Source organism: Nonomuraea ceibae, from assembly GCF_019396325.1.
Lineage (GTDB): Bacteria > Actinomycetota > Actinomycetes > Streptosporangiales > Streptosporangiaceae > Nonomuraea > Nonomuraea ceibae.
In genome coordinates, this window is sequence record NZ_JAHKRO010000005.1 from 1 (window position 1) to 111,466 (window position 111,466).

Here is a 111,466-nt window from a genome sequence, read left to right on the forward strand (position 1 = left end):
CCCCCCCCCCACCCCCCCCCCTTCCGATCTGTCCCGCTCCTTCGACCCGGCGGCCCCCGACGGCGCCGAGGTCCCCGACCCCTACTACGGCGGCGACGAGGGCTTCGTGGAAGTCCTCGCGCTGGTCGAGGCGGCCGCCGAGGGCGTGGCCGACCACATCGCCGATGAGATCGGCTGAGGACCTCGGCGCGTCCCACGGGTGGCGGCTGCAGCGGGGCGTGCTCGACGACGGGCGCGTGGTCTTCGCCAAGATCGGGGCCGTTTCTCCGGTGTTCACCTCCGAGGCGGCCGGGCTGCGCTGGCTCGGCGAGGCAGTCACGGTCCCCGAGGTGATCGAGGCCGCCGACGACCGGCTCGTGCTGTCATGGGTGGAGGAGGAGCCGCCCACCGCCGGGGCCGCCGAACGCTTCGGGCGCGACCTGGCCCGCATGCACCGCGCCGGGGCGCCCGCCTTCGGCGCGCCCTGGCCGGGCTTCATCGCCGAGCTGCCCATGGACAACTCGGCTGCGCCCGACTGGCCGTCCTTCTACGCCACCCGCCGCGTCCTGCCGTTCGTACGGCGGGCGCGGCTCGCTTCACGGGACGTTCATCTGATCGAGCGCGCCGTCGAGCGGTTCGGCGAGGTCGCCGGTGCGCCCGAGCCGCCCGCGCGCATCCACGGCGACCTGTGGAGCGGCAACCTGCTGTGGTCGGCGGGCACCGGCGTGCTCGTCGACCCGGCGGCGCACGGCGGGCACCGCGAGACCGATCTGGCCATGCTCGCCCTGTTCGGCGCCCCGTACCTGGACCGGATCCTCGGCGCCTACCGCGAGGAGGCGCCGCTCGCCGACGGCTGGCGGGAGCGGGTGTCGCTGCACCAGCTCCACCCGCTGCTCGTGCACGTCGTGCTGTACGGCGGCGCGTACCGCGACGGGCTGATGGCGGCCGTCAGGAACGTGCTGGCGCTGTGAGGCGGTGGATGACCTCGTCGTGCAGGAGGCCGTTCGTGCACACCAGGCTGCCGCCCTCCATGCCGCGCACTCCCGACACGTCGGTCCAGCGGCCGCCCGCCTCCTCGACGATCACCGTCAGCGCCGCCATGTCCCACGGCGACAGCTCCGGCTCGGCCGACACGTCCACCGAGCCCTCGGCGACCATCATGTGCGACCAGAAGTCTCCGTACGCCCGCGTCCGCCAGCAGGCGCCGCCCAGGTCCAGGAAGTTGTCCAGGCGGCCGATCTTCTCCCAGCCGCCGAAGCTGGAGTAGGAGAACGAGGCGTCCTCCAGCGTCGAGACCTGCGACACGCGCATCCGGCTCGCCTTGGTCAGGCTCTTGCCGGTCCACGCGCCGCCCCCGGCCGCCGCCCACCACCTGCGGCCCAGCGCCGGGGCCGACACCAGGCCGACGACGACCTTGCCGTACTCCATCAGCGCGATCAGCGTCGCCCACACCGGGACGCCGCGCACGTAGTTCTTCGTGCCGTCGATGGGGTCGATGATCCACGACCTGGCGCCCCAGCCGGTCTCGCCGTACTCCTCGCCCACGACCGCGTCACGCGGCCTGGCTCGGCGCAGCGTGCCCCGGATCGCCTCCTCCACGGCCCGGTCGGCGTCGCTGACCGGAGTCAGGTCGGGCTTCGTCTCGACCTTGAGGTCGACCGCCTTGAACCGGCGCATGGTCAGGTCGTCGGCGGCGTCCGCCATGACATGCGCGAGGCGTAGATCGTCGTTGTAACCCTGCACGGACAGCCACGCTACCGTGCCGGGTATGCCGAGCATCAGGCGACGGGCGCGCCTTTTCTGGTAAGTCCCGTTCCAGGCGTGGGTCTTGTGGTTACCGGCCAGTAGGGTAAGAGGTATGTCACTCGACGTCGGCGACCTGCTGCTCCAGACGGTGCCCTTCGCCCGCACCCTCGGCATCACGTTCTCCTCGACCGGCGACGGCCGCGCCACCTGCGTGCTGCCTGACCGGCCGGACCTGCACAACCACATCGGCGGACCGCACGCCGGAGCCATGTTCACGCTCGCCGAGTCGGCGTCCGGCGCCGCCATGCTGTCGGTGTTCGGCGACCAGCTCGACCGGGCCGTCCCGCTCGTCGCCACCTCCGCCGTCCGCTACGTCAAGCTCGCCAAGGGCGAGATCACCGCCGAGGCGCACCTGCAGGCCGAACGCGCGGACGTCGTGGCCCGGCTCGACGCGGGCGAGCGGGCCGAGTTCGGCGTCGAGGTCGACGTGCGCGACGCCGGCGGCACCACCGTCGCCACCCTCACCGTCACCTGGACCCTCCGGCCGAACCGCGCCTGACCGGCTCTCCGCCGTCAGGCCGGGTCGTCCGGAGCTCCCTCGCGGCTGGAGAGCAGACGGCGCAACGACTCCAGCCGCGCCGGATCGGCGTGCCCCTGCGCTGCCCAGGCGTCCAGCGCACAGCCGTCGGCCAGATGCGTGCACCCCTTCGGGCAGGCGACCGTGCCCTCCACCAGGTCGGGGAACGACGCCAGCACCGTCTCCACGGACACGTGCGCCAGGCCGAAACTCCGCACCCCCGGCGTGTCGATGATCCAGCCGCCCTCCGGCAGCTCCAGCGCCACGGCCGACGTGGACGTGTGCCGCCCCCGGCCCGTCACGGCGTTGACATGCGACACCGCGCGGTTCGCGTCCGGGACGAGGCTGTTGACCAGCGTCGACTTGCCCACCCCCGAATGCCCCACCAGCACGCTGATCCGGCCCGTCAGCAGCTCGCGCAACTCGTCCAGCGCCCCGCCCTTGCGCACCACCACATGCGGGACCCCCAGCGGCTCGTACAGCGCCACCAGCTCGTCCGGCGGCGCCAGGTCCGACTTCGTCAGGCACAGCAGCGCGTCGATCTCCGCGTCGAACGCCGCCACCAGCATGCGGTCGATCATGCGCGGCCGGGGCGGCGGATCGGCCAGCGCCGTCACGATCACCAGCTGATCGGCGTTCGCCACCACCGGCCGCTCGATCCCGTCCGTGTCGTCCGTGTCGTCCGCCGAACGCCGCAGCATCGACGTCCGCGGCTCCACCCGGACCACCCGGGCCAGCGTGTCAGGCTGCCCCGACACGTCGCCCACCAGCGCCACCCGGTCGCCGACCACGATCCCCTTACGGCCCAGCTCCCGCGCCTTCATGGCCACGACCAGCCGGGACGCCTGCTGCCTGCGCTTGGCCGCCGAGCCCTTGGCCCGCTCCGGCTCCACCAGCGTCGTGTAGCGGCCCCGGTCCACGGCGACCACGAACCCCTCAACGGCATCCTCGTGCGCAGGCCGAATCCGGGTCCGCGGCCTCGAACCCTTGCCCGGCCTGACCCGCACGTCGTCCTCGTCGTACTCCCGCTTTCTCAGCGGTCCACTCCCATGTGCTCGCTCGGTCCTCGTCCGCCGTCGCCCCTCACGGGCGCCCGGCCCACTGCGGACCTATGCCCGCTCCACACCCGGTATCCCCCGGGAACGGCATCCCCCACCGTAACCACCCCCACTGCGGGGAAGCAGCCCCACACCACGGCGACGAAGCCCCGCCCGCCCGGGGCCGCGCGCCCCCACCCGAAGGCCCCAGCCGGCGCAACCGGCCGGCACGGCGATCCGCCCGTCCGGGGCCGCGCGTCCCGCCTGAAGGCCCCAGCGGGCGCAATCCGCCCGTACGGCGCTCTGCCCGCACGGTCCAGGCAGCCTCTTGTACGGGGTGTCGCTCGCCGGGGTGGGGCGCCCGCGGGCGCGCTACCCGGGCGGGCCGGAGCGTGGTCATGCGGGGGCGTTCTCGGGCTCCGGTAGGCGGGCATGGTGCTGGGCGTGGGCGGCCGCCCGGTCATCGGGGGGCCAGCATGGTGGTCCACATCTGGGCGAACTCCGGCAGGGTCTTGGCGGTCGTGGCGATGTTCTCGACCTCGATGCCCGGGACCGCGAGGCCGATGACGGCGCCGGCCGTGGCCATGCGGTGGTCGTCGTAGCTGTGGAAGGTGCCGCCGTGCAGGGGCCGGGGCCGGACGACGAGGCCGTCGTCGGTCTCCTCGGCGTCGCCGCCCAGGGCGTTGATCTCGGTGACGAGGGCGGCGAGCCGGTTGGTCTCGTGGCCGCGCAGGTGGGCGATGCCGCGCAGGCGGGTGGGGGAGACGGCCAGGGCGGCCAGGGCGGCGATCGTCGGGGTGAGCTCGCCGACCGCGCGCAGGTCGGCGTCGATGCCGCGGATCTCACCGGTGCCGGTGACGACCAGGTCGTCGACGCCGCCGGACGGGGCGCCTCCCCAGGCCACCCGGGCGCCCATGTCGGTGAGCAGGGTGCGCAGGGCGTCGCCCGGCTGCGTGGTCCTGAGCGGCCAGTGCGGGACGGTGACCGTGCCGCCGGTGACGAGGGCGGCCGACAGGAACGGGGCGGCGTTGGACAGATCGGGCTCCACCACCCAGTCGCGGGCCGCGATGGGGCCGGGCTCGACGCGCCACACGTCGGGCTCGCTGTCGTCGACGCGGACGCCCGCCTCGCGCAGCATGTGGATCGTCATCTCGATGTGCGGCTGGGACGGGACCGGCGGGCCGACGTGGCGGATCGTGACGCCCTTGCCGAACCGGGCGGCCGTCAGCAGCAGCCCGGAGACGAACTGCGAGGAGGCCGAGGCGTCGAGCGTGACCTCGCCGCCGGTCAGGGGGCCGTGGACGGTGAACGGCAGCGCGTCGTTGTCGACGCGGGCGCCGAGGGCGCGCAGGGCGTCGAGGATGGGCCCCATCGGGCGCTTGCGGGCGTGCGGGTCGCCGTCGAAGGAGACCGGGCCGTCGGCGAGCGCGGCCATCGGGGGGACGAAACGCATGACCGTGCCCGCGAGGCCGGCGTCGATGGAGGCGCCCGCGCGTACGGGGCCGGGCGTCACCTGCCAGTCGACGCTGGACGGGGTCTCGGCCGTGGCCGTGAGCGTGGCGCCCAGGGCGCGCAGGGCCGCCGCCATCAGATCGGCGTCACGGCTGCGGAGCGCCTGGCGTACGGAACCGGGGCCGTCGGCGAGCGCGGCGAGCAGGAGGGCGCGGTTGGTCACCGACTTGGACCCGGGCAGCGGGACGGTCGCGACGACGGGTGCGGTGGCGAGCGGGGCGGGCCAGTGCGCGTTGGGCATGGCCAAAGACTACTGGCCCCGCGTGCGGGGGAGCGGTGCCCTGTGGACAAGCAGGGGGGCGCCTGTGGACGAGCGACTCGGAGGACTTCCGGCGCGGGTTCGCACCTGCACGCGAAAGGCGTACGTGGCAGTGTGAGGGCATGTGCGGGAGATACGCGTCGGCGCGGGACAAGCACCAGCTGCTGGAGGAGTTCCAGGTGGAGCTGGACGCCGAGCCGGACAAGGAACTGGCGCCCGACTACAACGTGGCGCCGACGAAGAACGTCTACGCCGTGCTCAGCCGGGTCCCGAAGGACGCCGAGCGGGCGGTGCGGCAGTTGCGGGTCGTGAAGTGGGGGCTGGTGCCGGCCTGGGCGAAGGATCCGTCCGTGGGGTCACGGATGATCAACGCCAGGATCGAGACCGTGGCGGAGAAGCCGTCCTACCGGCAGGCGTTCGCCAAGCGGCGCTGCCTGCTCCCGGCCGACGGCTACTTCGAGTGGATGCCGGTCGAGGGTGACAAGAAGAAGAAACAGCCGTACTTCATCCATCCGGCCGACGGCGGGGTGCTGGCGATGGCGGGGCTGTACGAGTTCTGGAAGGACCCCTCGCGCGACGACGACGATCCGCTGAAGTGGCTGGTCACGTGCACGGTGATCACCACGGACGCGGAGGACGAGCTGGGGCGCATCCATGACCGGATGCCGATGATGATCGAGCCGGAGCGGTGGGCCGAATGGCTCGACCCGAAGCTGACCGACACGAAGGCGGCCTCGGGGCTGCTGGTGCCGGCCGATCCCGGGCGGCTGACCGCGCATCCGGTCAGCACCGAGGTCAACAACGTCCGCAACAATGGCCCGGACCTCATCAAGCCCTTGCCCGAAGGGGATTCGTAAAGGTGTAAGAAGCGCGTGTAGTGGGCATCCGGTGAGGAAAGCTTTACATCCGTTCACACGGAATCACCCCTATACAAACAGCGCCGGGCGGGATTACCGGGGATCTTTCCGCCGCGGGTTGCCCTCACTTTCCCGGAGGTGCGGATTCGTGGACGTCACGACCGCTCGTGAGCGGCTGGAAGAGATGCTGGCAGAGCTGGATCGGTCGATCGCGGTGCTCCAGGGCGATCCGGTGGCGATCCGCGAGCGTTCGGCGGCCGACGCGGGCGCGGACCTGACCGACGCCGACCGCGCGCAGGCCATGGTGGCCGTGGCCACCACGCAGCGCCGGGCGGTCGTCGAGGCGCTCAAGCGCCTGGACGAGGGCACCTACGGCAAGTGCGTCGACTGCGCCAGCCCGGTGCCCGAGGGCCGCCTGGAGGCGCGCCCCGAGGCCGCCCGGTGCGTGCAGTGCCAGGGCAAGCGGGAGCGCCGGGGCCGCTAGCCGTCGCCCGCTGGCGCTCCGCTCTTGCGGGCGCTGGCCACCAGGTGGATGCCCACCGTGTCGTCGTCGGCGGGCTTGGCCTCCAGCTCGGTGCGCACGAGGTAGGCGAGGGTCCGCGTGTCGCCGCCGAGCACGTGGTCGACCGTCGACGGCGACAGCACCGTGCGCGGGCGCATCCACTCCACCTCCAGCCCGGCGCCGGCCAGCAGCTCGCGCAGCTGGCCGCTGCTGAAGCAGCGGGTGATGCTGCCGTCGGGCCACGGCACGAGCATGACCTCGCCCGTCTGCCGCAGGTGCTGCCACTGGCCCTGCTCGGCCAGGATCGCCATGCCGAGCACGAGCGAGTCGACGCACACCAGCGCCCGCCCGCCGGGGCGCAGCACCCGCGCCACGTCGCTCATCGCCGACTCGGCCATGAGCTCGATCGACATCGCCCGTTCCTCGGCGACGACCGCGTCGACGCTCTCGTCGGGCAGGAAGGACAGGTCGTCGGCGCGTACGTGACGGACGAGGTCGGCGTCGCGCAGCCGGTGGTGCCCCTCGGCGGTGCGGCGGAAGTCGAGCACCTCGATCACCCGGTGGCCGGCCCTGGCCGCGTGCCCGGACCAGCGGCCACGCCCGCCGGACAGGTCGAGGACCACGGAGGGTTCGTCAGGGAGCCATCTGGTGAGCTGTTCGGCGACGACGGCGTGATAGAAGGTCCAGTACGGCCCCAGCGTCCCTGAGCCGTTGAGTTCCTCGGCCGGAATGGGCAGCACACGCGACTCCTGGGTTCCGGAAAATGGCTACCAGCCGGTACGTATGGTTTTCCCCGCACCGGGTTGTTCGTCACCTTCTATCTTGCGGGAACAGACGAAGGCGCGGGTGTGTTGCGACGAGCATGCTCACATTGCTCGACTCCCTCCCCGGTGACCGGCCGGTCGCTGACAAGCGGGTATTCTCCCCTGAGTACGGTGTCCCGCCTCAGCAGGCCACCGGTGATCTTAGGGGGGTGGGCCCGGTGCCCGCGACAGGCGCGGAGACTCTGGAGCAGCGGAGCGAGCGTTTCGAACGCGACGTGATGCCTTATCTCGAGCAGCTCTACTCGGCCGCCCTCCGGATGACCCGAAACCCGGCGGACGCGGAGGACCTGCTGCAGGAGACCTTCGCGAAGGCGTTCGCGTCGTTCCATCAGTTCCAGCAGGGCACCAACCTCAAGGCGTGGCTCTACCGGATCCTGACGAACACGTTCATCAACACCTATCGCAAGAAGCAGCGTGAGCCGAAGCAGTCCGGCACCGAGGAGATCGAGGACTGGCAGCTCGCCCGGGCCGAGTCCCACACTTCGAGCGGCTTGAAGTCCGCCGAGGTGGAGGCGCTGGAGCACCTGCCCGACGGTGACGTCAAGCAAGCACTCGCGGCACTGCCCGAGGAGTTCCGGATCGCGGTCTACCTCGCCGACGTCGAGGGCTTCCCGTACAAGGAGATCGCCGACATCATGGGGACTCCGATCGGCACCGTGATGTCGAGGCTGCACCGTGGGCGCAGGCAGCTCAGAAGCCTCCTTGAGGACTATGCTCGCGAGCGTGGCCTGGTCCCGACGGAGGGATCGAAATGAGCTGTGGCAACCCGCATGACACCGACTGCCGCGAGGTCCTCGACAAGGTCTACGCCTACCTCGACGGCGAGCTGACCGAGCACGACGTGGCGGGCATCCGCGTCCACCTCGACGAGTGCGGTCCCTGCCTCCAGGAGTACGACCTGGACAAGGCGATCAAGCAGATCGTGGCCAAGAAGTGCGGCTGCGATCCGGTCCCGGAAGACCTGCGCGCCAAGGTTCTGGCGCGCATCGCGCAGGTACGGGCGGATCTGGCCGACTAGGATTCCCCCATGCGCGTGCTTGTTACCGGGGGTGCCGGGTTCATCGGGTCCAATCTCGTCGACCGTCTGCTCGCGGGCGGGCACGAGGTGGCCGTGGTCGACGACCTGTCCTCGGGCAGCCGCGACAACCTGGCCTCGGCCGCGCGGAGCGACCGGTTCACGCTGCACGAGCTCGACGTGCGCGACCCCGCGCTGCGGGAGCTGGCCGCCGACCTCCGGCCGGAGGTGATCTGCCATCTGGCCGCGCAGATCAGCGTGCGCAAGAGCGTCGCCGACCCGGTGCACGACGCCAGCCTCAACGTCGAGGGCACCGCGTCGGTGCTGACCGCGGCCCACGAGGGCAGCACCCGCAAGGTGGTGTTCGCCTCGTCCGTCGCGGTCTACGGCCGCCCGGCGACGATCCCGGTGCCGGGTGACGCCCCCACCGACCCGCGCTCCCCGTACGCCGCCTCCAAGCTGAGCGGCGAGACCTACCTGGCGACGTTCCGCGCCCTTTACGGGATCGAGTACACCACGCTGGTGCTGTCCAACGTCTACGGGCCGCGCCAGTCGCCCGAGGGCGAGGCCGGGGTCGTGTCGATCTTCACCGACGGGCTGCTCAACGGCACGCCCACGGTCCTCTACGGCGACGGCACGCAGACCCGCGACTACGTCTACGTCGACGACGTGGTCGACGGCTTCGTCCGGGCGTGCGGCTCCGACGGCAACGGCCGCAGGTTCAACCTCGGCACCGGCATCCAGACCACCGACCGGCGGCTGCACTCGCTGATCGCCGACGCGGCCGGCGCGCCCGACAAGCCCGGGTTCGCGCAGCCGCGCGTGGGTGACCTGCCGGCGATGGCGGTCGACCCGGTGCCCGCGTTCGAGGGGCTGGGCTGGGAGCCGCGCACCGATTTGTCCACTGGTGTGAAGCTCACGGTGGAGTGGGCGCGTAGTCGCCTCCGGTAGTGGCTTGGTTACGCTTTGCTTGCGATTCGTGACTCCGCCCGTACGGGCTGTCCTTCTTCTGTAGCGTGAGCCCCAGGAGTCGACGTGGAGGCGAGTGGATGTTGAAGGCAATGGTCGCCAGGCTGTTCACGGCCGCCGTGCTCATCGCCCCCGTGGTCGCGGTGATCGCGGGCGGAGCGCTGCCGCCAGGGGTTTCCTGGACCTGATGCGCGTGGGGGGCCGCAATGCGTGATCTGCCGTGGCCCGCGAGGGTCTACCTGCTGGGCGTCATCGGCGCCGCGGCGGCCCTCATCGGGCGCAGCGTGGTCACCTCCGGTGCGCTGGTGGCGCCGGACAATCTCGACGTGCTGCTCGTGCTCGTGCTGCTGTTCCTGGTGTGCGAGTCGATGCCGACGCTGCTCAACGTGGAGCAGTTCGCGGTGTCGGTCAGCTTCTCGGCCGCGCTGGCCGCGGTGGTGCTGATCGGCCCGGAGGGGGCGGCGCTCGTCGGGCTCACCGCCGTGCTCAGCGTCCGTCCTGGGCTGCCGCTGATCAAACGGGTGTTCAACGGGGCCCAGTTCGCCATCTGCGGCTTCGCGGCCGGCGGCGTGTACGTGTGGCTCGGCGGCGCGGTCGGCGTGCCCGAGGTCGCCGCCTTCGACGACCTGATCGGCCCCTACGCCGCGGCCACCGCCGTGTTCGTGCCGCTCAACATCCTGCTCACGCTCACCATGATCAGGCTGGCCACCCACGTCAGGGCCGAGGAGGTGCCGCTGCGCGGGCTTGCCCAGTTCCTGCTGTCCTACCTGGGCTACGGCACGTTCGGGCTGCTGGTGGCCGGGCTGTGGGCGACCGTGCAGTCGATCTCGGCCGTGCTCGTGCTGGTGCCGCTGTTCGTCGCGCGCTGGGCCTTCGGCCAGTATCACGCGCAGCAGCGCTCCTACGACGCCACGATGGCCGCCCTGTGCCAGGCCGTGGAGACCAAGGACTACTACACCAGAGGCCACTGCACCCGGGTCTCGCTCGCCTCCACCATGATCGCGCAGGAGGTCGGCATGGGCATGGAACGGCTGCGCGCCATCCGCTACGCCGGCATGCTGCACGACGTGGGCAAGCTCGGCGTGCCGACCAAGGTGCTGCAGAAGGACGGGCCGCTGACCGAGGAGGAGTTCGCCGCGATCCAGCTCCATCCGATGCGCGGGCTGGAGATCGTGCAGGGCATCGACTTCCTCGACGAGGCGTTCGCCGGGATCATGCACCACCACGAGCGCCACGACGGCAAGGGCTATCCGATGGGGCTGGCCGCCGACGAGATCCCGGAGTTCGCCCGGATCATCGCCGTGGCCGACGCGTTCGACTCGATGACCTCCGACCGCTCCTACCGGGGCGCCCGGCCGGTCGAGGTGGCGGTGGAGGAGCTGCGCAAGGGCGCCGGCACCCAGTTCGACCCGGTCATGGTGGCCGCGTTCGTCAAGGCGCTGGAGCACAACCCGTGGCAGCCGCCGCGCCGCGTCGACCCGCCGACGCCCGAGGACGCCGAGACGCACATCAAGGACCATGACGACCCGACGATGCCCATCGAAGTGGTGACGGGGCAGTGACCTACCAGCGGCTGGGCACCGGCCGGCTTCTCCTCGTCGGCGCGGCCGGGCTCGTCTCCGTGGCCGGGATCGCGCACACCTCGGCCGTCGGGCTCGACCGGCCGGAGATCGCGGTCGGGTTCGGCGCGCTGATCGCGGTCGGCGAGCTGGCCAGGCTCACCATGCCGGGCAACCGCGAGGTCGCCCCGATCGGCGCCGCCGCCGCGCTCGGCTACACGCTGCTGCTCGACCTCAGCCAGGTCCCGCTGCGCCACTCCGCGCTCCAGGTCGTGGCCGTGATCGCGGTCGGCATGATCGCGGGCGCGCTGCCCCACCTGGCCGTCGGGCGTCCGCCGCGCCTCGACGCCATGGCCCGCCGCCTGCTCACCGCCGCGCTGCTGGCTTTCGCCTTCCGCCCGCTGGCCGACCCCCTCTACCGGCTCACCCAGGGCGAGTCGGGCACGTGGTGGCCGGCTCTCGGCCTGATGGTGGCGCTCACCAGCCTCTCGCTGCTGATCGACGTGGTGGTCGCCGCGATGCTGCGGGCCGAGGAGATGCGCACCGCGTTCCGGGTGGCCGTGCGCGACGAGATCAACGTCGCCTTCCCGCTCGGGGTCGCCGTCGCCTCCTCCGGCGTGCTGCTCGCGCTGGCCACCCACAGCATGGACCTGGTGGCGCTGCTCGTTTTCGCGGCCCCGCTGCTCGTCACCCAGGTGGCCTTCCGCAAGTACGCCGGCATCCGGGCCACCTACCTGCAGACCGTGCGCGCCCTGTCGCGGGTCACCGAGGTCGGCGGCTACGTCGAGCCCGGCCACTCGCGCCGGGTCAGCCGCCTGGCCGTGGCGATCGGCAGGGAGCTGGGCATGGCCGAGCCGGAGCTGCTGGAGCTGGAGTACGCCGCGCTCATGCACGACATCGGCCAGCTCTCGCTGCGCGACCCGATCCCCGGCGGCGCGACCGTCCTGACCGACCCCGAGCAGGCGCGCAGCATCGCCGAGCTGGGCGCCGAGGTGATCAGGCAGACCGGCGTGCTCGACCGGGTGGCCGATCTGGTCAGCCGCCAGTGCGACCCGGTGAGCGAGGACCCGCCGCTGTCGAGCCGCATCATCAAGGTGGCCAACGCCTACGACGACCTGCTCGGCGGCTCGACCGACCGCGACCGCGCGGGCGCCGCCCTGGAGCGGCTCAGGCTCGCCGCCGGCACCGCGTACGATGCGGAGGCGGTCGAGGCGCTGGCCCGCGTCACCGGCCGCACGGCCCTGCGGCGCTGACGGCGGGGTTTTCGGTCCTGTAGATTCCCGCACTACGGCCCCTTCGCGCACGTGCCACGGCGCTGTAGGTCCTCGCAGTACGGTGCGCCCGCTCACGGGTTTCGGCACTGCCTCATTTGTAGGAAACCTACAGATCCGATTGTCCGGATCGGTGGTTTCGGGGGAAAGGGCTGGCGGCCCCGGCGGTCGTAGGGTTGGCGACGTGCTTAATGAGACGCTCGGACCCGTCCTGATCGCCAACCGAGGGGAGATCGCGCGCCGGATCATCCGCACGGTCCAGCGGCTGGGCCTGCGCGCCATAGCGGTCCACTCCGAGGCCGACGCCGACCTGCCGTACGTGCGCGAGGCCGACGAGGCCGTGCTGATCGGGCCGGCCAACCCCGCGCAGAGCTACCTCGACCCGGTCAAGGTGCTGGAGGCGGCCCGCGCCACGGGCGCCCGGGCGATCCACCCCGGCTACGGGTTCCTGGCCGAGAACGCGGGCTTCGCCGAGGCCGTCATCGCCGCGGGCATGGTGTGGATCGGCCCCGCCCCCGAGGCCATCGACCGGATGGGCGACAAGATCAACGCCCGTAACCTCATGGAGGACGCCGGCGTCCCGGTGGCCGCCGGCACCCGTGAGCCCGTCACCGACCTGGGCCTGGCCATGACGGCGGCCAAGGAGATCGGCTATCCCGTCATGGTCAAGACCGCCGGAGGCGGCGGCGGGATCGGCATGAGCGTCGCGCATGACGACGACGAGCTGGCCAAGGCGTTCGACCAGGCGTCCCGGGCGGCGCTGCGGTTCGCGGCGGCTGCGGCGGCGGGCGGCGCGGGCGACGTGCTCGCCGGTCCGGCCATCCTGCTGGAGCGCTACATCGAGCGGGCCCGCCACGTCGAGGTGCAGATCCTCGGCCGCCCCGACGGCACCGTCGTGGCGCTGGGCGAGCGCGACTGCTCGGTGCAGCGCCGCCACCAGAAGGTCGTGGAGGAGACGCCGTCGCCCGGCATCACGCCCGAGCTGCGCGAGCGCATGCTGGCCGCGGCCGTGCGCGCCGGCGAGGCCGTCGGCTATCTCGGCGCCGGCACCGTGGAGTGCCTGGTCGACGCCGACGCCCAGGACTTCGTCTTCCTGGAGATGAACACCCGGCTCCAGGTGGAGCACCCGGTCACCGAGCTCGTCACCGGCCTCGACCTGGTCGAGCTGCAGCTGCGGGTCGCCGCCGGGGAGAGCCCCGAGATCACGCCCGAGGTCAGCGGGCACGCCATCGAGTTCCGCGTGTACGCCGAGGACCCCAAGCGGTTCTTCCCCGGACCTGGCAAGATCACCGCATGGACCGAGCCCGCGGGCGACGGCGTGCGCGTCGACTCGGGCTACGAGTCGGGCAACACGGTCACCCCGTTCTACGACCCGCTCATGGCCAAGCTCTGCGTGCACGGCGCCACCCGCGCCGAGGCGCTGGAGCGGGCCCGCGAGGCGGTGGCCGGGTTCACCGTCGAGGGGCCCAAGAACAACCTGCCGTTCTGCGCGGAGCTGCTGGACAACGACGAGTTCGTCACCGGCGACTATGACACGGGCCTGGTAGGGCGGATGCGCGCCAAGCGTGCGTAAGACTGTTGGATCATTGGAAGAGGGGAGTCGCGGTGGCTGAGGTCCGAGCTGAGATGGTGGCGAACGTGTGGAAGGTCGTCGTCCGGGAGGGCGACGAGGTTTCCGACGGTGACACGCTGGTCATCCTGGAGTCGATGAAGATGGAGATCCCGGTGCTCGCCGAGGACGACGGCGTGGTGGCCCAGCTCAAGGTGGCCGAGGGCGACGTGATCCAGGAAGGCGACCTGATCGCCGTCATCGAGTGACGCGCGCCAGAAACCTCTCGCGGTCGACGACGACGCGCTCGATCACGCCTCTGGCGACGAGCGCGTGTTTGTCGCTGGCCTGGAAGCCGAAGACCAGCCGCCTGCCGTCGACCTCGGTCAGCTCCACGCCGATGCTCACGTGGGCGCCGACGGGGCTGGCCGCCAGGTGTTCGAGCTCGACCCGGGTGCCGACCGACGTCTCGCCCGGCTTGAGGTGCGGGGCCGCGGCCTGGAGGGTCGCCTGCTCGGCCAGCGCCAGCAGGCGCGGCGTGGCGAGCACGGGCACGTCGCCGCTGCCGATCTTCTCGGCGGTGTCGCTCCGCTCGACCATGGTGAGCAGCTGGGAGCGGAGACCCGGAGCGAGCGTCATGCCGTCAGCTTAGTGTGGCGCGGTGATCTGTCCGAAACCGGGACAAGCAGGGTTCGCAGGCCGCAGGATAGGGTGGGACAACTTGTGGCATTTGTGTGGCGTGTGAGGAATGGGAGTCGTACACTCTCCGAGTTCCGTGACCTCCGTGTGACCGCACCGCGACACAAGTTCGCTTTGTTGAGAACCCTGGGGTGGGAGAGGGTCTAGAGGCAGGGGGTAGCGGGGGAGTCATGGTGGCCCAAGGGACGACGCTTGCGGGGCGGTATCGCCTGGATACCCGCATCGGCGCCGGAGGAATGGGCGAGGTTTGGCGCGGCGAAGACACCGTCCTCGCGCGGACCGTCGCCGTCAAGGTGCTGCTCCCGGGCCGTATGCAGGACCCCGGTTTCCTCGCCCGCTTCCAGGGGGAAGCGCGCGCGATGGCGACGATCAACCACCCCGGCGTGGTCGACGTCTACGACTACGGGGTCAGCGGCGACACCGTCTACCTGGTGATGAAGTTCGTCGACGGCGAACCGCTCGACCGCCTGCTGGGCCGGCTCGGCCGGATCTCGCCGCAGCCCGCCATGGAGCTCATCGCCCAGGCCGCCTCGGCGCTCCAGGCCGTGCACGACCAGGGCATCGTGCACCGCGACGTCAAGCCGGGCAACCTGCTGGTGCAGCGCGACGGCACGCTCGTCATCACCGACTTCGGCATCGCCCGCTCCGACCTGGCCAACCGGCTCACCGACGCCGGCATGGTGCTCGGCACCGCCGCCTACTGCGCGCCCGAGCAGGCCGAGGGCGCCCCGGTCACGCCGGCCGTCGACATCTACGCGCTCGGCGTCGTCGCCTACGAGTGCCTGGCCGGTCAGCGGCCGTTCGACGGCGACAGCCCGGTCACGATCGCGCTCAAGCACATCCGCGAGGCGCCGCCGCCGCTGCCGCCCGACATCCCCGGGCCGGTGCGCGCGCTGGTCGAGCGGGCCCTGTCGAAGGACCCGGCGCGGCGCTTCCCCAGCGCCAGGGCGATGAGCGACGCGGCCCGCATGGTCGCCACCGGCGAGATCCCGATGACCCAGGCGGCCCTGCCGACCACCGGCGCCACCATGGCCCCGCCGCCCGAGGCGTATCAGACGGGCGCGGTGCAGGCTCCTCCCGAGGCCACGACCGTGGCGGGCCAGCGCCAGGGCAGCCGGCGCGCGGCCAAGGCCCCGCGCCGGGGCGGCCTGGTGGCCGGGCTCGCCGCCGTGCTGGTCCTCGGCGTGGGCGCGGGCGCGGTCGCACTGACCAACATGAGCGCCGAGGGCGACCGGATCGCCCAGCCGACCCCGACGCCGACGGTCACCGAGTCCAAGCCTAAGAAGCCGACGGAGAAGCCGACGAGGACCCCCCGGGTGAGGCCGTCGACCAAGCCGCCGAGGGATCAGTCGATCGGCGACAAGACGACGCCCACCCCCGAGGAGACCGAGCCCACCGAGTCTCCGACCCCGACTCCCACGCCCACCCCGACGAAGACGAACACGAAGTCCCCCTCGCCGACGCCCAAGCCGAAGAAGGAGGTGCCGTACATCGTCAACATGCCTTACCCGCAGGCCGTGGCCAAGATCAAGCAGGCCGGGTTCGGGTTCAAGGCCGACGACCAGACCGACGGCACCCTGCCCGACATGTGCAAGATGATCGGCCAGAGCTTCCCCAACGGCGGCGAGATGCTGGAGGTGGGCAAGACGGTCGAGGCGGTGCTGATCCCCACCCCGACCTGTAACACGCCCACCCCGACCGTGACCGCCACGACCACGGTCAAGCCGTAGTCACACCCCCGTGGTGTTGCGGGGGTAGGCGACCTGCGGGTCGGTCGCGATGTTGACCATGTACGGGATGCCGGAGTCGAAGGCGCGGCGCAGCGCGGGCCCGATCTCCGACGCCTTGGTGACCAGCTCGCCGCCGCCGCCCAGCGCGGTGACCACCTGGTCGTAGCGGCACTGCGGCTGCAGCTCGGCGGCCACGTCGTAGCCGTACAGGAGCTGCATCGGGTGCTTCTCCAGCCCCCAGATGCCGTTGTTGCCGCAGATCATGACGACCGGGAGCCGGTGCCGGACGAGCGTGTCGACGTCCATGAGGGAGAAACCGGCCGCGCCGTCGCCGAGCAGCAGCACCACCTGGGAGGACGGCCTGGCCAGGCGGGCGGCGATGCTGTAGCCGAGTCCGGTGCCGAGGCAGCCGTACGGGCCGGGGTCGAGCCAGTTGCCGGGCCGGCGGGGCTCGACGTACTTGCCCGCGTAGGACACGAAGTCGCCGCCGTCGCCGATCACCACGGCGTCGTCGGCGAGGACCTTGCCGAGCTCGCCGTAGATGCGCATGGGGTGGATCGGGTCGGAGTCGGAGGCGAGCAGGGCGGCGTCGCCGGCGATGGCGGCCGCGGCGGTGTCGGCGAGCGTGCTGACCCAGCTCTCGTAGCGGCTCGGCTTGACGCCGGCTTCGCCGCAGGCCGTGCCGAGGCTCCACAGGACGACCGACAGGTCGCCGGCGGCGGAGGCGACGGGCTTCATGTGGGTGGTGATGCCGGACGGCGCGTCGGCGATGTGCACCACCTTGGCCAGCGGGGCGCCGTCCTTGCCGCCGAACCAGCCGTAGCCGAGGCGGAAGTCGAGCGGGGTGCCGATGACGACGACCAGGTCGGCCTGGGCGAAGGCGAGGCCGCGGGCGCGGGTGACGAGCAGGTCGTGCCCGGCGGGCAGGATGCCGCGGCCCTGGCCGTTGGGGATGACGGGCAGCCGCCAGGTCTCGGCGAAGTCGCGGGCGGCCTCCTCGGCCCGGTCCATCCACACGTCGGACCCGTACACGAGCACGGGCCGCTCGGCCTCGGCGATCAGGGCGGCGATGGCGCGCAGGTCGTCGGGGTCGGGCTCCAGCGGCGACGGCGACTGGGTGCTCGGCTCCGGCACGGGGGCGGGCGAGAACAGGTGGTCCATGTGGACGTCGAGGAAGACGGGGCCGCGGTGCGGCGCGACGGCGGTGCGGAAGGCGGTCTCGACGTCCTGGCCGACGGAGTCGGCGCCGGAGGCGGTGAACGCCAGCTTGGTGATCGGCGTGAACAGCGGCGGGTGGTCCATCTCCTGGAGGGCGCCGCTGCCCCAGCGCGACTGCGGGGCGCGCCCGCCCAGGACGACGACGGGGGAGCCGTTGAAGTGCGCGGTGGCCACGCCGCTGACGCCGTTGGTGATGCCGGGCCCGGCGGTCAGCACCGCCAGGCCGGGGTTGCGGGTCAGCCGGGCGGTGGCCTCCGCGGCGAAGACCGCGCTCTGCTCGTGGCGCACGTCGAGGATGCGCATGCCCTCGTGCTGGGCGCCGTCGTAAAGGGGAAAGACATGCCCGCCCGACAGGGTGAACATGGTCTCGACACCATAGGCCTTGGACACGGCGACAGCGGCGTCACCGGCGTGCTTCGCAGACTCCATGCCGGGAACTTACCAACCAGTCACAAAAGTAAACAGAGCTTCAGCAGCATATGGACACCTCGCCGTCGGGCGTCGAGACGGTGATCTTCCTGGACGAGCCTGGGTCGCTGACCGGGGTCATGATCACCTGTGGCGCGCTGGTCGACAGGTCGTAGGCGCCGGGCGGAAGCTCCATGTCGATGTTGCCGGAGGTCTTGACGATCGCGCGCACCTCGCTGGGCGGCGTCATGAACGACAGGTCGAGGTCGCCCGAGCTCACCTCCACGTCCACCTGCTCGCTGCGCAGGGAGTCGCCCCGGACGCTGCCCGACCCGCTCCTGGCGTGCACCTTGCCGGGCAGGTCGTCCAGGCGGACGGCGCCGGAGACGGTGGCGACGCGGATGTCACCGGCGATGTCGTCGACGGCCAGGAAGCCGGAGGCGGTCCTGGCGTCCACGCTGACGTGCTGCGGCACCAGGACCTGGTAGCCGATCTCGCAGACCGGCGCGGTCAGGTAGCCGGCGCCTGGGCAGGAGGAGTCCAGGCGCAGGGTCCGGCCGTCCCAGTCCTCCGACACGCTGGGCTTCTCCTGTGACCAGCGCATCGACCGGATGAGGAGGATCTGCCCGGCTTCGCCCCGATGGACCTGCACGCTCACGGCCCCCTCCCCGATCACGCGCAGCGTGGTCAGCGCCTCGACCGCGATGACGCGCTCGGTGGTCTCGGTGGGCTCACGGGCGGTGGCGAACCCGCGCCAGATGATCGCGGTCGACACCGTCACCGCGATCACGGTCAGCACCGAGCCGAGGGTCAGCCAGAGCGCTCTCACGGCATGCTCCTGATCTTGAGGAACTGGAGCACGGCCAGCACCCGACGATGATCGCCCTCGGCCGGAGGCAGGTCGAGCTTGGCGAAGATGTTGCCGATGTGCTTGCCCACGGCCCCCTCGCTGAGCACGAGCTGCGCGCCGATGCCCGCGTTGGAGCGGCCCTCGGCCATGAGCTTGAGCACCTCGTGCTCGCGCGGCGTCAGCCGGTCCAGCGGGTCGCTGTGGCCGCGCAGCAGGAGCTGGGAGACCACCTCGGGGTCCAGCGCGGTGCCGCCGCCCGCCACCCGGCGCAGCGCGTCGACGAACTCGGCCACGTCCGCCACCCGGTCCTTCAGCAGGTAGCCGACGCCGCCCGCGGCCGAGGCGAGAAGCTGGGCGGCGTAGCGCTCCTCGACGTACTGCGAGAGCACCAGCACGGCCAGCGACGGCTGCTGGCGGCGCAGCACGAGCGCGGCCCGCAGCCCCTCGTCGGTGTGCGTGGGCGGCATCCGCACGTCGGTGAGCACCAGGTCGGGCCGGTGCTCCTCGGCGGCCCGCAGCAGCCCTTCGGCCTCGGCCACGGCGGCCACGATCTCCAGCCCGGCCGCCTCCAGCAGCCGGACGAGCCCCTCGCGCAACAGCACGGAGTCCTCGGCGAGCACTACTCGCACGGCAGGTCCACCTCGATCGTCGTCGGGCCGCCGAGCGGGCTGCTCAGCCGCAGCCTGCCGTCCACGGCGTCGATGCGCTGCGCCAGACCGCGCAGCCCGGTGCCGCTGTCGAGGCGGGCCCCGCCGCAGCCGTCGTCGTAGACGAGCACGTGCAGCCGGTCGCGCTCGCGCCGCACGCTCACCTCGGCCTTGGTGGCCGCGGCGTGCTTGGCGATGTTGGTCAGTGCCTCGGACACGATGAAGAATGCCACCGCCTCGATCGTCGGAGTGGCGCGGCGCTCGATGTCGACGCGCAACCGCACCGGGATGGGGGCCCGCGCGGCCACGCCGGACAGCGCCGCGTCGAGGCCCTGGTCGTTGAGCACGGCCGGATGCAGGCCGCGGACGAAGTCGCGCAGCTCCTTGAGCGCCTGCTTGGCCTCCTCGTGCGCGTGCTCGATGGCCTCGCGGGCCGGTTCCGGCAGGTCGGTGAGCGTGGCGCGGGCCAGGCCCAGGTTCATCGCCAGCGACACCAGCCGCTGCTGGGCGCCGTCGTGCAGGTCACGCTCGATGCGCCGCCGCTCGGCATCGGCGGCGTCGATCACGCCGGCGCGGCTCTCGGTCAGCGTCTCGATGCGCCGCCCCAGCTCGTCGCGGCTGGGGCCGAGCAGCGCCCGCGCCACCGACAGGTCCAGCATCGCCATCCCGCGCGCCAGCACGGGCGCGATCAGCAGGAGTACGGCCCCCGCCACGATGTAGGTGGTTACCACGTTCGGGTCGCGCAGGTCGAACAGGAAGGTCAGCGGCGGCGGTTGGATCAGCGGCGGCAGGAAGGCCAGCAGCCCCACCAGCGCCGCGCCCCACGTCGCCGCGACCAGGAACACCGCCAGCCCGCTGACCAGCGGCGACAGCAGATGGTAGGCGATCTGCCGCCACAGGCTGGAGGTGCGCCAGCTGCGCGCGGGCGGCACCGGCGGGATGCGCTCGCCCAGAAACGCCTCGAACCGGGAGCGCTGCACCCGCGTGAACCAGGGCACGCCGCGCCGCAGCACGGGCGGGGCCACGGCCGACGCGAGCGTCAGCACCGCGAGCGCGAACGCGACGGGCAGCCCGGTCATCACGTGGGCCGTGTCGAGCCACGCCGTGGCCACCCGGGGTCGTTTCATGCCTCCACGGTATTGACTCCTGGGAGCTGCCGGACATGGGCCTGGTGTGCGCGACCAGGGTGGGGCTAGCCCCACCCCCCGACGCTAGGCGCGGCTGGCCGGCCGGGCGCGCACGTGCATCCGCTCGCCCTGGCGGCCGAACAGGCTGAGGATCTCCACCGGCTGGTCGTCGGCGCTGCCGAACCAGTGCGGCAGCCGCGTGTCGAACTCGGCGGCCTCGCCCGCCTTCATCACCAGGTCACGGTCGGCCAGCAGCAGCCGCAGCCGCCCGGACAGCACGTACATCCACTCGTAGCCCTCGTGCGTCTGCTGCTCGGGGACGCCCGGCTCCGGCATGATGACCATCTTGAACGCCTGCAGCGCCCCGGGCTGGCGGGTCAGCGGCAGGACGGTGCGGCCGTGCATCTTGCGCGGCACGGCGCGCACCCTCGGGTCGCCCACCTCCGGCGCGCCCACCAGCTCCTCCAGGGGCACCTGGTAGGCCTGGGCGACCGGCAGCAGCAGCTCGAGGCTGGGCCGCCGCTGCCCGGACTCCAGGCGCGACAGCGTGCTCGTGGAGATGCCGGTGGCCTCGGCCAGCGCCGACAGCGTCAGGCCGCGCTCGGCGCGCAGCCGTTTGAGCCGCGGGCCGACCTGGGCGAGCACCTCTTCGATCGCGGCGATGTTGTCCATGACGTCTCCAGCATCCCGGAAAGAGCAACAGAACTTGCCACATCCGGCGGCTCAGCGCAAGGTCCCCCGGAACGCGGCGGGGTCGAAGGCGCCGCCGAGCGTCACGGCGAGCCCGCGCCGCGCCGCGTCGGCGAAGGCGTCGCCGGACAGCCGCCCGGCCCCTTCGGGCAGCGCGCCGACCAGCGGCCGGGCGGCCAGCATCTCCAGGTCGGTCACGTTGCTCCGCTCGGCGATCCCCGGCTCGGCCGGCCACGCGCCGATGACCACGCCCGCCAGGTCGAGGCCGCGGTGCGCGAGCGCCTCCAGCGTCAGCGCGGTGTGGTTGAGCGTGCCGCGCCCGGCCGGGGCCACCACGAGCACCGGCGCGCCCAGCAGTCTGGCCAGGTCGGCGATCGTCGCGCCGTCCTCGTCGTAGCGCACCAGCAGCCCGCCGGCGCCCTCCACGACGACCAGCCGGTTGCTCTCGGCCAGCTCGCGGATCCGGCGGGCGGCCTGCGGCATCGACACCGGGGGCAGCCCGGCGGCCCGCGCCGCGGCGGCCGGCGACAGCGGCGCGTCGAAGCGGGCGAGCTCGAACGTGGTCGTCACCCCGGACATCCGGATGACCTCGTCCACGTCGCCGGGCCCGCCGGGGGCGACGCCGGTCTGGGCGGGTTTCACCACGGCCACGCTCGCCCCCCGGCCCCGCGCCAGCACGGCCAGGGCGGCGCACACGACCGTCTTGCCCACCCCGGAGTCGGTCCCGCTGACCACGATCACGCTCACGCGGCCAAGCGTAGTCAGGGGCGGCGCAGCCTGGTGACGAACTTGTAGCGGTCGCCCCGGTAGAGCGACTGCGCCCACTCCACCGGATTGCCGTCGGCGTCGAAGGCGTGGCGGGTCAGCAGCAGCATGGGCAGCCCCACGTCCACGCCCAGCAGCTTCGCGTCGTACGGCGTGGCGAGGACGGTCTCGATGATCTCCTCGGCGTCGGTGAGCCGTACGTTGTAGGCGTTGTGCAGCGTCTCGTACAGGGAGGAGTGCACCTCGAGCTCGCGGCGCAGGCGCGGGAAGCGCCGTGCCGACAGGTGCGTGGTGTCGACCGAGACCGGCTCGCCGTTGGCCAGCCGCAGCCGGTGGATGCGCAGCACGCGGCCGCCCGGGTTGATCGCCAGGCGGCGGGCCAGCGCCTCGTCGGCGGTGATGTAGCCGATCTCCAGGATCTTGGTGTCGGGCTCCAGGCCGGCCGTGCGCAGGTCGCCGATGTAGGAGGTGAGCTGTAGCACCTGCGCGACCTTGGGTTGCGCGACGAACGTGCCCTTGCCCTGGATGCGCAGCAGCCGGCCCTCCACGACCAGCTCGGTCAGCGCCTGCCTGACCGTGGTGCGCGAGGTCTCGAAGCGTACGGCGAGCGTCCGCTCGGGCGGCAGCGCGGAACCCGGCGCGAGCGTCTTGGTCAGCTCGAGCAGGGCCCGTTTCACGTCGTAGTACTTCGGTACGCGAGGGCCGTCGTCTGTCACGCTCTCACCTTCACTTCTGCCGAGCGCCAATCCGGGCAGCTCAGGCTGATGGTGAAGGATAACCGCTGCGGCAGGCCAGGCCGCAACCGCTGTGATGGTCTTCACAGCCCCTGACCCGCCCGAAAAGGCGGCGGCGGTTTGGCTGTTGGCCCCGACAGCACGCATGATGCACTCGTGCCGACTCTCAGCGACCTCGTCGTCCGCCACACCGCGCTCGACGGGGCGGATCTCGACTGGCTGCATTCGCTGGTCTCCGACTGGCAGCTGCTGGCCGATCTGTCGTTCGCGGACCTCATCCTGTGGGCGCCGCTGCTGGGCGAGGGCGGCTGGATCGCGATCGCGCAGATGCGGCCCACGACCGGGCCGACGGTCTACCACGACGACGTCGTCGGCACGGTGGTGGCCAAGGGCGAGCGCCCGCTGATCGACACGGCCTGGGACGAGCGGCGCATCTGCCGTGAGGGCGACCCCGACTGGTCCACGGGCGTGCCCGTGCGCGAGGAGACGATCCCCGTACGGCGTGCCGTCCCCGACGGCGAGGCCCGGTTCCTCGGGGTGATCCAGCGCTCGACGAACCTGTCGTCCGCGCGCACCCCGTCGCGGCTGGAGCTGACCTATCTGCAGAGCGCCTCCGACCTGGCGCAGATGGTGGCCGAGGGGCGGTTCCCGTTCTCGGGCGAGGAGCCGATCCTGGTCCGCTCGCCGCGCGTCGGCGACGGGCTGCTGCGGCTCGACCGGGCCGGGCGGGTGACCTACGCCTCGCCCAACGCGCTGTCGGCCTACCGGCGGCTGGGGCTGCACGCCGACCTGGTGGGGGCCGAGCTCGGCCGGGTGACCGCGACGCTGTGCTACTCCGACGAGCCGATCAACGAAGACCTGATGATCGTGGCCAGCGGGCGGGCGGCCAAGGAGACCGAGGTGGAGTCCGGCGGCACGATCGTGCAGCTCCGGGCGATCCCGCTGATCGTCGGCGGCGGCCGGATCGGCGCACTGGTGCTCATCCGCGACGTGACCGAGCTGCGGCGGCGCGAGCGCGAGCTGATGACCAAGGACGCGACGATCCGCGAGATCCACCACCGGGTGAAGAACAACCTGCAGACCGTGGCCGCGCTGCTGCGGCTGCAGGCCAGGCGGCTGCGGGTGCCGGAGGGCCGCGAGGCGCTGGAGGAGGCGGTGCGGCGGGTCGGCTCGATCGCGATCGTGCACGAGACGCTCTCGCACGCGCCCGAGGAGTTCGTCGACTTCGACGACATCGCCGACCGGGTGATCGCGATGGCGGGCGAGGTGTCGGCGCCGGAGGCGGTGGTGACGCCGCGCCGGGTGGGGGCGTTCGGCGTGCTGCCGTCGCTCATCGCCACGCCGCTGGCCATGGCGCTCACCGAGCTGCTGCAGAACGCGTTGCAGCACGGCCGGCCGGAGCGGCTTCAGGTGATGGTGGAGCCGGGGCCGGAGCGCCTGCACGTGGTCGTCTGGGACGACGGTCAGGGGCTGCCCGCGGACTTCGACCTCGACAGTTCGACCAGCCTCGGGCTGCAGATCGTGCGCACGCTCGTCGAGGGGGAGCTGTCGGGCAAGCTGTCGGTCCTGCCGCGCGAGGGCGGCGGCACGGAGGTCACGCTGTCGATCCCGCTGCCCGCTTCATGAGCGCCAGATGAGCTGAACGCCGCGTCCCTTCGATCAGGGACGCGGCGTGGTCCTGGCGGACAGTCGATCGCACCAGGCGGTTCGGCTCGCTGCGGGTTTCAGGCGGGTCTCCTTCTGGCGGGCTCAGGCAGTCGCGCGGGCGCGGGCACGGGCACTGCGGCGCTTGAGCGCGCGACGCTCGTCCTCGCTGAGGCCGCCCCAGACGCCCGCGTCCTGGCCGGACTCCAGCGCCCACTTCAGGCAGGCTTCCATGGCCGAACAGGAACGGCAGACCTGCTTGGCCTCTTCGATCTGCATGAGTGCCGGTCCGGTGTTCCCGATCGGGAAGAACAGCTCGGGGTCCACGTCACGGCAGGCAGCTCGGTGGCGCCAGTCCATGCGTCCACTCCTTAGTAGATGGAGCCTGAGATGGGCTCCGTGCGGCATCCTTTGTGAAAGGTTTCACTAACCCGTGCGAACAAGTCCCCGGATCAGGTGAACCGGGGATGCCCGCGGACGGCGGAGGACCCTTGGGGGTTGTTAAAGGTCCTACGTTCCGACGTCAGTGTTGAGCTTTTCAGCCACGGAGAGTGCACGCAAGAGGGTACGGCCGAAGTTTTGGCGGTAATGGATGTCGGATGCGTCACACAATGACCGAATGTAACCAGCTAGACCAGAACTTGTAATGCGTTCGGGATAGACCGGAACGTTACGGATTCGCGTTCTCCCAGGTAGTCCCCGTCCAGTTGGAAGGCCACCGGGCGGGCCGCGGTGAGCGTGAACTCGGCCTCGTCGTGCAGCTGGACGAGGTGCCGGCCGCCCGGAAGGCGCTCACTCTCCGTGAGGATGTGACGGATCACCGGGGCCAGCGTCAGCGGACCGATCCGGCGCAGCCCGAGCAGGTCGAGCCCCGTCTCGAACGAGGCCCACGGGGTCGGCCGGACCGGCCGCGTGCCCACGTACGTCCACGGCGAAGTGTTGGACACGATCGCCATGAACAGCCCCTCGGCCGCCGGGATGCCGGGACCCGTCAGCGTCATCGCGGGATGCCTCTTGTCCGTGGCCAGATAGTGCCTCAGGGCCGTGTTCACATACCGGCCAGGGGTAGCCTTCCGCCCGGCCCCGCGCAGGCCCTCCACGGCCCTTACGACCTCGGCGTCGTAGCCCATCCCCGAGCAGAACGTGAAGTAGCGGCTCTCGCCGTCCCACAGCGCCTGCCCCAGGCCCACGCCGCGCCGCCGCCCGTCGCGCAGCGCCTCCAGCACCGCGCCCGTGGCCTCGACCGGATCGTTGGGCAGCCCGAGCGCCCTGGCGAACACGTTCGCGCTGCCGCCAGGGATGACGACGAGCGCCGGGCGGCCGGTGTCGTCGCCGTCGACCGGGTTCAGCAGCCCGTTGACGGTCTCGTTGATCGTCCCGTCGCCGCCCAGCACGGCCACCATGTCGAACCCCTTGGCCCGCGCGGTGGCCGCGAGCATCGCCGCGTGCCCCCGGTAGGCGGTCTCCTCGACGCTGAGGTCCACGGCCGCGCCGAACGCCCGGATGAGCACGTCGCGGGTGCGGGCGTTGGTGGTGGTGGCCTTGGGGTTGACCAGGAGCATCGCGCGCATATGGCCAGCGTAACCGGTGGTGCCTGTCGATATTGTCGTGAAAAATCCCATTCATCGGGTGTGTACGGCGGCGAACGGGGCAGCGGTGGCGGCGGATAGGGTGCGGGGTGTGTCGAAGCGTCCGTGGAGCCTGGTTGCCGCCGCCCTCGTCGTCGCCCTCGAAGGGCTGATCGCGCTCGGGCTGGGCGTCTACGTCGGGGTGGAGACGGTGTCCGGGACCCCGGCCAACCTGACCGCCGCGCTGGCCGAGGCCGCCTTCGGGCTGCTGATCGGCGCGGGGCTGCTCTGGGTCGCCTGGGGCGGCCTGCTGGCCGCCGAGCGCTGGGGGCGGGCGCCGGCCGTGCTCGCGCAGATCTTCCTGATCCCCATCTCCGTCACGCTCTTCGACTCCGGCCGTCCCGAGCTCGGCATCCCGCTCCTGGTGGTGGCCCTGATCGGCCTCGTCGGACTGCTCGCCCCGCCCACCACCCGGGCGCTCTACGGCGACGAGTCCTGACCTGTACGGGCGCGGCCACGGCGCCCATAATGCGGCCATGGGCCGTCTGGTCGTACATCTGACGAGGTTCGCCGGGGCGATCGCGGCGATCGGGGCAGTCGCGTACACGATCAACGCGATGACCAGGACCGGCGGCTACGTCACCGTCACGGTGCTGTCGCTGCGCACAGGCGTGCCGCTCGCCGGGAGCTCCGCCGTCCGGCGGAGGGAGAGCGTGCTGGATGTCTGGGGCTCCACGTTGGCGGAGCAGTTCCTGTCACGGGCCGACGTGCTGCTCGCCGGGCTGAGCGCGGGAGTGGCCGCGCTGCTGCTGCCCGCGGTGCTGCGCGCCCTCATGGAGGGACGGCCGCTGGGGAGGGGGGAGGCGGCGCGGCTCGGCTGGATCGCCCTCGCGGTGACTGTGGCCGTCGTCGCCGGTCCCTGGCTGACCAGGACGGCCACGGCGGCGGTGATCGATCGGGCCGGGCTCGGCAGCACGTTCGCGCCGGCGTCCGGCGCCGAATGGGGCGCGGGCTGGCCGGTGGCCGCGCTGCTGCTCGTGCTCGCCGTGGCGGCGCGGGCGGGAGCGAGAAGAACGGAAGCGGCCGAAGCCGCTCCCGCGGGTTAGTCGTCGGCCGTCAGGCCCTCGCGGAGCTGGGCCAGGGTGCGGGCCAGCAGCCGCGAGACGTGCATCTGCGAGATGCCGAGCTCGGTGGCGATCTGCGACTGGGTCATGTTGCCGAAGAACCGCAGCAGCAGGATGCGCTTCTCGCGCGGCGGCAGCCGCTCCAGCAGCGGCTTGAGCGACTCGCGGTATTCGACCCCCTCCAGCGACTCGTCCACGATGCCCAGCGAGTCGGACACCGCGGGGGCGTCGTCGTCGCCGGAGTCGGGCGCGTCGAGGGACACGGTGGAGTAGGCGTTGGCCGACTCCAGGCCCTCCAGCACCTCCTCCTCGGTCATCTTGAGGTAGGTGGCGAGCTCGGCCACGGTGGGCGCGCGGCCCTCGCGCTGCGACAGCTCGCTGATGGCCTTCGTCAGCGAGAGCTTGAGCTCCTGCAGGCGGCGCGGCACCCGCACCGCCCAGCCCTTGTCGCGGAAGTGCCGCTTGATCTCGCCGACGATGGTGGGCGTGGCGTAGGTGGAGAACTCCACGCCACGGTTGAGGTCGAACCGGTCGATGGACTTGATCAGGCCGATCGTGGCGACCTGGGTCAGGTCGTCGAGCCATTCGCCGCGGTTGCGGAAGCGGCGCGCGAGGTATTCGACCAGCGGAAGGTGAAGCTCGACCAGCTCGTCCCTGATGCGCTGGCGCCGGGGCTCGTCAGGGCCGAGTTCGGACAGCTCGGCGAAGAGCATGCGAGCCCGCACCCTGTCGGGCACGGCGTGTTCGCTGGTGGCCATGGCTCCAGTCCTTTCCGTCACGCCGGCCTCGCCGCGCCTCGGCGCTTACGCAGGACGATCGCCATGCGATCGGGGGAGTCGGTCACCGCGTCGACGTCGTCGGCCAGGGCGGTCAGCACCATCCAGGCGAAGTCATCGCGTTTGGGCGCGGAGCTCCCGACCGTGGCCACCTCGACGCGAACCTGCATCTCCTGGCCGGTCAGCTCGAACTCGGCGGTCAGGTCGGTGCCCGGCACGGCCTCGTTGAGCAGCATGGCGCACGCCTCGTCGACCGCGATCCGCAGATCCTCGATCTCGTCCAGCGTGAAGTCGAGCCGGGCGGCCAACCCGGCGGTGGCCGTACGCAACACGGACAGGTAGGCGCTGTCGGCGGGGAGCCTGATGCTCACCACGTCGCGGATGGCGGCCTCGCCTGTCGCACGCGTCTCGGTTTCCTCGGTCACGTTCCTCCTCGCGTATACGACGCCTACTGCAACTTACCGCCCCCGGGAGGTGCTTGGCGGATTCAGACTCGCCATCAGCGAAAAAGGCTCTGTGCGGGCGGTAGCCGCACAGAGCCTTTGTGCCGCTTTAGGCGGCCTTGGTCTCCCAGAAGATCTTGGAGATCTCGTCGATCTTGCCGAGCAGGTCCTCAGCCTTGGCGACCTCGACGGTGCCCTTGGCGCCCGCGGCCCCGGCCAGCTTGGTGGCCTCCCAGAAGAGCTGGTGCAGCTGCGGGTACTGCTCCAGGTGCGGCGGCTTGAAGTAGTCGGTCCACAGCACCCACAGGTGGTGCTTGACCAGCTCGGCCCGCTCCTCCTTGATCTTGATGGCGCGGGCGCGGAACACCGGGTCCTCGTTGCCCGCGTACTTCTCCATGATCGCCTTGACCGACTCCGCCTCGATCCGGGCCTGGGCGGGGTCGTAGACCCCACAGGGCAGGTCGCAGTGTGCGGAAGCGACATGCTTGGGTCGTAGCAGTCGTGCAAGCATCAGAAAATCCTTCCTTGATGCCGAATCAGCTTGGTCCTGTACCGACCTTACTCGGGTCCAAACGCCTGTGGAGGAGGGGGTCTCGGCGATGAGAGTGCGTGTCGAAGGGGATTCGATGCGGCCGGGTCTGGAGCCGGGCGACTGGCTTCTGGTGCGGCGGGGCGCGCGGGTGCGCCCCGGCGACGTCGTGGTGGCGAGGCTGCCCGGCGACCCGAGCCGGCTGATCGTGAAGCGGGCGCAGTGGCACGGCGAGGGCGGCTGGTGGCTGGAGAGCGACAACCAGCGGGCCGGCGGCCGGCGCGACAGCTGGGACTTCGGGCCGGTCGAGGACGTCGTCGGGCGGGTCGTGCTGCGTTACTGGCCGCTGCGGCGCCGGGCCCGGTAGGCGGCGACGTTGGCGCGGCTGGCGCAGCGGGCCGAGCAGTAGCGGCGCGAGCGGTTGGAGGAGGTGTCGAGGAAGGCTCGCGAGCAGCGCGGCTCCAGGCAGCGGCCGAGCCGGTCGGCGCCCAGCGTGGCCACGACCGCGGCCAGGCCCATCACCGCGGCCGCGCCGGAGTGGTCGGCCAGGTGCAGGTGCCAGCCCCGGCCGTCGTGGTCGGTGAGCTGCGGGCGTACGGGATAGCGCACGAGCAGCGCGTTGAGCAGGGCGGCCAGCTCCTCGGCGTCGGCCGCGGCGTCGAACACGGCCGCCAGCTCGTCCCGCAGCCGCACCAGCTCGGGCGGGGGAGCGGGATCGTTGACGAGGCGGACCGCCCACTCGGCGTAAGAGGTCAGGTCCATGCCGGAGTATTACACGAAACGGCGGGGCGCCCGGAATCCCCGGACGCCCCGCTCACGCTCAGCCCTCCGGGTGCAGCACCCGGTGCAGGAACGCGCGGGTCCGCTCGTGCTGCGGATCGCCGATCACCTGGGCCGGCGGCCCGTCCTCGACCACGACGCCGCCGTCCATGAACACCACCCGGTCGGCCACCTGACGGGCGAAGCCCATCTCGTGGGTGACGACCAGCATGGTCATGCCCTCCTCGGCCAGCTTGCGCATGACCGCCAGCACGTCGCCGACCAGCTCCGGGTCGAGCGCCGAGGTGGGCTCGTCGAACAGCATCAGGTCGGGGTTCATCGCGAGCGCCCTGGCGATCGCCACCCGCTGCTGCTGCCCGCCGGACAACTGCGCCGGGAAGGCGTCGCACTTGGCCCCGACACCGACCTTCTCCAGGTTCTCCCTGGCGACGACCTCGGCTTCCTTCCTGCCCCGCTTCAGCACCCGCTGCTGGGCGATCATCACGTTCTGCAGCGCGGTCATGTGCGGGAAGAGGTTGAACTGCTGGAACACCATGCCGATGGTCCGCCGGACCTCGTCGATGTCCACGTCCGGGTCGGTGACCTCGACGCCCCGCACCCGCACCGTGCCCTTGGTGGGCTGCTCCAGCAGGTTCACGCAGCGCAGCAGCGTCGACTTGCCCGAGCCGGACGGCCCGATCACGCAGACGACCTGGCCGGTGCCGACCGTCAGGTCGATGCCGCGCAGCACCTCGTTCTGGCCGAAGTGCTTGTGCAGGTCCTCGATCTCGATGGCTTCGGTCATCGGGCCGTCCCCTTGCGCTTCTCCAGCCGTCCCGCCAGGTAGCCGAGCGGGATGGTGACGATCAGGTACGTCAGGCCGGCGACCAGGATGGGCGTGGCGTTGGCGTGCGTGGACGCCATGTCGTTGCCGAACTTCGTCAGCTCCACGAACTCTCCCGAGACGCCCAGGAACAGCACCAGCGAGGAGTCCTTGAGCAGGGCCACGAACTGGTTGGTCGTCGGCGGGATGACGATCCGGATCGCCTGCGGGATCACCACGGTGATCTGCGCCCGGGCCGCCGACATGCCGAGCGACCTGGCGGCCTCGGTCTGTCCCTTGGGGACCGCCTGCAGGCCCGCCCGGAAGATCTCCGCCTGGTAGGCGGTGCCGACCAGGCCCAGGCCGAGGATGGCCTGCCCGTACGTGCCGCCGGGCACCTCGAAGCCGGGCAGCGCCAGCGGCAGGAAGACGATCATCAGGAAGACCAGCAGCGCCGGCAGGCCGCGGAAGATCTCGATGTACAGGGTCGCGAGCCACCGGTACGGGCCCACCGTGGACAGCCGCATCAGCGCCACGATCAGGCCGAACACGAACGCGAACGCGAACCCGCCGACCGAGTAGATGACCGTGTTCTTGAGCGCGATCGTGAACAGCTCGGGCAGCATCTGCCCGGCCACGTCCGGCTGGGCGAAGTTCTGCGCCAGGCTGCCCCAGTCGGCGTACACGACCAGGGCGACGAAGGCGATGGTCAGGACGGCGTACTGGACGCCGCGGCTGATCCGCTGTCTCTTGCGGGGGCTGAGCCGGGCGCGTCCCGGCTCAGCCGTCTTCGGCTCGTCCGCCATGGGGTCAGCCCAGCTCGCCGGGCTTCTTGTCGAACCACTTCACGAAGATCTTCTCGTACGTGCCGTCCGACTTGGCCTTGGCGAGCTCCTCGTTGATGGTCTTGAGCAGGACCGGGTCCGCCTGCTTCTTCAGACCGAGGCCGTACTGCTCGCCGGTGTCGAGGCTGGCGATCAGCTCGAACTTCTCGGCGATCTCCGGCTTCTTCAGCCAGGTGAGCACGACCGGGAGGTCCTGGATGATGACGTCGGCCTGGCCGGCCTGGAGGGCGAGCAGCTCCTTGGCCGAGTCGGCGTACTCGGTCGGGTTGAAGCCCTTCTCCGTGGCGTAGGTGAGGCCGGTGGTGCTGGCCTGGGCGCCCAGCTTCAGCCCCTTGGCCTTGACGTCCTCCAGGGAGGCGGCCCCGGTGCCCTTCTTGGCCAGCAGCGCCTGCGTGGCGTCGAAGTACGGGTCCGAGAAGGTGATGTTGGCCTTGCGCTCCTCGGTGATGGTCATGCCGGCGGCGGCCAGGTCGCACTTGTTGGTGGCCATGGCGGCGCCGCTCTTGATCACGGCGAAGTCGATGTCGACGATCTCCTGCTCGACGCCGAGCTTCTTGGCCACCAGGTCGACGATGTCCACGTCGAAGCCGACGATGTCGGCGCCCTGCTTGAACTGGAAGGGCTCGTAGGGGATGTTCGTGCAGACGGTGAGCTTGCCGGGCTTCACCAGCTGGGCGCCACCGGCCGCCGAGGCGCTGGCGGAGGTCGTGCCGCCACTCGACGACGACTCGCTGCCGCAGCCGGACAGCGCCAGGGCGGCGGTGAGGGCGAGCGCGCCGGCGGCGGAGGCTCGGCGGTTCAAGGGCCAGAGGGCCATGGGTGGCCTCCTCAGTGTTTATGCCAAGAATGTTGGGGTTTCGTGCAGTTTAGATGGGCTTTTGCAGCAGTCCGTCATCTGGTGAGCAACAATGCGTCAACGGAACGGCGTCGGCCCTGATACCAGGGCACGATCACCGGGTGTGTCCGTCTCAGCATGTGGCAGTATGGAGAAACGGGTGACCCCCGTAACCCCTCACCGAGACGATCTGACGAGGGGATCCTGGCGCCTACCGAAGCCAGCCCTCGTGCACGTCCGCCGAAGGTTCACTTCCGTCCGCCGACTTACAGGGGTCACAGTGACTGCCACACCCACATCTCTCGACCAGGATCCCGCCTTCGCCCTGCACCGCGGAGGCAAGATCGAGATCCGTTCCACCATCCCCGTCCGCGACGCCGGCGACCTGTCGCTCGCCTACACGCCCGGCGTGGCGCGCGTCTGCACCGCCATCGCCGAGACGCCCGCGCTCGCCGACGACTACACCTGGGTCTCCAACGTCGTCGCCGTCGTCAGCGACGGCACCGCCGTCCTCGGCCTCGGCGACATCGGCCCGTCGGCCGCCATGCCCGTCATGGAGGGCAAGGCCCTGCTGTTCAAGGAGTTCGCCGGCGTCGACGCCGTGCCCATCTGCCTGGCCTGCACCGGCGTCGACGAGCTCGTCGAGACCGTCGCCCGGCTCGCGCCCTCGTTCGGCGGCATCAACCTGGAGGACATCAGCGCGCCGCGCTGCTTCGAGGTCGAGGACCGGCTGCGCGAGCTGCTCGACATCCCGGTCTTCCACGACGACCAGCACGGCACCGCCATCGTCACCCTCGCCGCGCTGAAGAACGCCGCCCGCCTCACCGGCCGCTCGCTCGGCGACCTGCGCGCCGTCGTGGCCGGCGCGGGCGCCTCCGGCGTCGCCGTCACCCGCATCCTGCTGGAGGCCGGCATCGGCGACATCGCCGTCTCCGACTCCAAGGGCCTCATCTACGACGGCCGCGACGGCCTCAACCCCGTCAAGCAGGCCCTGGCCCGCGACACCAACAAGGCCGGCCACACCGGCTCCACCGAGGAGGCCCTGGCCGGCGCCGACGTGTTCGTCGGGCTGTCCGGCTCCACCGTCACCGAGCAGGCCATCGCCTCCATGGCCGAGGGCGCCATCGTCTTCGCCCTGTCCAACCCCACGCCCGAGGTCCTGCCGGAGGTCGCCGCCCGGCACGCCGCCGTCGTCGCCACCGGCCGCTCCGACTTCCCCAATCAGATCAACAACGTGCTCGCCTTCCCCGGCGTCTTCCGCGGCGCACTCGACGTCCGCGCCACCGCGATCACCGAGAACATGAAGGTGGCCGCCGCCGACGCGCTCGCCGCCGTCGTCGGCGACGACCTCACCGCCGAGTACGTCATCCCCAGCCCCTTCGACGCCCGGGTCGCCCCCGCCGTCACGGCAGCCGTCGCCGCCCAGGCCAGAATCGACGGCGTCGCCCGCGCCTGACCTCGCGGCGCCCGCATCCGTCAAAACGAGCTCCGGGAAACACCAAACTCTCTTTACTCGGCGTGCTATAAACATAGCTCTCTGTAAGGATGCGGGCGCCGGCTCCCGTTATGAGGAGAGCGATGGAACGCGAGCCCAACCGACTGCTACAGCAGCTCATCGCGGAGGCTGGCTTCTCCCACAAGGGACTGGCCAGGCGTCTCAACGATCTGGGTGCCGCCCGCGGCACCCCCGGGCTGAAGTACGACCACAGCTCCGTGCTGCGCTGGATCGGTGGCCAGCGCCCGCGCGACCCGGTGCCGTGCCTCCTTACCGAGATATTCGCACTACGGCTGGGCAGGCCCATCAGTTCTGAGGATCTGGGCATGCCGGTCATCACTACACCCCTCGATCTCGGGCAGGAGTTCACGCACACGTGGCAGGAGGGGGTCGCGACCGTGACGGCGCTGTGGCGGGCCGATGTGGAGAGACGAAGATTCCTGATCGACTCGACGTTCGCGATCGGCGCGGGCTCCGTGGGAGCCGTGCGGTGGCTGACCTCACCACAGGAGGGGCGCCCGAGCAGCTCGGGCCCCCGCCGCGTGGGGAGGGCGGACATCGCCGCCATCCACGAGGTCACCCGATCATTCGGTGAGCTCGACAACAGGTTCGGGAGCGGCCGGGTCCGCTCCTCCGTGGTCAAATATCTGGACACGGCGGTCACGCCGCTGCTGAAGGACGGCTCCTACGGCGACGCCACCGGCAGGCAGCTCGCCGCGGCCGCCGCCGAGCTCACCCGGCTGGCCGGCTGGATGGCCTACGACATGGAGCAGCACGGGCTCGCCCAGCGCTACCTCATCCAGGCGCTGCGCCTGGCCAGGGGCGCCGACGACCACGCGCTCGGCGGCGAGATCCTCGCCGGGATGGCCCACCAGGCCATCTACATGGGCCAGCCGGCGCACGCGCTCGACCTGGCGCGCGCCGCCCAGCTCTCGGCCCGCCGCGCGGGCGTCTCCACGCTGGCCTCCTCGGGCCACGTCCTGGAGGCGCACGCGCACGCCGGGCTCGGCGACGCCCGCGCCTGCGCCGCGTCGCTGCACGAGGCCGAACGCGCCTTCGACACCCGCAACCCGGGCGACGAGCCGCGCTGGCTGGGCTACTTCGACGAGGCCTACCTGTCGGCCAAGTTCGCCCACTGCTTCCGCGACCTGGGGGAGGGCGAGCGCACCGTACGGCAGGCGCGGCGCTCCCTCGACATGGACGGGCGGTTCGTGCGCGGGCGGATGTTCAACCTGTCGCTGCTGGCCGCCGGGCTGCTGCAGTGCGGCGAGCTGGAGGAGGCGTGCACGGCGGCGAGCGGCGCCATGACGCTGGCCGGGGAGCTGCAGTCCGTCCGGTCCCGGTCCTACGTGGCCGACCTGCGCCGGCGGCTGGAGCCGTACAAGAACGAACCCGCGGTCCGGGCGCTGAACGAGCGGACGCGGGAGCTGGCGGCGGTCTGAGGTTTCGCCGGCCTGAGGTTTTGCCGGTCTGAGGGAGCCCCCGTGCGGCGGGCTCCCTCAGGCACTGGTCTAGCTGAGGAGCTCGCCGTTCGGGCCGACGATCTTCTTCGTCTCGGCGTAGTTCGCCTTGTTGTAGACGTCGGCGACCTCACCGTCGAAGTAGGCCGAGCTGATGTAGTCCACGCGGTTGTTCTCGTCCTGGTCGTGGAACATGCTCGTCACGCCGTTGAGGTAGCCGGTGCGCTTGCTGTTGTTGTAGCGCAGCAGCCAGGGGCCGCCGTCCGCGCCACCGGTCATCGAGCACTTGAGCACCTGGTGCGTCTCGACCCGGAACATGTTGGCCTGGTAGGTCTTCTTGGCCGTGTTGCCGTAGCACCACTTGGGGGTCACGCCGGTGAACGGCTTGTCACCGTCGGGGTGCGGGTCGGCCGGGTAGCCGAAGGCCATGACCTTGCCGCCGAGCGGCTGGTTCCACGCGATGCCCTGGCCGCCGACGACGTCCCCGACCCGCCCGGTGTCCTTGGCGATCCCGACGATGTACTGCGGCTCGTAGTACTTACGGGACGTGCCGGGCTTGACCCACTTCTGCGTGTAGTAGTGGGTGACGGTGTAGTTGCCGGCCTGGTCGGTGCCCTTCTTGCCGGGGCCCTTGTAGGCGTCCCACTGGTCCTTCGTGACCTGCTCGACGGCGGGCTCACCGAACTTGTAGCCGTTGCCCTTGCCGACCTTGGCGTCGTCGTAGGTCTCCTGCTTGACCTCGACCTTCTCCAGGACCGCGCCCGGGTAGTCGGGGCCCACCAGGTCGGACGGCTTGTCCTCACCCTCCGAGTAGCAGTCGCCCAGGTTCAGCAGGCACTTCTCGAATTCCTTGCGGTCGATCTCGCGCGGCTTGATCCACTTGTCGCCCAGCCACTTGTCGAACTCGGCCTTGGTGACCCGCTTCTCACCGTCGAACTGGAAGCCGTTGTGCACCGCGACGAAGGCGAAGTCACCGTCGTAGTCGTCGTAGGTGTCAAGGTCGTAGGAGGTGAAGGCGTACGCGCCGGCGTAGATGCCGTACGGGGCCCTGCCCTGGTAGTAGGCGGGCACGAAGACCCACTTGTCGAAGACGTCGTCCTTGCCGTTCTCGAACACGCAGTGGCCGGCGGTGGCGACCAGGTTGCGGTGGCGGGACTGGACCGACGTGGCCGAGCACCAGCGGTACTCGCCCTTGTGGTCGATGAAGAACACCTTGCCGATCGTGCGCGGCAGGTTGACGTTCTTGACCTTGAGCGTGGGGGCCTTGGTCGGCGGGGCGACCATGCCGGGCTTGCCGTCGTCCGGCGTCTTGCTGCCGGTGGCGACGAGCTTCTCCACCTTCTTGGCGTCCCAGCGGTACTGGGTGGCCTTGCGCAGGGCGGCGCCGTTGGCGTCCAGCCAGAAGAAGGCGTTGCTGTAGGCGTCGGCGGGCTTGGGGGCGAGCGGGTCTTTGGCCCAGGTGGGTGCGGTGGCGGTGGCCGGGGCGCTGAGCGTGGCCGCGCTCAGTCCGGCGAGGGCGAGGGGGATGAGGAGGCGCTTCACTGGGGTGCTCCACGAAGTTTACAAAACGGGCGTAAGAACCCTATCGCCACTCTCGTCACACGATAAGGGATCTTCTGGATTCCGTTCTAAATGCCGAAAGGCCCGGCGGATGCCGAGCCTTTCGGGTGATGCAAGGGGTGAGTGCGGGGTTTGGACCCCCGCCCTCATGACTCTCTCAAGGCTTACTTGAGCGAGCCGGACCAGTTCTTCTCGGCCTGCGCGTAGACCGCACCGGTCTCGCCGTCGAAGTACGGCGAGGAGCTGTAGTCGTAGCGGTTGTTGCCGTCCTGGTCGTGGAACAGGCTGGTGACACCGTTGACGTAGCCCAGACGCTTCGCGTTGCTGTACTTGATGAGCCACGGAGCGCCGTTGGCACCCGGGGTCATGGCGCACTTCAGAGCGATGTGCTCCTCAGCCTTGTACGCAGCGGAGGCGTAGGTCTTGCCGGAGGTGGCGCCGTAGCACCACTTCGGCGTGACACCCGTGTAGGCCTTGTGGCCGTCGGGGTGGGCGTCCGCCGGGTAACCGAAGACGAACACCTTGGAACCGGTCTTCTGGTTCCAGGCGATGCCCTGGCCACCGACGTTGTCACCGAGCCGACCGACGTCCTTGAGGAAGCCCTCAACGATGAAGAAGTCGGTGCGGAGGTACTTGGTGTCCTTGGCCGGCTTGTACCACGCCTGCACGTAGTAGTGCGTGATGAGGTAGTTGCCGCCCGAGGCGTCCTTCCACTTCTTGCCCTTGCCGTTGTAGGCCTGCCACTCGGCCTTGGTCACCATCTCGGTGATGGGCTCACCGAACTTGTAACCGTTGCCCTTGCCGACCTTGGCCGCCTTGTAGGCGTCCTCGGTGACTTCGACCTTCTCGACGACAGCGCCGGGGTAGTCCGGGCCGACCTTCTCGGCAGCGGTGCCGGGGTCGATGTCGTAGTAGTCGGTCTTGGCGGGGTCGAGCTTGCCCTTCTCGTACTCTTCCTTCGAGACCTCGACGGTCTTGAAGTCCTTCACGCCCTGGTACTTGTCCCAGTCGGACTTGGAGACCTGCTTGGCCTGGCCCCCACCGATCTGGATACCGTTGTAGACGGTCACGAACGCGTAGTCGCGGTCGTTGTCCTCGTACACGGCGTAGTCGTAGTGCGTGTAGGCGGTCTTACCAACGTAGATGCCGTAAGGCGTCTTGCCCTGGTAGTAGCCCGGCACGAAGACCCAGTTGTCCATGACGGAGGCGTTCTTGCCCTCGTCGTAGACGCAGTGACCGGCGGTCGCGACCAGGTTCTTGTACTTGCCCTGGATCGAGGTCGCGGAGCACCACTTGAGGTCGCCCTCGGAGTCCACGAAGAACACCTTGCCGATGGTCTTCGGCAGGTTGATGTTCTTGGTCTTGGAGGCGACCTTCTTCTCCTCGCCGATCGGCGCAACCGTCGTCGCCTTGGTGTCGGGCGAATAGCCGCCGCTCACCTTGAGCTTCGAGGTCGCCTTGTTCTCCCAGGTGTAGGGAGTCGCCTTGGCGAGGTTGTTGGTGTGCTCGTTGGCGGCCAGCCAGAACTGGGCCACCTCGATGGCGGCCGGGGCGTCCTTGGCCATCGTGTCGTACGCCCAGTCGGGCGCAGCGGCAGTGGCGGAACCGGCGAGGCCGGCGGCCAGCAGACCGGTGGCCAGAACGGCGCCACCGGCGGGGAGGAGGATGCGCTTCACTTTTAACTCCTTGCGCTGTCGTGGAACGCCTCTTGCGTCCCATGCGTCAGTAAAGGGATAGCCAGGAACATACAGTGTCGATCTTGGGAACCGGTAGCTGATCTGACAGGAAAAGATGGGACATGGCGGGCGTGACCGTTCTGTGATGTTTGAACGAGCGTGCCGGATCATCTGGGCAAAGGCCGTCTACGGCGCATAACCGCAGATCACTTGCCGTGCGATACTGGCGTGACAGCCGGGCCTCCGGTGTCGCCGCCGATCCCTCCCCTGGGGCGATGTGGCGCACATCACACTGCTTCGATGGCACCGTCTGAGGCTCCCGTGCGTCCAAACGCCCAACACTTTCCCGCCGGAATGCCGAAGGGCCCGGCGGATGCCGGGCCCTTCGGGTCAAACAGTGTCGAACAGTGACGAGCTGACTACTTAGACGACCTTGCCGGACCAGGAGTTGGCCGCGGCCTTGTAGATGGACGCCGTCTCACCGTCGAAGTACGGCGAGGAGATGTAGTCGACGCGGTTGTTGCCGTCCTGGTCGTTGAAGGTGCTGGTGACACCGTTCACGTAACCGAGACGCTTGCTGTTCTTGTAGTTGTAGAGCCAGGGGCCACCGTCGGCGCCCTCGGTCATCGCGCACTTGAGCGCGACGTGCTCTTCGATCTTCTTGGCCGCGGAACCCACCAGCTTCTTGGTGGTCTTGCCGTAGCACCACTTCGGCGTGATGCCGGTGTAGTTCTTGTGGCCGTCAGGGTGCGCGGAGGCCGGGTAGCCGAACACGCGCACGTACTTGCCGGTGGGCTGGTTCCAGGCGAAGCCCTGGCCGCCCACGACGTCACCGAGGCGGCCGGCGTCCTTGACGTAGCCCTCGATGATCGTGAAGACGGTCTTGTAGAACTTCGTGTCCGAACCCGGCTTGTACCACTGCTGCACGTAGTAGTGCGTGATGGTCCAGTTGCCGCGAGCGTCCTGCTTCACGGTCGCCGGGTACTTCTCGGCGTTCTGCTCCTGCTTCTTCTTGTAAGCAGCCGCCTCGGAGTCGGTCACGATGTCGGTGACCGGCTCGCCGAACTTGAAGCCGTTGCCCTTGCCGACGCGGGCGTCCTTGTACTTGTCGGCGCTGACTTCGACCTTGGCGACCTGGGCGCCGGGGTAGTCGGGACCGGTGGGCTCAGCCTTGCTGCCACGCTTCACCCAGCAGGCGACCGTGGAGGTGGGGTCGAGCTTGCACTGCCGGAACTCGGCCCGGCTGATCTCGACGTCCTTGGCCTCCTTGATGCCCTGGTGCTTCTCGAACTCGGACTTCGAGACCTGCTTGGCCTTGCCACCACCCAGGTACACGCCGTTGTAGACGGTCACGAACGCGTAGTCGCGGTCGTAGTCCTCGTAGACGGCGAAGTCGTAGTGGGTGAAGGCCTGCTTGCCGACGTAGATGCCGTACGGCGTCTTGCCCTGGTAGTAACCCGGGACGAAGACCCACTTGTCCATCGTGTCGGCGTTGTTGGCCGTGTCGTACACGCAGTGACCGGCCGTGGCGACCAGGTTGCGGTACTTGGACTGGATAGAAGTGGCGGAGCACCACTTCTTCTCGCCCTTCTTGTTGACGAAGAACACCTTGCCGATGGTCTTCGGCATGTTGACGTTCTGGGACTTCGAGGAGCTCTTCTTCTCCTCGCCGATCGGCGCGGCCGAGCCGGGCTTGGTGTCGGCGCTGTAGCCGCCGGCGGTCTTCAGCTTGGCGACGTCGGCGTTGTCCCAGACGTTGGACTGGGTAGCGGCCTTGAGGGCAGCGTTGTTGTTGTCCGCCCAGAAGTCCGCGATGGCCTTGGCGTTGGCAGCGCTCGTCGCCATCGGGTCCTTGGCGATGTCGCTCTTGGCCGTCGCCGAGCCGGCGAGGCCGGCAGCGAGAAGGCCGGTGGCGAGGACGGCGCCGCCGGCGGGGATGAGGATGCGCTTCAAGGGAACTGCTCCTTGGTCTGTCGTGGGCCGCAACGTGCGACCCATGCGTCAGTAAAGGGATAGCAAGGAACATAGCGCGGTGATCTCCGCAGGTGAAAGCCGAAATGACCCGACCGGTTGGGGCCCCGACTCGCGTTACCATTCCGTTACCAGTCAAGGTCGAATGCGGCGAGTGATCGATTGGATGCGTTTTTGCAGGGCATGGCGGGGTTGTGGCAGATGGTGCCGAAGTTCCGTTAACGGGCATGTGCATAGGGTGGCCAGTCAAATGTGACTCAGATCACAGGAACCGGATTGGCGTGTGCTCCGTCTAATTCGCTCTGATCTTCACAGGGAACGTTCAGGTTCGGGTTTCGGGATCGGGGATACGTGACGGTTTGTCCGTTTGGGGGTGGCGGCTTTCCCTTCCGTTCCGGGCGTTCGGGGGTGCGGGTGAGGCGGAGACGGTGGGTGCCGGTGGCGGATCTCGTGCACCGGCCGCGGGTGCCGTGGTTTCGTGGCCGCCGTCGCGACGAGCGCTGTCTCGGATCGGGCTGCATTCGGCTGCTGAGGGGTCGCTCGGGCCGAGCATGGGGGCTGATCACGCTCTTGGCCTCGTGCAGCGGGGTTGTGAGCCTCCGGTACCGGCCAGACCCGGCGGCTGCGTCGGCCTTCACTTGGACGACTCCGCGCTGGAGGTACTGCCCGTGCAACTCGGCCCGGAGTCGTACGGTCGGCCCATGCGTACGCCTCGAGCGCGCTTTGGCGGCCATCCAGGGCAGGGAATAGGCGGTTCGGGACGCGCTTGCTCGTGTGCTGGAGGCTCTGGGAGCTCGGCCTGGTGACGCCGCGGCCATCAGCGGTGGCCCTGGTGATCCGCTGGGGTCTGCTGGGGGAGTACGTCAATGCGGGCGGCTGCTCGGCGACGCGGCCGATGCAACGGGCAGTGGTGGGCCGATCTTCCAGTCGCAGCTGGACCGTTAGGCGCGATGGAAGTCCTGCATGGGGCGGCCGGGACGGGTCGGAGCCCACGGGGCGTCCGGCTAAGGCGCCGTCTCTCCTCCACTCCGCCCCCCGGTCGAGCAGGGGAGGGGGAACACCCTGCGAGGCCGGCGGGACCACACCCGGGGAGCCGGTATGCGCGGTGGCGCTTGGTGGAGTGCTTGCCGGCCTATGGGCTGCCCATAGGGCCTGACAGCCACTCGGGTGGCACGACGCTGCCTGGCTTGCGAGGCGCGGTGGTCGTGGCCTCACTCAGGAATGTGGGGTGTTCCGCTCCGGCTGCCTGGTCACGGTGGCGGTCGCCGCCGTCCATGGCCAGACGGCCCACGTGGGGGCGGGGTGCGCGAGGGGCGGAGCCCCTCGTCCGGGGCGGAGCCCCCAGGAGCACTGCCCGAGCAGGGCGCGGCGCGGAGCGCCTGATGGGCGAGGACCATGCGGCCGTAGGGCGACGTACCAAGAAGAGGGAGGCCGGGAATGCCGAAAGGCCCGGCCGTGAGGGCCGGGCCTTTCGGGGAGGGGGCTTACTTGTACAGCTCGCCGTTGCGGCCGACGATCTTGCCGGACCACTTGTTCTTGGCCTCGTTGTAGATCGAAGCCGTCTCACCGTCGAAGTACGGCGAGGTGATGTAGTCGATGCGGTCGTTGGCGTCCTGGTCGGCGAAGGTGCTGGTGACACCGTTCACGTAGCCGAGGCGCTTGCCGTTGTTGTACTGCGACAGCCAGGGGCCGCCGTCGTAACCGGGGGTCACGGCGCACTTGAGGCCGATGTGCTCGTCGATCTTGAGCCAGGAGGCGCCGACCGTCTTGGAGGTGGTCTTGCCGTAGCAGTGCTTCGGCGTCACACCGCTGTACGGCTTGTCGCCGTCGGGGTGCGGGGCGGAGGGGTAGCCGAAGGTGCGGACGGTGCGGTTCGGCGGCTGGTTCCACGCGACGCCCTGGCCGCCGACGTTGTCGCCGAGGCGGCCGGCGTCCTTGGACAGCAGGATGTAGTGGTGGCCGCCCCAGGAGCGCTTCGGCCCGCTGAACCGGTTGTACTCCGACTTGCTGACCCGCTTGGCGCCCTCGAACTGGATGCCGTTGTAGACGGTGACGAACGCGTAGTCGCGGTCGTAGTCCTCGTACACGCCGAAGTCGTAGTGGGTGTACGCGGTCTTGCCGACGTAGATGCCCCACGGCGCCTTGCCCTGGTAGTAGCCGGGGACGAAGACCCAGTAGTCCATCGTGTCGCGGTTGGCGTCGGTGTCGTACACGCAGTGGCCGGCGGTGGCGACCAGGTTGCGGTAGTTCGACTGGATCGACGTGGCGGAGCACCAGCGGAACTTGCCGCTGCCGTCGACGAAGAAGACCTTGCCGATGGTCTTGGGCAGGTTCACGTTGGAGGAGCTGCCGCCGCCTCCGTTGCTCGTGGGGGCGACGCTGGCGGGACGGCCGTCAGGGTTGTAACCGCCGGTGGAGACGACCTTGCGGACCTGCTTGGAGTCCCACGTGTAGGCGGTCGCGCGGCGGAGGGCGGCACCGTTCGAGGCAAGCCAGAAGGACGCGACGGAGGCCGCCTGACTCGTGTTCCTGGCCATGGGGTCGATCGCCACGTCGGCGCTGGCCCCTGCGGTGCCGGTGAGGCCGGTCGCCAGCAGGCCGGTGGCCAGAGCGGCGCCGCCGACGGGGAGAAGGATTCGCTTCAAGGTAACTCCAGGCTTTCCCTTACGCTGACGCGGCGCCTTCGTGCGCTTTGATTGTCAGCAAACGGACAGTCCGGAACCGTACAGGGCCAACCCGGGCCATGCGGGCGGAAAGAAGATCAGGTAAACCTCTGAATGGTTGCCGTGATCGTACCGAGATCCAGGTATGAGCTGATCACCCCCCGTTACTGGGGAGTTGCATATGACTTACATCACATTTGACAGGATCTTCTGTGCGGCGGCGTGGCGGTAGACGTCGCCGGTCACGGCTCCGAAGTACGGGGACGACACCGCGTCGAACTCACCCTTGGCGTCACGGTTCCAGGTGAGGCTGTTGACTCCGACGAGGTTGCCGAGCTTCCTCGCGGACTGCCAGTCGACGAGCCAGGGGCCGCCGCTGGCGCCCTTGCTGAAGTTGCAGGGGGCGAGCTGGACGCCGAAGTTCAGCTCCAGGCTGGGGGCGACGGCCTTGCGGGTGCTGCCGACGCAGGTCTGAAGTGTCGTGCCGTTGAACGGGCGGGTGCCGTCGGGCTGCGGGCCGGCGGGGTACCCGAAGGCGTCGACCCGCGACACGGGCGCCTTCTTGCCCAGCTCCAGGCCCTGGCCGCCGACGTTCTCCTGTAGCCGTCCGACATCCTTGGCGACGTACTTGGCGCCCTGCTTCTCCCAGGTGAAGCCCCGGTGAACGGTGACGAACGCGTAGTCGTAGTCGTAGTCGTTCTTGCCGACCCAGTCCTCGTGGATGCTGATCGAGGAGCCCACGTAGATGCCGTCGGGCATCTCGCCGCTGTTGGTGGGGTTCGGGACGAAGATCCAGTAATCGGCGGCCTTGCCCTGTCGAGGGTCGTAGGCGCAGTGCGCGGCGGTGGCGACCACGCTGAGGTTCCTGGCGGCGACGGAGCTGGCCGAGCACCAGTACTCCTTGTCGCCGAAGCGGAAGAAGACCTTGCCCATGGTCTTGGCCGCGCCCTGCTTGGGGGCGACGGGGGCGACGTTCTGGGTGCCCTGCGCCTTCCGGAGGGCGGCGATGGCCTGGTTCGACACGCTCACGGCGCCGCTCGACGAGGCGGGCGCGGCCTCGGAGGCGGGCGCGGCGGGACTGTAGCTGTCGGCGTCCTTGAGCTTGTCCGGCTTCCAGTAGTCGGCGACCTTCTGCACGTCCGCCTTGGTCCTGGCCAGCGTGACGGTCTGCACCTTGCTGGCCGACGCGGCCTGGGCGGCGGGCGCGACCCCGGTGAGGGCAGGCAGCGTCAGCAGCACGCCGCTGAGCGCGGCGGCCGCCAGATGCCTGGCCCGGGGGATCATGAATTGCCTTTCTTGGGGTTGTAAGGGTGGATTTTTCCAGATCAACAGCCCTTATTGCAGCTCGGATGGAGATTCGTTATCTGATCAAGCGTGACCCGTGTCCTATAAGGAGCATGTCAAACATGCCGCCAATGATCATTTATTGGACCACGTCACCCCAGGTCGACTGCGGTTTCCGGCACCACCTGAAGGCCCGGGTCCAGAGGTGACGGGTGCCCCTGGGCATACTGATTGGTTACGACATGTTGCCGGTCCAGCGGTTGCCTGCTGTCGTCGTCGGACGGTGAACGAGCAACGCGGCTGACGTGCTGGCCACCGAGGCGGGCATCGGCTCGGTCTCGCCGCATTCCGTCGTGCTGCCGGTGCGAGGGTTGCCGCCGGCGGGTAGCCGAAGGAGAACATCGTCGCCCTGGCGTCGCGGTTCCGGGTGAAGCCCTGGCCGTCGACACCGACGTCGAGACGGTCGGCGTTCGCGCCGGTCCTTCTTTCAGTCGACCGTGATGCTTGGCTAAGGCATCCATCGCTGTGAAGTCGCCGTGCATGTTGAACGGTTGGGCGGGGTAATTGCTTTTGGGTGCCTCCGTTGCGGGAATTGGTGTTTCCGGGGCGCGTAAGGCGAAAATCCAGTAGATGCCCAAACTCTGCGGAGAGGACGCGGCCCACGCTGTTGGGCACCCCTTGCGGCCCTGGTCGGGCGCAGGCTTTGATGCGGCGCGTCGTGATCGGTCGCAGCCTCGAGCCGGTCCGGGTTTCCAGAACTGGATCGTCAACTCGGTGAGTCGGCCAGGAGGCGGCGGTAAATGGGGTGGAGCGGTTACGGCTTGTTGAGGGCCAGCGAAATCGCCTCTGTTTGTGAAAGGTAGTGGTAACAGCACTTACCAAACGTCACTTCTTATCAACCGAACCTTGTTCTGGTTAGATGATGGCATGGATTCACGCACCCCCTGCCTCGTGGGCGTCGCGCAGTGCACTGTTCGTGAGCAGCCCGGTCCCGAACCGCTCGACCTCTGGGAGCAAACGGCCCGCGCCGCCGCCCGGGAGGCGCGGTTGCCTGTCGGGCGGCTCGATTCGATCCAGATCGTCTACACCGACTCCTGGCAGTACGACTCGCCCACCGGCAGGCTTGCCGAGCGTCTTGGCGCCACGCCGCGGCACCAGGTGTACTCCAAGGTGAGCGGCACGGCGCCGCAGCTGCTCATCGGGGCCGCCGCGAACGAGATCGCGCAGGGGCGACTCGACTCGGCGCTCGTCGTGGGGGCCGAGGCGCTGGCCACGCGCCGGGCGTACCGGCTGGCTGGGGAGCGGGTGCCGTGGAGTCATGCCGCCGATCCCAAGCCGCCCTACGGCTGGGAACGGCCGCCGCATCCCGCTGAGCTCGCGCATGAGCTGTTCCTGCCGGTGCACACGTACGCGATCATGGAGACGGCTCGGCGGGCGGCGCGCGGTCAGTCCGTCGAGGAGGAGATGCGCGAGCGGGGCCGGATGATGGCGCCGATGACCGAGGTGGCCGCCGCGAACCCGTACGCGTGGCGGCAGAACGTGCGCGGCCCGGAGGAGCTGGTGACGGGCAATCGGTTCGTCGGGTGGCCGTACACCAGGAACACCGTGGCGGTGCTGGAGGTCGATCAGGCGGCGGCCGTCGTTCTCGTCAGCACGGCGCTGGCCGATCGGCTCGGGGTGCCAGCCGATCGGCGGGTGTATCTGCGGGGCTGGGCGTACGCGGAGGACACCTGGGAGGTCGCGGCGCGGCCGGCGCTGGGGTCGTCGGAGGCGATCGGGCGGGCGGCCGGCGTCGCGTTCGAGCGGGCCGGGCTGGGGTTGGACGACATGCACGCGCTCGACGTGTACAGCTGTTTCGCCGTCGCGCTGCGGCAGGCGTGTGATGCGATCGGACTGGATCCGATGGACGCGCGCGGGCTCACCGTCACCGGCGGGCTGCCGTACGCGGGCGGGCCGGCCAGCGGTTACGTGCTGCACTCGACCGCCACCATGGCCGGGCTGCTGCGTGCCTGGCCGGGACACGGGCTCGTCACCGGGGTCGGCATGCACCTGACGAAGCACGCGTACGCGGTGTGGTCCACCGAGCCGGGGGGCGTGCTGGGGGACGGGGCGCCGGTGTTCACGGCGGAGCCGGTGCCGGTGGTCGACACGTACGAGGGGGCTGCGGTGGTGGCCGGGTACACGGTCGCGCACGGGCGGGACGGGGGTGTCGAGCGGGGGTACGCGGTGGTCGAGCTGCCGGGCGGCGGGCGGGCGTACGCGCATGTGTTGGAGGAGGAGCTGATGGCGGACGCCGAGTCGCGGGAGCTCGTGGGGCAGGCCGTCCGGGTGACGACGGACGGGAAGGTGAACGTCGCTCGGTGGTGATTCCGTAAAGGCGATGCAAAAAACGTGAGCGTGTGGCTACTCTGTGCTGTTGACATTTTTATGTCACCGGCGGACGCTGGAGTCATGCGGAGGACCACGGTGCGCATCGACGAAACGCTCCTCAACGAGGCGAAGGCGTACGCAGCCCGCAACGGGCGCAGTCTCAACTCGGTGATGGAGGATGCCTTGCGACAACTGCTCAACCGCCCCGAAACGACGGAGCGGCCCCCGATCGACCTCCCCCTGTCCGGCGAGGCCGCAGGGCCGATGCTGACCTGGACGGAGATCAGGGAGCTGATCGACCTGGAGGACATCGAGAAGGTCCTCGGAGGCCGGCATGCGGATGCTTGACGTCAACCTGCTGGTCAACGCCCAGCGGCGTGACATGGAGCATCACGAGCCATGTCTCGCCGCGCTCCAGGAGCTGCTGCACGGAGACGAGGCCTACGCCGTGAGCGACTTCGTCATCAACGGCTTCCTGCGCGTCGTCACCAACGCGCGGATACCGGGAGCCACGAGCTTCGCGACCGCCTGTCGCTTCGCGGAGAGCGTCCGCAACCAGCCGCACGCGGTGGTCGTGCACGCGGGGCCACGGCACTGGGAGATCTTCACCCGCCTGTGCCGGGAGGCCGGGGCGGCGGGGAAGCTGGTGCCTGACGCCTACCTGGCCGCGCTGGCCATTGAGCACGGTTGTGAATTCGTGACCTGTGACAAGGATTTCGCCACGTTCGAGGGGTTGCGCTGGCGGTCGCCGCTCAACTGAACTGGAGGACAAGAAAAGACGCCCACCCCCGGCGAGGTCCGTCGTGGCCGATCAGTTCGATGTCATCGAGGCGGGCGAGCGCGGCCGCCGCCGCTGGGTCGGGTTCGTGGTGGTGCTGGCGCTGCTGGTGGTGCCGGTGGTCAGCCTGCTGGCCAGCCGTGACCCGATGCCGGAGCCGGTCCGCGAGACGGCGCCGATCCGGTCGCTGAAGCGGGTGGAGAGCGCGCCGAACGTGCTGCACCCGCAGGCGCGGGAGCGGGACGGGCGCGAGACGATCGAGGTGGTGTTCCCGCACGGGGTGCGGGCCGAGGTGCGCTATCCGGCCCGGCTGGGGCTCGACCGGCTGGGGGTGCGGCCGTTCCAGGGCGTGTGGGTCGACGGCGACTACCGGGAGCTCGTCGCTCCCTACAACGGCGAGGCCGAGGTGACCAGGGGCGGGGAGCCGATCCGGTCGTTCGCCCCGCATGTGACGCTCTGGCCGCGCCAGGCGGGCAGCGGCGCGTACGGGCAGGTGCTGCTGTTCAGGTTCGGGCGGTGGCGGATGGCGATGTACGACAGGCCGGGCGGGCTCGACTACGCGCAGCGGGTGGCGGTGGCCGGGGACGTGCGCGGGGAGGTGACCGGCGGCTATCTGACGCTGTCGGGCACGGACCGGGTGCGGATGGCGGAGCCGGGGGAGCGGGTGCGGGGTGAGCCGGTGGGGCCGCAGCTGTGGTTCGGCGGTGGGATCAGCGACATGGTGGTGCTGATTCCCTCGTGCGCGGAGGTGGACCGGTTGCCCCGCGGGGTGCGGGGGCGTGGCCGTCCGGTCAGCAGCGTGTGCCGGGGCGGGGTGCGGATCGCGGCGGCGGGCGACCCGGGGTTCGTGAAGGCGGCGCTCGACGGGATCAGGATCACTCTGAAGTAGGGTGCGGCCATGTTCGCCGTTACCGCCACACAGACCGACCCCGACAATCCTCTCGCCGGGCTGACGCTCGGCGACCACCCGGAGCCGAAGGCGCCCGACGGGTGGACGACCGTCTCGGTGCGGGCGGCCGCGCTCAACCATCACGACCTGTGGACGCTCAAGGGCGTCGGCATCCGGCAGGACCGGCTGCCGATCGTGCTCGGCTGCGACGCGGCCGGCGTCGACGAGGACGGCAACGAGGTGATCGTGCACGCCGTGATCGGCTCCGGCGCGGACGAGACGCTGGACCCGAAGCGGTCGCTGCTGTCAGAGACCTACGACGGCACGTTCGCCGAGCGGGTGGCCGTGCCGCGCCGCAACCTCGTGCCCAAGCCCGCCGCGCTCAGCTTCGAGGAGGCCGCGTGCCTGCCGACGGCCTGGCTGACCGCTTACCGGATGCTGTTCGACAAGGCCGGGCTGGAGCCGGGCGCGACCGTGCTCGTGCAGGGCGCGGGCGGCGGCGTGGCGACCGCGCTGATCGCGCTCGGCCGGGCGGGCGGCTATCGCGTCTGGGCTACGAGCCGGTCCGGGGACAAGCGGGAGCGGGCTCGGGAGCTCGGCGCCGACCAGGTCTTCGAGCCGGGCGCCCGGCTGCCCGAGCGGGTCGACGCGGTGATGGAGACCGTCGGCCAGGCCACCTGGGACCACTCGCTCAAGTCGCTCAGGCCGGGCGGCCGGATCGTGGTCTCCGGCGCGACCAGCGGGGCCGTGCCGCCCGCCGACCTGAACCGGGTCTTCTTCCTGCAGCTCTCGGTGGTCGGCTCCACGATGGGCACCCGCGACCAGCTCCAGCGGCTGGCCGTCTTCCTGGAGCAGACCGGCGTCCGGCCGGTGATCGACCGGACGCTGCCCATGACGCGGGCCCGCGAGGGGTTCGCCGCCATGGACGAGGGCGACGTGTTCGGCAAGATCGTCTTTACTGGCTGACAGGCGCTGCAGCGGTGGGCGCAGGCCGTACCTGATCATGACCGGAGGGTGTCGCGGACGCGGGTGGCGGCCTCGTCGAGCGCCGTGCGCAGCTCGTCGATCTTCTCGCGCGTGAGGCTGGCCTGCGAGGCCTCCTCACGCACGCCGCCGACGAAGTCGGCGAGCAGCTCGCCGAGCTCGTTGTCGAGCTTGGCCCGCGACGGGGGCGCGCCGCCGAGCGTGCTCCACACCTCGCTCCAGATGCGCCGCCACTCGCCGGTGAGGCGGCCGCTCTCGTCCTGCCAGTGCTGGGCGTGCTCGCGCCACTGGCGGGCCTGCTCCTCCCGCAGGCGCCTGAACTCGGCCTGCTGGCGGCGGACGTCGACCCGCGCGTCGACCCGGACGTCCTTGGCCATCCTGGTCAGCTCCTCGCGGAGCGACCTGACGGTGTCGCGTACGTCCTCCTTGACCTCGCGGGCGATGTCGCGCACCGAGGCGGCGATCTCCTCCTCCAGGTCGTCGAGCTCGTCGAGGCGGTCGTTGAGCTCCTCGCGGCCCTTGTCGGTGATGGAGAAGACCTTCTTGCCGTCGACCACCTCGTGGGTGACCAGGCCCTCCTCCTCCAGCCGGGCCAGGCGGGGGTAGATGGTGCCGGGGGAGGGCGAGTAGACGCCGAGGAAGCGGTCCTGCAGCAGCCGGATCACCTCGTAGCCGTGGCGCGGGCTCTCCTCCAGCAGCTTGAGCAGGTAGAGCCGGAGCCGGCCATGACCGAAGACGGGACTCATCGCTTCTCCCCCTTGAGCAACGTGACCTCGCCGGACACGGTCGTCGCGCTCAGGGACGCCATGCCGCCGCCCAGCCGCCCGGACATCGTCTTCATGCCGGGCCCGTTCGTGCCGGCCAGCTCGTCGAACGCGCTGACCAGCCGTCCGGAGGTGGACCTCATGCTGACGTCGGCCTGCGCTGTCTCGGGCAGCCTGACCAGGATGGCGCCCGAGACGGTGCTGAGCGTGACGTGCCCGGTCGGGCGCAGCCGCAGGTCGGCGGTGATGCGGCCGGAGACGGTGTTGGCGCGCAGCCTGCGCGGCGTGCCGCCGGCCACGGTCAGCTCGCCGGAGACGCTCTTGAACGACAGGTCGCCCTCCATCGCCCGGCTCTCCACGTCGCCGGAGGCGGTCGTGGCGCTCACCTCGCCGCTCACGCCGTCGAGCACGATCGCCCCGGACACGCTCTTGACCAGCGTCGTCCGCTCGAACCCGGCCACCACGGCGGACGCCGTGACCACCCCGGCGCTGACGCGGCAGTGGCGCGGCACGGCGAGCGTCGCGACCGTGCGGCGGCGGTCGCGACGCAGCCAGCCGAGCAGCCCGTCCCACGTCAGGTCCTTGTAGGCGACGCTCAGCTCGCGGGTGTCCTCGTCGTACGTGACGATCAGCGGGGAGGCCGAGTCGAACTCCGCCACCTCCAGGGTCGGCGGCCCGTCGCTCGCCAGCACGGCCAGCCTGCCCGCCACGATGCGCACGTCGAGCGAGTCCACCGCCCCGAACGTGAGCTGTTCGGGGCCCTCAATCGTCCACTGCTGCATGATCCCGCCTCTCTGGCGACACACTCCTACCGACAGACACGATATGTCGCGTCTGTCGAAAACTCAAGATGTATCGCGTTGTGGAGCAGGGTCAGTCCTCGTCGTCCAGCCGGGCGAGCCACGTCGCCAGCCGCTCGACCGGGGTCTCGAACTCCGGGTTGAGGTCGACGAACTCGCGCAGCCGCTCGCCCAGCCACAGCAGGCTGACCTCTTCCTCACCCCGCCGCTCGACCAGCTCCTCGATCCCCCGATCAGTGAAATACATGGTGCTCCCGTTCAGTCAACTCGTCAGCCGCGAAGCGAGATCCGCGGCCGGAATCCGGGCGTCCGCACGCCCGCGCTCCGACCCTATCGAGCAGTGAGCCCCCGCCGGGGCGGGGGCTCACTCAGGCGGTCGGCGACGGTCAGCCGAAGACCTGCTTCACGATCTCCTCGAGCTCGGCGTCGTGGGCGGCGTGCGAGCCGACCGCGGGCGAGCTGTTGGGGGTACGCGAGACGCGCCGCAGCGGGCGGCCGCCCAGCAGCTGCGGGTCCTCGGCCAGCTTGAGCGACAGGTAGGGCCAGGCGCCCATGTTGACCGGCTCGTCCTGCGCCCACACCAGCTCGGCCTGGGCCCCGTAGCGGGCCAGCTCGGCGTCGAGCTCCTCGGCCGGATAGGGGTAGAGCCGCTCGATCCGGACCAGCGCGACGTCGTCACGGCCGGCGCTCTCCCGGGCCGCGAGCAGGTCGTAGTAGATCTTGCCGAACGACATCACGACCTTCGTCACCTTGGCCGGGTCGACCGTGGTGTCGCCGATCACCGGCTGGAAGGTGCCGGAGGTGAAGTCCGACGCCTTGGACGTGGCCCGCTTGTGCCGCAGCAGCACCTTGGGCGTGAAGACGACCAGCGGCTTGTGCCGCCCCGACTCGACCTGCCAGCGCAGCAGGTGGAAGTAGTTGGCCGGGGTGGTGGGCTGCGCGACCGTCATGTTGTCGAGCGCGCAGACCTGGAGGAACCGCTCGATGCGGGCGGAGGAGTGGTCGGGGCCCTGGCCCTCGTAGCCGTGCGGCAGCAGCAGCACGACACCGGAGCGCTGGCCCCACTTCTGCTCGCCCGACGAGATGAACTCGTCGATGATCGTCTGGGCGCCGTTGACGAAGTCGCCGAACTGCGCCTCCCACGCCACGAGGGCGTCGGGACGCACGACGCTGTAGCCGTACTCGAAGCCCAGCGCCGCGAACTCGCTGAGCAGCGAGTCGTAGATGTAGAACTTCGTGGTGCCCTCGTTGAACGACTTGAGCGGGGTGTGCTCCGCGCCGGTCACCCGGTCGACCAGCACCGCGTGGCGCTGGGTGAAGGTGCCGCGGCGGGAGTCCTGGCCCACCAGGCGGACCGGGTGCCCGTCGATGAGCAGCGACCCGAAGGCCAGCGTCTCGCCCATGCTCCAGTCGATCGCGTCCTGCTCGACCATCTGGCCGCGGCGCTGGAGCACCGGAGCCAGGCGCGGGTGGACGGTGAAGCCCTCCGGCAGGTTGAGCTGGGTGTCGACGATGCGCTTGAGCGTCTCGTCGCTGATCGCGGTCGGCGTGTCGGCGTGCGACCACTTGACGACCTCGGTCGGCGGCACCCGCATCGCGCCCGCCTCCAGCGGCTTCTTGGCCGCCTCGCGGGTCTCGGTGAACGCCTGCTCCAGCTTGGCCTGGTAGTCGCGCAGCGCCGACTCGGCCTCCTCGACCGTGATGTCGCCCCGGCCGATCAGCGCCTCGGTGTAGAGCTTGCGCGTGGAGCGCTTGGCGTCGATCAGGTCGTACATCAGCGGCTGGGTGAAGGCCGGGTTGTCGCCCTCGTTGTGGCCGCGGCGGCGGTAGCAGATGAGGTCGATCACGACGTCCTTGCGGAACGCCTGGCGGTATTCGTAGGCGAGCTCGCCCACGCGCACCACGGCCTCGGGGTCGTCGCCGTTGACGTGGAAGATCGGCGCCTGGATCATCCGGGCCACGTCCGTCGCGTAGACGGAGGACCGGGAGGAGGCCGGCGAGGTGGTGAAGCCCACCTGGTTGTTGACCACCACGTGCACGGTGCCGCCGGTGCGGTAGCCGCGCAGCTGCGACAGGTTGAGCGTCTCGGCCACGACGCCCTGGCCGGCGAAGGCCGCGTCGCCGTGGACGAGCACGGGCAGGACGGTGAAGCCCTCCTCGCCGCGCTCCAGCAGGTCCTGCTTGGCGCGGACGACGCCCTCCAGGACCGGGTCCACCGCCTCCAGGTGCGACGGGTTGGCGACCACCGAGGCGGTGATCGTCTTGCCGCTGGGCGCGGTGAACGTGCCGGTCGCGCCGAGGTGGTACTTCACGTCGCCGGAGCCGTGCGCGGTGCGCGGGTCGATGTTGCCCTCGAACTCGCCGAAGATCTGCGCGTAGGACTTGCCCACGATGTTGGCGAGCACGTTGAGGCGGCCGCGGTGGGCCATGCCGATGACGACCTCGTCGAGGCCCTCGTCGGCGGCGTCGCTGATGACGGAGTCGAGCAGCGGTATGAGCGACTCGCCGCCCTCCAGCGAGAACCGCTTCTGGCCGACGAACTTGGTCTGCAGGAACGTCTCGAACGCCTCGGCGGTGTTGAGCCTGCTCAGGATGTTGAGCTGCTCGTCACGCTCGGGGGAGGCGTAGGGCTTCTCCACCCGCGCCTGGATCCAGGCCCGCTCCTCGGGGTTCTGGATGTGCATGTACTCGATGCCGACGGTGCGGCAGTAGGAGTCGCGCAGCACGCCCAGGATCTCGCGCAGCTTCATCAGCGGCCGGCCGCCGAAGCCGCCGGTGGCGAACTCGCGCTCCAGGTCCCACAGCGTGAGGCCGTGCGACTGGATGTCGAGGTCGGGGTGCTTGCGCTGCTTGTACTCCAGCGGGTCGGTCTCGGCCATGAGGTGGCCGCGCACCCGGTAGGCGTGGATGAGCTCTATCACCCTCGCCGACTTGGCCACGTCCTCGTCGTGGGAGGCCGAGATGTCGCGCACCCAGCGGACCGGCTCGTACGGGATCCGGAGGTCTTCGAAGATCTCGTCGTAGAAGCCGTCCTCGCCCAGCAGCAGCCGGTGGATCGTGCGCAGGAAGTCGCCCGACTGGGCGCCCTGGATGATCCGGTGGTCGTAGGTGCTGGTGAGCGTCATGACCTTGGAGACGGCCAGGCGCGAGAGCGTGTCGGGGGACGCGCCCTGGTATTCGGCCGGGTATTCCATCGCGCCGACGCCGATGATCGTGCCCTGTCCGGGCATCAGGCGCGGGACGGAGTGGACCGTGCCGATCGTGCCGGGGTTGGTCAGCGAGATCGTGGTGCCGGTGAAGTCGTCGACGCCGAGCTTGCCGGCGCGGGCCTTGCGGACGACCTCCTCGTAGGCCATCCAGAACTGCCGGAAGTCCATGTCCTCGGCGGCCTTGATGGACGGCACGAGGAGCTGGCGCTCGCCGTTGCTCTTCTGGACGTCGATGGCCAGGCCGAAGCCCACGTGCTCGGGCTTGACCAGCGTCGGCTTGCCGTCGACCTCGGCGTAGGAGTAGTTCATCTCCGGCATGCTCTTCAGCGCCTTGACGATCGCGAAGCCGATCAGGTGCGTGAAGGAGACCTTGCCGCCGCGACCCCGCTTGAGGTGATTGTTGATCACGATGCGGTTGTCGATGAGCAGCTTGGCCGGGATGGCCCGGACGCTCGTGGCGGTGGGGACCGTCAGCGAGGTGTCCATGTTGGCGGCCGTGCGGGCCGCCGCCCCGCGCAGCTTCACCTCTTCGGCGCCCTTGGGCACCTGGGTGACGGGCTGCTTGGGCTTCTCGGCGGGCTTCGCGGCGGGCGCCGGTGGCGGCGCCTTGACCGGAGCGGAAGCGGGCGCGGTTGCAGTGCCGTTCGCCGCCTCCCTGACCGGGGTACGGCCCGGTCCGTAATCAGGGTTGTAGTCAGCGAAGAAGTTCCACCAAGCCTTGTCGACAGACTCGGGATCTTGGAGATACTTCTGGTACAGCTCGTCGACAAGCCACTCATTCTGACCAAAGCTTGCCAGCGGGTTTGTCCGCGACGACTCAGACGACACGGCGCAAATCGCCCTCTTCCGCAGATCGGCGTTGATGTTAGAGAACCTGTCCAAGGCTACTCGCCCGGACCGACGGCGCGCGCCCGCGAGCCGCTGCCGCCTCGCCTGATCCTCTCAGGAGTGTCCCGAGAGGTCACGCGCCCCCAGTCAATCCAGGTGGTGCCGTCAACATTACCGTTTGGTATCAACAGCGGGAACGGAGGTTTAGTTCCCGCCTACGACGAGCCTGGAGGCGATCCGGACGTCGGGGGACAGCCGGGTGAGCAGATCGGCCAGCTCCTCGCCCGCCTCCTTCAGCTCCTCCAGCGACATCGGCTCCAGCCGCTCCAGCAGGAAGATCGCGTTGATGGTCTCCTCGGTGAGCCGGGTGCGGACCACCTGGCGCCAGTTCCACCTGCGGCAGGTGACGCCCAGGTCGTCGCGCCAGATCACCTCGCCGGGCTCGGGCTGCCCCAGCGCCTCCTCCGACGCCTCCTCGCCGGTCGCCCTGACGAGCCGGGGCGGACCGGAATAGCGGTCGAGGTCCTCGCCGCCGATGGGCAGCGCGTGCTTCACGCTGATCGAGTTGTACGCGTCGACGACCTGGTTGATCTCCGGCAGCGGGAGCCTGCGGGTGAGCGCGTCGACCGAGGGCCGGGTGCGCTGCGGCTTGGCGCCGAAGGCGCGGTAGGCGTCCTTCCAGGCGTCGATCTTGTCCGGCTGGACCTCGTGCGCGGACGCCTCGGCCAGCCAGCCGCGGGTCAGGTCGTCGGTGGGGCCGTTGCGCAGGCCGTGGGCCGTCATGGCCAGGACGGCGAAGTCGGGGCGCAGCGCCAGGACCGCCTCGTCCACCGTGATGTCGTCAAGCATGCGCCTCAGTCTAGAAGGCGGGCCGTACCGCAAAAAGCTCTTTGCAAAATTGTCTTTGCGGTTTATCGTCAGGACATGGAGGACGAGTTCAAGATCAGCGATCCGCAGGTGCTCAAGGTCGTGGCGCACCCGCTGCGGGTGCGGCTGCTGGGCCTGCTGCGCGCCGACGGGCCGGCCACCGCCAGCGAGCTGGGCCGGGTGGTGGGGGAGAGCTCCGGCTCGACCAGCTACCACCTGCGCGAGCTCGCCAAGTACGGCTTCATCGAGGAGGACCCCGACCGGCGCGACGGCCGCGAGCGGCGCTGGCGCTCCCGCCACCGCTACACCTCCTGGGACAACCTGGAGATGTCGGCCAGCCCCGAGGGCCGCGAGGCCGTCAAGATCATGCGGCTGCGCCAGGTGGCGGTGCTGGAGCAGCGGGTCCGAGCGTTCGACGAGGGCGAGTGGGCCGACGCGTGGGTGCGCGCGGCCGGGCTGAGCGACAGCCTGGTCCGGCTGCCCGCCTCGGCCCTGCGCGAGCTCCACGAGCGGGTGGACGAGCTGCTGGAGGAGCTCGGGGCCCGCTACGCAGGCGCGCCCGACGCCGAGCAGGTGCACGTGTGGGTGGGCGGCTTCCCGCGCCGTCCGGAGGAGGAGGACGAGACGTGACCCCCCGCTCGGCGCTGCGGCGCTACATGCTGGTCAACTTCCTGACGTGGCTGCCCTTAGGGCTCATGCTGCCGGTCATGGTGCTGCTCATGACCGAGCGGGGCCTCAGCCTCGCCCAGGTCGGACTCGTGACGACCGTGTTCTCCGTCGTCACCATCACGCTGGAGCTGCCCACGGGCGGGCTGGCCGACGTCGCGGGCCGCCGCGTCGTGCTGGCCGCCTCCGCCGCGTTCACGCTCGCCGCGCTCGCGCTGATGGCGGTCTCCACCACGGTGTGGATGTTCCTGGCGATGGCGGTGCTCAAGGGCGTGGGCCGGGCGCTGTCCAGCGGTCCCGCCACCGCCTGGTACGTCGACACGCTGCACGAGCTGGAGGGGCCGGACGCCGACCTGGGGCGCGGGCTGGCCAGGGGCGGCGCGATGGAGTCGGTGGCGCTCTGCGCGGGCGTGCTCGCGGGCGGGTTCGTCCCCCTCCTCGTGCCGCCCGGACCGCTGCCCCCGCTCGCCGTCCCGGCGGCCGGCGGCGCCGCCGCGGCCGCGGTCCTGCTGGTGGTGGCGCTGCTCGCGCTGCCCGAACCCGCCCGCGAGCACGCCTCCGCCGTGACGGCGCGCGGGCTGCTGCGCGGCGTGCCCGCGACCGTCGGCGAGGGCGTGCGCCTGGTGGCCGGGGCGCCGGTGCTGCGCCGGCTCATGCTGGTCGCCGCCGGGTCGGGCGTCGCGCTGACCGCCGTCGAGCTGCTCACCCCCGGACGGCTGGCCGAGCTCGCAGGGACCGCCGAGGAGGGCAGCACCGCGTACGCGATCGTGGCGGCGCTCGGGTTCGCCGGGAGCGCCTTCGGGAGCGCGATGGCGCCCCGGGCGGCCCGGCTGGCGGGCCGCGTCACCGGTGCGGGAGGGCCGTCGCCGGTGGCCGGGGCCGTGGCGGGGACCGTGCTGACCTCGGCCTCCGTCGGGGCGCTGGCCGCGACCGCGGGCCTCGGCGGGGCGGCCGGGCTGATCACCGCCGCGACCGCCTACGTCGTGCTGTTCGCCGGGCTCGCCGTCGCGGCCCTGCTCTGCCTGGAGATGACGCACAAGGCCGTCGACGCCGGGCGGCGCAACACCGTCACCTCGACGAGCTCGCTCGCCCTGCAAGGCGGCGCCGCGGCGTCCAACCTGGGGTTCGGCGCGCTGGCCACCGGGGCGGGCACGGTGGCCGCCTGGTCGACGGCCGCCTGCCTGATCATGGCCTCGGCGCTGCTGTTCGTCAGGATGCCGCGGACCAGTCCAGCTCCGGCCCCACAGGCACGATCCGGCTCGGGTTGATGTTCGTCTGGGTGACGTAGTAGTGCCGCTTGATGTGGTCGAAGTCGGTGGTCTCGCCGAACGCCGGGATCGCGTACAGCCTCCTGGCGTACGACCACAGCGCCGGATAGTCGGTCAGGCGGCGCACCGAGCACTTGAAGTGGCCGTAGTAGACGCTGTCGAACCTGGCCAGCGTCGTGTAGAGGCGCACGTCGCTCTCGGTCAGCGCGTCGAACAGGAACTCCCTGCCCGTCAGCCGCTCCTCCAGGAAGTCCAGCGTGGCGAAGACGCGGCCCACGGCCTCCTCGTACGCCTCCTGGGCGGTGGCGAACCCGGCCTCGTAGACGGCGTTGTTGAGACCGTGGTAGACGCGCTCGTTCATGGCGTCGATCTCGGGGCGCAGCGCCTCGGGATAGAGGTCGGGCGTGCGGCTCCAGGTGGTCTCCAGGTCGAGGGTGATCCGCGGGAAGTCGTTGGTGACGATCCGCCCCTCCTTGGCGTCCCAGACGCACGGCACCGTGTAGCGGCCCCGGAAGTCCGGGTCGGTGGCCAGGTAGAGCTCCGACAGGTAGATGCCGCCGGGGACCCGCCAGCCCTTCTCGTCGCGGATCGGGTCCACGATCGTCACGTCCAGCAGGTCCTCGAGGCCCAGGAGCCGGCGCACGATCAGCACCCGCTGCGCCCACGGGCAGGCATAGGAGGCGTAGAGCCGGTAGCGGCCGGGCTCGGGCGGGCCGAGGCGGTCGGTGAAACGGTTCGGCTGCCTGACGAAGCGCCCGTCATCGGCGATTTCACGTTTCATGCCCCCAGTAGAACATGCTTCCGGAACGCCGGGCAGAATCTCGGGCATGGCGAAGTTCGTGGTGACTCCTTCCAGCGAGGAGCAGCGTGCGGCATGGACGGGCGGGACGATCCCCGAGGTGGAGCGGGTGCGGCCGGGCCTGTGGTCGGTGCCGGTGCCCATCCCGATCAACCCGCTGCGCTACGTCCTGGTGTACGTGCTCGAATGCGACGACGGCGTGGCCCTCGTCGACGCCGGATGGAACACCGACGAGGCGTACGACGCGCTGGTCGCCGGGCTCGCCGTGGCCGGTTACGCGATCACCGACGTCAAGGCGGTGCTCGTCACCCACATCCACCCCGACCACTACGGCCTGGCGGGACGCGTCCGGGAGGCGTCCGGGGCGTGGATCGGGCTGCACCCGGCGGACGCCGAGCTGGTCCACGAGCGCTACGACGAGGCCGCCATCGAGTCGCTGGTCGCCCGGGAGCGGGCGCTGCTGGCGCGCTGCGGCGTGCCCCCGGCCACGCTGGACGAGCTGGCCGGGGCGTCGATGATGATCAGGCACCTGGTGTCGACGGCCAAGCCCGACCGGCTCATCGAGGACGGCGACCGGCTCGGCCTGCCCGGCTGGGACCTGCGCGCGCTGTGGACGCCGGGGCACTCGCCGGGCCACCTCTGCTTCACCTCGCCGTCCAGGAAGCTGCTGTTCTCCGGCGACCACGTCCTGGCCAGGATCACGCCGATCGTCGCGGTGCACCCGCAGTCGGGGCCGAACCCGCTGGCCGACTACCTCGGCGCGCTGGCCGCCGTGCGCGCCCTGGACGTGGAGGAGGTGCTGCCCGCCCACGAGTACCGCTTCCTGGAGCTGGCCGGGCGGGTCGACCACGTGATGGCCCACCACGAGGAGCGGCTGGCCGAGATCGAGGGCGTGCTCGCCGCGTCGGACGGCGTGAGCTGCTGGGAGGCGGCGACCCGGCTGACGTGGTCGCGGCCGTGGGAGTCGATCCCGGCGTTCATGCGCCGGGCGGCCAACAACGAGACGCTGGCCCACCTGGTGTGGCTGGAGGCGCGCGGCCGGGCCCGCCGGGAGCCCGGCGAGCCGGACCGCTGGGTCAGCGGCTGAGCCCGGTCCAGAACGCGTACGCGTGGTCGCGCTCGAACGCGGCGCGCTTCCACGTCCCGGCCGTGAGCGAGCGCACGTGCCGGTCGCGCTCGGCGAACCGCGCCCAGCCCGGGTCGCCGGTGGCCGCGAACCGCACCCAGGCGCCGATCATCCGCTCGGCCAGCCGCGCCTGCCGGGGCGCCAGCTTCTGGAACAGCTTCAGGTCGAACAGGTACGGCAGTTCCGCCATGTGCTGGGCGCGCACCGGGAAGCTCGTGGCGGGGTAGCCGGCGAACCAGGGCGTGTCCTTCTCGGCGAACTCGTACATCCGGGTGGGCGTCCAGCGTGACAGCAGCCGGGCGGTGTCGAGCGTGGGCGCCGCCCAGGCGTGGTCGGTGCGCACGGCGGCCAGCGCCGCCCCGGCCGAGCCGTGGGCCCGCAGCGGGTAGCGCTTCAGCACGGCGGCGGCGTCGGCGCCGAACTCCGCGCGGATCGCGGGCGCGTACTCCCCGGCGCGCATGGGCCGGCCGCCGGGGGCCAGCTCCGCGCCGGCGACCATGCCGCGCTCCTCGTCGTGGTTGACGCCGACCAGCACCGGGACCCGGTTGAACCGGCCGTCGCGCAGCGCCTGCGCGGGGGTGCGGGGCAGCAGCGCGGTGCCCGCGACCGGGCGCGGCTCGGCGAAGGCGCCGTAGGCGGCGAGCAGGTCGGCAGCCGGCACCGCGCGCAGGCAGGCCGCGACGTCGCCGGCCTCCTCGCACCCCACCTTCTCGATCACCTTGGCGCTCTCGGCCTCGGCGGTGGCGCGGGTCCGCGATCCGCCCGTCGCGCAGGGGGCGCTCTGCACGATCGCCCGGTGGAACAGGCCCTTGGACGCGGGCGAGGCGAGGTGGCCGCAGACGGCGTAGCCGCCGCCCGACTGACCCATGATCGTCACCTTGCCGGGGTCGCCGCCGAACGCGCCGATGTTCGCCCGGACCCAGCGCAGCGCCGCCTGCTGGTCCTCCAGGCCGAAGCCGCCCGATCCGCCGAGCGCGGGGGAGCTGAGGAAGCCCATGACGCCCAGCCGGTAGTTCATCGACACGACGACCGCCCCTGCCGAGGCCAGCCGCGCCGGGCCGTACATGTCGCCCGTGCCGTACATGAGGCTGCCGCCGTGGATCCACACCACGACGGGCAGCTTGCCCTTCACCTTCGCCGGGGTGGTGACGTTGAGGTAGAGGCAGTCCTCGTTCTCGCTGGGCACGCCGATCGGGTAGCCGGTGGGCTGGGCGCAGGCCGGGCCGGGGCGGGTGGCGTTGCGCACGCCGGTCCACGACGCGGCCGGCCGGGGCGAGGTCCAGCGCAGGTCGCCGACGGGCGGGGCGGCGTACGGGATGCCCTGGAAGGAGCGGACGCCGGCGGCGGCCGATCCGCGCACCTCGCCGGCGGCCGTGCCGACCACCACGGGAGCGGTCGCGGCGGCGGCGGGCAGGGCGGGTGTCGCCGTGGCGAGCAGGCCGGCGGCCAGCACGCCCGCGAGCCGTCCGTAGGAGGGGGTCATCTGGGTGTTTCTCCCGTCTCGTGGTGATCTGCAGAGGACGGTACGGGGATTTGGGCGATCGCGCAAGTCGTTCGCCTAAGGCGCTCGCATGACACGCTTGCTATGCTGCCCGGCATGGGAAACCGGGAAGATCTGCTCGACGGGGCCAAGCGGTGCCTGCGCGAGAAGGGCTACGACCGCACCAGCGTGCGCGACATCGCCTCCGCCGCCGGCGTCAGCATGGCCGCCATCGGCTATCACTACGGGTCGCGCGAGGCGCTGCTGAACAAGGCGCTGTTCGAGATCCTCGACGAGTGGGGCGACGCCATGGGCCGGGCGCTCGTGCCCGAGTCCGGCGGCGCGGCGGCCGAGCACTACGCGCGCATGTGGGAGAGCCTGCTCGCCGACTTCAAAGCCCATCCGGACCTGTGGCTGGCCTCGGTCGAGCTGTTCATGCAGGCCCAGCGCCAGCCCGAGCTGCGCCCGGCGCTCGCCGAGGGCACCCGGCAGGGGCGGGCCGGGATGGCGGCGATCCTGGAGAGCGTGCCGGAGGACACGGTGCCGGAGCGGTCCGCGCGCACGCTGGGCACGGTCCAGGTCGCGCTGATGACCGGCGTGATGGTGCAGTGCCTGAGCGACCCCGACAGCGCGCCCAGCGCCGCCGAGGTGCTCGACGGGCTGCGGGCCGTCGCCAAGCTGCTCGGCTGAACGCCCCGGCTCGGGTTATGGTGCTCCTACCAGAATGTTGTTCTCCTGGCTGGAGGTTCGATGCTTCGGTTCGATGACAGGGTCGCGATCGTCACGGGGGCCGGGCACGGCCTCGGCCGCTCCCACGCGCTCCTGCTGGCCGAGCGGGGCGCCAAGGTCGTCGTCAACGACCTCGGCGGCGCGCTCGACGGCACCGGCGCCTCCGCCGGCCCGGCCGCCGACGTGGTCGAGCTGATCACCAAGAACGGCGGCCAGGCCGTCGCGAGCACCGACAACGTCGCCACCCCCGAAGGCGCCAGGGCCATCGCCCAGGCCGCCGTCGACGCGTTCGGGAAGATCGACATCGTCGTCAACAACGCCGGCATCCTGCGTGACAAGTCGTTCGGCAAGATGACCGTCGAGGACTTCGACAGCGTCCTCGCCGTGCACGTACGCGGCTCCTACCTGGTCAGCCAGGCGGCCTACCCGTTCATGAAGGAGGCCGGCTACGGGCGGATCGTCAACACCTCCAGCCCGGCGGGTCTGTTCGGCAACTTCGGCCAGGCCAACTACTCCACCGCCAAGATGGGCCTGGTCGGGCTCACCAAGACGCTCGGCATCGAGGGCGCGCGCAGCGGCATCAAGGCCAACGCCATCGCCCCGATCGCCTGGACGCGCATGACCGAGGCGCTGCTGCCCGCCGAGTTCGAGGCGAAGTTCACGCCCGAGCGGGTCAGCGCGCTCGTCGCCTACCTGGTGCACGACTCGTGCGAGCCGAGCGGCGAGGTCTTCAGCGTCGGCGGCGGGCGCGTGGCGCGGGTGTTCGTGGCCGAGGGGCCCGGCTGGAAGAGCGACGACCTCACGCCGGAGGCGCTGGCGGACAACTGGGCGTCCGTCATGGCCGAGCAGCCGTACGTGCTCACTGCGGGCGACTCGATGAAGGCGATGCTCTAGCAGGGCTCCAGCAGGGCTCTGGCAGGGTTCTGGCGGGTTCACGTTCGGGGGCGCCGATCCGTACGGGTCGGTGCCCTATTTTATGCCGAAAAATCGGGCTTTGTTCGATCATCGACAGAAGTACGGCGAGTTTGGGCGGCTCGCACTCTTGAATTGCCGGATGAGTGATCTTATTGTCGCGGCATGACCCCCGCCCCGGGCTCGCCCGGCGACGTCCTGACGCTGATCAGCGCAGGCTCCGCGACGACCCGTTCCGACCTCGCCCGGCTCACCGGGCTGGCCCGATCCACGATCTCCCAGCGCGTCGACGCGCTGATCGAGCGCGGCCTGGTCGAGGAGACCGAGAGCGGCGAGTCGACCGGCGGACGCCCGCCCCGCCAGCTCCGCCTGCACACCGAGGAGCACGCCTTCGCCGGCGTCGACCTCGGCGCCACCCACTGCCGCATCGCCCTCATGGACATGTCCGGCGACGTGCTCGCCGAGTGCGAGGACTCCCTGCTGATCGAGGAGGGCCCCGAGACCGTGCTCGCGCACGTCGACGGCCGCCTCGACCGGCTCCTCGCCGAGGCGGGGCGGCCCAGGGCGGCGCTGCGGGCCATCGGCATGGGCGTGCCGGGCCCGGTCGAGTTCGCCACCGGGCGGCCGAACAACCCGCCGATCATGCCCGGCTGGAACGAGTACCCGATCCCTGAATACTTCGGCGGCACCGCCGTCCTCGTCGACAACGACGTCAACGTCATGGCCCTGGGCGAGCACCGCAACGCCTTCGGCGACATCCGCCACCTGCTGTTCGTCAAGGTCGGCACCGGCATCGGCTGCGGCATCGTCGCCGAGGGCACCCTCCACAGGGGAGCGCAGGGCTCGGCCGGCGACATCGGCCACATCCGCGTCAACGGCCACGAGGAGGCGGGCTGTCGCTGCGGCAACAGCGCCTGCCTGGAAGCCGTGGCCGGCGGCGCCGCCGTCGCCCGCCGCCTCACCGAGCTGGGCGTCGCCGCCGAGTCGGGAGCCGACGTCGTCGCGCTCGTCCAGGCCGGCAACACCCAGGCGCTGCGGCTCGTCAGAGAGGCCGGCCGGCTCATCGGCGAGGTGCTGGCCAGCCTGGTCAACTTCTTCAACCCCGAGGTCATCGTCATCGGCGGCGCCCTCTCGCGGGTCCACGAACACCTGCTCGCCGGCATCAGGGAGACCGTCTACCGCCGCTCCCTGCCGCTGGCCACCCACCACCTGTCGATCGTGCCGAGCCGCATGGGGATCAACGCCGCCGCACTGGGCGCCGGGATTCTCGCGATCGAGCACTACCTGTCACCGGACAACATCAACCGCATCGTCAACGCCTGAAACCGTGTGAAAGGGAGCCCGATGCTCGTCATGAGGGGGATCGTCAAGCAGTTCCCCGGCGTGCGCGCGCTGGACGGGGTCGACCTGGACGTGCGGGCGGGCGAGGTGCACTGCCTGCTCGGCCAGAACGGCGCCGGCAAGTCGACACTGATCAAGGTCCTGGCCGGCGTCCACCAGCCGGACGAGGGCACCGTGGAGTTCAACGGCGCGCAGGTGCGCCCGTCAGGCCCGATGGACGCCATCCGGCTCGGCTTCGCCACCATCTACCAGGAGCTCGACCTGGTCGACGGGCTCAGCGTCGCCGACAACATCTTCCTCGGCCACGAGCACGCCCGCCTCGGCTTCGTCAACACCGGCGCCGGCCACCGCGCCGCCCGCCAGGTGCTCGAACGCCTCGGCCACGGCGAGATCCGCCCCTCCACCGAGGTCGGCAGGCTCTCACCCGCGGCCAAGCAGGTCGTCTCGATGGCGCGGGCGCTCTCCCACGACGCCCGCCTGATCATCATGGACGAGCCGTCGGCCGCGCTCGCCCACGACGAGGTCGCCAACCTCTTCCGCATCATCCGCGAGCTCACCGGCCAGGGCGTGGCCGTCGTCTACATCTCCCACCGGCTGGAGGAGATCCGCGAGATCGGCGACCGCGTGACCGTGCTGAAGGACGGCCGCACCGTCGCCGTCGGCCTGCCCGCCCGCGACACCCCCACCTCCCGCATCGTCTCGCTGATGACCGGCAGGAACGTCGAGTACGTCTTCCCGCCCCGCGCCGCCCGGCCTCCCGGCGACCAGGTGCTGGAGGTCGAGGGCCTGACCTCGCCCGGCGCCTTCCACGACGTCAGCTTCAGCGTCCGCGCCGGCGAGATCGTCGGACTGGCCGGCCTGGTCGGCTCCGGCCGCTCGGAGATCCTCGAAGCGGTGTACGGCGCGCGTCCCGCCTCTGGCAGCGTCGTGCTCGCCGGGAAGCGGTTACGCCGCGGCGGCGTCGTCACCAGCGTCCGCCGGGGCATGGGCCTGGCCCCCGAGGAACGCAAGGCCCAGGCCCTCCTCCTCGACCAGAGCGTCACCGCCAACATCACGCTGGGCAGCCTGCCGGGCTTCGCCAGGTTCGGCTGGATGAACCGGGCCCGCGAGCGCGCCGAAGCCGAACGCCTGGTCAAAGCGCTCGACATCCGGCCGCCCGACCCCGAACGGCCGGTCAAGACCCTGTCCGGCGGCAACCAGCAGAAGGCGGTGCTCGCCCGCTGGCTGCTCGGCAGCCGCCGCCTGCTCCTGCTCGACGAACCGACCAGAGGCGTGGACGTGGGCGCCAGGGCGGAGCTGTACGCGGTCATCCGCGACCTGGCCGACCAGGGCATCGGCGTCCTGCTGGTGTCCAGCGAGGTGCCCGAGGTGCTCGGCCTGGCCGACCGCGTGCTGGTGGTGCGCGAAGGCGCGGTCATCCACGAGGCCGCCGCCGGAGAACTCGACGAGCACCGCGTGCTCGACATGATCATGAATGGGAGAGCGGCCTGATGAGCGACGCCCGAAGACCGCCCGCGGCGGTCCCCGAGACCGGCGGAGCCGCGCCACCACCGGCCCGCGCCACCCTGAACTCCCTCACCGGAGCCCGCCACCTGGGCCTGCTCGTGGCCCTCGGCCTGCTCGTCGTCGTCGGCCTCGTCACCCGGCCGGAGAACTTCGCCACCGCCTCCAACCTCGTCAGCATCCTCTCGCTCGCCGCCACCATCGGCGTGATCACCGTCGGCGCCACCTTCGTCATCATCGGCGGCGGCATCGACCTGTCCGTCGGTGCGATCATGGCCCTGGCGTCCGTCTGGGCCACCACCGTGGCCACCCAGGAGTTCGGGCCCGTCGTCATGGCCGTCTGCGCCATCCTCGTCGGCACCGGCACCGGGCTGGTCAACGGCCTGCTCATCGCCTACGGGCGGCTCGTGCCGTTCATCGCCACGCTGGCCATGCTGGTGGCGGCACGCGGCCTGGCCCAGCGCATGTCGGACCGCAAGACCCAGCTCATCGACGGCGAGGGTGCGATCGCCGCCCTGTCGACCACCCGCATCCTCGGCATCCCGCTGCTCGTCTACATCTTCGCGCTGGTCGTGGTGCTCGGCTGGATCCTGCTCAACCGCACCACCTTCGGCCGCCGCACCTACGCCGTCGGCGGCAACCCGGAGGCCGCCAGGCTCGCCGGCATCGACGTCCGGCGGCACACGATGCTCCTCTACGCCCTGTCCGGGCTGTGCTGCGGCATCGCCGCCATCCTGATCATGGCGCGCACGACCACAGGCTCGTCCACCCACGGCGACCTGTACGAGCTCGACGCCATCGCCGCCGTCATCATCGGCGGCACCCTGCTCACCGGCGGCCGCGGCACGATCATCGGCTCCATCCTGGGCCTGCTCATCTTCACGCTCATCACGAACCTGTTCATCCTCAACGGCCTCAACACCAGCGACCAGCTGATCGCCAAGGGCCTGATCATCGTCGTCGCCGTCCTTCTCCAGCGGCGAAACCTGAAGGAGAGAGCACCATGAGCAACAACGTCGCGCGCAGGGGATTCCTCGTCGGCGGTCTCGGCGGCGCCGCGCTCTTAGCGGCGGGCTGCACCAGCAACGAGCCGTCGGCCTCGCCCACCACGGCCGCGCCGCAGCCGGCCCCGGCGGCCAGCGGCAACGACGAGCCCGGCGACAAGGTCGTCATCGGCTTCTCGGCGCCCGCCGCCGACCACGGCTGGATCGCCGCCATCGCCAAGAACGCCGAAGCCACCGCCAAGCAGTATCCCGACATCGAGTTCAAGCCGGTCGAGCCGACCAACGACATCAACCAGCAGATCTCCGCCGTCGAGTCGCTCATCGCCGCCAAGGTGAACGCGCTGGTCATCCTGCCCAACGACGGCCAGCAGCTCAACCAGATCGCGCTGCGCGCGACCGAGGCCGGCATCCCCGTGATCAACCTCGACCGCGTCTTCCCGGACAAGCTCGCCTACCGGACGTGGATCGGCGGCGACAACTACGGCATGGGCGTGGCCGCCGGTCACCACATCGGCAAGGCGCTCAAGGACAAGGGCGTGTCGAACCCGGTCATCGTGGAGATCCAGGGCATCGCCACGCTCCCGCTCACCCAGGACCGCAGCAAGGGCTTCGAGGACGCGCTGAAGACGTACGGGTTCAGCGTGACGGCCAAGCAGGACGCCAAGTTCACCGTGGAGACGGGCAACCAGGTGGCGACCGGCCTGCTCCAGGCGCACAAGAAGATCGACGCGATGTGGAACCACGACGACGACCAGGGGGTCGGCGTGCTGGCGGCGATCAAGGAAGCGGGACGGAACGAGTTCGTCATGGTGGGCGGCGCGGGGTCGGCCAACGCCATGCGGGAGATCCAGTCGGGCACGTCGGTGCTGCAGGCCACGGTCACCTACAGCCCCACGATGGCCTCCTCGGCCATCAAACTGGCGCGCCTGATCGCCCAAGGCAAGGGCATGAGTGACCTCGTGGAGAACCAGGTTCCGCAGTCCATCACGCTCGCGTCCGAGACCATTACCAAGGAGAACGTCGAGAAGTATCTGGACCTCGGCTTCGAATCCTGATCGGGGGTTGCATGTCAGCAAGAACCGTCGGCGTCGGCATGATCGGTTACGCCTTCATGGGCCGCGTCCACTCCCAGGCCTGGCGCAGCGTCGCCGCCTTCTTCGACGTGCCGGCCGTGCCGCGGATGCGGGTGATCGCCGGCCGGTCGAAGGAGGCGACCGAGGCGGCCGCCGAGCAGCTGGGCTGGGCGGAGGCGGTGACCGACTGGCGTGAGGTGATCGCGCGTGCGGACGTCGACGTGGTCGACATCTGCACGCCCGGCGACACACATGCCGAGATCGCGATCGCCGCCCTGCGCGCGGGCAAGCACGTCATCTGCGAGAAGCCGCTGGCCAACACGGTGGCCGAGGCGGAGGCCATGGTGCAGGCCGCCGCCTCGGCGACGGGGCGCAGCATGGTGGCCTTCAACTACCGGCGGGTCCCGGCGGTGGCGCTGGCCAGGCAGCTCGTGGAGCAGGGCAGGCTGGGGGAGATCCGGCACGTGCGGGCCCAGTATCTGCAGGACTGGATCGTCGACCCGGACTTCCCGCTGGTGTGGCGGCTGCGCAAGGACAAGGCGGGCTCGGGCGCGCTCGGCGACATCGGCGCGCACATCATCGACGCCACGCAGTTCATCAGCGGGCAGCACATCGTCGGGGTGTCCGCGCTGATGGAGACCTTCGTCAAGGAACGGCCGCTGCCGGAGTCGTCGTCGGGGCTGTCGGCCGGGGGCGGCTCCGGCCGGGGGACGGTCACGGTGGACGACGCCGCCCTGTTCACCGCGCGGCTGTCGGGCGGGGCGGTGGGCTCGTACGAGGCCACCCGGTTCGCCACGGGCCGCAAGAACGCGTTGCGCATCGAGATCAACGGCTCGCTCGGCAGCCTCGCCTTCGACTTCGAGTCGATGAACGAGCTGTGGTTCAGCGAGGGCGGCCGGGGCTTCGAGCGCATCCTCGTGACCGAGCCCGACCATCCGTACGTCGGAGCCTGGTGGCCGCCGGGTCACGGGCTCGGCTACGAGCACACGTTCACGCACGAGATCAAGGACTTCCTGGAGGCGATCGCCGAGGGGCGCGACCCTTCGCCGTCGTTCGCCGACGGGCTGCGGGTGCAGCGCGTGCTCGCGGCGGTCGAGCGGAGCGCGGCCGACGGGAGCCGTTTCACCGCTGTGGAGGACTCATGAGACCCATCACGCTGTTCACCGGTCAGTGGGCCGACCTGCCGTTCGAGGAGGTGTGCAGGCTGGCCGCCGAGTGGGGCTACGACGGCCTGGAGATCGCCTGCTCGGGTGACCACTTCGACGTGGCGCAGGCGGTCGCCGACCCGTCGTACGTGGAGCAGAAGCGCGCCCAGCTCGACAAGCACGGCCTCAAGGTGTGGACGATCTCCAACCACCTGGTGGGCCAGGCCGTCTGCGACCATCCGATCGACGAGCGGCACAAGGCGATCCTGCCGGCCCGGATCTGGGGGTCGGGCGATCCGGAGTCTGTGCGCCAGGCGGCGGCCGAGGACCTGAAGAACACCGCGCGGGCCGCCGCGCTGCTGGGGGTCGACACGGTGGTGGGCTTCACCGGCTCGTCGATCTGGCACACGGTGGCGATGTTCCCGCCGGTGCCGGCGTCGATGGTGGACGCGGGCTACCAGGACTTCGCCGACCGCTGGAACCCGATCCTGGACGTGTTCGACGAGGTGGGGGTGCGGTTCGCGCACGAGATCCACCCGAGCGAGATCGCCTACGACTACTACACGACGGTCCGCACGCTGGAGGCGATCGGCCACCGGCCCGCCTTCGGCCTCAACTGGGACCCGTCGCACATGGTGTGGCAGGACCTCGATCCGGTGGCGTTCATCCTGGACTTCGCCGACCGGATCTATCACGTCGACTGCAAGGACACGCGGATGCGCGTGGGCGACGGCCGCCGGGGCCGGCTGTCGTCGCACATGCCGTGGGCGGACATGCGCCGGGGCTGGGACTTCGTCTCGACGGGCCGGGGTGACGTGCCGTGGGAAGACTGCTTCCGGGCGCTCAACTCGATCGGTTACGCGGGCCCGATCTCGATCGAGTGGGAGGACGCGGGCATGGACCGGCTGGACGGCGCCCGGGAGGCGCTGGCCTACATCCGTGACCTCAACGCGATCACGCCGCCGGCGACGGCGTTCGACGCGGCGTTCTCGTCGGGCTGACGACCTTTCCCCGCACGGGCCGCGTCCAGTACGGGGGCGCGGCCCGTGCTTTTTATGGATATTTCGGAAAAAGTGCTTTAAACACCAACCTTTTTATGACGGTGCGCTTAAATCGGTAACTCAGCGCTTTGTGATCTAGGTCGCATTCTCTTTTTCCTATTTCACCCTGATATGCGGTCGTGATACTTCTGTGACGCCGTGCGATCAGGGGACGGAGGGGCGTGACACCGTACTACGCCCCTCCGCGGTCGCACGTCGCCAAGCACTTGACGTGAGGAAACCATTTGCGCACCGTCATGAAGAGCACTGTCGGCAAACTGGCGCTCGGGGTCGCCGCCGTAACCGCTCTCTCGGGGGTTCCCGCCGCCCACGCGGCCGAGCCGCCCACCGCCGTGGAGGCCGCCTCCGCGCAGGCGGCCAAGACCGGCCAGGCCGTGCCCGTGCCGAGCCTGACCGACGAGAACAGCACCACCGTCGCCAACCCCGACGGCACCCTCACCGCCACCATCACCTCCGGCCCGTCCAACGTGAAGCAGGGCGACCGGTGGGTGCCGATCGACACCACGCTCGTCGCCGAGGGCGGCGTGCTCAAGCCGAAGGCCGCCAAGGCCGACGTCACGGTGTCCGCCGGCGGCGAGGGCCCGCTGGCCACGATGGTCGACGAGCAGGGGCGGAAGTTCTCCCTCCAGTGGCCGCAGGCGCTGCCCGCGCCCAAGGTCGCGGGCAACGTCGCCACGTTCGCCGACGCCGCCGGGCCGGGCGCCGACCTGGTGGTGACCGTCCTGCCGACGGGCTTCCGGCACGACGTGGTCCTCCGTACGAAGCCGTCCGGGCCGATCGAGCTGCGGATCCCCGTACGGACCGAAGGGGTGGAGCTGGGCGAGGCCGCCGACGGGCGGCTGGAGCTCAGGAGCGACGCCGGCGAGGTCGTCGCGGCCGGCGCCAAGCCGGTGATGTGGGACGCCAGTGGGCGCGGCAAGCCGCGCGGCGACGCCATCGCCCCGGTCGAGGCCGCCGTGCGGACCGAGAACGGCGCCAAGGTCCTGGTGCTGACGCCGGACGCGGAGTTCCTGTCGGACCCGAAGCGGGTCTACCCGGTGACCGTCGACCCGACGATCACGCTGCCCGGCGTGGAGGTCGACACCGACGTGGCCACCTCCTGGGCCTCGCACCCCGGCGACGCGATGATCATCGCGGGCACCATGCCGTGGGAGAACGGCCAGGGCGGCGACGTGATGCGCAGCCTGGTCAAGTTCGACACCAGCGCGTTCACCGGCAAGCGGGTGCTGTGGGCGGGCCTCGGCATGTGGAACGTCGAGACCAACGCCTGCGGCCTGCGCGTCGGCTCCGGCCTCACCGCCGAGCGCGTCACCGGCCCGTGGGACGAGAACAACCTCAACTGGGACAACAAGCCCCCCACGGTCAAGGAGGGCTCCTCCACCGTGCGCGCCGGGCTCGGCCGCACCTGGACCGAGCCCTGCGCCGGCGGCCCCGGGTTCCTGACGTGGGGCGTGACCGGCATCGCGCAGGCGTGGGCCAAGGGCGCCCCCAACCACGGCATCCAGCTGCGCGGTGCCGACGAGAGCGAGGCCACGAACTGGCGGGCGTTCGCCGCCTCCGAGAACAAGGAGCAGGGCGTCAAGCCGCCCACGCTGGCGGTCGTCTACTGGCGCTAGCTCGGGTAGGACTGGGGGATGGATCTCGACTGGACCGCCGAGCTGCACGAGCAGCTCTCCTGGCACTGGACCAGGCAGCTCCGTCCCCGCCTCGACGGCCTGAGCGACGAGGAGTATCTCTGGGAGCCGGTCCCCGGCTCCTGGAGCATCCGTGACGGCGTCATCGACTGGGCCTACCCGCCGCCGGAGCCCGCGCCGGTCACCACGATCGCCTGGCGGCTGGCCCACGTCGTCGTGGGCGTCCTCGGCGCCCGCACGGCCGCCCAGTTCGGCGGCCCCGCCGTCGACTACGGCACGTTCCCGTACGCGACGACGGCGGCGGGCGCGCTGGAGCAGCTCGACGAGGCGTACGAGCGCTGGTCGAGCGGCGTGCGCTCGCTCGGGCCGGGCGACCTGGCGCGGCCCGTCGGCCCCTCGGAGGGCCCGTACGCCGACCGGCCGCTGGCCACCCTGGTGCTCCACATCAACCGGGAGGTCATCCACCACGGCGCCGAGGTCGCGCTGCTGCGCGACCTGTGGGCGCACCGCTGAGCGTCAGTCCATCACCACGATCTGGCGCAGCACCTCGCCGCCCCGCAGCGCGGCCACGGCGTCGTTGAGGTCGGCCAGCCGGATCCGCGAGCTGATCAGCGACTCCAGGTCGAGCTGCCCGGCCTTGTAGAGCTTGGCGAAGTAGGGGAAGTCGTGCCGCACGTCGGCCTCGCCGTACAGGCTGGACAGCAGGTTCTTGCCCTCGAACAGCAGGCTGAAGGCGGAGATCGACACCATGTCGTCCGTGGCGCCCGCGCCCACCACGACGACGTCGCCGCCCTGCCGGGTGAGCTGCCAGGCGCTCTGGATCGTGGCGGCCTTGCCGACGACCTCGAAGCCGTAGTCGAAGCCCTGGCCGCCGGTGAGCTCGGCCAGCGCGCCGGGGACGCCCTCGGGGGTGACCGCGTGGGTCGCGCCGACCTTCCTGGCCAGCTCGTGCTTGGACTCCAGCGGGTCGACGGCCAGGATCGTCCTGGCGCCGGACACCCGCGCGCCCTGGATGACCGACAGGCCGACGCCGCCGCAGCCGATCACCACGACCGTGGAGCCGGGCCGCACCTTGGCGGTGTTGACCACGGCCCCGACGCCGGTCGTGATGCCGCAGCCGATCAGCGCCGCCGCCTCCCACGGCACCTCCGGGTCGATCTTGATGGCGCCCTGCCAGGGCACCACGATCTCCTCGGCCCAGGTGCCGCAGCCGGCCATGCCGAAGGCCGTGGTGTCGCCGCCGAACCGGAAGTTGCCCTTGGTGAACGACTCGATCATGTACTTCGGGCAGAGGAACGGCTGGCCGCCCAGGCACAGGTCGCACTCCTGGCAGGCGGGGCGCCAGCTGATCACCACGTGGTCGCCCGGGGCGACCGAGGTGACGTGGGCGCCGACCTCCACCACCTCGCCCGCGCCCTCGTGGCCGGGGACGAGCGGCACGGGCTGCGGCAGCACGCCTGACATGGCCGACAGGTCCGAATGGCAGACGCCCGTCGCCCGGATCCGCACCCGGACGTCCGCCGGGCCCACCGGGGCCAGGGTCACGTCGTCGCGGATCTCGAGCTTGTCATCGCCTACGGCGTGCAGAAGCGCGGCGCGCATGGGGGATTCCTCCTGTCGGGCTATTCCTCTAGGGAAAGTGCGGCTTTGGGACAGGACCGCACCGCGTGACGCACGCGGTCCAGCATCTCGGGGGGCGGTTCGGGCAGCAGGACGTGGAGTTCGTCGTTGTCGTCCACCTCGAACACCTCTGGCGCGAGCCCCATGCACACGGCGTTGGCCTCGCAGACCAGGTAGTCGACGTTGATCTTCATGTGAGCCTCCGGTGATCCCATGAGACCACTTTGCCGGGCTCCACGGCGTACGCGAACCGTTTCCGGCCGGTCTGCTCGACATAGGGGCGCAGGAGGTCGTCCGCCACGCCCGGGGTCGTCCTGCGGGCGACGGCCATGCCGACCTCCATCGGGTCGTCCAGCCGCACGGCCTCGCCGTAGATCAGGACCCCGCGCAGCTCGGCGTAGTCCTCGCCGGCCTCGATCAGGCAGCTCACCCGGCGGTCGCGCGCCAGGTTGCGGGCCTTCTGCGACTTGGCGTACGTCCAGAAGGTGATCCGGCCCTTGCCGTCGAGCCCGTGGAACATGGTCACCAGGTGCGGGGTGCCGTCGGGGTTGATGGTCGCCAGTTGCAGCTTCCTGGCCCCCTCCAGCAACGCGGTGACCTCGTCGTCCGGCATCGCGATGCGAGCGCGCTGATTCACGCTGCCAGTAGAACAGGTTGCATTATGCCGGGCAAGAGGGCGACGGAATGTTGTTCGGTTCGACTAGGGTGCAGGGCTATGACGATGCCCCCCGCGCTGCGTTACGCAGCCGAGCACGCCAAGGGATTCATGCCGTCGCAGGAGGGCCTGGCGCTGTTCGAGACGGCCTGCGTCTACGGCCCGCGCGGGCCGATCTGCGAGATCGGCACCTACTGCGGCAAGTCGGCCATCTACCTCGGCGCGGCGGCCCGGCAGACCGGGTCCGTGGTCGTCACCGTCGACCACCACCGGGGCTCGGAGGAGATCCAGCCCGGCTGGGCCCACCACGACCCCACGCTCGTCGACCTGCGCTTCGGCAAGATGGACTCGCTGCCCACCTTCCGCGCCACGATCGCCGCCGCCGGGCTGGAGGACGAGGTGATCGCGATCGTCGGCGGGTCCGAGCGGGTGGCCGCGCTCTGGGCCACGCCGCTGGGCATGCTGTTCATCGACGGCGGCCATTCCGAGGAGCCGGTGACCCGCGACTACGAGGGCTGGGCGCCGCACGTGGTGATCGGCGGCGCCCTGGTCTTCCACGACGTCTACCCCGACCCGGCCGACGGCGGGCAGGCGCCCTACCGCGTCTACCGGCGCGCGCTGGAGTCCGGCGCGTTCACCGAGGTGCGCGCCGAGGGCTCGCTGCGGGTCCTGGAGCGGGTGGCCGACGGAATCTAGACCTGGTGGCGGCGCGCCCAGAGGCGGCGCGTGTGCGCCTGCCAGGCCTGGTAGTCCTCGTGGGTGTGCGGGTCGTGGCCCAGGATCATCAGCGCGGTGTCGGCCCACGCGGCGGCCTCCTCGGGCTCGCCGCCGGTGAGGATCGGCACCGCCTGCGCCACGTGGTCGGGCAGCGGGCCCGCCTGCGCCCTAGCGGCCACCGCGAACGCGCAGCCCTGCGCCAGGTGCGGACGGAAGCCGTCGGCGCCCGCGTGGTCGGTGAGCCACCACAGCTCGTCGGCCTCCGCGCCGCCCGTGTAGGCCGCCGCGAAGCCGACGCCGCTCCACAGCGCCGCCCGCCGGATCGCCGGGTACGAGGCCACCCTCGCGGCCACGTCGTCGGGCGAGGCGCAGTCGTGATACCACAGCAGCCTGCCGAGCCCCTGGTCGAAGAGCGCGCAGTGGGCCCGGGAGAGCAGGTCGGGCATGGCGCGCTCGCCCACCATCCGGTCCGCCCTGGCCATGCTCCACCCGAACCCGAACCCGTCGACGGCCAGCCAGCGCAGCAGCGGGTGCGCCCGGCGTCCGGCGCGGACCGGGCGCAGCCGCAGCAGCGCGTAGCCGCGGCCCGCGCCCAGGTGGGCGGCGAACGGGTGATGTGCGGCGGGGCCGGCCAGTAGCTCGCGAAGGCGCCGGCCCCGGGTCAGTGTGATCAGATCGAGCACCGCGCACGCGGCCCCGGCGCCTTCGTAGGCGAAGGCCCGCTGGTCGTGCGGCAGATCCTCGATCCTCTCGATTTCCTCCGAAATAACGGCATTGAAGCCGAAGACATATGACTTTTCGGCATTCTCGATGACCGTCCGGGAAGGTCCCCGCGTCAGCCGGAACCTCCGCCTGCTCAGGTCGGATTCGCAGGCATCCCTCATCAGATACCTCCGCCACCCGCGCACCTGCGCCGGCGTCGGCTCGGTCCCGACCTGCTCCAAGAACGTTGTTGTGCCCGTGTCGCCCACGCTTCCCCCGAAGACGCCTCGTACGGCCACCCACGAACCTAGTAACCGCAATACGCCATTGCCCGCAACCGCTCGGCTTGTCCGGGCAAAGGATCGGCAAAACCCCTTGCGGCCTCGGAACGCGGCTCGTACGGGAAAGTCAGGCGCGGGCGGGGGTGCAGCCGCAGACGTCGGCGCGCACGGGCGCGGGCGAGGTGGCGGCGACGTCGCGGAAGAGGCCCGAGCCGCCCGTGAGGCCCGACAGGGCGTCGGCGGCGAGCACGACGGCGGCGGCCGTGTAGCCGGACCGCTCGTGCGGGAAGTGCTTGCGGTTGGCGAACTGCCAGCCCGTCCAGTACGAGCCGTCCTCGTGCCGCAGGTGCTGCATGTCGGCGAACAGCGTCGCGGCCCGGTCACGGTCGCCGGCCGCGTCCAGCGCCAGCACCAGCTCGCACGTCTCCGCCCCGGTCACCCACGGCTGGTCCGACACGCAGCGGATGCCGAGCCCCGGCACCACGAACGTGCCCCACTCCCGCTCCAGCAGCTCCATCGCCTGCGCGCCGCGCACCGCGCCGCCGAGCACCGGGTAGTACCAGTCCATCGAGAAGCGGCTCTTGTCGGCGAACGCCTCCGGATGGGCGGCCAGCACGTGCGCCAGCCGGTCGGCGGCCAGCTCCCAGTGCGGCTGCGGGTCGCCCAGCCGGTCGCCGAGCCGCACCCCGCAGCGCAGGCCCTGGTGGATCGAGGAGCAGCCGGTCAGCAGCGCGTAGTCGGCCGCCCGGCCGTGCGCGTCGCGCTCCCACACGATCTCGCCGCGCCCGGTCTGCAGCCCGGCCACGTAGTCGAGCGCTGCCTTGACCATCGGCCAGCGCTCCCGCGCGAAGTCCTCGTCGCCGTTCACGAGCAGGTGGTGCCAGAGCCCGACCGCGACGTACGCGGCGTGGTTGGACTCGCCGCCGTGCTCGACGGCCGCGCCGCCGGTGACCTTCATCGGCCACGAGCCGTCCTCGCGCTGGTGGCGCGCCAGCCAGTCGTAGCCGCGCGCGACCGGCCCGGCGAGACCGGCCACCGTCATGGCCATCAGGCACTCGACGTGGTTCCACGCGTCGACGTGTCCCTCCGGCCACGGCACGCCGCCGTCGTCCTGCTGGATCGCCGCGATGCTCTCGGCCGTGCGGACGACCTGCTCGCGCGGGATCACGCCTCGGGCTTCCTGACGTAGAGCACGACGCTCTTGCCGATGACCGGGTTGAGCAGGGCCTCGGCGATGCGGGTGGCGGCCGGGCGCTTCATGATGTCCCACACCAGCAGCTCGTGGTACGCCTTGGCGAGCGGGTGGTCGTCGTTGTTGACGCCGACCGCGCACTTGATCCACCAGTAGGGCGCGTGCAGGCCGTGGGCGTGGTGGTGCGGGCCGATGACGAACCCGGTGGCCTTCAGCTTGGCCGACAGCTCCGCCAGCGTGTAGATGCGCACGTGCCCGCCGGGGGCCGTGTGGTAGTCCTCGTCCAGCGCCCAGCAGATCCGCTCGGGCAGGAAGCTCGGCACGGTGATCGCGGCGGTGCCGCCCGGCTTGAGCACCCGGAAGATCTCCCGCATGGCCGCCATGTCGTCGGGGATGTGCTCCAGCACCTCGGCCGCGATGACCCGGTCGAACCCGCCGTCCTCGAACGGCATGTCCAGCGCGGTGCCCTGGACGGTCTCGCCGGAGGCCCCCAGCGGCACCTCGCCCGCCTTGTCCATGGCCACGAACATGGCCGCCACGCTGTCGAGCTCGGCCTGGTCCATGTCGAACGCGACCACGTCGGCGCCGCGGCGCAACACCTCGAAGGCGTGCCTGCCGCCGCCGCAGCCGAGGTCGAGCACGCGCACGCCGGGCCCGACGGGCAGGCGGTCGAAGTCCACGGTGAGCACTGGGCGAATCTCCCTTGCAGGTCAGCGGGTACGACGGGCCGCGATGGCCTCGCGGTAGGCCTCGACGGTCTTCTTCGCGACGACGGTCCAGGTGTAGCGCTCCATGACCCGGTCGTAGCCGGCCTTGCCGACGCGCTCGCGCTCCTCGGGCGAGTCGTGCAGACGGCGCAGTACGGCGGCCAGCTCCTCCGGGTCGCCCGGCGTCACCTGCACGGCGGCGTCGCCGACCACCTCGGGCAGCGCCCCGGTGCGGCTGGCGACCAGCGGCGTGGCGCACGCCATGTGCTCGACGGCCGGCAGCGAGAAGCCCTCGTACAGCGAAGGCACGACCGAGATCTCCGAGGTGGCGATCAGCTCGCCCAGCTCGTCGTCGGAGATGCCGTGCAGGAACCGGACCCGGTCCTCCAGCGACAGCTCCTTCACGAGCTGCTCGGTCGGCCCGCCGGGGGTCGGCTTGCTGACGACGGTCAGGTTGACGTCGCGCTCGGTGGCGAGCTTGGCGACCGCCCGCAGCAGCGTCGAGACGCCCTTCATCGGGGAGTCGGCGCTGGCCACGGCCACGATCGAGCCCTTGCGCCGGGGCTTGTCCGGGCGCGGGTGGAAGTAGCGGGTGTCGACGCCGAGCGGGATCAGGCGCATGTTGGCCTGCGGCACGTTGAAGTCGCGGTGGATGTCGGCCAGCGACGACTCGCTGACGGTCAGGATCGGGTTCAGCCGGGGCGCGACCTTGGCCTGCATCTTCACGAACCCGTACCAGCGGCGCATGGTCAGCTTCTTGGCGCCCTTGGCCGCCTCCAGCTCGATGCGCCGGTCGACGCTGATCGGGTGGTGGATGGTGCCGACCACCGGGAACAGCTTCTGGATGCCGAGCAGGCCGTAGCCGAGCGTCTGGTTGTCCTGGACGACGTCGAAGTCGCCGACGCGCTTCTTCAGCTCGCGGTGGGCGCGCAGCGTGAACGTCAGCGGCTCGGGGAAGCCGGCCGTCCACATGGTGCCGACCTCCAGCACGTCGATCCAGTCGCGGTACTCGGCGAGCTTGGGCGTGCGGAACGGGTCCTCGTCGCGGTAGAGGTCGAGGCTGGGCACCTCGCGCAGGATGACGCCCTCGTCGAGCTCGGGGTAGGGCGGTCCGGAGAACACCTCGACGTGGTGGCCGAGCGCGACCAGCTCGCGTGTCAGGTGGCGGAGGTACACGCCTTGGCCACCACAGGTGGGCTTGCTGCGGTAGGACAGCAGCGCGATCCGCAGCGAGTCGCTCACGGACACCCCTTTCTCCTGCCCGGTAGGCCCCGTGGAAGGGCGTGTACCGTGAAAGATGACCTTAGTCCGAGAAGGCTACCATTCGGTAGGTCATCTGGAATTGTTCACAACGGCTTCGACAGGCCGTGCGAACTGCGACGTTGCCGTGACCGAGCGTGGTTCGGTGGAACGTGTTCTAGGTGAGCGGTCATGGGCATGGCAGTACATTCCATCCCAATGGATGCGGCGGCACAGTTGGAGGACCCGTTGGCCAGGCGCGCTCTGATCACCGGCATCACCGGCCAGGACGGTTCCTACTTGGCGGAGCACCTGCTCGGCCAGGGATACGAGGTGTGGGGGCTGGCCCGCGGCCAGGCCAACCCGCGGCTGTCGCGGATCCGCAAGCTGCTGGCCGACGTCCAGGTGGTGCGCGGCGACCTGCTCGACCAGGGTTCGCTCATCTCGGCGGTGGAACGCGTTCAGCCCGACGAGGTCTACAACCTGGGCGCGATCTCGTTCGTGCCGATGTCCTGGGAGCAGGCCGAGCTGACCGCCGAGGTCACCGGGATGGGCGTGCTGCGCATGCTGGAGGCGATCCGGGTGTGCTCGGGCGTGTCGCGAGGGTCGCGGGACTCCGGACAGATCCGCTTTTATCAGGCTTCGTCCTCCGAGATGTTCGGCCAGGTCGCCGAGACGCCGCAGAACGAGGCCACCGCCTTCCACCCGCGCTCGCCCTACGGCGTGGCCAAGACGTACGGCCACTTCCTCACGCAGAACTACCGCGAGTCCTACGGCATGTTCGCCGTCTCCGGCATCCTGTTCAACCACGAGTCGCCGCGCCGGGGCGCCGAGTTCGTCACCCGCAAGGTCTCGCTCGGCGTGGCGCGGATCAAACTCGGCCTCGCCGCCGAGCTGCGCCTGGGCAACCTGGAGGCCCGGCGCGACTGGGGCTTCGCCGGCGACTACGTCCGGGCCATGCACCTGATGCTGCAGGCCGGCACGCCCGAGGACTACGTCATCGGCACCGGCCACATGAAGTCGGTGCGCGAGCTGGCCGAGGCGGCGTTCGCGGCGGCCGGGCTCGACTGGGAGCGCTACGTCGTCACCGACAGCTCCCTGCACCGCCCCGCCGAGGTGGACCTGCTCTGCGCCGACCCGAAGAAGGCCCGGGTGCAGCTCGGCTGGGAGCCGACGGTCTCGTTCGACGAGCTCGTGGCCATGATGGTCGAGTCCGACCTGCGGCTGCTGACCGACGGCGGCGACCCGGACCAGGAGAGTTCCTGGCCGTAGTGCCCTCCCGGAGCCACCCCGCGCTCCCGCGCGCCCTATTGACAAACAAGTTTTTTACGTAAAGAGTGATTTTTGCAATGAGAGACGTCCTATACCTGGAAGCGATCGAGCAGGCGGAGGCCCTGCTCAAGCCGCAGCGCGTGGAAGTGCTGCGGCAACTCGCCGAGCCGCGCACCTGCACCGAGGTCGCCGCCCGGCTCGGCCAGACGCCTCAGCGGGTCTACTACCACGTCAAACGCCTCGTCGACGCCGGGCTGGTCGACCTGGTGTCGGAGCGCAAGGTCCGGGGCATCAACGAAGGCATCTACCAGGCCGGCGCCCGCTCCTACTGGCTGTCGCCGCGCCTGGTCGGCCGCATCGGCCTGGCCAAGGCCCGCGACGAGCTGAGCCTCGGCTACCTCCTCGACCTGATGGAGGAGGTCCAGGCCGACATCGCCGCCCTCGACAGGTCCGCGCCGGAGCTCCCGTCGATCGGCCTGTCGGGCGAGATCCACGTACGTCCAGAGAACCGGCAGGAATTCCTCAACGACCTCCAGAACACCCTGCGAGACCTTTTCACCCGCTACGGCGGAGCTGAAGGCGACGCCTTCAAGCTCGCCGTGGCCTGCTATCCCAAGGAAGACGACGATGAGTGAGCCGATGATCCTCCGTGCCCGAGTCCAGGCCCCGGTCAAGGAGGTCCGCAACGCCCTGACCGATCCGGCGCTGCTGCGCGTGTGGCTGGCCGAGCACGCCGAGGTCTCACTGCCCGAGCGCTACGCCTTCTGGGGGCGCCACACGCCCGAGGGCGACGCGCCCCACCAGCGCCTGCTCCACGCCGACGACGACACCGTACGCGTCGCCTGGACCCTCGACGGCGTCGAGACCACGGCCGAGCTGTCCGTCGAGGAGGAGACGCCCGACAGCACGATCGTCACCGTCTCGCAGACCCACTTCGACTACCGCGAGGCCATGACGGAGAGCAGCATCCGGGGCGTGCTCCAGACCTACTGGTGCCTCGCGCTGGCCAACCTGGCCGAGCACTTCGAGGGCCGCGAGCTCACGCCCAAGGTCGACTTCACCTCCGACGACCTGCGCGCCACCGTGACGATCGACGCCGCGCCGTCGGCGGTGTTCGAGTCGCTGATCGACAGCGAGGCCGTCACGCGCTGGTTCGGCTACCCGATCGAGATCGAGCCGCACGTCGGCGGGCGCTACGCCATGGGCGGATTCGACAACGACCCGCACCCGGCCAAGGTCCTGGAGCTGGAGCCGGAGCAGCGCCTCACCGTCGACTGGGGGCCGGTGGGGATCAGCTCCTGGGAGCTGGAGGGCAGCGATGGGCGGACCCGGCTGACGATGGTGCAGAGCGGCTTCGACCGGCCGCCGTACGCCGCCTGGGCGGGCAACCTGTCGGGGCTCGCCGAACTGCGCCGCTACCACGAGATCCCGGCCTGGCAGCCCCTCTGGGTGAGCTGACGGCCTGGGCTTGGAGGTTGCCTCCCGGGGTTATCCACAGAACCGCGTTCTGGCCTCGGGGGGCGTCCTGGTCCGGCCCATCATGGTGCTCGTGAACGCCCCCGGCCCCCGCCCCTCTCCCTTCCGTACGGACCACGGCACCGTCCCTCGTAGGAATGCCGGATCCCTGCTCGACCGCGCCCGCCGCGTCACCCGTGCCGTCCCCCGGGCCGTGGCGTGCCGCCAGACGGCCGCGCACATCTGGGGCCTGCACCCGCTGAGCACCGCCACCCCCGAGGCCGGCTGGCCCGTCGAGGTCATCGCCCCCGCCCACGTGGCCATCCCGGGCTGCGTCACCCACGTGACGCGCCTGCCCGCCCGCGACATCACCGAGCACGACGGCGTCCGCGTCACCACCCCGGAGCGCACCGCCCTCGACTGCGCCGCCCACCTGCCCAGGCTCGACGCCGTCGCTCTGCTCGACCGGTTCCTGCGCGCCGGGGTCGACCTCGACGCCGTGTGGCGGCGCTCCCCGTCCGACCGCGTCCACGACCTGCTCTCCCTCACCGACCGGGGCGCCGCCTCACCCAGGGAGAGCTGGCTGCGGGTCATCCTCGTAGACGGCGGTCTCCCCAGACCCGCCACCCAGATCCGCGTCCCCCTCCCCGAAGGCCGCACCGCCTACCTCGACCTCGGCTGGGAGCCGCACCGGCTCGCCGTCGAGTACGACGGCCGCGCCCACCACACCACCCCGGCCGACCGGCGCCACGACGAGACCCGGCGCGACGAGCTCCGCCACCACGGCTGGCGCATCATCGTCGTCGGCCGCGACGTCATCCCCGCCCACAGCGCCGACCTGCTGGAGAACGTCGCCAACGCCCTCATCGAACGAGGCTGGCGGCCCACCCCCGACGAGACGATCCGCATCCTGTCCCGCATCCGCGCCCTCCGCCGCCGCCCCGCCCTGCCCCACCAACGCCGCCGCTACTACACCCCCCGTCGGGAGTGACGCCGGTCGCGCCGGGGCAAACCCCGCCAATGCAGCCCGTTCACCACTGCCACCGGGAATATTCGCAGGTCAATATGGCTGAACGGCTTCGCGGGGCCACCCCCAGGCGTCACAATGTGACTGCGGCCATCGCCCCCTCCTTCCTTCGTCCTACCGCTGCTGTCCGAAGGTCTCCCCGCGATGGCCGCACCGCTTTTCCTCCCTGAACGCCCGCCCTCCGGCTCCGGCCCCTTCGGCCCTCAGCCCCTCTCCGGCCCTCAGCCCCTCTCCGGCTCCGGCCCCTTCGGTGCCTCGGGACCTTCGGACCTTCGGCCCCTCCGCCGCGTAGGCGCCGCCGTCCGCCGCTCCTCAGGCCCCGGCACTCCGGGGTCCGGTGCGCGGGTGCGGCCCTCAGATCCCGCCCTCGGGGCCGGGACTTCAGGGCTCCCGCTCGCCGGGCTCGCGCCCTGGGTCCGCGTCTCGGGTCCGCGCCCTCCTGTCTGCGCCCCCGGGGCGCTGCCTCTGGGATCGGCGCTCCAAGCCCGCCCCAACCCGGCGGCCCGCTGGGCCGTCCCCAAGCGGCCGGTGCTCAGGCCCCGCCCTCCAGGCCCCCGTCGTCTAGGTCCCCGTTTGTTCCAGAGTCCGTCTCCGTACGCCCCGTCCCCAGACCCCCGTTCCCAGACCTCCGTCCCCAGACCTCCGTCCCCAGGCCCCGTCCCCAGGCCCCCGTTCCAGGGCGGTGCGGGCGCCCTCCCCAGGGCCCCGTGTCCAGGGCTGGTGGGCAGGGCCCCAGAGGGTCGGTAGGGTCCCGACCTCAGGGCCGGTCGGCAGGCCCGGTGCCCGGCTGCGGCCTTCGGGGCCGCATCCACCGGGTCTCACCCTCCAGGCCCGCTCTCAGGGCCCGCCTTTCCCAGGTCCCGTCGTTCCAGAGCCCGTCTCCGTACGCCCCCCGGGTTGGTCGGCCGGTGCGGTGGGGCGGGTTCGGCTCGCGGGCCCTTGGCTCGGGGGTCACCCGGGTTGAGGCGGGTGGGGCGGGGGTGGGTGAAATTCTGGTGGTTCGCGCGGACACGTAGGGGGTGGAAGCCAGCAGCGTTCGGAAGGCCTGACGAGGATGACGCGTGAGTGAACGAGACGACCGGTCCCGGTTCGAGGCGGTGTACCGGCGAACATATGAGCAGATCCTCGGGTATGCCGTGCGGCGGTGCGCCTCGCCGGAGGACGCCGCCGATGTCGTGGCCGAGACCTATGTGGTCGCCTGGCGGCGGATGAGCGAGTTGCCCGACGGCGAGGCGGGCAGGCTGTGGCTGTACGGCGTGGCCCGCCGGGTTCTGGCCAATCATCGCCGCAGCGAGCGGCGCAGGCTGACCCGGCACGCCGAGTTGACCGCCGAGCTCGAACGCCTCTACGCCCCGCCCGTACACCCGTCCGGTGGGCAGGACGGCGTGGCCGAGGCGATGGGCATGCTGGCCGACGGTGATCGGGAGCTGCTGGCCCTGGCGCTCTGGGAGGAGCTCGACCCCGGGGAGATCGCCACGGTGCTGGGCTGCTCCCGCAACGCCGTCCGGATCCGCCTGCACCGGGCCCGCAAGCGCTTCGCCAAGGCCCTGGAGAAGACCCGCCCGTCGGCCGCCGGGTTCGTGTCGCGGACGCTCATCGAGAAGGAGTCAGGGTGAACAACGACGAGATCTTCAAGGGCCGGGCGCGCGTGCTGGACGAGGAGCTGGCCGGCCGGGTGTCCACTCCGGGGGCGGACGCGCTGCTGGCCGAGGTCGTGTCGCTGGAGCGCGTGCCCGAACAACGGCGGAGGCGTCTGCGCGCTCCCGGTCGCGCGCTGCTCGGCGTGGCCGCGGCCGCCGTGGCGGCGGGGGTCGTGGTCCCCGCGATGCTGTCCGGCGGAACGATCTCCGTCGTGCCCCAGCCGGGCGAGTCCCAGCCGGGCGTGCCGCAGCCGAGCGCGTCGCTGTCGGCTCCGGCCGGCGGGTCGACCGCTCAGCAGATCCTGCTGGCCGCGGCCGTCGCCACGGAGCGGGCCCCGGCGAGCGGTGACTACTGGCGCACCACGACCGTCTCGCGGTGGATGCTGCCCGATCCCACGCGCGGCTACATGCTGGAGGGCAGCCGGTCCCTGGAGACGTGGCTGGCGGTACGGCCGGAGCTGCGGAGCTGGCGCATCCGGCAGGATCTCGGGGTCAAGCCCGCGACCGCGCGGGACGAGCAGGCGTGGCGGGCCGCGGGGGCGCCCGCGAGCTGGCGATATCCCGAGGACATGAGGACGGACAACCTGTTCTCCGTCCCGTCCCGGCCGCTGAGGACGGCGGCGGGGGAGCGGTCCGCCGAACGGCTGTACGGCAAGTGGAAGGGCGCGGCCGGTCACCTGATCGGGGGGCCGCTGACCTGGAAGCAGGTACGGGCGCTGCCGAGCGACCCCGGGAAGCTCCGGAGCTACCTGGAAGAGGGCATCGGCCGGCTGGACCTGGCCGGATCCGGGATGGACGTGAAGGAGGCGAGGGCGCACATCCTCCTGCGCGACTGTGTGGAGATCATCAGCCGGCTGCCGGCGTCGCCCGAGGTGCGCGCGTCCGCGTACCGGATCCTGGCGTCGCTGCCCGGTATCCGGGCCGAGGGGGAGGTGACGGACCCGGAGGGGCGGCGCGGGCAGGCGCTCGGCTACCGGGAGGAGATCGAGCCGGGCGTGTTCGCCCGGGTTCAGCTCGTGGTCGAGCCGGGCAGCGGGCTGCTCCTCGCCGAGGTGCGGAGGCACACCACCGATCTCGCCGACGGGCGGCAGGTGGAGTTGCGCTACTCCACCTCGTTCCAGGCGATCGGCTGGACGGATGAGCGGCCGCGCCTGCCCGCGCGGCGGGACTGAGGCCGGACCCTTGATCGGTTGAGGGCACCCCGAGAGGGAGGGGCGGGCTCGGGCCCGTCCCTCCGGGCGGAGGCCGTGTTCCGGCCGGCTAGGCGAGTTTGACCGGGAGTTCCTTGATGCCGTTGATGAAGTTCGAGCGCAGGCGGCGGGCCTCGCCGGTCTGGGTGAGGCGGGGGTAGCGGCGGGCGAGCTGCTCGAAGAGGATGCGGAGCTCCAGCTTGGCGAGGTGGTTGCCGAGGCAGAAGTGGGCGCCGCCGCCGCCGAAGCCGATGTGCGGGTTGGGGTCGCGGCCGATGTCGAACGTCTCGGCGTCGGGGAAGACGGCGGTGTCGCGGTTGGCGGAGGAGTAGAAGACCACGACCTTGTCGTCTTCCTTGATCTGCCGGTCGCCGAGCATCTGGTCGGCGGTGGAGGTGCGGCGGAAGAGGTTGACGGGGGAGACCCAGCGGACGATCTCGTCGGCGGCGGTGCGGGCGAGCGTGGGGTCGGCGACGAGGCGGTTCCACTGGTCGGGGTGGTCGAAGAGGGCGAGCATGCCGCCGGAGGCCGCGTTGCGGGTGGTCTCGTTGCCGGCGACGACGAGGAGCAGGACGAACAGGTCGAACTCGTTCTCGTCGAGGGTCTCGCCGCTGTCGTCCGGCTGGATGAGCTTGGTGACGATGTCGTCCCTGGGGTTGGCGCGGCGCTGGGCGGCGAGCTGGTTGGCGTAGGCGTAGACCTCGGCCGCGGCGGCGGCGCCTTCCTCAGGGGTGTCGGCGTAGTCGGGGTCCTGGGCGCCGATCATGCGGTTGGACCAGCTGAAGAGCTTGTCGCGGTCGGTGACGGGGGCGCCGAGGAGCTCGCAGATGACGTAGAGCGGGAGAGGGGCGGCGACTTCGGTGACGAAGTCGGCTTCGGTGCTGCACTTGTCGAGCAGGTCGTCGCAGATGTCGCGGATGTGCTGTTCGAGGGCGCCGATGGTCCGGGGGGTGAAGCCGCGGTTGACGAGCGAGCGGCGCCGGGTGTGGTCGGGCGGGTCCTGGTTGAGCATCATCAGGCGTTGCAGTGCCCGCTGTTCCTCGGGCATCTCGTTGAACAGGGCCAGCCGCCGCGACGAGGAGAACAGGTCGGAGTGCCGCGACACGTGCACGACGTCCTCGTGGCGGGTGACGGCCCAGAAGCCCGGTTCGCCCTCGTGCCAGTGCACGGGGTCGTGGGCGCGCAGCCAGGCGAACTGCTCGTGGGGCGGTCCTGCGGTGGCGTAGCGGTCCTGGTCGACAAGGTCGATGTGCACCCGGTTCACCCTCTTATCAAGCGCTTGGTACAGGAAGCCGTACTGAAACGTGTTCTATTACGGCACTGTACGACCGTCAAGGAGCGGGTGCGGCACGGGGAGGCGATGATCCGATGTCTTCCGGAAGACGATGATCCGGTTCTTGACAGTGTCCGAGGACGGGATCAGCATGGCGGTACAGACATCCGATGGGTGCGGGGTGGCATGGGCGCGGGAGGCTCGTACCGGATCGTCGGGATGGAGACGCATGACGTGCGCTTCCCCACCTCGCGGGAGCTGGACGGCTCCGACGCGATGAACCCCGACCCTGATTACTCGGCCGCCTACGTGGTGCTGCGGACGGACGACGGGTTCGAGGGGCACGGGTTCGCCTTCACGATCGGGCGCGGCAACGACGTGCAGACGGCGGCGATCGGCGCGCTCAGGCCGTACGTGATCGGCCGGGACGCCGAGGACCTGGGCGCGCTCTACAGGGAGATGGTCTACGACTCGCAGCTTCGCTGGCTGGGGCCGGAGAAGGGCGTCATGCACATGGCGATCTCCGCCGTGGTCAACGCGCTGTGGGACCTGAAGGCCCGGCGGGCGGGCAAGCCGGTGTGGCTGCTGCTGTCGGAGATGCCGCCCGAGGAGATCGTCGCGCTGATCGACTTCCGCTATCTCAGCGACGCCCTGACACCCGGCCAAGCACTCGAAATCCTGAAAAAGGCGGAAAAGGGGAAGGCTAGGCGGATCGCCCGCCTCCGGGCCGACGGCTACCCCGCCTACACCACCTCGCCCGGCTGGCTCGGCTACCCCGACGACAAGCTGCGCCGCCTCTGCCGGGAGGCCCTCGACCAGGGCTTCGGCCAGATCAAGCTCAAGGTCGGCGCCGACCTGGCCGACGATGTGCGCCGGCTCAAGGCGGCCCGCGAGGTGTGCGGCCCGGACTTCCCCATCGCGATCGACGCCAACCAGCGCTGGGACGTCGGGACGGCCATCGCCTGGGTGACCGCGCTCAAGCCGTACGCCCCGCACTGGGTGGAGGAGCCGACCAGCCCCGACGACGTGCTCGGCCACGCGGCGATCGCCGAGGGCGTCAGCCCCGTGCCGATCGCCACCGGCGAGCACGTCCAGAACCGGATCATCTTCAAGCAGCTCCTCCAGGCCGGCGCGATCTCCTACCTGCAGATCGACGCCGCCCGGGTCGGCGGGCTGCCGGAGAACCTCGCGATCCTGCTGCTCGCGGCCAGGTTCGGCGTGCCGGTGTGCCCGCACGCGGGCGGCGTCGGGCTGTGCGAGCTGGTGCAGCACCTGGCCATGTTCGACTACGTGGCTGTCAGCGGCACCATGGACGGGCGGGTGATCGAGTACGTGGACCACCTGCACGAGCACTTCACCGACCCGGTGGTGATCGAGAACGGCCGCTACCGGGCCCCTGCGGCGCCCGGGTTCAGCGCCGCGATGCACGCCGAGTCGGTCGCCGCCCACACCTACCCGGGCGGCGCGGTCTGGAGGGACGCATGACGCTCAAAGCCGTCGTCACCGGAGGCGGCTCAGGCATCGGCCTGGCCACCGCCACCCTGTTAGCCGGGCGAGGCATGCGCGTCGCCTGCCTCGACCTGGACCCGCCCGGCGAGCCGTTCGTCGGCGTCAAGGCCGACGTGACCGACGACGAGCAGGTACGCCGGGCCGTCGCGGAGGCGGCCGAGCGCCTGGGCGGCATCGACATCCTGGTCAACAACGCGGGCATCGGCGCGCAGGGCACGGTCGAGGACAACGACGACGCCGAGTGGCGGCGGGTGTTCGACGTCAACGTGTTCGGCATGGTCCGGGTGGCCCGCGCGGCGCTGCCGTACCTGCGCCGGTCGGCGCACGCCTCGATCGTCAACACGTGCTCCGTGGCGGCCACCGCCGGGCTGCCCGGCCGCGCCCTCTACAGCGCGACCAAGGGCGCGGTGCAGTCGCTGACCCTCGCCATGGCGGCCGACCACGTCCGCGAGGGCATCCGGGTCAACTGCGTCAATCCGGGCACCGCCGACACGCCGTGGGTCGCCCGGCTGCTCGACGCCGCCGACGACCCCGAGGCGGAACGGGCGGCGCTGCGCGCCAGGCAGCCGATGGGCCGCCTGGTCAGCGCGGAGGAGGTCGCGGCGGCGATCGCGTACCTGGCCGGCCCGGACGCCGGCGCCACCACCGGGACGGCGCTCGCGGTCGACGGAGGCATGCAGGGGCTGCGGCTCCGGCCCGGCGGGCCGGTTCAGGAGCTCAGGTGATCGAGCTGCCGCGGTTCGGGTTCGGCGCCGCGCCCATCGGCAACCTGTACGAGGCGGTCGGTGACGAGCAGGCGCGGGCCACGGTCGAGGCCGCGTGGGACAGCGGCGTGCGCCTGTTCGACACCGCGCCGCACTACGGGCTCGGCCTGTCGGAGCGCCGCCTCGGCGCCGCGCTGGCGGGCCGCACCGGCTACGTGCTGTCGACCAAGGTCGGCCGGCTGCTCGTCCCGTCCGGCCGTGGCGGCGTCGACGACGAGGGCTTCGACGTCCCCGCCGCCTTCGAGCGGCGGTGGGACTTCTCGCGTGACGGCGTGCTGCGCTCCCTGGACGACTCCCTGTCCAGGCTCGGACTCCCGTACGTGGATCTGGCGCTCATCCACGACCCGGACGACCACCTGGAGCAGGCGCTCGACGAGGCGTACCCGGCGCTGGCCGAGCTGCGCGCCCAGGGCGTGGTCAAGGCCGTCGGCGTCGGCATGAACCAGTGGCGGGCGCCGCTGCGGTTCGTCCGGGAGACGGACGTGGACGTGGTGATGCTGGCCGGCCGCTACACGCTGCTCGACCGGTCGGGGCTGCCGCTGCTGGAGGAGTGCGCGGCGCGCGGCACCCGGGTGCTGGCGGCGGGCGTCTTCAACAGCGGCCTGCTGGCGACCCACACCCCGTCGGGCGCCTACGACTACCGGCCCGCCCCGGCCGGGCTGGTCGCCCGCGCCACCCGGCTGGCCCGCGTGTGCGAGGCGCACGGGGTGACGCTGCCGCAGGCGGCGATGGCTTTTCCGCTGCGCCACCCTGCGGTCGCCGCCGTGGTGCTGGGCGCGCGCTCGCCGGAGGAGGTGCGCGCCAACGCCGCCCTGTGGCGGCGCCCGGTGCCGGACGCCCTGTGGGCGGACCTTCAGCGCGCGTAGCCGACGACCCACAGCCCGGGGATCGGCTCGAACTCACTCTTCAGGACGAATCCCAGCTTCTCGTACAGAGTCCGGGCCGGTACGTTGTCCCGCCCGGTCGACACCACGATCCGCCGCTCGCCCGCCCTGGCGATGACCTCGGTGACCAGGGCTCGGCCGATGCCGCGCCGGTGCGCCGCCGGATCGACGACAAGCCGGTCCACGTCCACCTCCTCGTCGCTCTCCGTCCAGGCGATCGCCCCCAGCAGCCGCTCCCCGTCCAGCGCGCCGAGCCAGCGCAGCGGCTGGGCCAGCAGGTCGTCCAGGCTTTCGCGCAGGGGCGGGATGCGGTCGTCGCCGATGAGCTCCGCCTCGACGGCATAGGCGGCACGCTGCACGTCGAAGAGGGCTCTGTCGGGCGATATCTCGGAAATCAGCATCTGGCGAGTATCGCCCATCCGAAAAACCGGTTGGCCCCACCGGGGCGGCCCTGCTAGGTTGCCCGGCATGTCCAGCCCAGAGGCGTCAAGACACTAGCCACCGGTCGTCCGGTGGCCTTTCGCCGTTCCTGTCACGAGTGAGAGCTCCGGATCACCGCTGCCGCATGTCCTGCCGATCTTCCTCTGGGTGCGGAGCCTCTTCATGCCTTTCGTCGTATACCTGCTCGGCCTCGCCGTGTTCGCCATGGGCACGTCCGAGTTCATGCTGTCCGGTCTGGTGCCGGGCATCGCCCAGGAGCTGGGCGTCTCCATTCCCGCCGCCGGTCAGCTGACCACGGCCTTCGCCGTCGGCATGATCGTCGGCGCGCCGCTGATGGCGATCCTCAGCCTGCGCTGGCCCCGGCGGCGGGCGCTGCTGGCGTTCCTCGCGATCTTCACGCTCGTGCACGTGCTCGGCGCGGTCACCACGAGCTTCGACGTGCTGCTGCTCACCCGGGTGGCCGGGGCGCTGGCCAACGCCGGGTTCCTGGCCGTGGCGCTGTCGGCGGCGACCGGCATGGTCGCGCCGGACGCCAAGGGCCGGGCCACCGCCGTCCTGCTCGGCGGCGTCACCGTCGCCTGCGTCGCGGGGGTGCCCGCCGGGGCGCTGCTCGGCCAGGTGTGGGGGTGGCGCTCGGCGTTCTGGGCGGTGGCCCTGGTGTCGGTCCCCGCCTTCGTGGCGATCCTGCGGGCCGTGCCCGCGACCCGCGCGGACTCGGCCTCCTCGGGGGCGCGCGAGGAGCTGCGGGTGCTGCGTGACGGGCGGCTGCGGGTGACGCTGCTGCTCGGCGCGCTGGTCAACGGGGCGACCTTCTGCGCCTACACGTACCTGGCGCCGGTGGTCACCGAGGTCGCCGGGCTGGGGGCGGCCTGGGTGCCGGTCGCGCTGGCGCTGTTCGGCGCCGGGTCGTTCGCGGGCGTGACCGCCGCCGGTCGTCTGGCCGACACGCGGCCCGCGCGGCTGCTGACGGCCGGCGGCGCGTGCCTGCTGGCCGGGTGGGTGGTGTTCGCGCTGGCCGCCGGGAGCCCGGTGGCGACGGTGGTGCTCGTGCTCACTCAGGGCACGCTCGCGTTCGCCGTCGGCTCGACGCTGATCTCCCAGGTCCTGTACGCGGCGGCGGGCGCGCCGAAGCTGGGCGGCGCGTTCGCCACGGCGGCGTTCAACGTCGGCGCTGCGCTCGGCCCCTGGCTGGGCGGCCTGGCCATCGGCGCCGGCCACGGGTTCCGCTCGCCGCTGTGGGTGAGCGCGCTGCTGGTCGCCCTCGCCTTCGCCGTCCTGGTCCGGCGTCAGGAGGGGACGAAGACCCAGGCCGCCGACTCGCCGGGCTCGTAGGGGGAGTCCAGGCGCTTGCCGACGACGCCCGGCAGCCCCTGCTCGCGGGCCGCCTGCCGGACCGGGGCCGCCTCACCCGGCCAGGAGGGGGCGGTCTGCCAGCGGGCGCCCGACAGGCCGAGCGCCTCCAGCGCCGCCCGCCGCTCCCGGTACGGGCGATCCACCAGCGCGTGCCCGTCGTCGTACAGCAGGTCGTAGAAGACCAGCACCTCCGCGCCCGCGAGCGTGGTCAGCTCGCCGTCCAGCACCGCCGTGCGGCTGCCGAACGACTCCGCGAGCGGGCGCAGCCACGGGTGCTCCCTGGCCGCGTCCGTGCGCCCGCCCTGGATCGGGACGAGCAGCCGCCGCCCGCCCCAGGCGAACTCGAAGGCGTACGCGGCGGCGTCGCGCGGCGGCGCCTTGCGCCGGACCGGCAGCATCGGCGCCACGTCGGGGAACGGGTCGGTCACGGGCGGGTCCATGCGGTGGATCATCCAGTTCTTGCCGTCCGTCCGGAACAGCACGAACCTGCCCTCCGCCCGCTCCCCGTGCAGGACGATCTTGACCTCCCGCTCCGACCACTTCTCCGTCTCGTACGTGCCCCGGTCCCAGATCGTCATCGTGCCGCCGCCGTACTCGCCCTTGGGGATCTCGCCGTGGAAGGTGAGGTACTCCATCGGGTGGTCCTCGGTGTGGACGGCCAGATGGTTTGTGCCGGGGTCGGGCGGGAGGCCCTTGGGGACGGCCCACGAGACGAGCACGCCGTCGCGTTCCAGGCGCAGATCCCAGTGCAGGGAACGGGCGTGGTGCTCCTGGATGACGAACGCGTCACCGTCCTGGGGGCGTGGCGCGTCCTGGGGGACGGGTTCGGGGGTGCGACTGGCGTCGCGTTTGCTCCGGTATTTGTGAAGTTTGTCGGCCACAAATGGCTCCTACCCGGTTATGGCTCTGCAAGGATGATCTATCCGCATTTCCCCCCCATGAGGATGAAGACGTGCAATGAGACGCTGGATCGTCCTGGCGGTCGCCGCACTGGTCGCGCTGGCACCGGACGCCGCCGCCGCGCAGCCCGCGCCGCCGGACCCCGTACAGGCCCTGAAGAGGCAGTTCCGCGCCGAACACGGCGTCACCTTCACCGAGGTGTCCCGCATGACGGGCGACGCATCGGTGACCCGGGTCCGCGCCAAGGGCGGGATCCAGTTCGGTGCGAGCGGGCCCGTCGCCTCGTACATGACGTTCTCCGCCGTTCAGAAGAAGGGCGAGGAGCCGGGGACCGAGGTAGAGCTGATCATGACGCCTGGTCAGCTCCATCTCTCCTCGCCGGATCTGCCCCCGGGCAAGAAGTGGGTCGTGTTCGAACCCGACAAGGGCACCAAGGTCACCCCGGTGCCCGGCCTGGTCCTCAGCAGCCAGACGATCAACCCGCTCGATCCGGCGATCCTGAAGGCGATCCTCAAGGGCGCCAAGGTCAAGAGCGTGCCGGGCGGTCACCTCTATCAGGGGGCCGTGACGTACGGCGACCTCGTCAAGGCGGCCCCGGAGCACTACGCCGCCCAGTCCGGCGGGGACGTCGCCGGCGGGCTCGCCGAGCGGAAGATCTCCTGGCGGCTCTGGACCGACAAGCGGGGCCTGGTCACCCGCCTGATGAGCAACCGGCTCGGCGGCGGCGCCGACACCCGCTACTCCGGGTGGGGGCAGCGGATGACCATACCCCTGCCGCCGGCCGACGAGGTCATGTCCTGGCGCGAGCTCTTGGACCAGCCCTATGACGAGCCCGGCTTCGATCTCGGCCCGTTCCGCACTTCCCGATAAGGATGAACCCCCCGATGAGACGATGGATCGTTCTGGTGGCCGCCGCGAGTTTCACGCTGGCCCCCACTGCCGCCTCCGCGCAGAGTGCCGCCGCGCCCGACCCGGTGCAGGCGATGAAGAAGCAGTTCCGCGCCGAACGGGGCGTCGACTTCACCGAGGTCGCGCTCCTGCGTGACGCCGATCCGCCGACCCGGCGGCAGGGCGGCATCCAGTTCGGCACCCGCGGGCCCGTGGCCGCGTACCTGACCGTGCGCGACGTGAACGCCACCGACCCCGAGGACGAGACGGAGGCCGTGGCCGGCGGCGACGCCCTCTACACGACCTCCGACGTCCCGCTGCCCAAGGACAAGAACTGGGTCGCCTACCGCTACCCGAAGGGCCAGGTCGCGCCCGAGTTCTGGACCACGCAGCAGACGATCGACGTGTTCGACCCGGCGAGCCTCCAGGTCACGCTGAAGGGCGCGAAGGGCAAGGCCGTCTCGGGCGGCTACCACTTCCAGGGTGACGTGACCTACGCCGAGCTGAACAAGGTGGCACGCGACCACTACGCCGTGGACGTGGACGGGGTCAAGTCGAAGGCCAAGGCCAAGTCGAAGATCAAGTGGCAGCTCTGGACCAACTCCTCCGGGGTGATCCAGCGCTTCGTGACGACCAACTACTCGCCCAAGGGCGCGTGGCTGAAGAGGGTCGACACTCGCTTCTCCGAGTGGGGCCGCTGGCAGATGATCCCGATGCCGGGCGTCGAGGAGGTCATCGCGTCGAACGAGGTCGGCAAGGTGCCGAGCTTCCCGACCGGCCTGAGCCTCAAGGGCCGGGCCGCCCACTAGCCCGGAGCCCGGCCGCCAGGCCATGCCCCTAGGGCAGGGCCTTGCGCAGCCAGGATTCGACGCCCGCTATGTGGACCGTGGCCCAGGACCGGGCCACGTCGGCCTGGCGGGCGGCGATGGCCTCGTAGATGGCCGCGTGCTGCTCGCGCGTCCGGTCCAGGGCGCCTTCCTGGGTGAGGCCGCGCCAGATCCGGGCCCTGGTGGTGGGCCCGGACAGGCTCTCGACGAACGAGCACAGCACGCTGTTGCCCGACCCGCGCGCGATGCGGTGGTGGAACTCCAGGTCGTTGGCGACGAGCTCCTCAATGGTCGGATCTGCGGGCAGCGCCTCCAGGACGGCGCGCAGCTCGCCGACCTCCTCGTCGGTCATCAGCTCGGCGGCCAGCGCGGTGGCGGCGGGTTCGAGGATGCGGCGCACCTCGAAGAACTGGATGACGGTGTCGTCGCGGTGCAGGTCGAGCACGAACGACAGGGTGTCGAGCAGCAGCCGGGGCTCCAGGCTGGTCACGTAGGTGCCGTCGCCCTGCCGCACGTCCAGGACGTTGATCAGGGCCAGCGCCCGGACGGCCTCGCGCAGCGAGTTGCGTGACAGGCCGAGGCGCTCGGCCAGGTCGGCCTCCTTGGGCAGCCGGTCGCCGGGGGCCAGCTCGCCGGAGAGGATCATCTGCTTGATCCGGTCGATGGCCGCGTCGGTGACCGCCACGATCTTCCCCCTGGACATCGGATGTCTAGGAGTCTAGGGCTTGGAACCGTACGGCGCCGTCGCCGGGAACGCGGCGGATCGCGCCGCGGGCCTCCAGCGTGCGCAGGTGGGCGGCGGCCTCGCCGGCGGCCAGGCCGCGCAGCATCGGCGGCAGGTCGGACCAGGGCCGGTTCCAGGTCATCATGGCGGCGGTCTCCCAGATGGTCGGCGGCTCGGACCGGTCGCGGAGCTGGGCGTGGAGTCGTTCGAGCTTCTCCTCGTGATGATCGCGGATCTGGGCCGCCCGTGCCGCCACATCCGGAAAAGTCCACTCGTGGGCGGGCAGGGCGTCGAGCGGGCCGAGCTCGCCCACCCGGTGCAGCGAGTCCAGGAAGTCGCCCAGCGGGTCGACGTCGTCCCGGTCGAAGGGGTAGATCCCGATGTGCGGGGTGATGCCGGGCAGGACGTGATCGCCGGTGAACAGCCGGTCTGCGTCCTCCAGGTGCAGGCAGACGTGGCCAGGGGTGTGGCCCGGCGTGTGCACGGCCCGCAGCTTCCGGCCGGGCAGGTCGATCAGGTCGCCGTCGCGCAGCTCCCGGTCCGGCCGTGCGGGCGGCTCGCCCCTGCCGCCGGACGCCGCCGCGACCGCCTCCGGGTCCGCGCCGGCCCGCCGCAGCATCTCGGCCTGGAAGTCCCGGTGCTCGTCGCGGGCCAGCCCGTGCATCATCGCGACCAGCGCCGCGTCGGCCTCGTGCATCGCGATCCAGGCGCCCGACTCCTGCCTGACCTGCCCGGCGAGCCCGGCGTGGTCGGGGTGGAAGTGGGTGACGACCACGCCGCTGACGTCGGCCACGGCCATGCCGGCGGCGGCCAGCCCGTCACGCAGCGCCGCCCAGGCGTCGGGGTGGTTCCAGCCCGCGTCGACGAGCAGGGGGCCGTTGGGCGACTCGACGGCGTACACGAGCGTGTAGCCGAGCGGGTTGCCGGGGATCGGCACGGGCACGCTCCATACCCCGCCGCCGAGGTCCTGGGTGCGCTGTTCGGTGAACGGCCTGCGCCGCGTTCGTGTCATTGGAGTGGCCCCCGTCGTGCGTGCGTGGTCTTCGTCGAGTGTGGGTGCGGGGGCGGGTGGATGGGAATGATTTTTCGGGATCCGTCCCGTCACGTGATCCGCTCAAGGATCGTGGCCGTGGCCAGCGCGCCGCCCGCGCACATCGTGACCAGGGCCGTCGCCGAGTCCGAGCGCTCCAGCTCGTGCAGCGCCGTGGTGATCAGCCGCGCGCCGGTCGCGCCGACCGGGTGGCCGAGCGCGATCGCGCCGCCGTTGACGTTGACGCGGTCGAAGTCCGGCTGGTGCACGCTCGCCCACGACAGCACCACCGACGCGAACGCCTCGTTCACCTCGAACCTGTCGATGTCGCCCACCGCCATGCCGGCCGCCGCGAGCGCCTTCGCCGTCGCGTCCACGGGCCCGTCCAGATGGAAGTACGGTTCCGCGCCGACGAGCGCCTGGGCCAGGATCCGCGCCCTCGGGCGCAGCCCGTGCCTGGCCGCGGCCTCCTCGCTCATCACCAGCACGGCGGCGGCCCCGTCGGAGATCTGCGAGGAGGTCCCGGCGGTGTGCAGCGTGCCCTCGCCCTGGACCGGCTTGAGCGCGGCCAGGCCCTCGACGGTGGTCTCGCGCAGCCCCTGGTCGCGGCTGACCTCGCCGACGGGCACGATCTCCCGGGCGAACCGGCCGCCCGCCCAGGCCCGCGCCGCGAGCCGCTGCGACCGCGCGCCGAACCAGTCGAGCCGCTCGCGCGTGAGCCCGCGCCGCCGGGCGATCCGCTCGGCCGCGGTGAACTGGTCGGGCAGGTCGATGCTCCAGTCGTCGGGCCGGGGCTGGGCCGGTAACACGTTGCTGCCGAGCGGCGCCCGGCTCATCACCTCAACCCCGCAGCCCACGCCCACGTCGATCACCCCGGCGCGCACCATCGCCGCCGCCAGGTGCACGGCCTGCTGCGAGGAGCCGCACTGCGCGTCGACGGTCGTGACGCCCGCCTGGTAGGGCAGCCCGGCGTAGAGCCAGGCGTGCCGCCCGACGTGACCGCCCTGCTCACCGGCCTGCGTCACGCAGCCGGCGAACACCTGCTCGACCGCGGCGGGATCGAGGCCGGAGCGGGCAAGCAGGCCGTTCAGCGCCGTGGCCAGCACCTGCTGCGGTTTGTGGCCGGCCAGCCAGCCGCCGCGCTTGCCGATCGGCGTGCGTACGGCCTCGACGATCACGGGTGTGCCCACAGCCACCTCCAGAACGATGCTCTGGTGGCGACTGTAACCGGTTCTAGTTAGCCGCGAAAGCCCCGGCGGGCAGGCTCTCCGGCAGCTCGAACAGCTCGAACAGCGCCAGGTCGAAGAACATCGCCACATGGCTGATCAGCGGGCCGTCGAAGTCGATCACCAGCAGCGAGAAGCGCCGGTAGCCGTCGCCCTCCCGGAAGTACAGGGCGAACGCCGGCTGGCCGTTGGCCCGCACCGGCACCAGCCGCAGATCGCCCGGCGCCTGGGCCGGGCACTGGGTCTCGACGAGCTCGACGATCGCGTCAGGCCCCTGATACCACCCCTCGAAGGGCGGCATCTCCCAGATCGCCTCCTTGGTGAACATGTCGACGATCGTCTTGATGTCGTAGCTCTCGAACGCGGCCACGTAGCGGTCGAGCAGCTCGCTCTGCTCGGGCGTCAGCGGCTGCGGGCGGTCGTCGAGGCTGGGCGCGACCTGCGCGAGCTGGGCGCGGGCGCGCTGCAGGATGCTGTTGACGGCGGTGGTCGTGGTCTCGAGCGCCTCGGCGACCTCGGCCGCGCGCCACTTGAGCACGTCGCGCAGGATCAGCACCGCGCGCTGGCGCGGCGGCAAATGCTGCAAGGCCGCGACGAGCGCGAGCCGGATGCTCTCGCGCGAGGTGACGATCGCGGCCGGGTCGTCGCCGCCCGCGCCCACCATCCCGTCGGGCACCGGCTCCAGCCACGGCACCTCGCCCCGCTGCACCAGCGGCGCGCTCGGCTCGGTGGCGGGCGCGCCCAGGCCCGTCGGCATCGGGCGGCGGCCCCGGCTGTCGAGCGCGGTCAGGCACTGGGTGGTGGCGATGCGATAGAGCCACGTGCGCAGGGACGAGCGCCCCTCGAACCCGTCGTAGGCCCGCCAGGCGCGCAGATAGGTCTCCTGGACGAGATCTTCCGCGTCGTGCACCGACCCCATCATGCGATAGCAGTGCGCGAGCAGCTCCCGGCGCATCGGGTCAGCCTGCCGGAGGAAGTCCTCGTTGGACGGCTTGTCGCTCATACCCCCTGTATAGACGACGCCACCGACAGATCGCCTCTTCTCCGCGAAAGGGCAGGTCAGAGGTCGCTCAGCAGGCGGTCGGAGGCGATCTCGATGCGGCGCTGGATCTGGTCGTAGGTGCGCCGGCCGCGCAGCATCTCCAGCAGCTCCTGGACCCAGATGCTCGACAGGGAGCCGGCCAGGGCGAGCTGCTCCTCCGACGCCCGCGCCGGGTCGAGGCCGCCGGCCGAGACGCGCAGCAGCAGGCCGGTCATGCGGTCGCCGAACGGGGTCTCGACCTCGGCCAGGATCAGCGACCTGATGAGGGCGTCGGCCAGCTCGGGCTCGCGCATGAGGCCGCGGGTGGCGCGCATGAGCACGTCGACGGCGCGGCCGGACGGGGTGGGGGAGCTCGGCGGGCGGCGCTGGATGCTGCTTTCGAGGAGGTCGATCTCCTCGCCGACCACGGCCACGACCAGGTCCATCTTGGACGGGAAGTAGCGGTAGAGGGTGCCGAGGGCGACGCCGGCCCGCTCGGCGACCGTGCGCATCTGCATCGCCTCGACGCCGCCGCGCGAGGCGAGGGCCGCGGCGGCCTGGACGATGCGCTTGCGGCGCTGGTGCTGGCTGCGTGAGCGGGCGCTGTTGCCGCCGGGCGCGGGGTGGTGCTCCGTCGGCCCCTCGGGGTCGGCGGGGGGCGTGGCGACGTCCGCCTGCGGAGTGCGCATGAGAACACGTTATCTGATTTCTCGATAACCCGGCTTGTTACTCGCCAGTCACTAACAAGCCGTATAGATGCATGTCTTTGGCGTTACACGGCTATATCTGGACTTGTCGAAATGGGTGCCCTCTGGACAGATATTAGAATCTGTTCTAGTTTGCCATTCTACCGACCGAGCGCTTGGTGGTGGTGCATGGACTTCAACCTCGACGAGACCCAGCGGGACCTGCGTACCCTCACCGCGGAGCTGCTGGCCAGGGAGGACGGGCAGGACGCGGCCCGGCTGTGGGACGCGCTGCGCGAGGCGGGCCTGACGGCGATCTGCGTGCCCGAGCACGCGGGCGGCGCCGGGCTGGGGCCGGTCGAGATGGCGGTCGTGCTGCGCGAGCTGGGCGCCAGGGCCGCGCCGGGCCCGTTACGCGAGACGCTGGTCAGCACGCTGGCCGTGAGCCGGCACGGCAGCCCCGGGCAGCAGCGCCGCCTGTCCGGCGAGGCCCCCGCCTCGGTGGCGATCCGGGAGCCTGGCCGCCCGCTGACCGCGCCGCCCGTGACCATCGCCGAGCGGGCGCCCGCCGACCTGGCCGCGGGCTGGTTCCTGACGGGCAGCAAGTCCGGGGTCACCCATCCCGGCGGCGACGTGCTGGTCACCGCCGACCAGGGGCTGTTCCTGGTCCACGCGCCGGCCGCCGCCCCCGAGTTCACCTCCACCGGCGAGCCCGCCGCCACGATCACGCTGGAACGCTGCCCCGCCGAGCGGGTCGGCGGCCCGGAGGCGGCCGGCGACGTGCGGCGGCTGTTCACCGCGGCGGTCACGGCGCAGGCGAGCGGCGTGCTGGCCGGCGCGCTGGAGCTGACCACCACCCACATCAGGACCAGGAAGCAGTTCGGCCGCGCGCTCGCCGAGTTCCAGGCCGTCACCATGCAGATCGCCGACGTCTACATCACCGGCCGGGCGCTGGACGTGGCCATGTGGTCGGGCGCCTGGCGGCTGGACGCCGGGCTGCCCGCCGAGGAGGACCTGGCCGTGGCCGCGCTGCACGCCGACGAGGCGGCGCGGGCGCTGTACACCTGCCAGCACCTGCACGGCGGCCTCGGCCTGGACGTCACCTACCCGCTGCACCGCTACTTCGCCCAGGCCAAGCACCTGACGCACCTGCTCGGCGGCGCCGACGCCCAGCTCGACCTGATCGGAGGGCTCGCCTGATGCACATCGACCTGACCCCCGAGCAGCGCCGCCTCCGCGACGAGCTGCGCGAGTACTTCGCCGGCTGCCTCACCCCCGAGGACCGGGCGAAGCTGGCCGAGGACCCGTTCGGCGAGGCGTACCTGGAGCATTGTCGCCGCCTCGGCCGTGACGGCAAGCTGGGCCTCGGCTGGCCGAAGGAGTACGGCGGAGGCGGCCACGGCCCGCTCGAACAGCAGATCTTCGCCAACGAGATCGCCCGCGCCGGAGTCCCGTACCCGATCATCACCCTTCAGACGGTCGGCCCGACGCTCATGCAGTACGGCACGAAGGAGCAGAAGGAGCGGTTCCTGCCGAGCATCCTGGCCGGCGAGTGCCATTTCGCCATCGGCTACAGCGAGCCGGAGGCGGGCACCGACCTGGCCGCGCTGCGCACGACCGCGGTGCTCGACGGCGACCACTACGTCGTCAACGGGCAGAAGATCTTCACCAGCGGCGCGCACCACGCCCAGTACATCTGGCTCGCCGCCCGCACGAACCCGGAGGCCAGGAAGCACAAGGGCATCACCATGATGATCGTCCCGACGGGCGACCCGGGCTTCTCCTGGACGCCGATCGTCACGATGGACGGCCGCCACCACACCAACTCCACCTACTACACGGATGTGCGGGTGCCCGTGGACCTGGTGGTGGGCGAGGTGGACAAGGGCTGGGACCTGATCGTCAACCAGCTCAACCACGAGCGCGTCACGCTCGGCCCCGCCGGGAACCTCGGCCAGACCTACGACCGCTTCCTGACCTGGGCCCGCCGCGCGGGGCTGGCGGACGAGCCCGACGTACGGCGCGCGCTCGGCCGGGTGCGCGCCTGGTTCCGCACCAACGAGCTGCTGAACTGGCAGGTCGCGGCCAACATGGACCTGGGCTGGCTGGGCGCCCCCGACGCGTCGGCCACCAAGGTCTACGGCTCGGAGCGCATGCAGGAGGCCGGGCGGCTGCTCGGCGACGTGCTGGCCCGCTACGGCGACCCGGCCGATCCGGAGACGGCCGAGCTGATCGAGCGGACGGACCGGGCGGTCAAGGGCGCGGTGGTGCTGACGTTCGGCGGCGGCGTCAACGAGGTGCAGCGGGAGCTGATCGCGATGCTCGGCCTGAGCCTGCCGAGGCCGCCCCGATGACCGGCGAGGAGCTGCTGGACCTGGCAGCCAAGCAGGCGGCGCTGGGCGAGCTGGCCGGGGCCCCGGCCGACGACCCGGTGAACGTGCCGATGATCCGCCACTGGCTGGCCGCGATGGGCGACCGCAACCCGGTCTACCTGGACAGGGGCCTGGCCCCGCCCGCGATGGCGCAGGTGTGGACGATGACCGCGCCGGCGCCCGGCGACCGCTCGCCGGTGAGCGTCATGATGGGCGCGCTGGACGAGGCCGGCTACACGGGCGTCGTGGCGACCAACTGCGAGCAGACCTACCACCGTTACGTGCGCGTCGGCGAGCTGCTGACCCCCGCCACCCGCTTCACCGGCCTGGCCGGGCCCAAGCGGACCGCGCTCGGCGAGGGGTTCTTCGCGACCTGGGTCGTCACCTGGTACGCCGGCGAGGGGGAGCCGGTGGCCGAGATGCTGTTCCGGGTGCTGAAGTTCCGGCCGCCGGAGAAGCGGGCCGAGCCGTACCCGCTGCGGCCCTCGGTGAACCGTGACACCGCGTTCTTCTGGGACGGCGTGCGGCGCGGCGAGCTGCGGGTCCAGAGCTGCGCCGACTGCGGCGAGCTGCGCCACCCGCCGGGCCCGATGTGCCCGCGCTGCCACTCGGCGAACCGCGCCCACGTGGTGGCGCGCGGCGAGGGCGTCGTCTACAGCTACGTGGTCCACCACCATCCGCCGGTGCCGGGCCGCGAGACGCCGTTCGTGGTGGCGGTCGTGGAGCTGCCCGAAGGGGTGCGGATCGTGGGGAACGTGGTCGACTGCCCGCCGGAGTCGGTGGCGGTCGGCATGCCGGTACGGGTCGCGTACCGGCCGATGGACGACGAGCTGGTCCTGCCCGTCTGGACGCCCGGGGAGCCGTGATGCTGACGCGAGATCAGGTCGAGGTGGGTGCGGCGCTGCCCGAGCTGTCGCTCGACCTCACGCCCACGGTGGTCGTCTCCACCGCGCTGGCCACGATGGACTTCACCCCTGTCCATCATGACGTCCAGGTCGCCAGGGGGCAGGGGGCGAAGGACATCTTCCTCAACATCCTGACCACGATGGGACTGGTCGAGCGGTACGTGACCGACTGGGCCGGGCCGGAGGCGGTGATCAGGCGGATCGACGTGAAGCTCGGCGTGCCAGCCTACGCGGGTGACCGGCTGAGCTTCCGGGGCGGCGTCACCGCGCTCGCGGACGGCGAGGTCACGGTGGGGGTCACGGGCAGGGTCAGCCTCGGCGACCACGCCACCGGGACCGTCACCCTGCTGCTGCCGGAGGTGCGGCCGTGACGCGCCTGGACGCGGCGATCGCGGGCATCGGCGCGACCGAGTTCAGCAAGGACTCCGGCCGTTCTGAGCTGCGGCTGGCGGCCGAGGCGGTGCTCGCGGCGCTGGACGACGCCGGGCTGTCCCCGGCCGAGGTCGACGGCCTGGTCACCTTCACGCAGGACGCCAACCAGGAGATCGCCGTCGCCCGCGAGGTGGGCATCGGCGACCTGAGCTTCTTCTCCCGCGTCGACTACGGCGGCGGCGCGGCCTGCGCGACCGTGGCGCACGCGGCCATGGCCGTCACGACGGGGGCGGCCCGCGCGGTCGTCTGCTACCGGGCCTTCAACGAGCGCTCGGGCCGCCGGTTCGGCCGGCCGGACGCGGGGCTCGCCGGGCAGCAGTCCTCGCAGGGCATGGAGATGAGCTGGCACGTGCCGTACGGGCTGGTGACGCCCGCCGCGTGGGTGGCCATGTTCGCCCGCCGCTACCTGCACGCCTACGGCGCCACGTCCGAGGACCTGGGCCGGGTGGCGGTGGCCATGCGCCGGCACGCGGCGACGAACCCGGCGGCCTGGTTCCACGGCAGGCCGATCACGCTGGCCGACCACCAGGCGTCGCGGTGGATCGCCGAGCCGCTGCGGCTGCTCGACTGCTGCCAGGAGAGCGACGGCGCGGTGGCGCTCGTCGTCACCACCGCCGGGCGCGCCCGTGACCTGCGCCGCACCCCGGCCGTCGTCACCGCCGCCGCCCAGGGCTCCGGCGCCGGGCAGATGATGATGACGAGCTATTACCGCGACGACATGACCGGCCTGCCGGAGATGTCGGTGGTCGGCAGGCAGTTGTGGGAGACGTCCGGGCTGACGCCCGCCGACATCCAGACCGCGATCCTGTACGACCACTTCACCCCGTTCGTCCTGACGCAGCTGGAGGAGCTGGGGTTCTGCGGGCGCGGCGAGGCCGCCGCGTACGTGCGCGACGGCGGCATCGAGCTCGGCGGGCGGCTGCCGGTCAACCCGCACGGCGGGCAGCTCGGCGAGGCGTACATCCACGGCATGAACGGCATCGCCGAAGCCGTGCGCCAGCTCCGCGGCACCGCCGCCAACCAGGTGGACGGCGTGCGGAACGTGCTGGTGACGGCCGGAACGGGGGTGCCGACCAGCGGGCTGATCCTGTCCGGCGTGTCGGATTGATCACCCAGGGTAGTCATGCGGGCATGGTCGGATATTTGCTGGTCCAGCCGGAGTTGAAGATCGACTGGACGAAGATGCCCACGTACAACACGATCATGGCCGTCGCGGCGGGCGTGGGGCTGGTGCTCGTGGTCTGGTTCGGCAGGAAGCTGCTGCGCGGCGACCCGATGGAGCACGTCGACGGGTGGGCGCTGGCGTTCGGCGTGCTCGGCGCGCTGCTGGCGCTCACCGGGCTGCACATGACGCTCACCTGGCCGCTCGCCGGGCAGGGGTTCCCGTTCGACAACATCATCTTCGGCGAGCCGTCGCTCGCGTTCGGCGCGATGCTGCTGGCCGCCGCCCTCTACCTGTGGAAGCGCTGGACGCCGCCCCAGGGGGCCGCGGACCGGCGCGAGCACGTGGCGCGGGTGGCGGGGCCGATCTCGCTGTTCGCCTTCGCGATGGGGCTGGCCTGCTTCGGCATCGCCGCCGCCGGGTGGACGTACACGCTGTTCGCCGCGCCGCCGCAGGAGCCGATCTCCGGGGCGTTCGCGGACATGCCGATGCTGGAGGCGACGTTCATCTCCGGGCTGTACGTGCTGGTGGGCATCGGGGCCGTGGTGTTCCCGTTCGCGCTGCGGGCCCGTGGCGGGCCCGCGGCGACGGTGACGGGCGTGTGCTGGCTGGTGGCCGGGGTGGTGTTCGCGCTGTTCGGGGCGCTGAACTACTTCACGCACATCGGGCTGATCGTCAACACCATGTGATCACGGGCTGACGATCATCGGGACGGAGAAGAACACGATCATCGCGATGACCACGCAGATCAGGAAGCCGGTGAGCTCCCAGGCCCAGTCGTGGTGCCTGCGGCGCTTCTTCCCCTTGGGCCGCCGGGCGGCCTTGCCCGATCCGGACGCCCTCCGTGGGGCCGGCGTCCGTCGCGGGGCCGGCGCGGGCCTGGCCTGCGGCTCGCTCGCCGAGTCCTGCTCCGGCTCCGTCGTGCTCGCCGGGAGAGCGTCCGGCGCGGCGGGCGGCTCCGGCGGCAGCGGCATCCGGTAGACCGGCTCCTTCGGCTGCGCCCGGGGCGTGAACAGCGGCCCGGCCTCGCGCGGGGCGCGGGCGTCGGTGACGGCGGGCAGGTCCTGGGTCACCGGCTCGTCGTCCAGCACGTCCGCCGGGACCGGCGCGGGCATGACGAACGGCCGCTCCAGCCGCGCCTGCGGCGCGCCCTTGGCGGGTACATCCCTCCCGAGCAGGTCCTTGGCGGGCGCGCCGCCGATGGGGCGGCGGGCCTCGAAGGCGGAGAACGGGGTGGACAGGCCGGACGGGGCGGGCGGGGCCGCCTCGAAGGCGCGGAAGGTCGTCGGCCGGCCGGTGCGCTCGGGCGAGGGCGCCAGCGGGTCACGCAGCCTGGGCATCGGCGCCGTGGTGGCCTCGTGGTCGGGCATCCGCGACGGCGACGGCGGCGCGAGCAGCTCGGTCGGGAAGATCCCCGTGGTGCTCGCCGGGTCGGCGGCGCCCAGCGGCAGCGGCCAGGTCGGCGGCACGGGCCAGCGCGGCTTGACGAACATCGGCGCCGGCTCGGCCGTACGGGATCCCGCGAAGTGGACGCGCAGCGCCGCCGGCGGCGTCTGCCACGGCAGGCGGCCGAGCACGTCGCGCAGCGGCGCGACGGCGAGCGCGCCGTAGACGTCGGCGACCGGCTTGGACACGCGGCCGCCGGCGCCGGCCAGCGCCAGCCCGAGCGCCTGCGTGAACCGGTGCGCCACGCTGACCGCCAGCTCCTCGGCGGTGTCGGGCGCCACGTCGAGCACCCAGGCGAGCTCCTCCCGGTTGAGCCCGCACACCTGGACCAGCACGAGCACCTCGCGCTGCGCCGGACGCAGCTCGCGCAGCGCCCGCTCGACCAGCGCCGAGGCCGGGTCGATGAGCGGGTCGACGACGGGCGGCGCGTAGACGACGTCACGCCGGAAGATCTCGCGCCGGGCGTAGGCGTACAGGGCGGCACGCGGGGGCGGCTGCGACGGCACGGCGGCGAGCACGGTCGCCACGACGTCTGCCGCGGAGCCAGGGTCGCCGAGCTGGTCCGCGCAGTACGCGAACAGCCCGGCGGCGTGACGGTCGTAGAGCTCTGCGATCAGCTCGGTGCGGGAGTGCTGACCGGTGAGCGGGTGTGTCACGTGACCGGATCCTCTTACTGGGAAAAGCGGACGCTGCGGGTGAGGGTGCGGCGTCTGTGCATGTGGAGGCAATCATGCCAACTCCACCCAGGCCGGCGCACTACCAGATCACGAATTCGTACGGAATCGCAGGTCAGTGAACCGCTTAACCTCCTCCCGATGGGACAGACCACGTTCAATCGCCGTAGGGTGGTTGCCGTTAGATCATGCGGCGGTCGTGGCAGGGGGGCTGCGGCCCTGCCACGAAGCGGAAGGTCGCGCGTGATCACATTCGACGCTGTCACCAAACGCTACCCAGACGGAACGGTAGCCGTGGACCGCCTCAGCCTTGAGGCGCCCACGGGCGAGATCACCGTGTTCGTCGGCCCGTCGGGCTGCGGGAAGACGACGTCACTGCGGATGATCAACAGGATGATCGACGCCACCGAAGGGCGCATCCTGCTCGACGGGGAGCCGGTCCAGGACATCGACCCGCCGACGCTGCGGCGCGGCATCGGGTACGTGATCCAGCAGGCCGGCCTGTTCCCGCATCGCAAGATCCTGGACAACGTCGCCACCGTGCCCTACCTGCTCGGCTGGGACCGCAGGAAGGCCCGCGACAGGGCCATGGAGCTGCTGGAGCGCGTCGGGCTCGACCCGGGGCTGGCCGGCCGCTACCCCTTCCAGCTCTCCGGCGGGCAGCAGCAGCGGGTGGGCGTGGCCAGGGCGCTGGCCGCCGATCCGCCGGTGCTGTTGATGGACGAGCCGTTCAGCGCCGTCGACCCGGTGGTCCGCACCAGCCTCCAGGACGAGCTGCTGCGGCTGCAGTCGGAGCTGAACAAGACGATCGTGTTCGTCACCCACGACATCGACGAGGCCATCAAGCTCGGCGACCAGGTCGCGGTGCTGCGGGTGGGCGGGAAGCTGGCGCAGCTCGCCGCCCCGAAGACGCTGCTGTCGGAGCCGGCCGACGACTTCGTCCGCGAGTTCCTGGGCCGCGACCGGGGCATCCGGCGGCTGCAGTTCGTCTCCACCGAGGGGCTGCGGCTGCGCACCGACCTGCCCGCCCCCGAGGGCGCCGGCACGTTCGTGTTCGGCACCGACTCGCTGCGCACCGCGCTCGACGCGGCGCTGCTGTCGCCGTCGGGCACCGCGGTGGCCGTGGACGAGCGGGGCGAGGTGGTCGGCGTGGCCACGAGGGAGGCGCTGGACGAGGCGCTGGCGGAGGCCGCCCATGGGTGACGGCCCGCCCTCACTCTGGGAGTGGATCGCGCGCAACTGGGACACCGGGCGGGTCGGCAGCATCAGGGACCTGCTCGGCGACCACCTGCTCATGTCGCTGGTGCCGATCGTGCTGGGGCTCGCGCTGGCCCTGCCGCTGGGGCTGGCCAGCGTCCGATGGCGGTGGCTCTACCAGCCGACGGCCGGCATCTTCAACGTGATCTACGCGCTGCCGTCGCTGCCGCTGTTCATGCTGCTGATCTCGGTCACCGGGCTGTCACCGATCACCGTGATCGTCCCGCTGACCTTCTACGCCATGGCCGTGCTCATCCCGGCCGTGGTCGACGGCATCGGCTCGGTGCCTCCGCACGTCCGCCAGTCGGCGGTGGCCATGGGCTTCACGCCGCTGCGCCGGCTGGTGCAGATCGAGCTGCCCATCGCCGCGCCCGTGGTGATCGCCGGGCTGCGGGTCGTCGCGGTCTCCAGCATCAGCCTGGTGAGCGTGGGCGCGCTGATCGGTGAGGGCGGTCTCGGCATGCTGTTCACCCGGGCCTACCAGAACCCGTTCCTGCCGCCGGTCGTCGTCGGCATCGTGCTCATCGTGGCGCTGGCGCTCATCGCCGACGGGCTGCTGCTCCTGGCCCAGCGGCTGCTCACCCCGTGGGTGCGGGCGAGGGGGGCGTCGTGAACTGGCTGATCGACTTCTTCGGCGACCCCGCCCGGTGGACGGGCTTCGACGGCATCCCCGTACGGCTGCTCGAACACCTGGAGTTCTCGGCCCTGGCGCTCGCGCTGGCGATGCTGGTCGCGGTGCCGATCGGGCTGCTCATCGGCCACACCGGCCGGGGCGGGGTGCTCGTGGTCGTCTCGGCCAACCTGGCCAGGGCGCTGCCGACGCTCGGCCTGCTGGTGCTGTTCGTGCTGCTGCTCGGCACCGCGTCGATCTGGCCGGTGATCATCCCGCTGGTGCTGCTGGCCGTGCCGCCGATCCTGGTCAACACGTTCGAGGGCATCAGGGGAGTGGACCCCGAGCTGCGCGACGCGGCGTACGGGATGGGGCTGCGCGGCGGCCAGGTGCTCGGGCGGGTGCTGGTGCCGGTCGCGCTGCCGCTCATCCTCCTCGGGCTCAGGCTCTCGGCGATCCAGGTGGTCGCCACCACGACCGTCGCCGCCTACACGGGGCTGGGCGGTCTGGGCAGGTTCGTGATCGACGGGTTCGCGACGAAGGATTACGCGAGCGTCGTCGGGGGTTCAGTGTTGATTGTGCTGTTCGCGCTCGTGGTGCAGATCGCGTTCACCCTCGCGCAGAGGGTGACGGTCTCCCCGGGGGTGAGCCAACGACTGAAGACACGTTGATTTTTCGTACTACCTCCCGCAAGAAGGGGACATTTTAATGAGACGCATGTTCAGCACCGCGGCGGTCGTCCTGTCCGCGGCGCTCACCTTGACGGCCTGCGGTGGTGGCGGCGGCGGGGGCAACCCGCTCGACACCACGAGCGCGGCGCCCACGGGCTCCGCCACCGGCGGCGGCGGGGGGACCGTCGTGATCGGCTCCTTCGACTTCGACGAGAGCGTGCTGCTCGGCTCCATCTACGCCCAGGCGCTGGAGGCCAAGGGCGTGACGGTCGAGGAGAAGCCCCGCATCGGCAGCCGCGAGGTCGTCTACGACCAGGTCAAGAGCGGCGGCCTGACGCTGGTGCCCGAGTACAACGGCAACCTGCTGGCCTTCATCGACCAGCAGAACAAGGCCGCGACCACCGAAGAGGTCAACGCCGCGCTGAAGGAGAAGCTCCCCGCCGAGCTCGAAGTGCTCGAATCCTCCCCGGCCGAGGACAAGGACACGCTGTCGATCAGCAAGGACACCCAGTCCAAGCAGTCCGTCAACACGATGGAAGACCTGGCCAAGGTGTCGAAGGACATGATCGTGGGCGGTCCGCCGGAGTTCAAGAAGCGCTGGGAGGCCCCCTTCAAGGAGGTCTACGGCATCCAGTTCAAGCAGTGGAAGCCCACCGGCCCGGCCACGGCCGACGCCATCAAGGACGGCTCCATCCAGGTCGGCAACGTGTTCTCCACCGACCCGAAGATCACCGCCAACAACCTGGTGCCCCTCCAGGACACCAAGAACATCTTCCCCGCCCAGAACGTGACCCCGCTCCTGAACAAGGCCGGAGCCACCGACACGGTGCGCACCACCCTCAACGCGATCTCCGCCAAGCTGACGACCGACTCGCTGCTGGACATGATGCAGAAGATCGCCGTCAACAAGGACGAGCCCGCCACGGTGGCCAAGGAATGGCTGAGCGCGAACGGCCTCGGCTGACCCGCCCGGCGGGGGCCTCTCCCCTGAGGCCCTCGCCGTGAGCGAGTTCACCGAGGCCATGGCCCAGCTCGCCGGCGGCGTCGCGGTCGTCACCGTCCGCGACGGCCGCGACGACCTGGGCGTGACGATCTCGGCGCTGCTGTCGGTCTCCCTGGCGCCGCCGCTCGTCCTGATCAGCCTGTCCAGCGGCGGCTACCTCAGCGAGGTGCTGTGCCGCCAGGACCGCTGGGCGTGCTCCCTGCTCTCCTCCGGCCAGGCCGCCATGGCCAGCCGCTTCGCCGCCCCCGGCCGGCCCAGCGCCCGCCACCTCGTCGCCGGCGCGCCCCACCACCGCGGACCCCACTCGGACGCCCTGGTGCTGGAGGACGGCGTCGCCGCCCTGGAGGCCGAGACCGTCCAGGTGGTGCCGGCGGGTGACCACACGCTCTTCATCGCCCAGGTCCTCGCCGTCTCGTACGTCACCCCGTCCCTGCACCCACTGGTCCGGCTGCGAGGGCGATACCGGCCCCTGGGCTGATCTTCCAGGTCCGGTTGCCCGTGGGTTCGACGCCGGATGCCTTGCCGCTCCTTGGTCACGGCTGCGGAACCCGCTCTGACGGGCGGCGCACTGCCGGGCCTGCGGAAACCGCCTCACGCTCGGGGGTGCAGGGGGCCGGAGGCCCCTTGCCAGGGGGGTCAGGGGGAGCTCGGCTCCCCCTGGAGACACGGCCCGAACCGGCCACGCGCGCAGCACGCCACCGGTGAGGCCCTTGCCGTCAGCGGATGACGTACCAGCCCGGCAAGGACAGCGGCCCCCCGGCGGGCAGCCCCAGCTCCGCCGACAGCCGCGCCAGCGGCCCCCAGGCGTCGAGCCGGACCCGGGTGAGCGCCGCCGCCCGATCCTCGCTGGAGTCGGGCCCGCGCAGCCGCTCGAGCGGGTTGAGCCGGGGGTAGGTGCGTACGGGCGCGTCGTCGGCGAGCCCGGCCCGCTTCCTGGCCAGGGCCAGCGCGTCCTCCAGCCCGCCGAGCTCGTCGACGAGGCCGTTGTCGCGGGCGTCGCCGCCGGTCCAGACGCGGCCGCGGGCGAGTTCGTGGGCCCGTTCGCGGGTGAGGGAGCGGCCTTCGGCGACCTTGCCCACGAAGTCGTCGTAGATGCGGTCGAGCCAGGCGTTGACCCGTTCCCACTGCTCGGGGGAGAAGCCGCGCGAGGTGGAGAACATGCCGGCGTTGGCGCCTTCGGCGACCGTCTCGGAGGTGACGCCGATGCGTTCGAGCAGCTCCGACAGTACGGGCTTGCCGCCGAAGACGCCGATGGAGCCGGTGAGGGTGCCGGGCTGGGCGACGATGACGTCGGCGGCCATGGAGACGAAGTAGCCGCCGGACGCGGCGAGGTCGCCCATGGACACGATGATCGGCTTGACCTTGCGGGTGAGCACGACCTCGCGCCAGACGGTGTCGGAGGCGACGTACGAGCCGCCGGGGCTGTCGACGCGGAACACGACGGCCTTGACGTGGTCGTCGCGCCGGGCGGCGCGCAGCGCGGCGCTGATCGTGTCGGAGCCCATGGCGCCGCTGCCGCCGAGCGGGCTGCGGCCGGAGCGGCCGGTGCGGATCTGGCCCATGCCGTGGATGAGCGCGATGCCGTCGGCGGTCGGGTTGGGCAGTTTGCGGACGGCGGCGCCCTTGGCGTAACGGGAGACGTACAGGAGGTGGGCCTCGTCGCCGGCGGCGCGCTTGACCTCGTCGTACACCTCGTCGCGGTAGGCCAGGCCGTCGACCAGCCCGGCCTGGAGGGCTTCGGCGCCGATGAACGGGCCCTGGTCGAACAGCTCGCGCACCTTGGCGGGGTCGAGCCGGCGGCCGTCGGCGATGCCGGCGGTGAGCTGGCCGGTGACGGATTCGACGATCCGGCCGACCGACTCGCGGTGCGGCTCGGTCATGTGGTCGTGGGTGAAGGTGTTGGCGGCGGTCTTGTACTCGTGCCGCTGGCCCATCTCGTAGCCGACGCCGAGCTTGGTCAGCGCGCCCTTGACGAACCGCTGTTCCAGGGCGATGCCGGTGAGCCCGACGTCGCCGCTGGGCTGGAGGTAGACGCGTTCGAAGGCGCTGGCCAGGTAGTAGGGCACGGTGCCGCTGCCGAACTCGCCGAACGTCTCGCCGAAGGCCACGGTCAGCTTGCCGGAGGCGCGGAAGCGGACGACGGCCTGGCGCAGCTCCTGGACGGTGGCCAGGCCGAGCGGGTTGCCGCCGATCTTCACGATGAGGGCCTTGACGCGGGAGTCCTGCCGGGCGCGCTTGAGCCCGGCGAGCACGTCGGACAGGCGTGGCTTGCGCATGGACAGCACGGCGGCGAGGGGGTCCGCGGGCGGCCCCTCGATCACGCCTTCGGTGAGGTCCAGCTCCAGCACCAGGGGCGCGGTGCGCCGCTGACGGAGCTTGCCGACGGTTTCGCTGATCGCCTTGCCTGCGTCCATGAAAGCCACCCTAAGCGGCAGGAGCCGGGCGTGCGCTCACACTTGAGGTGTGCCGGTGGTGGCGGCCGCGGCGTCGATGCGGGCGGTG

Annotated in this window: 112 protein-coding genes (1 of these 112 cut by a window edge); 61 read left to right on the forward strand and 51 right to left on the reverse strand. The window is 71.2% G+C overall.

Translation table 11 applies throughout. From position 1 onward, the window contains the following. The first annotated feature begins 28 nt into the window (after window positions 1-28). Window positions 29-178, forward strand: coding sequence for an arsenate reductase/protein-tyrosine-phosphatase family protein (locus tag KME80_RS53665; RefSeq protein WP_504739701.1), 150 nt, complete (start codon window positions 29-31; stop codon window positions 176-178). Further along, entirely contained in the window at window positions 165-950 is a 786-nt protein-coding gene (locus KME80_RS05145; RefSeq protein WP_219500804.1) for a fructosamine kinase family protein, read from the forward strand. Before KME80_RS53665 ends, KME80_RS05145 begins: the two co-directional genes overlap by 14 nt. Here the strand turns inward: KME80_RS05145 and hisN are convergent. Then, window positions 928-1,722, reverse strand: coding sequence for a histidinol-phosphatase (gene hisN / locus KME80_RS05150; protein WP_219500813.1), 795 nt, complete (start codon window positions 1,720-1,722; stop codon window positions 928-930). The genes KME80_RS05145 and hisN overlap by 23 nt on opposite strands. A 115-nt stretch (window positions 1,723-1,837) precedes the next feature. Here hisN and KME80_RS05155 point away from each other — a divergent pair, with 115 nt between their 5' ends. After that, window positions 1,838-2,284, forward strand: a complete 447-nt coding sequence (locus tag KME80_RS05155; protein ID WP_219500815.1) for a YiiD C-terminal domain-containing protein — start codon at window positions 1,838-1,840, stop codon at window positions 2,282-2,284. A 14-nt stretch (window positions 2,285-2,298) separates the two neighbouring features. Here KME80_RS05155 and rsgA read toward each other — a convergent pair whose 3' ends face one another. Together rsgA and aroA are read right to left on the reverse strand one after the other, a co-directional pair. Continuing rightward, window positions 2,299-3,339, reverse strand: a complete 1,041-nt coding sequence (gene rsgA, locus KME80_RS05160; protein ID WP_219501180.1) for a ribosome small subunit-dependent GTPase A — start codon at window positions 3,337-3,339, stop codon at window positions 2,299-2,301. A 460-nt stretch (window positions 3,340-3,799) separates the two neighbouring features. Continuing rightward, complete coding sequence (gene aroA / locus KME80_RS05165; RefSeq protein ID WP_219500818.1) at window positions 3,800-5,092, reverse strand: 3-phosphoshikimate 1-carboxyvinyltransferase; 1,293 nt, start codon at window positions 5,090-5,092, stop codon at window positions 3,800-3,802. 140 nt (window positions 5,093-5,232) lie between these two features. Here aroA and KME80_RS05170 point away from each other — a divergent pair, with 140 nt between their 5' ends. Next, entirely contained in the window at window positions 5,233-5,967 is a 735-nt protein-coding gene (locus KME80_RS05170; RefSeq protein ID WP_219500820.1) for an SOS response-associated peptidase, read from the forward strand. Between the two features lie 148 nt (window positions 5,968-6,115). Then, window positions 6,116-6,451, forward strand: a complete 336-nt coding sequence (locus KME80_RS05175; protein WP_219500822.1) for a TraR/DksA family transcriptional regulator — start codon at window positions 6,116-6,118, stop codon at window positions 6,449-6,451. Here the strand turns inward: KME80_RS05175 and KME80_RS05180 are convergent. Next, the gene (locus tag KME80_RS05180; protein WP_219500824.1) at window positions 6,448-7,209 is read right to left on the reverse strand and encodes a class I SAM-dependent methyltransferase; all 762 of its coding nucleotides are present in this window, start codon (window positions 7,207-7,209) and stop codon (window positions 6,448-6,450) included. The genes KME80_RS05175 and KME80_RS05180 overlap by 4 nt on opposite strands. A 233-nt stretch (window positions 7,210-7,442) precedes the next feature. Between KME80_RS05180 and KME80_RS05185 the strand changes: the two genes are divergently transcribed. The 7 genes from KME80_RS05185 (at window position 7,443) to KME80_RS05215 (ending at window position 13,925) form a co-directional block, all read left to right on the forward strand. Continuing rightward, a complete protein-coding gene (locus tag KME80_RS05185) occupies window positions 7,443-8,048 on the forward strand; it encodes a sigma-70 family RNA polymerase sigma factor (RefSeq protein ID WP_219501184.1) in 606 nt (201 codons plus the stop codon). Next, window positions 8,045-8,311, forward strand: a complete 267-nt coding sequence (gene rsrA, locus KME80_RS05190) for a mycothiol system anti-sigma-R factor (protein ID WP_219500826.1) — start codon at window positions 8,045-8,047, stop codon at window positions 8,309-8,311. The genes KME80_RS05185 and rsrA overlap by 4 nt, the downstream gene beginning before the upstream one ends. Before the next feature lie 9 nt (window positions 8,312-8,320). Further along, the gene (locus tag KME80_RS05195; protein WP_219500828.1) at window positions 8,321-9,259 is read left to right on the forward strand and encodes an NAD-dependent epimerase/dehydratase family protein; all 939 of its coding nucleotides are present in this window, start codon (window positions 8,321-8,323) and stop codon (window positions 9,257-9,259) included. Between the two features lie 224 nt (window positions 9,260-9,483). After that, the gene (locus KME80_RS05200; RefSeq protein WP_219500830.1) at window positions 9,484-10,839 is read left to right on the forward strand and encodes an HD-GYP domain-containing protein; all 1,356 of its coding nucleotides are present in this window, start codon (window positions 9,484-9,486) and stop codon (window positions 10,837-10,839) included. Then, window positions 10,836-12,089, forward strand: a complete 1,254-nt coding sequence (locus KME80_RS05205; RefSeq protein ID WP_219500832.1) for an HD-GYP domain-containing protein — start codon at window positions 10,836-10,838, stop codon at window positions 12,087-12,089. Before KME80_RS05200 ends, KME80_RS05205 begins: the two co-directional genes overlap by 4 nt. A gap of 202 nt (window positions 12,090-12,291) precedes the next feature. Beyond that, complete coding sequence (locus tag KME80_RS05210) at window positions 12,292-13,680, forward strand: acetyl-CoA carboxylase biotin carboxylase subunit (protein WP_219500834.1); 1,389 nt, start codon at window positions 12,292-12,294, stop codon at window positions 13,678-13,680. Between the two features lie 32 nt (window positions 13,681-13,712). Further along, window positions 13,713-13,925, forward strand: a complete 213-nt coding sequence (locus KME80_RS05215) for a biotin/lipoyl-binding carrier protein (RefSeq protein WP_156325834.1) — start codon at window positions 13,713-13,715, stop codon at window positions 13,923-13,925. Here KME80_RS05215 and KME80_RS05220 read toward each other — a convergent pair. Next, complete coding sequence (locus tag KME80_RS05220; RefSeq protein ID WP_246644102.1) at window positions 13,915-14,295, reverse strand: thioesterase family protein; 381 nt, start codon at window positions 14,293-14,295, stop codon at window positions 13,915-13,917. The genes KME80_RS05215 and KME80_RS05220 overlap by 11 nt on opposite strands. 230 nt (window positions 14,296-14,525) lie before the next feature. Here KME80_RS05220 and KME80_RS05225 point away from each other — a divergent pair, with 230 nt between their 5' ends. After that, the gene (locus KME80_RS05225) at window positions 14,526-16,085 is read left to right on the forward strand and encodes a serine/threonine-protein kinase (RefSeq protein WP_219500836.1); all 1,560 of its coding nucleotides are present in this window, start codon (window positions 14,526-14,528) and stop codon (window positions 16,083-16,085) included. Here KME80_RS05225 and KME80_RS05230 read toward each other — a convergent pair whose 3' ends face one another. The 7 genes from KME80_RS05230 to KME80_RS05260 form a co-directional block, all read right to left on the reverse strand. After that, window positions 16,086-17,732 carry an acetolactate synthase gene (locus KME80_RS05230; protein ID WP_219500838.1) on the reverse strand — a complete coding sequence of 549 codons (1,647 nt, stop codon included), beginning with the start codon at window positions 17,730-17,732 and terminating at the stop codon, window positions 16,086-16,088. Window positions 17,733-17,772: 40 nt separating this feature from the next. Continuing rightward, window positions 17,773-18,540, reverse strand: coding sequence for a DUF4097 family beta strand repeat-containing protein (locus KME80_RS05235; RefSeq protein WP_219500840.1), 768 nt, complete (start codon window positions 18,538-18,540; stop codon window positions 17,773-17,775). Continuing rightward, a complete protein-coding gene (locus tag KME80_RS05240; protein WP_219500842.1) occupies window positions 18,537-19,190 on the reverse strand; it encodes a response regulator transcription factor in 654 nt (217 codons plus the stop codon). The genes KME80_RS05235 and KME80_RS05240 overlap by 4 nt, the downstream gene beginning before the upstream one ends. Further along, window positions 19,181-20,335, reverse strand: a complete 1,155-nt coding sequence (locus tag KME80_RS05245) for a sensor histidine kinase (RefSeq protein ID WP_219500844.1) — start codon at window positions 20,333-20,335, stop codon at window positions 19,181-19,183. The genes KME80_RS05240 and KME80_RS05245 overlap by 10 nt, the downstream gene beginning before the upstream one ends. A gap of 84 nt (window positions 20,336-20,419) precedes the next feature. Further along, window positions 20,420-21,007 (reverse strand): helix-turn-helix domain-containing protein, encoded by a 588-nt coding sequence (locus tag KME80_RS05250; RefSeq protein ID WP_219500846.1) that lies wholly within the window; start codon window positions 21,005-21,007, stop codon window positions 20,420-20,422. 51 nt (window positions 21,008-21,058) lie between these two features. After that, window positions 21,059-21,772, reverse strand: coding sequence for a dethiobiotin synthase (bioD, locus tag KME80_RS05255; protein ID WP_219500849.1), 714 nt, complete (start codon window positions 21,770-21,772; stop codon window positions 21,059-21,061). Between the two features lie 14 nt (window positions 21,773-21,786). After that, on the reverse strand, window positions 21,787-22,506 hold the full coding sequence (locus KME80_RS05260; RefSeq protein WP_049569261.1) for a GntR family transcriptional regulator: 720 nt from the start codon (window positions 22,504-22,506) through the stop codon (window positions 21,787-21,789). 174 nt (window positions 22,507-22,680) lie between these two features. Here KME80_RS05260 and KME80_RS05265 point away from each other — a divergent pair, with 174 nt between their 5' ends. Further along, window positions 22,681-24,150 (forward strand): PAS domain-containing sensor histidine kinase, encoded by a 1,470-nt coding sequence (locus tag KME80_RS05265; RefSeq protein WP_219500851.1) that lies wholly within the window; start codon window positions 22,681-22,683, stop codon window positions 24,148-24,150. A 123-nt stretch (window positions 24,151-24,273) separates the two neighbouring features. Here the strand turns inward: KME80_RS05265 and KME80_RS05270 are convergent, their stop codons facing one another. Next, window positions 24,274-24,528: a WhiB family transcriptional regulator gene (locus KME80_RS05270; RefSeq protein WP_049569263.1), complete on the reverse strand. Its 255-nt coding sequence runs from the start codon at window positions 24,526-24,528 to the stop codon at window positions 24,274-24,276. Between the two features lie 269 nt (window positions 24,529-24,797). Then, window positions 24,798-25,739, reverse strand: a complete 942-nt coding sequence (locus KME80_RS05275; protein ID WP_219500853.1) for a diacylglycerol/lipid kinase family protein — start codon at window positions 25,737-25,739, stop codon at window positions 24,798-24,800. A gap of 109 nt (window positions 25,740-25,848) precedes the next feature. Between KME80_RS05275 and KME80_RS05280 the strand changes: the two genes are divergently transcribed. After that, window positions 25,849-26,235 (forward strand): hypothetical protein, encoded by a 387-nt coding sequence (locus tag KME80_RS05280; protein ID WP_219500855.1) that lies wholly within the window; start codon window positions 25,849-25,851, stop codon window positions 26,233-26,235. Between the two features lie 37 nt (window positions 26,236-26,272). Next, window positions 26,273-26,842, forward strand: coding sequence for a hypothetical protein (locus tag KME80_RS05285; RefSeq protein WP_219500857.1), 570 nt, complete (start codon window positions 26,273-26,275; stop codon window positions 26,840-26,842). Here KME80_RS05285 and KME80_RS05290 read toward each other — a convergent pair. From KME80_RS05290 to sodN, 3 genes are all read right to left on the reverse strand, one after another. Next, a complete protein-coding gene (locus KME80_RS05290) occupies window positions 26,839-27,618 on the reverse strand; it encodes an RNA polymerase sigma factor SigF (protein WP_219500859.1) in 780 nt (259 codons plus the stop codon). The genes KME80_RS05285 and KME80_RS05290 overlap by 4 nt on opposite strands. 17 nt (window positions 27,619-27,635) lie before the next feature. Continuing rightward, on the reverse strand, window positions 27,636-28,061 hold the full coding sequence (locus KME80_RS05295) for an ATP-binding protein (protein ID WP_049569269.1): 426 nt from the start codon (window positions 28,059-28,061) through the stop codon (window positions 27,636-27,638). Window positions 28,062-28,188: 127 nt separating this feature from the next. Further along, window positions 28,189-28,590, reverse strand: coding sequence for a superoxide dismutase, Ni (sodN, locus tag KME80_RS05300; protein WP_082310527.1), 402 nt, complete (start codon window positions 28,588-28,590; stop codon window positions 28,189-28,191). 67 nt (window positions 28,591-28,657) lie between these two features. On the opposite strand from sodN, the gene KME80_RS05305 reads away from it, so the two are divergent. Next, window positions 28,658-28,975 carry a S24 family peptidase gene (locus KME80_RS05305; protein WP_308125621.1) on the forward strand — a complete coding sequence of 106 codons (318 nt, stop codon included), beginning with the start codon at window positions 28,658-28,660 and terminating at the stop codon, window positions 28,973-28,975. On the opposite strand, the gene KME80_RS05310 is transcribed toward KME80_RS05305, so the two are convergent. From KME80_RS05310 to KME80_RS05325, 4 genes are read right to left on the reverse strand one after another with little or no spacing between them, the layout of a single operon-like run. Next, on the reverse strand, window positions 28,945-29,370 hold the full coding sequence (locus tag KME80_RS05310) for a CGNR zinc finger domain-containing protein (RefSeq protein ID WP_219500863.1): 426 nt from the start codon (window positions 29,368-29,370) through the stop codon (window positions 28,945-28,947). The two genes, KME80_RS05305 and KME80_RS05310, sit on opposite strands and share 31 nt — an antisense overlap. A 58-nt stretch (window positions 29,371-29,428) precedes the next feature. Further along, window positions 29,429-30,172, reverse strand: a complete 744-nt coding sequence (locus KME80_RS05315) for an amino acid ABC transporter ATP-binding protein (protein ID WP_219500864.1) — start codon at window positions 30,170-30,172, stop codon at window positions 29,429-29,431. After that, window positions 30,169-30,996 (reverse strand): amino acid ABC transporter permease, encoded by an 828-nt coding sequence (locus KME80_RS05320; RefSeq protein ID WP_219500865.1) that lies wholly within the window; start codon window positions 30,994-30,996, stop codon window positions 30,169-30,171. The genes KME80_RS05315 and KME80_RS05320 overlap by 4 nt, the downstream gene beginning before the upstream one ends. Before the next feature lie 4 nt (window positions 30,997-31,000). Then, complete coding sequence (locus KME80_RS05325; protein WP_219500866.1) at window positions 31,001-31,852, reverse strand: ABC transporter substrate-binding protein; 852 nt, start codon at window positions 31,850-31,852, stop codon at window positions 31,001-31,003. A 298-nt stretch (window positions 31,853-32,150) separates the two neighbouring features. Between KME80_RS05325 and KME80_RS05330 the strand changes: the two genes are divergently transcribed. After that, complete coding sequence (locus KME80_RS05330) at window positions 32,151-33,326, forward strand: NAD(P)-dependent malic enzyme (protein ID WP_219500867.1); 1,176 nt, start codon at window positions 32,151-32,153, stop codon at window positions 33,324-33,326. Between the two features lie 122 nt (window positions 33,327-33,448). Then, window positions 33,449-34,807 carry an NsdA family TPR-like regulatory protein gene (locus KME80_RS05335; protein ID WP_219500868.1) on the forward strand — a complete coding sequence of 453 codons (1,359 nt, stop codon included), beginning with the start codon at window positions 33,449-33,451 and terminating at the stop codon, window positions 34,805-34,807. Window positions 34,808-34,876: 69 nt separating this feature from the next. Here KME80_RS05335 and KME80_RS05340 read toward each other — a convergent pair whose 3' ends face one another. From KME80_RS05340 to KME80_RS05360, 5 genes are all read right to left on the reverse strand, one after another. Further along, window positions 34,877-36,367 carry a trypsin-like serine peptidase gene (locus KME80_RS05340; protein ID WP_219500869.1) on the reverse strand — a complete coding sequence of 497 codons (1,491 nt, stop codon included), beginning with the start codon at window positions 36,365-36,367 and terminating at the stop codon, window positions 34,877-34,879. A 182-nt stretch (window positions 36,368-36,549) separates the two neighbouring features. Next, complete coding sequence (locus KME80_RS05345) at window positions 36,550-38,061, reverse strand: trypsin-like serine peptidase (RefSeq protein ID WP_219500871.1); 1,512 nt, start codon at window positions 38,059-38,061, stop codon at window positions 36,550-36,552. Between the two features lie 423 nt (window positions 38,062-38,484). After that, entirely contained in the window at window positions 38,485-40,014 is a 1,530-nt protein-coding gene (locus tag KME80_RS05350; protein ID WP_219500873.1) for a trypsin-like serine peptidase, read from the reverse strand. A gap of 1,502 nt (window positions 40,015-41,516) precedes the next feature. After that, the gene (locus KME80_RS05355; protein WP_219500875.1) at window positions 41,517-42,677 is read right to left on the reverse strand and encodes a trypsin-like serine peptidase; all 1,161 of its coding nucleotides are present in this window, start codon (window positions 42,675-42,677) and stop codon (window positions 41,517-41,519) included. A 204-nt stretch (window positions 42,678-42,881) separates the two neighbouring features. Next, window positions 42,882-43,979, reverse strand: a complete 1,098-nt coding sequence (locus KME80_RS05360; protein ID WP_219500877.1) for a trypsin-like serine peptidase — start codon at window positions 43,977-43,979, stop codon at window positions 42,882-42,884. 927 nt (window positions 43,980-44,906) lie between these two features. On the opposite strand from KME80_RS05360, the gene KME80_RS51695 reads away from it, so the two are divergent. From KME80_RS51695 to KME80_RS05385, 5 genes are all read left to right on the forward strand, one after another. Further along, entirely contained in the window at window positions 44,907-46,346 is a 1,440-nt protein-coding gene (locus KME80_RS51695; protein WP_219500879.1) for a TLP1 C-terminal extension domain-containing protein, read from the forward strand. Window positions 46,347-46,445: 99 nt separating this feature from the next. After that, on the forward strand, window positions 46,446-46,697 hold the full coding sequence (locus KME80_RS05370) for a hypothetical protein (protein ID WP_219500881.1): 252 nt from the start codon (window positions 46,446-46,448) through the stop codon (window positions 46,695-46,697). Then, the gene (locus KME80_RS05375) at window positions 46,684-47,109 is read left to right on the forward strand and encodes a type II toxin-antitoxin system VapC family toxin (protein ID WP_219500883.1); all 426 of its coding nucleotides are present in this window, start codon (window positions 46,684-46,686) and stop codon (window positions 47,107-47,109) included. Before KME80_RS05370 ends, KME80_RS05375 begins: the two co-directional genes overlap by 14 nt. Before the next feature lie 43 nt (window positions 47,110-47,152). After that, the gene (locus KME80_RS05380) at window positions 47,153-48,016 is read left to right on the forward strand and encodes a hypothetical protein (protein WP_219500885.1); all 864 of its coding nucleotides are present in this window, start codon (window positions 47,153-47,155) and stop codon (window positions 48,014-48,016) included. A gap of 9 nt (window positions 48,017-48,025) precedes the next feature. Continuing rightward, a complete protein-coding gene (locus KME80_RS05385) occupies window positions 48,026-48,982 on the forward strand; it encodes a zinc-binding dehydrogenase (protein ID WP_219500887.1) in 957 nt (318 codons plus the stop codon). A gap of 35 nt (window positions 48,983-49,017) precedes the next feature. Here the strand turns inward: KME80_RS05385 and KME80_RS05390 are convergent, their stop codons facing one another. From KME80_RS05390 to KME80_RS05410, 5 genes are all read right to left on the reverse strand, one after another. Then, window positions 49,018-49,746 carry a PadR family transcriptional regulator gene (locus tag KME80_RS05390; protein ID WP_219500889.1) on the reverse strand — a complete coding sequence of 243 codons (729 nt, stop codon included), beginning with the start codon at window positions 49,744-49,746 and terminating at the stop codon, window positions 49,018-49,020. Continuing rightward, on the reverse strand, window positions 49,743-50,546 hold the full coding sequence (locus KME80_RS05395) for a DUF4097 family beta strand repeat-containing protein (RefSeq protein ID WP_219500891.1): 804 nt from the start codon (window positions 50,544-50,546) through the stop codon (window positions 49,743-49,745). The genes KME80_RS05390 and KME80_RS05395 overlap by 4 nt, the downstream gene beginning before the upstream one ends. A 91-nt stretch (window positions 50,547-50,637) precedes the next feature. Beyond that, window positions 50,638-50,811: a DUF6104 family protein gene (locus KME80_RS05400; RefSeq protein WP_193318541.1), complete on the reverse strand. Its 174-nt coding sequence runs from the start codon at window positions 50,809-50,811 to the stop codon at window positions 50,638-50,640. Window positions 50,812-50,950: 139 nt separating this feature from the next. Continuing rightward, window positions 50,951-54,601 (reverse strand): multifunctional oxoglutarate decarboxylase/oxoglutarate dehydrogenase thiamine pyrophosphate-binding subunit/dihydrolipoyllysine-residue succinyltransferase subunit, encoded by a 3,651-nt coding sequence (locus KME80_RS05405; protein WP_219500893.1) that lies wholly within the window; start codon window positions 54,599-54,601, stop codon window positions 50,951-50,953. Window positions 54,602-54,805: 204 nt separating this feature from the next. After that, window positions 54,806-55,450, reverse strand: coding sequence for a B3/B4 domain-containing protein (locus KME80_RS05410; RefSeq protein WP_219500895.1), 645 nt, complete (start codon window positions 55,448-55,450; stop codon window positions 54,806-54,808). Between the two features lie 75 nt (window positions 55,451-55,525). Between KME80_RS05410 and KME80_RS05415 the strand changes: the two genes are divergently transcribed. Continuing rightward, entirely contained in the window at window positions 55,526-56,098 is a 573-nt protein-coding gene (locus KME80_RS05415) for a winged helix-turn-helix domain-containing protein (RefSeq protein ID WP_219500897.1), read from the forward strand. Beyond that, complete coding sequence (locus tag KME80_RS05420; protein ID WP_219500899.1) at window positions 56,095-57,402, forward strand: MFS transporter; 1,308 nt, start codon at window positions 56,095-56,097, stop codon at window positions 57,400-57,402. Before KME80_RS05415 ends, KME80_RS05420 begins: the two co-directional genes overlap by 4 nt. On the opposite strand, the gene KME80_RS05425 is transcribed toward KME80_RS05420, so the two are convergent. After that, window positions 57,344-58,183 (reverse strand): glutathione S-transferase family protein, encoded by an 840-nt coding sequence (locus KME80_RS05425; protein ID WP_219500901.1) that lies wholly within the window; start codon window positions 58,181-58,183, stop codon window positions 57,344-57,346. The two genes, KME80_RS05420 and KME80_RS05425, sit on opposite strands and share 59 nt — an antisense overlap. A gap of 46 nt (window positions 58,184-58,229) precedes the next feature. On the opposite strand from KME80_RS05425, the gene KME80_RS05430 reads away from it, so the two are divergent. Then, window positions 58,230-59,288, forward strand: a complete 1,059-nt coding sequence (locus tag KME80_RS05430) for an MBL fold metallo-hydrolase (RefSeq protein WP_219500903.1) — start codon at window positions 58,230-58,232, stop codon at window positions 59,286-59,288. On the opposite strand, the gene KME80_RS05435 is transcribed toward KME80_RS05430, so the two are convergent. Next, window positions 59,278-60,810: a carboxylesterase/lipase family protein gene (locus tag KME80_RS05435; RefSeq protein WP_219500905.1), complete on the reverse strand. Its 1,533-nt coding sequence runs from the start codon at window positions 60,808-60,810 to the stop codon at window positions 59,278-59,280. The genes KME80_RS05430 and KME80_RS05435 overlap by 11 nt on opposite strands. Before the next feature lie 114 nt (window positions 60,811-60,924). On the opposite strand from KME80_RS05435, the gene KME80_RS05440 reads away from it, so the two are divergent. The 10 genes from KME80_RS05440 to KME80_RS05485 all read left to right on the forward strand — a co-directional run bounded on the left by KME80_RS05440 (window position 60,925) and on the right by KME80_RS05485 (window position 71,722). Beyond that, a complete protein-coding gene (locus KME80_RS05440) occupies window positions 60,925-61,497 on the forward strand; it encodes a TetR/AcrR family transcriptional regulator (protein ID WP_219500907.1) in 573 nt (190 codons plus the stop codon). Window positions 61,498-61,557: 60 nt separating this feature from the next. Beyond that, window positions 61,558-62,430 (forward strand): SDR family oxidoreductase, encoded by an 873-nt coding sequence (locus KME80_RS05445; RefSeq protein ID WP_219500908.1) that lies wholly within the window; start codon window positions 61,558-61,560, stop codon window positions 62,428-62,430. Window positions 62,431-62,613: 183 nt separating this feature from the next. Beyond that, complete coding sequence (locus KME80_RS05450) at window positions 62,614-63,771, forward strand: ROK family transcriptional regulator (protein ID WP_219500909.1); 1,158 nt, start codon at window positions 62,614-62,616, stop codon at window positions 63,769-63,771. 21 nt (window positions 63,772-63,792) lie between these two features. After that, a complete protein-coding gene (locus KME80_RS05455; RefSeq protein WP_219500910.1) occupies window positions 63,793-65,280 on the forward strand; it encodes a sugar ABC transporter ATP-binding protein in 1,488 nt (495 codons plus the stop codon). Then, complete coding sequence (locus tag KME80_RS05460) at window positions 65,280-66,299, forward strand: ABC transporter permease (protein ID WP_246644110.1); 1,020 nt, start codon at window positions 65,280-65,282, stop codon at window positions 66,297-66,299. Before KME80_RS05455 ends, KME80_RS05460 begins: the two co-directional genes overlap by 1 nt. Further along, entirely contained in the window at window positions 66,296-67,351 is a 1,056-nt protein-coding gene (locus KME80_RS05465; RefSeq protein WP_219500911.1) for an ABC transporter substrate-binding protein, read from the forward strand. Before KME80_RS05460 ends, KME80_RS05465 begins: the two co-directional genes overlap by 4 nt. A gap of 11 nt (window positions 67,352-67,362) precedes the next feature. Next, the gene (locus KME80_RS05470) at window positions 67,363-68,514 is read left to right on the forward strand and encodes a Gfo/Idh/MocA family protein (RefSeq protein WP_219500913.1); all 1,152 of its coding nucleotides are present in this window, start codon (window positions 67,363-67,365) and stop codon (window positions 68,512-68,514) included. Then, window positions 68,511-69,515, forward strand: a complete 1,005-nt coding sequence (locus KME80_RS05475) for a sugar phosphate isomerase/epimerase family protein (protein WP_049566011.1) — start codon at window positions 68,511-68,513, stop codon at window positions 69,513-69,515. The genes KME80_RS05470 and KME80_RS05475 overlap by 4 nt, the downstream gene beginning before the upstream one ends. Before the next feature lie 296 nt (window positions 69,516-69,811). Beyond that, on the forward strand, window positions 69,812-71,191 hold the full coding sequence (locus KME80_RS05480; RefSeq protein WP_219500914.1) for a DNRLRE domain-containing protein: 1,380 nt from the start codon (window positions 69,812-69,814) through the stop codon (window positions 71,189-71,191). Between the two features lie 18 nt (window positions 71,192-71,209). Further along, window positions 71,210-71,722 (forward strand): DinB family protein, encoded by a 513-nt coding sequence (locus tag KME80_RS05485; protein WP_219500915.1) that lies wholly within the window; start codon window positions 71,210-71,212, stop codon window positions 71,720-71,722. 3 nt (window positions 71,723-71,725) lie between these two features. On the opposite strand, the gene KME80_RS05490 is transcribed toward KME80_RS05485, so the two are convergent. From KME80_RS05490 to KME80_RS05500, 3 genes are read right to left on the reverse strand one after another with little or no spacing between them, the layout of a single operon-like run. Beyond that, window positions 71,726-72,811: a zinc-binding dehydrogenase gene (locus KME80_RS05490; protein ID WP_219500916.1), complete on the reverse strand. Its 1,086-nt coding sequence runs from the start codon at window positions 72,809-72,811 to the stop codon at window positions 71,726-71,728. Between the two features lie 20 nt (window positions 72,812-72,831). Next, a complete protein-coding gene (locus tag KME80_RS05495) occupies window positions 72,832-73,023 on the reverse strand; it encodes a ferredoxin (protein ID WP_219500917.1) in 192 nt (63 codons plus the stop codon). Beyond that, complete coding sequence (locus tag KME80_RS05500) at window positions 73,020-73,466, reverse strand: pyridoxamine 5'-phosphate oxidase family protein (protein WP_219500919.1); 447 nt, start codon at window positions 73,464-73,466, stop codon at window positions 73,020-73,022. Before KME80_RS05500 ends, KME80_RS05495 begins: the two co-directional genes overlap by 4 nt. 84 nt (window positions 73,467-73,550) lie before the next feature. Between KME80_RS05500 and KME80_RS05505 the strand changes: the two genes are divergently transcribed. Beyond that, complete coding sequence (locus KME80_RS05505; RefSeq protein ID WP_219501191.1) at window positions 73,551-74,180, forward strand: class I SAM-dependent methyltransferase; 630 nt, start codon at window positions 73,551-73,553, stop codon at window positions 74,178-74,180. Here the strand turns inward: KME80_RS05505 and KME80_RS05510 are convergent. From KME80_RS05510 to KME80_RS05525, 4 genes are all read right to left on the reverse strand, one after another. Then, window positions 74,177-75,085: a DUF1702 family protein gene (locus KME80_RS05510; RefSeq protein ID WP_219500921.1), complete on the reverse strand. Its 909-nt coding sequence runs from the start codon at window positions 75,083-75,085 to the stop codon at window positions 74,177-74,179. The genes KME80_RS05505 and KME80_RS05510 overlap by 4 nt on opposite strands. Window positions 75,086-75,311: 226 nt before the next feature. Beyond that, a complete protein-coding gene (locus tag KME80_RS05515) occupies window positions 75,312-76,352 on the reverse strand; it encodes a prenyltransferase/squalene oxidase repeat-containing protein (RefSeq protein ID WP_219500923.1) in 1,041 nt (346 codons plus the stop codon). Beyond that, window positions 76,349-77,065 carry a class I SAM-dependent methyltransferase gene (locus KME80_RS05520; protein ID WP_219500925.1) on the reverse strand — a complete coding sequence of 239 codons (717 nt, stop codon included), beginning with the start codon at window positions 77,063-77,065 and terminating at the stop codon, window positions 76,349-76,351. Before KME80_RS05520 ends, KME80_RS05515 begins: the two co-directional genes overlap by 4 nt. A gap of 21 nt (window positions 77,066-77,086) precedes the next feature. After that, window positions 77,087-78,331 carry a glycosyltransferase family 4 protein gene (locus KME80_RS05525; RefSeq protein WP_219500928.1) on the reverse strand — a complete coding sequence of 415 codons (1,245 nt, stop codon included), beginning with the start codon at window positions 78,329-78,331 and terminating at the stop codon, window positions 77,087-77,089. Window positions 78,332-78,571: 240 nt separating this feature from the next. On the opposite strand from KME80_RS05525, the gene KME80_RS05530 reads away from it, so the two are divergent. The 6 genes from KME80_RS05530 to KME80_RS05555 all read left to right on the forward strand — a co-directional run bounded on the left by KME80_RS05530 (window position 78,572) and on the right by KME80_RS05555 (window position 84,888). After that, window positions 78,572-79,594 (forward strand): GDP-mannose 4,6-dehydratase, encoded by a 1,023-nt coding sequence (locus tag KME80_RS05530; protein WP_246644112.1) that lies wholly within the window; start codon window positions 78,572-78,574, stop codon window positions 79,592-79,594. 77 nt (window positions 79,595-79,671) lie between these two features. Then, a complete protein-coding gene (locus KME80_RS05535) occupies window positions 79,672-80,229 on the forward strand; it encodes a winged helix-turn-helix domain-containing protein (RefSeq protein ID WP_219500932.1) in 558 nt (185 codons plus the stop codon). Further along, complete coding sequence (locus tag KME80_RS05540) at window positions 80,222-81,052, forward strand: SRPBCC family protein (protein WP_246644114.1); 831 nt, start codon at window positions 80,222-80,224, stop codon at window positions 81,050-81,052. The genes KME80_RS05535 and KME80_RS05540 overlap by 8 nt, the downstream gene beginning before the upstream one ends. A gap of 91 nt (window positions 81,053-81,143) precedes the next feature. Further along, complete coding sequence (locus tag KME80_RS05545) at window positions 81,144-82,040, forward strand: type IV toxin-antitoxin system AbiEi family antitoxin (protein ID WP_219500934.1); 897 nt, start codon at window positions 81,144-81,146, stop codon at window positions 82,038-82,040. Window positions 82,041-83,137: 1,097 nt separating this feature from the next. Further along, on the forward strand, window positions 83,138-83,692 hold the full coding sequence (locus tag KME80_RS05550) for an RNA polymerase sigma factor (protein WP_219500937.1): 555 nt from the start codon (window positions 83,138-83,140) through the stop codon (window positions 83,690-83,692). Further along, entirely contained in the window at window positions 83,689-84,888 is a 1,200-nt protein-coding gene (locus KME80_RS05555; protein ID WP_219500939.1) for a CU044_5270 family protein, read from the forward strand. Before KME80_RS05550 ends, KME80_RS05555 begins: the two co-directional genes overlap by 4 nt. Window positions 84,889-84,976: 88 nt before the next feature. Here KME80_RS05555 and KME80_RS52590 read toward each other — a convergent pair whose 3' ends face one another. Further along, window positions 84,977-86,161, reverse strand: coding sequence for a cytochrome P450 (locus KME80_RS52590; RefSeq protein ID WP_219500940.1), 1,185 nt, complete (start codon window positions 86,159-86,161; stop codon window positions 84,977-84,979). Window positions 86,162-86,398: 237 nt separating this feature from the next. On the opposite strand from KME80_RS52590, the gene KME80_RS05565 reads away from it, so the two are divergent. Genes KME80_RS05565 through KME80_RS05575 form a run of 3 tightly spaced genes read left to right on the forward strand, consistent with a single transcriptional unit; the run spans window position 86,399 to window position 89,318 of the window. Beyond that, window positions 86,399-87,664, forward strand: a complete 1,266-nt coding sequence (locus KME80_RS05565) for an enolase C-terminal domain-like protein (protein WP_246644116.1) — start codon at window positions 86,399-86,401, stop codon at window positions 87,662-87,664. Beyond that, window positions 87,661-88,413, forward strand: coding sequence for an SDR family NAD(P)-dependent oxidoreductase (locus KME80_RS05570; protein ID WP_219500944.1), 753 nt, complete (start codon window positions 87,661-87,663; stop codon window positions 88,411-88,413). Before KME80_RS05565 ends, KME80_RS05570 begins: the two co-directional genes overlap by 4 nt. Beyond that, window positions 88,410-89,318 carry an aldo/keto reductase gene (locus KME80_RS05575; protein WP_219500946.1) on the forward strand — a complete coding sequence of 303 codons (909 nt, stop codon included), beginning with the start codon at window positions 88,410-88,412 and terminating at the stop codon, window positions 89,316-89,318. The genes KME80_RS05570 and KME80_RS05575 overlap by 4 nt, the downstream gene beginning before the upstream one ends. On the opposite strand, the gene KME80_RS05580 is transcribed toward KME80_RS05575, so the two are convergent. Next, a complete protein-coding gene (locus KME80_RS05580) occupies window positions 89,306-89,737 on the reverse strand; it encodes a GNAT family N-acetyltransferase (protein WP_219500947.1) in 432 nt (143 codons plus the stop codon). The two genes, KME80_RS05575 and KME80_RS05580, sit on opposite strands and share 13 nt — an antisense overlap. Window positions 89,738-89,939: 202 nt before the next feature. Here KME80_RS05580 and KME80_RS05585 point away from each other — a divergent pair, with 202 nt between their 5' ends. Then, a complete protein-coding gene (locus KME80_RS05585; RefSeq protein WP_219500948.1) occupies window positions 89,940-91,109 on the forward strand; it encodes a Cmx/CmrA family chloramphenicol efflux MFS transporter in 1,170 nt (389 codons plus the stop codon). Here the strand turns inward: KME80_RS05585 and KME80_RS52595 are convergent. After that, window positions 91,064-92,011 (reverse strand): DNA polymerase ligase N-terminal domain-containing protein, encoded by a 948-nt coding sequence (locus KME80_RS52595; protein ID WP_219500950.1) that lies wholly within the window; start codon window positions 92,009-92,011, stop codon window positions 91,064-91,066. The genes KME80_RS05585 and KME80_RS52595 overlap by 46 nt on opposite strands. A 76-nt stretch (window positions 92,012-92,087) precedes the next feature. On the opposite strand from KME80_RS52595, the gene KME80_RS05595 reads away from it, so the two are divergent. Continuing rightward, entirely contained in the window at window positions 92,088-92,900 is an 813-nt protein-coding gene (locus KME80_RS05595; protein WP_219500952.1) for a hypothetical protein, read from the forward strand. Window positions 92,901-92,914: 14 nt separating this feature from the next. Then, on the forward strand, window positions 92,915-93,727 hold the full coding sequence (locus KME80_RS05600) for a hypothetical protein (RefSeq protein WP_219500954.1): 813 nt from the start codon (window positions 92,915-92,917) through the stop codon (window positions 93,725-93,727). Window positions 93,728-93,755: 28 nt separating this feature from the next. Here KME80_RS05600 and KME80_RS05605 read toward each other — a convergent pair whose 3' ends face one another. The 5 genes from KME80_RS05605 to KME80_RS05625 form a co-directional block, all read right to left on the reverse strand. Continuing rightward, window positions 93,756-94,448, reverse strand: a complete 693-nt coding sequence (locus KME80_RS05605; RefSeq protein WP_246644117.1) for a FadR/GntR family transcriptional regulator — start codon at window positions 94,446-94,448, stop codon at window positions 93,756-93,758. 7 nt (window positions 94,449-94,455) lie between these two features. After that, window positions 94,456-95,481: an MBL fold metallo-hydrolase gene (locus tag KME80_RS05610; protein ID WP_219500956.1), complete on the reverse strand. Its 1,026-nt coding sequence runs from the start codon at window positions 95,479-95,481 to the stop codon at window positions 94,456-94,458. Window positions 95,482-95,570: 89 nt separating this feature from the next. Continuing rightward, window positions 95,571-96,689 (reverse strand): steroid 3-ketoacyl-CoA thiolase, encoded by a 1,119-nt coding sequence (locus KME80_RS05615; protein ID WP_219501200.1) that lies wholly within the window; start codon window positions 96,687-96,689, stop codon window positions 95,571-95,573. Window positions 96,690-96,732: 43 nt separating this feature from the next. Beyond that, the gene (locus KME80_RS05620; protein WP_219500966.1) at window positions 96,733-97,728 is read right to left on the reverse strand and encodes a sigma-70 family RNA polymerase sigma factor; all 996 of its coding nucleotides are present in this window, start codon (window positions 97,726-97,728) and stop codon (window positions 96,733-96,735) included. 56 nt (window positions 97,729-97,784) lie between these two features. Further along, on the reverse strand, window positions 97,785-98,435 hold the full coding sequence (locus KME80_RS05625; protein WP_219500968.1) for a TetR family transcriptional regulator: 651 nt from the start codon (window positions 98,433-98,435) through the stop codon (window positions 97,785-97,787). A 186-nt stretch (window positions 98,436-98,621) separates the two neighbouring features. On the opposite strand from KME80_RS05625, the gene KME80_RS05630 reads away from it, so the two are divergent. Genes KME80_RS05630 through KME80_RS05655 form a run of 6 tightly spaced genes read left to right on the forward strand, consistent with a single transcriptional unit; the run spans window position 98,622 to window position 103,992 of the window. After that, window positions 98,622-99,632 carry an acyl-CoA dehydrogenase family protein gene (locus KME80_RS05630; RefSeq protein WP_219500970.1) on the forward strand — a complete coding sequence of 337 codons (1,011 nt, stop codon included), beginning with the start codon at window positions 98,622-98,624 and terminating at the stop codon, window positions 99,630-99,632. Continuing rightward, complete coding sequence (locus KME80_RS05635) at window positions 99,632-100,786, forward strand: acyl-CoA dehydrogenase family protein (protein ID WP_219500972.1); 1,155 nt, start codon at window positions 99,632-99,634, stop codon at window positions 100,784-100,786. The genes KME80_RS05630 and KME80_RS05635 overlap by 1 nt, the downstream gene beginning before the upstream one ends. Beyond that, window positions 100,783-101,670 (forward strand): bifunctional MaoC family dehydratase N-terminal/OB-fold nucleic acid binding domain-containing protein, encoded by an 888-nt coding sequence (locus tag KME80_RS05640; protein WP_219500974.1) that lies wholly within the window; start codon window positions 100,783-100,785, stop codon window positions 101,668-101,670. The genes KME80_RS05635 and KME80_RS05640 overlap by 4 nt, the downstream gene beginning before the upstream one ends. Then, window positions 101,670-102,080 (forward strand): MaoC/PaaZ C-terminal domain-containing protein, encoded by a 411-nt coding sequence (locus KME80_RS05645; protein WP_219500976.1) that lies wholly within the window; start codon window positions 101,670-101,672, stop codon window positions 102,078-102,080. The genes KME80_RS05640 and KME80_RS05645 overlap by 1 nt, the downstream gene beginning before the upstream one ends. A 5-nt stretch (window positions 102,081-102,085) precedes the next feature. After that, the gene (locus tag KME80_RS05650) at window positions 102,086-103,249 is read left to right on the forward strand and encodes a lipid-transfer protein (protein ID WP_219501204.1); all 1,164 of its coding nucleotides are present in this window, start codon (window positions 102,086-102,088) and stop codon (window positions 103,247-103,249) included. Between the two features lie 23 nt (window positions 103,250-103,272). Then, a complete protein-coding gene (locus tag KME80_RS05655; protein WP_219500979.1) occupies window positions 103,273-103,992 on the forward strand; it encodes a DUF981 family protein in 720 nt (239 codons plus the stop codon). Here KME80_RS05655 and KME80_RS05660 read toward each other — a convergent pair whose 3' ends face one another. Next, on the reverse strand, window positions 103,993-105,405 hold the full coding sequence (locus KME80_RS05660; protein ID WP_219500980.1) for an RNA polymerase sigma factor: 1,413 nt from the start codon (window positions 105,403-105,405) through the stop codon (window positions 103,993-103,995). A gap of 261 nt (window positions 105,406-105,666) precedes the next feature. Here KME80_RS05660 and KME80_RS05665 point away from each other — a divergent pair, with 261 nt between their 5' ends. From KME80_RS05665 to KME80_RS05685, 5 genes are read left to right on the forward strand one after another with little or no spacing between them, the layout of a single operon-like run. Next, window positions 105,667-106,626, forward strand: coding sequence for an ABC transporter ATP-binding protein (locus KME80_RS05665; protein WP_219500982.1), 960 nt, complete (start codon window positions 105,667-105,669; stop codon window positions 106,624-106,626). Further along, entirely contained in the window at window positions 106,619-107,293 is a 675-nt protein-coding gene (locus KME80_RS05670; protein ID WP_219500984.1) for an ABC transporter permease, read from the forward strand. The genes KME80_RS05665 and KME80_RS05670 overlap by 8 nt, the downstream gene beginning before the upstream one ends. Then, window positions 107,290-107,961 carry an ABC transporter permease gene (locus KME80_RS05675; protein ID WP_219500985.1) on the forward strand — a complete coding sequence of 224 codons (672 nt, stop codon included), beginning with the start codon at window positions 107,290-107,292 and terminating at the stop codon, window positions 107,959-107,961. The genes KME80_RS05670 and KME80_RS05675 overlap by 4 nt, the downstream gene beginning before the upstream one ends. 46 nt (window positions 107,962-108,007) lie before the next feature. Then, window positions 108,008-108,925 carry an ABC transporter substrate-binding protein gene (locus tag KME80_RS05680; RefSeq protein WP_246644119.1) on the forward strand — a complete coding sequence of 306 codons (918 nt, stop codon included), beginning with the start codon at window positions 108,008-108,010 and terminating at the stop codon, window positions 108,923-108,925. Window positions 108,926-108,962: 37 nt separating this feature from the next. After that, window positions 108,963-109,442 (forward strand): flavin reductase family protein, encoded by a 480-nt coding sequence (locus KME80_RS05685; protein WP_308125622.1) that lies wholly within the window; start codon window positions 108,963-108,965, stop codon window positions 109,440-109,442. 238 nt (window positions 109,443-109,680) lie between these two features. On the opposite strand, the gene sppA is transcribed toward KME80_RS05685, so the two are convergent. Both sppA and KME80_RS05695 read right to left on the reverse strand, forming a co-directional pair. Then, on the reverse strand, window positions 109,681-111,378 hold the full coding sequence (gene sppA, locus KME80_RS05690) for a signal peptide peptidase SppA (protein ID WP_219500989.1): 1,698 nt from the start codon (window positions 111,376-111,378) through the stop codon (window positions 109,681-109,683). Between the two features lie 36 nt (window positions 111,379-111,414). After that, window positions 111,415-111,466: the 3' portion of a S8 family peptidase gene (locus KME80_RS05695; RefSeq protein ID WP_246644168.1), read on the reverse strand. It continues 1,265 nt past the right edge of the window; 52 of the gene's 1,317 nt are visible here — the last part of the coding sequence; its start codon lies off the right edge, out of view; its stop codon occupies window positions 111,415-111,417.

What these genes read in the sequence shown, in the direction of transcription:
- KME80_RS05145 (WP_219500804.1), top strand. Translation starts at nt 165, where the DNA reads ATGAGATCGGCTGAGGACCTCGGCGCGTCCCACGGGTGGCGGCTGCAG.
- KME80_RS05155 (WP_219500815.1), top strand. Translation starts at nt 1,838, where the DNA reads ATGTCACTCGACGTCGGCGACCTGCTGCTCCAGACGGTGCCCTTCGCC.
- aroA (WP_219500818.1), bottom strand. Translation starts at nt 5,092, where the DNA reads ATGCCCAACGCGCACTGGCCCGCCCCGCTCGCCACCGCACCCGTCGTC.
- KME80_RS05170 (WP_219500820.1), top strand. Translation starts at nt 5,233, where the DNA reads ATGTGCGGGAGATACGCGTCGGCGCGGGACAAGCACCAGCTGCTGGAG.
- rsrA (WP_219500826.1), top strand. Translation starts at nt 8,045, where the DNA reads ATGAGCTGTGGCAACCCGCATGACACCGACTGCCGCGAGGTCCTCGAC.
- KME80_RS05195 (WP_219500828.1), top strand. Translation starts at nt 8,321, where the DNA reads ATGCGCGTGCTTGTTACCGGGGGTGCCGGGTTCATCGGGTCCAATCTC.
- KME80_RS05200 (WP_219500830.1), top strand. Translation starts at nt 9,484, where the DNA reads ATGCGTGATCTGCCGTGGCCCGCGAGGGTCTACCTGCTGGGCGTCATC.
- KME80_RS05220 (WP_246644102.1), bottom strand. Translation starts at nt 14,295, where the DNA reads ATGACGCTCGCTCCGGGTCTCCGCTCCCAGCTGCTCACCATGGTCGAG.
- KME80_RS05225 (WP_219500836.1), top strand. Translation starts at nt 14,526, where the DNA reads ATGGTGGCCCAAGGGACGACGCTTGCGGGGCGGTATCGCCTGGATACC.
- KME80_RS05230 (WP_219500838.1), bottom strand. Translation starts at nt 17,732, where the DNA reads ATGGAGTCTGCGAAGCACGCCGGTGACGCCGCTGTCGCCGTGTCCAAG.
- KME80_RS05245 (WP_219500844.1), bottom strand. Translation starts at nt 20,335, where the DNA reads ATGAAACGACCCCGGGTGGCCACGGCGTGGCTCGACACGGCCCACGTG.
- KME80_RS05250 (WP_219500846.1), bottom strand. Translation starts at nt 21,007, where the DNA reads ATGGACAACATCGCCGCGATCGAAGAGGTGCTCGCCCAGGTCGGCCCG.
- KME80_RS05270 (WP_049569263.1), bottom strand. Translation starts at nt 24,528, where the DNA reads ATGGACTGGCGCCACCGAGCTGCCTGCCGTGACGTGGACCCCGAGCTG.
- KME80_RS05275 (WP_219500853.1), bottom strand. Translation starts at nt 25,739, where the DNA reads ATGCGCGCGATGCTCCTGGTCAACCCCAAGGCCACCACCACCAACGCC.
- KME80_RS05285 (WP_219500857.1), top strand. Translation starts at nt 26,273, where the DNA reads ATGGGCCGTCTGGTCGTACATCTGACGAGGTTCGCCGGGGCGATCGCG.
- KME80_RS05290 (WP_219500859.1), bottom strand. Translation starts at nt 27,618, where the DNA reads ATGGCCACCAGCGAACACGCCGTGCCCGACAGGGTGCGGGCTCGCATG.
- sodN (WP_082310527.1), bottom strand. Translation starts at nt 28,590, where the DNA reads ATGCTTGCACGACTGCTACGACCCAAGCATGTCGCTTCCGCACACTGC.
- KME80_RS05310 (WP_219500863.1), bottom strand. Translation starts at nt 29,370, where the DNA reads ATGGACCTGACCTCTTACGCCGAGTGGGCGGTCCGCCTCGTCAACGAT.
- KME80_RS05315 (WP_219500864.1), bottom strand. Translation starts at nt 30,172, where the DNA reads ATGACCGAAGCCATCGAGATCGAGGACCTGCACAAGCACTTCGGCCAG.
- KME80_RS05320 (WP_219500865.1), bottom strand. Translation starts at nt 30,996, where the DNA reads ATGGCGGACGAGCCGAAGACGGCTGAGCCGGGACGCGCCCGGCTCAGC.
- KME80_RS05325 (WP_219500866.1), bottom strand. Translation starts at nt 31,852, where the DNA reads ATGGCCCTCTGGCCCTTGAACCGCCGAGCCTCCGCCGCCGGCGCGCTC.
- KME80_RS05335 (WP_219500868.1), top strand. Translation starts at nt 33,449, where the DNA reads ATGGAACGCGAGCCCAACCGACTGCTACAGCAGCTCATCGCGGAGGCT.
- KME80_RS05360 (WP_219500877.1), bottom strand. Translation starts at nt 43,979, where the DNA reads ATGATCCCCCGGGCCAGGCATCTGGCGGCCGCCGCGCTCAGCGGCGTG.
- KME80_RS51695 (WP_219500879.1), top strand. Translation starts at nt 44,907, where the DNA reads ATGGATTCACGCACCCCCTGCCTCGTGGGCGTCGCGCAGTGCACTGTT.
- KME80_RS05375 (WP_219500883.1), top strand. Translation starts at nt 46,684, where the DNA reads ATGCGGATGCTTGACGTCAACCTGCTGGTCAACGCCCAGCGGCGTGAC.
- KME80_RS05385 (WP_219500887.1), top strand. Translation starts at nt 48,026, where the DNA reads ATGTTCGCCGTTACCGCCACACAGACCGACCCCGACAATCCTCTCGCC.
- KME80_RS05390 (WP_219500889.1), bottom strand. Translation starts at nt 49,746, where the DNA reads ATGAGTCCCGTCTTCGGTCATGGCCGGCTCCGGCTCTACCTGCTCAAG.
- KME80_RS05395 (WP_219500891.1), bottom strand. Translation starts at nt 50,546, where the DNA reads ATGCAGCAGTGGACGATTGAGGGCCCCGAACAGCTCACGTTCGGGGCG.
- KME80_RS05400 (WP_193318541.1), bottom strand. Translation starts at nt 50,811, where the DNA reads ATGTATTTCACTGATCGGGGGATCGAGGAGCTGGTCGAGCGGCGGGGT.
- KME80_RS05410 (WP_219500895.1), bottom strand. Translation starts at nt 55,450, where the DNA reads ATGCTTGACGACATCACGGTGGACGAGGCGGTCCTGGCGCTGCGCCCC.
- KME80_RS05415 (WP_219500897.1), top strand. Translation starts at nt 55,526, where the DNA reads ATGGAGGACGAGTTCAAGATCAGCGATCCGCAGGTGCTCAAGGTCGTG.
- KME80_RS05425 (WP_219500901.1), bottom strand. Translation starts at nt 58,183, where the DNA reads ATGAAACGTGAAATCGCCGATGACGGGCGCTTCGTCAGGCAGCCGAAC.
- KME80_RS05430 (WP_219500903.1), top strand. Translation starts at nt 58,230, where the DNA reads ATGGCGAAGTTCGTGGTGACTCCTTCCAGCGAGGAGCAGCGTGCGGCA.
- KME80_RS05435 (WP_219500905.1), bottom strand. Translation starts at nt 60,810, where the DNA reads ATGACCCCCTCCTACGGACGGCTCGCGGGCGTGCTGGCCGCCGGCCTG.
- KME80_RS05440 (WP_219500907.1), top strand. Translation starts at nt 60,925, where the DNA reads ATGGGAAACCGGGAAGATCTGCTCGACGGGGCCAAGCGGTGCCTGCGC.
- KME80_RS05445 (WP_219500908.1), top strand. Translation starts at nt 61,558, where the DNA reads ATGCTTCGGTTCGATGACAGGGTCGCGATCGTCACGGGGGCCGGGCAC.
- KME80_RS05450 (WP_219500909.1), top strand. Translation starts at nt 62,614, where the DNA reads ATGACCCCCGCCCCGGGCTCGCCCGGCGACGTCCTGACGCTGATCAGC.
- KME80_RS05455 (WP_219500910.1), top strand. Translation starts at nt 63,793, where the DNA reads ATGCTCGTCATGAGGGGGATCGTCAAGCAGTTCCCCGGCGTGCGCGCG.
- KME80_RS05460 (WP_246644110.1), top strand. Translation starts at nt 65,280, where the DNA reads ATGAGCGACGCCCGAAGACCGCCCGCGGCGGTCCCCGAGACCGGCGGA.
- KME80_RS05465 (WP_219500911.1), top strand. Translation starts at nt 66,296, where the DNA reads ATGAGCAACAACGTCGCGCGCAGGGGATTCCTCGTCGGCGGTCTCGGC.
- KME80_RS05470 (WP_219500913.1), top strand. Translation starts at nt 67,363, where the DNA reads ATGTCAGCAAGAACCGTCGGCGTCGGCATGATCGGTTACGCCTTCATG.
- KME80_RS05475 (WP_049566011.1), top strand. Translation starts at nt 68,511, where the DNA reads ATGAGACCCATCACGCTGTTCACCGGTCAGTGGGCCGACCTGCCGTTC.
- KME80_RS05480 (WP_219500914.1), top strand. Translation starts at nt 69,812, where the DNA reads ATGAAGAGCACTGTCGGCAAACTGGCGCTCGGGGTCGCCGCCGTAACC.
- KME80_RS05485 (WP_219500915.1), top strand. Translation starts at nt 71,210, where the DNA reads ATGGATCTCGACTGGACCGCCGAGCTGCACGAGCAGCTCTCCTGGCAC.
- KME80_RS05490 (WP_219500916.1), bottom strand. Translation starts at nt 72,811, where the DNA reads ATGCGCGCCGCGCTTCTGCACGCCGTAGGCGATGACAAGCTCGAGATC.
- KME80_RS05495 (WP_219500917.1), bottom strand. Translation starts at nt 73,023, where the DNA reads ATGAAGATCAACGTCGACTACCTGGTCTGCGAGGCCAACGCCGTGTGC.
- KME80_RS05505 (WP_219501191.1), top strand. Translation starts at nt 73,551, where the DNA reads ATGCCCCCCGCGCTGCGTTACGCAGCCGAGCACGCCAAGGGATTCATG.
- KME80_RS05510 (WP_219500921.1), bottom strand. Translation starts at nt 75,085, where the DNA reads ATGAGGGATGCCTGCGAATCCGACCTGAGCAGGCGGAGGTTCCGGCTG.
- KME80_RS05535 (WP_219500932.1), top strand. Translation starts at nt 79,672, where the DNA reads ATGAGAGACGTCCTATACCTGGAAGCGATCGAGCAGGCGGAGGCCCTG.
- KME80_RS05540 (WP_246644114.1), top strand. Translation starts at nt 80,222, where the DNA reads ATGAGTGAGCCGATGATCCTCCGTGCCCGAGTCCAGGCCCCGGTCAAG.
- KME80_RS05565 (WP_246644116.1), top strand. Translation starts at nt 86,399, where the DNA reads ATGGAGACGCATGACGTGCGCTTCCCCACCTCGCGGGAGCTGGACGGC.
- KME80_RS05570 (WP_219500944.1), top strand. Translation starts at nt 87,661, where the DNA reads ATGACGCTCAAAGCCGTCGTCACCGGAGGCGGCTCAGGCATCGGCCTG.
- KME80_RS05580 (WP_219500947.1), bottom strand. Translation starts at nt 89,737, where the DNA reads ATGCTGATTTCCGAGATATCGCCCGACAGAGCCCTCTTCGACGTGCAG.
- KME80_RS05585 (WP_219500948.1), top strand. Translation starts at nt 89,940, where the DNA reads ATGCCTTTCGTCGTATACCTGCTCGGCCTCGCCGTGTTCGCCATGGGC.
- KME80_RS05595 (WP_219500952.1), top strand. Translation starts at nt 92,088, where the DNA reads ATGAGACGCTGGATCGTCCTGGCGGTCGCCGCACTGGTCGCGCTGGCA.
- KME80_RS05600 (WP_219500954.1), top strand. Translation starts at nt 92,915, where the DNA reads ATGAGACGATGGATCGTTCTGGTGGCCGCCGCGAGTTTCACGCTGGCC.
- KME80_RS05605 (WP_246644117.1), bottom strand. Translation starts at nt 94,448, where the DNA reads ATGTCCAGGGGGAAGATCGTGGCGGTCACCGACGCGGCCATCGACCGG.
- KME80_RS05610 (WP_219500956.1), bottom strand. Translation starts at nt 95,481, where the DNA reads ATGACACGAACGCGGCGCAGGCCGTTCACCGAACAGCGCACCCAGGAC.
- KME80_RS05620 (WP_219500966.1), bottom strand. Translation starts at nt 97,728, where the DNA reads ATGAGCGACAAGCCGTCCAACGAGGACTTCCTCCGGCAGGCTGACCCG.
- KME80_RS05625 (WP_219500968.1), bottom strand. Translation starts at nt 98,435, where the DNA reads ATGCGCACTCCGCAGGCGGACGTCGCCACGCCCCCCGCCGACCCCGAG.
- KME80_RS05630 (WP_219500970.1), top strand. Translation starts at nt 98,622, where the DNA reads ATGGACTTCAACCTCGACGAGACCCAGCGGGACCTGCGTACCCTCACC.
- KME80_RS05635 (WP_219500972.1), top strand. Translation starts at nt 99,632, where the DNA reads ATGCACATCGACCTGACCCCCGAGCAGCGCCGCCTCCGCGACGAGCTG.
- KME80_RS05640 (WP_219500974.1), top strand. Translation starts at nt 100,783, where the DNA reads ATGACCGGCGAGGAGCTGCTGGACCTGGCAGCCAAGCAGGCGGCGCTG.
- KME80_RS05645 (WP_219500976.1), top strand. Translation starts at nt 101,670, where the DNA reads ATGCTGACGCGAGATCAGGTCGAGGTGGGTGCGGCGCTGCCCGAGCTG.
- KME80_RS05655 (WP_219500979.1), top strand. Translation starts at nt 103,273, where the DNA reads ATGGTCGGATATTTGCTGGTCCAGCCGGAGTTGAAGATCGACTGGACG.
- KME80_RS05670 (WP_219500984.1), top strand. Translation starts at nt 106,619, where the DNA reads ATGGGTGACGGCCCGCCCTCACTCTGGGAGTGGATCGCGCGCAACTGG.
- KME80_RS05680 (WP_246644119.1), top strand. Translation starts at nt 108,008, where the DNA reads ATGTTCAGCACCGCGGCGGTCGTCCTGTCCGCGGCGCTCACCTTGACG.
- sppA (WP_219500989.1), bottom strand. Translation starts at nt 111,378, where the DNA reads ATGGACGCAGGCAAGGCGATCAGCGAAACCGTCGGCAAGCTCCGTCAG.